The sequence below is a fragment of the Streptomyces sp. 135 genome, from assembly GCF_020026305.1.
Classification (GTDB): domain Bacteria; phylum Actinomycetota; class Actinomycetes; order Streptomycetales; family Streptomycetaceae; genus Streptomyces.
The window spans coordinates 5,619,955-5,733,544 of the sequence record NZ_CP075691.1 but is presented as its reverse complement, the minus strand read 5'-3'; the positions used below and the strand labels follow the sequence as shown (position 1 = coordinate 5,733,544).

At 71.7% G+C, this 113,590-nt stretch carries 97 protein-coding genes, 6 pseudogenes and 1 riboswitch (2 of these 104 running past the window's edge); of the genes and pseudogenes, 48 read left to right on the top strand and 55 right to left on the bottom strand.

Annotated features, from left to right (window positions below; all coding sequences use genetic code 11):
• On the bottom strand, positions 1-3,256 hold the 5' portion of the coding sequence (locus tag KKZ08_RS26050) for a nitrate- and nitrite sensing domain-containing protein (RefSeq protein WP_223776737.1). The gene continues 56 nt to the left of window position 1, outside the view; the window shows 3,256 of its 3,312 coding nt (coding positions 1-3,256); the start codon lies at positions 3,254-3,256; its stop codon lies beyond the left edge, outside the window.
• 479 nt (positions 3,257-3,735) lie between these two features.
• Between KKZ08_RS26050 and KKZ08_RS26045 the strand changes: the two genes are divergently transcribed.
• Positions 3,736-4,581 carry a protein phosphatase 2C domain-containing protein gene (locus KKZ08_RS26045; protein WP_223776736.1) on the top strand — a complete coding sequence of 282 codons (846 nt, stop codon included), beginning with the start codon at positions 3,736-3,738 and terminating at the stop codon, positions 4,579-4,581.
• A 32-nt stretch (positions 4,582-4,613) separates the two neighbouring features.
• On the opposite strand, the gene KKZ08_RS26040 is transcribed toward KKZ08_RS26045, so the two are convergent.
• Positions 4,614-5,102, bottom strand: coding sequence for a MarR family transcriptional regulator (locus KKZ08_RS26040; protein ID WP_223776735.1), 489 nt, complete (start codon positions 5,100-5,102; stop codon positions 4,614-4,616).
• Positions 5,103-5,361: 259 nt separating this feature from the next.
• Here KKZ08_RS26040 and KKZ08_RS26035 point away from each other — a divergent pair, with 259 nt between their 5' ends.
• Positions 5,362-6,204, top strand: coding sequence for a lysozyme (locus KKZ08_RS26035; RefSeq protein WP_223776734.1), 843 nt, complete (start codon positions 5,362-5,364; stop codon positions 6,202-6,204).
• 74 nt (positions 6,205-6,278) lie between these two features.
• Here KKZ08_RS26035 and lon read toward each other — a convergent pair whose 3' ends face one another.
• Positions 6,279-8,717, bottom strand: coding sequence for an endopeptidase La (gene lon, locus KKZ08_RS26030; RefSeq protein ID WP_223776733.1), 2,439 nt, complete (start codon positions 8,715-8,717; stop codon positions 6,279-6,281).
• Between the two features lie 189 nt (positions 8,718-8,906).
• Between lon and KKZ08_RS26025 the strand changes: the two genes are divergently transcribed.
• Positions 8,907-9,971, top strand: a complete 1,065-nt coding sequence (locus tag KKZ08_RS26025; RefSeq protein ID WP_223776732.1) for an acetylserotonin O-methyltransferase — start codon at positions 8,907-8,909, stop codon at positions 9,969-9,971.
• Here the strand turns inward: KKZ08_RS26025 and KKZ08_RS26020 are convergent.
• The gene (locus tag KKZ08_RS26020) at positions 9,916-10,815 is read right to left on the bottom strand and encodes a rhomboid-like protein (RefSeq protein ID WP_223776731.1); all 900 of its coding nucleotides are present in this window, start codon (positions 10,813-10,815) and stop codon (positions 9,916-9,918) included. The two genes, KKZ08_RS26025 and KKZ08_RS26020, sit on opposite strands and share 56 nt — an antisense overlap.
• A gap of 182 nt (positions 10,816-10,997) precedes the next feature.
• Here KKZ08_RS26020 and KKZ08_RS26015 point away from each other — a divergent pair, with 182 nt between their 5' ends.
• The 4 genes and pseudogenes from KKZ08_RS26015 (at position 10,998) to KKZ08_RS26000 (ending at position 17,703) form a co-directional block, all read left to right on the top strand.
• Positions 10,998-11,696, top strand: a complete 699-nt coding sequence (locus KKZ08_RS26015; protein WP_223776730.1) for a spermidine synthase — start codon at positions 10,998-11,000, stop codon at positions 11,694-11,696.
• Positions 11,697-11,761: 65 nt separating this feature from the next.
• Positions 11,762-12,502: a response regulator transcription factor gene (locus KKZ08_RS26010; protein ID WP_223776729.1), complete on the top strand. Its 741-nt coding sequence runs from the start codon at positions 11,762-11,764 to the stop codon at positions 12,500-12,502.
• 13 nt (positions 12,503-12,515) lie between these two features.
• Positions 12,516-13,604, top strand: coding sequence for a HAMP domain-containing sensor histidine kinase (locus tag KKZ08_RS26005; protein ID WP_223776728.1), 1,089 nt, complete (start codon positions 12,516-12,518; stop codon positions 13,602-13,604).
• Between the two features lie 275 nt (positions 13,605-13,879).
• A pseudogene (locus KKZ08_RS26000) lies at positions 13,880-17,703 on the top strand (multifunctional oxoglutarate decarboxylase/oxoglutarate dehydrogenase thiamine pyrophosphate-binding subunit/dihydrolipoyllysine-residue succinyltransferase subunit).
• 80 nt (positions 17,704-17,783) lie between these two features.
• On the opposite strand, the gene fxsT reads toward KKZ08_RS26000, so the two are convergent.
• The 7 genes from fxsT to KKZ08_RS25965 form a co-directional block, all read right to left on the bottom strand.
• The gene (gene fxsT, locus KKZ08_RS25995; RefSeq protein WP_223776727.1) at positions 17,784-20,672 is read right to left on the bottom strand and encodes an FxSxx-COOH system tetratricopeptide repeat protein; all 2,889 of its coding nucleotides are present in this window, start codon (positions 20,670-20,672) and stop codon (positions 17,784-17,786) included.
• Positions 20,673-20,766: 94 nt separating this feature from the next.
• Positions 20,767-21,984, bottom strand: a complete 1,218-nt coding sequence (locus KKZ08_RS25990) for an FxsB family cyclophane-forming radical SAM/SPASM peptide maturase (protein ID WP_223776726.1) — start codon at positions 21,982-21,984, stop codon at positions 20,767-20,769.
• Positions 21,981-22,166, bottom strand: coding sequence for a hypothetical protein (locus KKZ08_RS25985; RefSeq protein ID WP_223776725.1), 186 nt, complete (start codon positions 22,164-22,166; stop codon positions 21,981-21,983). Before KKZ08_RS25985 ends, KKZ08_RS25990 begins: the two co-directional genes overlap by 4 nt.
• The gene (locus KKZ08_RS25980; protein ID WP_223776724.1) at positions 22,163-26,095 is read right to left on the bottom strand and encodes an SAV_2336 N-terminal domain-related protein; all 3,933 of its coding nucleotides are present in this window, start codon (positions 26,093-26,095) and stop codon (positions 22,163-22,165) included. The genes KKZ08_RS25985 and KKZ08_RS25980 overlap by 4 nt, the downstream gene beginning before the upstream one ends.
• Positions 26,096-26,099: 4 nt before the next feature.
• On the bottom strand, positions 26,100-27,101 hold the full coding sequence (locus KKZ08_RS25975) for a MoxR family ATPase (RefSeq protein WP_223776723.1): 1,002 nt from the start codon (positions 27,099-27,101) through the stop codon (positions 26,100-26,102).
• A 289-nt stretch (positions 27,102-27,390) separates the two neighbouring features.
• The gene (locus tag KKZ08_RS25970; protein WP_223776722.1) at positions 27,391-29,409 is read right to left on the bottom strand and encodes a trypsin-like peptidase domain-containing protein; all 2,019 of its coding nucleotides are present in this window, start codon (positions 29,407-29,409) and stop codon (positions 27,391-27,393) included.
• Positions 29,402-29,833, bottom strand: a complete 432-nt coding sequence (locus KKZ08_RS25965; RefSeq protein WP_223776721.1) for a CU044_2847 family protein — start codon at positions 29,831-29,833, stop codon at positions 29,402-29,404. Before KKZ08_RS25965 ends, KKZ08_RS25970 begins: the two co-directional genes overlap by 8 nt.
• A gap of 210 nt (positions 29,834-30,043) precedes the next feature.
• On the opposite strand from KKZ08_RS25965, the gene KKZ08_RS25960 reads away from it, so the two are divergent.
• On the top strand, positions 30,044-30,226 hold the full coding sequence (locus tag KKZ08_RS25960; RefSeq protein WP_003961784.1) for a DUF6104 family protein: 183 nt from the start codon (positions 30,044-30,046) through the stop codon (positions 30,224-30,226).
• 20 nt (positions 30,227-30,246) lie between these two features.
• Here the strand turns inward: KKZ08_RS25960 and KKZ08_RS25955 are convergent, their stop codons facing one another.
• Entirely contained in the window at positions 30,247-31,170 is a 924-nt protein-coding gene (locus KKZ08_RS25955; protein ID WP_223776720.1) for a TIGR03620 family F420-dependent LLM class oxidoreductase, read from the bottom strand.
• A gap of 318 nt (positions 31,171-31,488) precedes the next feature.
• Between KKZ08_RS25955 and KKZ08_RS25950 the strand changes: the two genes are divergently transcribed.
• Positions 31,489-32,013 (top strand): TetR/AcrR family transcriptional regulator, encoded by a 525-nt coding sequence (locus KKZ08_RS25950; RefSeq protein WP_223779195.1) that lies wholly within the window; start codon positions 31,489-31,491, stop codon positions 32,011-32,013.
• Between the two features lie 162 nt (positions 32,014-32,175).
• Here KKZ08_RS25950 and KKZ08_RS25945 read toward each other — a convergent pair whose 3' ends face one another.
• Entirely contained in the window at positions 32,176-33,000 is an 825-nt protein-coding gene (locus KKZ08_RS25945; protein ID WP_223776719.1) for a hypothetical protein, read from the bottom strand.
• A gap of 178 nt (positions 33,001-33,178) precedes the next feature.
• Here KKZ08_RS25945 and KKZ08_RS25940 point away from each other — a divergent pair, with 178 nt between their 5' ends.
• Positions 33,179-34,117, top strand: a complete 939-nt coding sequence (locus tag KKZ08_RS25940) for a DUF4097 domain-containing protein (RefSeq protein ID WP_223776718.1) — start codon at positions 33,179-33,181, stop codon at positions 34,115-34,117.
• Position 34,118: 1 nt separating this feature from the next.
• The gene (locus tag KKZ08_RS25935; protein ID WP_223776717.1) at positions 34,119-35,213 is read left to right on the top strand and encodes a PadR family transcriptional regulator; all 1,095 of its coding nucleotides are present in this window, start codon (positions 34,119-34,121) and stop codon (positions 35,211-35,213) included.
• A 96-nt stretch (positions 35,214-35,309) separates the two neighbouring features.
• Here KKZ08_RS25935 and KKZ08_RS25930 read toward each other — a convergent pair whose 3' ends face one another.
• The 4 genes from KKZ08_RS25930 to KKZ08_RS25915 all read right to left on the bottom strand — a co-directional run bounded on the left by KKZ08_RS25930 (position 35,310) and on the right by KKZ08_RS25915 (position 38,459).
• Positions 35,310-35,861 carry a Clp protease N-terminal domain-containing protein gene (locus KKZ08_RS25930; RefSeq protein WP_223776716.1) on the bottom strand — a complete coding sequence of 184 codons (552 nt, stop codon included), beginning with the start codon at positions 35,859-35,861 and terminating at the stop codon, positions 35,310-35,312.
• Entirely contained in the window at positions 35,861-36,070 is a 210-nt protein-coding gene (locus tag KKZ08_RS25925; RefSeq protein WP_127912196.1) for a helix-turn-helix domain-containing protein, read from the bottom strand. Before KKZ08_RS25925 ends, KKZ08_RS25930 begins: the two co-directional genes overlap by 1 nt.
• A 79-nt stretch (positions 36,071-36,149) precedes the next feature.
• On the bottom strand, positions 36,150-37,112 hold the full coding sequence (locus KKZ08_RS25920; protein ID WP_223776715.1) for a zinc-binding dehydrogenase: 963 nt from the start codon (positions 37,110-37,112) through the stop codon (positions 36,150-36,152).
• Between the two features lie 123 nt (positions 37,113-37,235).
• Positions 37,236-38,459, bottom strand: a complete 1,224-nt coding sequence (locus tag KKZ08_RS25915; protein WP_223776714.1) for an NADP-dependent malic enzyme — start codon at positions 38,457-38,459, stop codon at positions 37,236-37,238.
• Positions 38,460-39,011: 552 nt separating this feature from the next.
• On the opposite strand from KKZ08_RS25915, the gene KKZ08_RS25910 reads away from it, so the two are divergent.
• Genes KKZ08_RS25910 through KKZ08_RS25900 form a run of 3 tightly spaced genes read left to right on the top strand, consistent with a single transcriptional unit; the run spans position 39,012 to position 41,708 of the window.
• Entirely contained in the window at positions 39,012-39,968 is a 957-nt protein-coding gene (locus KKZ08_RS25910) for an ABC transporter substrate-binding protein (RefSeq protein WP_223776713.1), read from the top strand.
• Positions 39,969-40,008: 40 nt separating this feature from the next.
• Entirely contained in the window at positions 40,009-40,947 is a 939-nt protein-coding gene (locus KKZ08_RS25905; protein ID WP_223776712.1) for an amino acid ABC transporter permease, read from the top strand.
• Entirely contained in the window at positions 40,947-41,708 is a 762-nt protein-coding gene (locus KKZ08_RS25900) for an amino acid ABC transporter ATP-binding protein (RefSeq protein WP_276573906.1), read from the top strand. Before KKZ08_RS25905 ends, KKZ08_RS25900 begins: the two co-directional genes overlap by 1 nt.
• A gap of 120 nt (positions 41,709-41,828) precedes the next feature.
• Here KKZ08_RS25900 and KKZ08_RS25895 read toward each other — a convergent pair whose 3' ends face one another.
• Positions 41,829-42,614 (bottom strand): class I SAM-dependent methyltransferase, encoded by a 786-nt coding sequence (locus KKZ08_RS25895; RefSeq protein ID WP_223776711.1) that lies wholly within the window; start codon positions 42,612-42,614, stop codon positions 41,829-41,831.
• Positions 42,615-42,705: 91 nt separating this feature from the next.
• Between KKZ08_RS25895 and KKZ08_RS25890 the strand changes: the two genes are divergently transcribed.
• The gene (locus tag KKZ08_RS25890) at positions 42,706-43,356 is read left to right on the top strand and encodes a CGNR zinc finger domain-containing protein (protein ID WP_223776710.1); all 651 of its coding nucleotides are present in this window, start codon (positions 42,706-42,708) and stop codon (positions 43,354-43,356) included.
• On the opposite strand, the gene sodX is transcribed toward KKZ08_RS25890, so the two are convergent.
• Positions 43,239-43,673, bottom strand: a complete 435-nt coding sequence (sodX, locus tag KKZ08_RS25885) for a nickel-type superoxide dismutase maturation protease (RefSeq protein ID WP_223779193.1) — start codon at positions 43,671-43,673, stop codon at positions 43,239-43,241. The genes KKZ08_RS25890 and sodX overlap by 118 nt on opposite strands.
• Positions 43,674-43,818: 145 nt before the next feature.
• Here sodX and sodN point away from each other — a divergent pair, with 145 nt between their 5' ends.
• Entirely contained in the window at positions 43,819-44,214 is a 396-nt protein-coding gene (sodN, locus tag KKZ08_RS25880; RefSeq protein WP_205038491.1) for a superoxide dismutase, Ni, read from the top strand.
• A 7-nt stretch (positions 44,215-44,221) separates the two neighbouring features.
• On the opposite strand, the pseudogene KKZ08_RS39020 reads toward sodN, so the two are convergent.
• Positions 44,222-44,419: pseudogene (locus tag KKZ08_RS39020) on the bottom strand (site-specific integrase); the annotation flags it as partial.
• On the opposite strand from KKZ08_RS39020, the pseudogene KKZ08_RS25875 reads away from it, so the two are divergent.
• Positions 44,408-44,641 (top strand): annotated as a pseudogene (locus tag KKZ08_RS25875) (mobilization protein); the annotation flags it as partial. The pseudogenes KKZ08_RS39020 and KKZ08_RS25875 sit on opposite strands and share 12 nt — an antisense overlap.
• Positions 44,642-44,691: 50 nt before the next feature.
• On the opposite strand, the gene KKZ08_RS25870 reads toward KKZ08_RS25875, so the two are convergent.
• The 4 genes from KKZ08_RS25870 to KKZ08_RS25855 all read right to left on the bottom strand — a co-directional run bounded on the left by KKZ08_RS25870 (position 44,692) and on the right by KKZ08_RS25855 (position 47,738).
• Positions 44,692-45,270: a hypothetical protein gene (locus KKZ08_RS25870; RefSeq protein ID WP_223776709.1), complete on the bottom strand. Its 579-nt coding sequence runs from the start codon at positions 45,268-45,270 to the stop codon at positions 44,692-44,694.
• 27 nt (positions 45,271-45,297) lie between these two features.
• Entirely contained in the window at positions 45,298-45,990 is a 693-nt protein-coding gene (locus KKZ08_RS25865) for a class I SAM-dependent methyltransferase (protein ID WP_223779192.1), read from the bottom strand.
• Position 45,991: 1 nt separating this feature from the next.
• Entirely contained in the window at positions 45,992-46,903 is a 912-nt protein-coding gene (locus KKZ08_RS25860; RefSeq protein WP_223776708.1) for a phosphotransferase, read from the bottom strand.
• Between the two features lie 82 nt (positions 46,904-46,985).
• Complete coding sequence (locus KKZ08_RS25855; RefSeq protein WP_223776707.1) at positions 46,986-47,738, bottom strand: hypothetical protein; 753 nt, start codon at positions 47,736-47,738, stop codon at positions 46,986-46,988.
• Positions 47,739-47,961: 223 nt separating this feature from the next.
• Here KKZ08_RS25855 and KKZ08_RS25850 point away from each other — a divergent pair.
• Both KKZ08_RS25850 and KKZ08_RS25845 read left to right on the top strand, forming a co-directional pair.
• Positions 47,962-49,328, top strand: a pseudogene (locus KKZ08_RS25850) (tetratricopeptide repeat protein).
• A 35-nt stretch (positions 49,329-49,363) separates the two neighbouring features.
• A complete protein-coding gene (locus tag KKZ08_RS25845; protein ID WP_223776706.1) occupies positions 49,364-49,861 on the top strand; it encodes an NUDIX domain-containing protein in 498 nt (165 codons plus the stop codon).
• Between the two features lie 1,207 nt (positions 49,862-51,068).
• On the opposite strand, the gene KKZ08_RS25840 is transcribed toward KKZ08_RS25845, so the two are convergent.
• From KKZ08_RS25840 to KKZ08_RS25830, 3 genes are all read right to left on the bottom strand, one after another.
• Complete coding sequence (locus KKZ08_RS25840) at positions 51,069-51,338, bottom strand: hypothetical protein (protein WP_223776705.1); 270 nt, start codon at positions 51,336-51,338, stop codon at positions 51,069-51,071.
• Positions 51,339-51,684: 346 nt separating this feature from the next.
• Entirely contained in the window at positions 51,685-52,341 is a 657-nt protein-coding gene (locus KKZ08_RS25835) for a response regulator transcription factor (RefSeq protein ID WP_223776704.1), read from the bottom strand.
• Entirely contained in the window at positions 52,341-53,357 is a 1,017-nt protein-coding gene (locus tag KKZ08_RS25830; RefSeq protein ID WP_223779385.1) for a hypothetical protein, read from the bottom strand. Before KKZ08_RS25830 ends, KKZ08_RS25835 begins: the two co-directional genes overlap by 1 nt.
• On the opposite strand from KKZ08_RS25830, the gene KKZ08_RS38710 reads away from it, so the two are divergent.
• From KKZ08_RS38710 to KKZ08_RS25805, 5 genes are all read left to right on the top strand, one after another.
• Entirely contained in the window at positions 53,276-54,451 is a 1,176-nt protein-coding gene (locus KKZ08_RS38710) for a hypothetical protein (RefSeq protein ID WP_263303357.1), read from the top strand. The genes KKZ08_RS25830 and KKZ08_RS38710 overlap by 82 nt on opposite strands.
• A 94-nt stretch (positions 54,452-54,545) precedes the next feature.
• Positions 54,546-55,649, top strand: coding sequence for a CPBP family intramembrane glutamic endopeptidase (locus KKZ08_RS25820; protein ID WP_223776703.1), 1,104 nt, complete (start codon positions 54,546-54,548; stop codon positions 55,647-55,649).
• Complete coding sequence (locus KKZ08_RS25815) at positions 55,646-56,080, top strand: hypothetical protein (protein ID WP_223776702.1); 435 nt, start codon at positions 55,646-55,648, stop codon at positions 56,078-56,080. Before KKZ08_RS25820 ends, KKZ08_RS25815 begins: the two co-directional genes overlap by 4 nt.
• Positions 56,081-56,150: 70 nt before the next feature.
• Entirely contained in the window at positions 56,151-56,888 is a 738-nt protein-coding gene (locus KKZ08_RS25810) for a sulfite exporter TauE/SafE family protein (protein WP_223776701.1), read from the top strand.
• Positions 56,889-57,090: 202 nt separating this feature from the next.
• Entirely contained in the window at positions 57,091-59,178 is a 2,088-nt protein-coding gene (locus tag KKZ08_RS25805; RefSeq protein ID WP_223776700.1) for a TetM/TetW/TetO/TetS family tetracycline resistance ribosomal protection protein, read from the top strand.
• Between the two features lie 12 nt (positions 59,179-59,190).
• On the opposite strand, the gene KKZ08_RS25800 is transcribed toward KKZ08_RS25805, so the two are convergent.
• Both KKZ08_RS25800 and KKZ08_RS25795 read right to left on the bottom strand, forming a co-directional pair.
• Positions 59,191-60,135 carry a sigma-70 family RNA polymerase sigma factor gene (locus tag KKZ08_RS25800; protein WP_223776699.1) on the bottom strand — a complete coding sequence of 315 codons (945 nt, stop codon included), beginning with the start codon at positions 60,133-60,135 and terminating at the stop codon, positions 59,191-59,193.
• Positions 60,136-60,240: 105 nt separating this feature from the next.
• A complete protein-coding gene (locus KKZ08_RS25795; RefSeq protein ID WP_223776698.1) occupies positions 60,241-60,870 on the bottom strand; it encodes an HAD-IA family hydrolase in 630 nt (209 codons plus the stop codon).
• A gap of 123 nt (positions 60,871-60,993) precedes the next feature.
• On the opposite strand from KKZ08_RS25795, the gene KKZ08_RS25790 reads away from it, so the two are divergent.
• Positions 60,994-61,932, top strand: coding sequence for an ATP-binding cassette domain-containing protein (locus tag KKZ08_RS25790; RefSeq protein WP_223776697.1), 939 nt, complete (start codon positions 60,994-60,996; stop codon positions 61,930-61,932).
• Positions 61,929-62,693 (top strand): ABC transporter permease, encoded by a 765-nt coding sequence (locus KKZ08_RS25785; protein ID WP_223776696.1) that lies wholly within the window; start codon positions 61,929-61,931, stop codon positions 62,691-62,693. The genes KKZ08_RS25790 and KKZ08_RS25785 overlap by 4 nt, the downstream gene beginning before the upstream one ends.
• 23 nt (positions 62,694-62,716) lie before the next feature.
• On the opposite strand, the gene KKZ08_RS25780 is transcribed toward KKZ08_RS25785, so the two are convergent.
• From KKZ08_RS25780 to KKZ08_RS25755, 6 genes are all read right to left on the bottom strand, one after another.
• Positions 62,717-65,914, bottom strand: coding sequence for a BTAD domain-containing putative transcriptional regulator (locus KKZ08_RS25780; RefSeq protein WP_223776695.1), 3,198 nt, complete (start codon positions 65,912-65,914; stop codon positions 62,717-62,719).
• A gap of 201 nt (positions 65,915-66,115) precedes the next feature.
• Positions 66,116-67,075 (bottom strand): hypothetical protein, encoded by a 960-nt coding sequence (locus KKZ08_RS25775; protein WP_223776694.1) that lies wholly within the window; start codon positions 67,073-67,075, stop codon positions 66,116-66,118.
• A gap of 136 nt (positions 67,076-67,211) precedes the next feature.
• On the bottom strand, positions 67,212-67,550 hold the full coding sequence (locus tag KKZ08_RS25770; protein ID WP_223776693.1) for a hypothetical protein: 339 nt from the start codon (positions 67,548-67,550) through the stop codon (positions 67,212-67,214).
• A 184-nt stretch (positions 67,551-67,734) separates the two neighbouring features.
• Entirely contained in the window at positions 67,735-68,352 is a 618-nt protein-coding gene (locus tag KKZ08_RS25765; protein WP_223779191.1) for a GNAT family N-acetyltransferase, read from the bottom strand.
• A 291-nt stretch (positions 68,353-68,643) separates the two neighbouring features.
• Complete coding sequence (locus tag KKZ08_RS25760; RefSeq protein ID WP_223779190.1) at positions 68,644-69,771, bottom strand: family 2 encapsulin nanocompartment cargo protein polyprenyl transferase; 1,128 nt, start codon at positions 69,769-69,771, stop codon at positions 68,644-68,646.
• A gap of 72 nt (positions 69,772-69,843) precedes the next feature.
• A complete protein-coding gene (locus KKZ08_RS25755) occupies positions 69,844-71,250 on the bottom strand; it encodes a family 2B encapsulin nanocompartment shell protein (RefSeq protein WP_223776692.1) in 1,407 nt (468 codons plus the stop codon).
• Positions 71,251-71,510: 260 nt separating this feature from the next.
• Between KKZ08_RS25755 and KKZ08_RS25750 the strand changes: the two genes are divergently transcribed.
• The 3 genes from KKZ08_RS25750 (at position 71,511) to KKZ08_RS25740 (ending at position 73,474) form a co-directional block, all read left to right on the top strand.
• Positions 71,511-71,747 (top strand): hypothetical protein, encoded by a 237-nt coding sequence (locus tag KKZ08_RS25750; RefSeq protein WP_223776691.1) that lies wholly within the window; start codon positions 71,511-71,513, stop codon positions 71,745-71,747.
• Between the two features lie 139 nt (positions 71,748-71,886).
• The gene (locus tag KKZ08_RS25745; protein WP_223776690.1) at positions 71,887-72,477 is read left to right on the top strand and encodes an N-acetylmuramoyl-L-alanine amidase; all 591 of its coding nucleotides are present in this window, start codon (positions 71,887-71,889) and stop codon (positions 72,475-72,477) included.
• 52 nt (positions 72,478-72,529) lie between these two features.
• On the top strand, positions 72,530-73,474 hold the full coding sequence (locus KKZ08_RS25740) for a pyridoxal-phosphate dependent enzyme (RefSeq protein ID WP_223776689.1): 945 nt from the start codon (positions 72,530-72,532) through the stop codon (positions 73,472-73,474).
• Here KKZ08_RS25740 and KKZ08_RS25735 read toward each other — a convergent pair.
• A complete protein-coding gene (locus KKZ08_RS25735; RefSeq protein ID WP_223776688.1) occupies positions 73,453-75,051 on the bottom strand; it encodes a Na+/H+ antiporter in 1,599 nt (532 codons plus the stop codon). The two genes, KKZ08_RS25740 and KKZ08_RS25735, sit on opposite strands and share 22 nt — an antisense overlap.
• Before the next feature lie 46 nt (positions 75,052-75,097).
• Here KKZ08_RS25735 and KKZ08_RS25730 point away from each other — a divergent pair, with 46 nt between their 5' ends.
• The 3 genes from KKZ08_RS25730 (at position 75,098) to KKZ08_RS25720 (ending at position 77,047) form a co-directional block, all read left to right on the top strand.
• Positions 75,098-75,358 (top strand): UBP-type zinc finger domain-containing protein, encoded by a 261-nt coding sequence (locus KKZ08_RS25730; RefSeq protein WP_205035363.1) that lies wholly within the window; start codon positions 75,098-75,100, stop codon positions 75,356-75,358.
• Positions 75,359-75,605: 247 nt separating this feature from the next.
• On the top strand, positions 75,606-76,019 hold the full coding sequence (locus KKZ08_RS25725; RefSeq protein ID WP_030780840.1) for an anti-sigma regulatory factor: 414 nt from the start codon (positions 75,606-75,608) through the stop codon (positions 76,017-76,019).
• The gene (locus KKZ08_RS25720; protein ID WP_223776687.1) at positions 76,016-77,047 is read left to right on the top strand and encodes an RNA polymerase sigma factor SigF; all 1,032 of its coding nucleotides are present in this window, start codon (positions 76,016-76,018) and stop codon (positions 77,045-77,047) included. Before KKZ08_RS25725 ends, KKZ08_RS25720 begins: the two co-directional genes overlap by 4 nt.
• 18 nt (positions 77,048-77,065) lie before the next feature.
• Here KKZ08_RS25720 and KKZ08_RS25715 read toward each other — a convergent pair whose 3' ends face one another.
• Positions 77,066-77,524: a hypothetical protein gene (locus KKZ08_RS25715; RefSeq protein ID WP_223776686.1), complete on the bottom strand. Its 459-nt coding sequence runs from the start codon at positions 77,522-77,524 to the stop codon at positions 77,066-77,068.
• Positions 77,525-77,604: 80 nt separating this feature from the next.
• Here KKZ08_RS25715 and KKZ08_RS25710 point away from each other — a divergent pair, with 80 nt between their 5' ends.
• Together KKZ08_RS25710 and KKZ08_RS25705 are read left to right on the top strand one after the other, a co-directional pair.
• Positions 77,605-78,573, top strand: coding sequence for a diacylglycerol kinase family protein (locus tag KKZ08_RS25710; RefSeq protein ID WP_223776685.1), 969 nt, complete (start codon positions 77,605-77,607; stop codon positions 78,571-78,573).
• Positions 78,574-78,890: 317 nt separating this feature from the next.
• A complete protein-coding gene (locus KKZ08_RS25705; RefSeq protein ID WP_016639615.1) occupies positions 78,891-79,148 on the top strand; it encodes a WhiB family transcriptional regulator in 258 nt (85 codons plus the stop codon).
• 225 nt (positions 79,149-79,373) lie between these two features.
• On the opposite strand, the gene KKZ08_RS25700 is transcribed toward KKZ08_RS25705, so the two are convergent.
• Positions 79,374-80,840 (bottom strand): PAS domain-containing sensor histidine kinase, encoded by a 1,467-nt coding sequence (locus KKZ08_RS25700; RefSeq protein WP_223779189.1) that lies wholly within the window; start codon positions 80,838-80,840, stop codon positions 79,374-79,376.
• A gap of 306 nt (positions 80,841-81,146) precedes the next feature.
• Positions 81,147-81,764: a TetR/AcrR family transcriptional regulator gene (locus KKZ08_RS25695; RefSeq protein WP_223776684.1), complete on the bottom strand. Its 618-nt coding sequence runs from the start codon at positions 81,762-81,764 to the stop codon at positions 81,147-81,149.
• Positions 81,765-81,857: 93 nt separating this feature from the next.
• On the opposite strand from KKZ08_RS25695, the gene KKZ08_RS25690 reads away from it, so the two are divergent.
• On the top strand, positions 81,858-82,628 hold the full coding sequence (locus tag KKZ08_RS25690; RefSeq protein ID WP_223776683.1) for an SDR family oxidoreductase: 771 nt from the start codon (positions 81,858-81,860) through the stop codon (positions 82,626-82,628).
• A 94-nt stretch (positions 82,629-82,722) separates the two neighbouring features.
• Here the strand turns inward: KKZ08_RS25690 and KKZ08_RS25685 are convergent, their stop codons facing one another.
• Positions 82,723-83,805 (bottom strand): SIS domain-containing protein, encoded by a 1,083-nt coding sequence (locus KKZ08_RS25685; RefSeq protein ID WP_223776682.1) that lies wholly within the window; start codon positions 83,803-83,805, stop codon positions 82,723-82,725.
• A 186-nt stretch (positions 83,806-83,991) separates the two neighbouring features.
• Here KKZ08_RS25685 and nagB point away from each other — a divergent pair, with 186 nt between their 5' ends.
• Complete coding sequence (gene nagB / locus KKZ08_RS25680) at positions 83,992-84,777, top strand: glucosamine-6-phosphate deaminase (protein WP_223776681.1); 786 nt, start codon at positions 83,992-83,994, stop codon at positions 84,775-84,777.
• A 65-nt stretch (positions 84,778-84,842) separates the two neighbouring features.
• Here the strand turns inward: nagB and KKZ08_RS25675 are convergent, their stop codons facing one another.
• The 4 genes from KKZ08_RS25675 to KKZ08_RS25660 form a co-directional block, all read right to left on the bottom strand.
• Complete coding sequence (locus tag KKZ08_RS25675) at positions 84,843-86,339, bottom strand: glycoside hydrolase family 3 protein (protein WP_223776680.1); 1,497 nt, start codon at positions 86,337-86,339, stop codon at positions 84,843-84,845.
• 6 nt (positions 86,340-86,345) lie between these two features.
• Positions 86,346-87,176, bottom strand: a complete 831-nt coding sequence (locus KKZ08_RS25670; protein WP_223776679.1) for a carbohydrate ABC transporter permease — start codon at positions 87,174-87,176, stop codon at positions 86,346-86,348.
• Complete coding sequence (locus KKZ08_RS25665; protein WP_223776678.1) at positions 87,173-88,162, bottom strand: sugar ABC transporter permease; 990 nt, start codon at positions 88,160-88,162, stop codon at positions 87,173-87,175. Before KKZ08_RS25665 ends, KKZ08_RS25670 begins: the two co-directional genes overlap by 4 nt.
• A 97-nt stretch (positions 88,163-88,259) precedes the next feature.
• The gene (locus tag KKZ08_RS25660) at positions 88,260-89,534 is read right to left on the bottom strand and encodes an extracellular solute-binding protein (RefSeq protein ID WP_223776677.1); all 1,275 of its coding nucleotides are present in this window, start codon (positions 89,532-89,534) and stop codon (positions 88,260-88,262) included.
• Between the two features lie 286 nt (positions 89,535-89,820).
• Here KKZ08_RS25660 and KKZ08_RS25655 point away from each other — a divergent pair, with 286 nt between their 5' ends.
• The 8 genes and pseudogenes from KKZ08_RS25655 (at position 89,821) to KKZ08_RS25620 (ending at position 99,325) form a co-directional block, all read left to right on the top strand.
• Positions 89,821-90,603, top strand: a complete 783-nt coding sequence (locus tag KKZ08_RS25655) for a GntR family transcriptional regulator (RefSeq protein ID WP_223779188.1) — start codon at positions 89,821-89,823, stop codon at positions 90,601-90,603.
• 114 nt (positions 90,604-90,717) lie between these two features.
• Positions 90,718-92,856 (top strand): carbon starvation CstA family protein, encoded by a 2,139-nt coding sequence (locus KKZ08_RS25650; protein ID WP_223776676.1) that lies wholly within the window; start codon positions 90,718-90,720, stop codon positions 92,854-92,856.
• Positions 92,853-93,050, top strand: a complete 198-nt coding sequence (locus KKZ08_RS25645) for a YbdD/YjiX family protein (RefSeq protein ID WP_263303356.1) — start codon at positions 92,853-92,855, stop codon at positions 93,048-93,050. Before KKZ08_RS25650 ends, KKZ08_RS25645 begins: the two co-directional genes overlap by 4 nt.
• A gap of 121 nt (positions 93,051-93,171) precedes the next feature.
• Positions 93,172-93,426: a DUF3311 domain-containing protein gene (locus tag KKZ08_RS25640; protein ID WP_223776675.1), complete on the top strand. Its 255-nt coding sequence runs from the start codon at positions 93,172-93,174 to the stop codon at positions 93,424-93,426.
• Positions 93,423-95,051: a sodium:solute symporter gene (locus KKZ08_RS25635; protein ID WP_223776674.1), complete on the top strand. Its 1,629-nt coding sequence runs from the start codon at positions 93,423-93,425 to the stop codon at positions 95,049-95,051. Before KKZ08_RS25640 ends, KKZ08_RS25635 begins: the two co-directional genes overlap by 4 nt.
• Positions 95,052-95,128: 77 nt before the next feature.
• Complete coding sequence (locus KKZ08_RS25630) at positions 95,129-95,632, top strand: GNAT family N-acetyltransferase (RefSeq protein ID WP_223776673.1); 504 nt, start codon at positions 95,129-95,131, stop codon at positions 95,630-95,632.
• A gap of 51 nt (positions 95,633-95,683) precedes the next feature.
• Positions 95,684-95,824, top strand: a riboswitch (cobalamin riboswitch).
• 132 nt (positions 95,825-95,956) lie between these two features.
• Positions 95,957-98,315 (top strand): annotated as a pseudogene (locus KKZ08_RS25625) (ribonucleoside-diphosphate reductase subunit alpha).
• The gene (locus tag KKZ08_RS25620) at positions 98,315-99,325 is read left to right on the top strand and encodes a ribonucleotide-diphosphate reductase subunit beta (protein ID WP_223776672.1); all 1,011 of its coding nucleotides are present in this window, start codon (positions 98,315-98,317) and stop codon (positions 99,323-99,325) included. The pseudogene KKZ08_RS25625 and the gene KKZ08_RS25620 overlap by 1 nt, the downstream one beginning before the upstream one ends.
• A 67-nt stretch (positions 99,326-99,392) precedes the next feature.
• Here KKZ08_RS25620 and KKZ08_RS25615 read toward each other — a convergent pair whose 3' ends face one another.
• From KKZ08_RS25615 to KKZ08_RS25570, 10 genes and pseudogenes are all read right to left on the bottom strand, one after another.
• On the bottom strand, positions 99,393-100,772 hold the full coding sequence (locus KKZ08_RS25615) for a cytochrome P450 (protein ID WP_223776671.1): 1,380 nt from the start codon (positions 100,770-100,772) through the stop codon (positions 99,393-99,395).
• Complete coding sequence (cyc1, locus tag KKZ08_RS25610) at positions 100,769-101,881, bottom strand: epi-isozizaene synthase (protein WP_346657921.1); 1,113 nt, start codon at positions 101,879-101,881, stop codon at positions 100,769-100,771. Before cyc1 ends, KKZ08_RS25615 begins: the two co-directional genes overlap by 4 nt.
• Before the next feature lie 303 nt (positions 101,882-102,184).
• On the bottom strand, positions 102,185-102,835 hold the full coding sequence (gene def / locus KKZ08_RS25605; RefSeq protein ID WP_223776669.1) for a peptide deformylase: 651 nt from the start codon (positions 102,833-102,835) through the stop codon (positions 102,185-102,187).
• Positions 102,836-102,915: 80 nt separating this feature from the next.
• Positions 102,916-103,896: a hypothetical protein gene (locus tag KKZ08_RS25600; protein WP_205035344.1), complete on the bottom strand. Its 981-nt coding sequence runs from the start codon at positions 103,894-103,896 to the stop codon at positions 102,916-102,918.
• 148 nt (positions 103,897-104,044) lie between these two features.
• Positions 104,045-105,289, bottom strand: a complete 1,245-nt coding sequence (locus tag KKZ08_RS25595; protein ID WP_223779186.1) for an HD domain-containing protein — start codon at positions 105,287-105,289, stop codon at positions 104,045-104,047.
• A gap of 132 nt (positions 105,290-105,421) precedes the next feature.
• Positions 105,422-106,682: pseudogene (locus KKZ08_RS25590) on the bottom strand (HD-GYP domain-containing protein); the annotation flags it as partial.
• A gap of 193 nt (positions 106,683-106,875) precedes the next feature.
• Complete coding sequence (rsrA, locus tag KKZ08_RS25585; RefSeq protein WP_223776668.1) at positions 106,876-107,196, bottom strand: mycothiol system anti-sigma-R factor; 321 nt, start codon at positions 107,194-107,196, stop codon at positions 106,876-106,878.
• Entirely contained in the window at positions 107,193-107,867 is a 675-nt protein-coding gene (sigR, locus tag KKZ08_RS25580) for an RNA polymerase sigma factor SigR (RefSeq protein WP_030780923.1), read from the bottom strand. The genes rsrA and sigR overlap by 4 nt, the downstream gene beginning before the upstream one ends.
• Before the next feature lie 232 nt (positions 107,868-108,099).
• Positions 108,100-108,756 (bottom strand): alpha/beta family hydrolase, encoded by a 657-nt coding sequence (locus KKZ08_RS25575; RefSeq protein WP_223776667.1) that lies wholly within the window; start codon positions 108,754-108,756, stop codon positions 108,100-108,102.
• Positions 108,757-108,775: 19 nt separating this feature from the next.
• Complete coding sequence (locus tag KKZ08_RS25570) at positions 108,776-109,591, bottom strand: SOS response-associated peptidase (protein ID WP_223776666.1); 816 nt, start codon at positions 109,589-109,591, stop codon at positions 108,776-108,778.
• A 49-nt stretch (positions 109,592-109,640) separates the two neighbouring features.
• On the opposite strand from KKZ08_RS25570, the gene KKZ08_RS25565 reads away from it, so the two are divergent.
• The 4 genes from KKZ08_RS25565 to KKZ08_RS25550 all read left to right on the top strand — a co-directional run bounded on the left by KKZ08_RS25565 (position 109,641) and on the right by KKZ08_RS25550 (position 113,219).
• Positions 109,641-110,363, top strand: a complete 723-nt coding sequence (locus tag KKZ08_RS25565) for a M50 family metallopeptidase (RefSeq protein WP_223776665.1) — start codon at positions 109,641-109,643, stop codon at positions 110,361-110,363.
• A gap of 32 nt (positions 110,364-110,395) precedes the next feature.
• On the top strand, positions 110,396-111,736 hold the full coding sequence (aroA, locus tag KKZ08_RS25560) for a 3-phosphoshikimate 1-carboxyvinyltransferase (protein ID WP_223776664.1): 1,341 nt from the start codon (positions 110,396-110,398) through the stop codon (positions 111,734-111,736).
• Positions 111,737-111,752: 16 nt separating this feature from the next.
• Positions 111,753-112,763: a ribosome small subunit-dependent GTPase A gene (rsgA, locus tag KKZ08_RS25555; protein ID WP_223776663.1), complete on the top strand. Its 1,011-nt coding sequence runs from the start codon at positions 111,753-111,755 to the stop codon at positions 112,761-112,763.
• A gap of 132 nt (positions 112,764-112,895) precedes the next feature.
• Entirely contained in the window at positions 112,896-113,219 is a 324-nt protein-coding gene (locus KKZ08_RS25550) for a multidrug efflux SMR transporter (RefSeq protein WP_127911081.1), read from the top strand.
• 20 nt (positions 113,220-113,239) lie between these two features.
• Here the strand turns inward: KKZ08_RS25550 and KKZ08_RS25545 are convergent, their stop codons facing one another.
• Positions 113,240-113,590, bottom strand: the 3' portion of a protein-coding gene (locus tag KKZ08_RS25545; RefSeq protein WP_223776662.1) for a TetR/AcrR family transcriptional regulator. The gene runs 255 nt beyond the window's last position; the window shows 351 of its 606 coding nt (coding positions 256-606); the start codon falls outside the window, past its right edge; its stop codon occupies positions 113,240-113,242.

Sequence of the window (113,590 nt, the reverse complement as noted above, 5' to 3'; positions counted from 1 at the left end):
TTTCGTTACGTTCGTCAGATGGACCCGGCTGGTCCTTCGGGTCCGACGGGTTCGCCTCCCCGGCGATCTCGGCCTCCACGTCCCGTCGGCCGCTCTGCGCGCCCTGGTGGAAGCCGCCGAGGCGGCGTCGGAGTGCTTCGGCGTCCACGGAACCGCGCGGCTTGGGCGCGGTGCTCGCGGGCGCGGTGATCTTCGGCGTGCGCTTGGGCAGGCCCTTGTCGGTGACGCGTTCCCACTTGGGCGGCGCGGGCACGGCTTCGGCCTGCCGCCCGGCGTCGGTGTGGGTCTCGCTTCCGGGCTGCGGCCCAGCCTCGGCTGCGGCCTCGGGCACGCTTCCGGGCTGCCGCCCGGCCGGGGCTGTGGCTTCGGCTCCGAGCCTGCGGCCGGCCTCGGACCGGGGCTCGCTTCCGGCCTGCGGCCCCGCCTCGGGGGCGGGCTCCGGGGCGGATCCGGCCTTGGCTTCCGGGCCGGCGTCCCCGTCCGCCTCCGGGGCGGCGGGGACCATGAGCTCCATGGTCGTCTCCGCGGACGGCGGCGGCGTGGGCTCGGAGTCGGCGCCGGGCCGGGGCTCGGTCTCGGACCGGGGCTCGGTCTCGGACTGCGGCTCGGCGTCGGCATGGGCGTCGGGCTGCGGCTCGGTCTCGGGGGCGGCCCCGGTCGCCGACGCTTCCTGGAGCTTCGGCAGGGCCGACTCCACGGTGCGCTCGGCCGCCGCGATCAGCGGGTCCTCGCCGGGGGCGGCGGCCGACCGGCCCGGCAGGACGTTGGAGTTGGCCTCGGCCTCCGAGCCGGGCAGGTGCGTCACGGGCTCGCCGCCCCGCGGCGGCGGGACCACCGCGGTCGTCGAGGGCGCCTGCGCCAGGATCGGCTTGGGCAGCACCACGACCGCCGCGACACCGCCCTGCTTCTGCTCCCGCAGCCGCACCCGCACGCCGTGCCGCGCCGCGAGCCGGGCGACGACGTACAGACCGAGGCCGAGGCCGTCCCCGCTCTCCTGGTCGTACGCCGCGTCGGGGTCGAAGTCCGCGAGGCGCGCGTTCAGCTCCTCCATGCGGTCCTTGGTGACACCGATGCCCTCGTCCTGGACGGAGAGCATGACCTCGCCGCTCTCCAGGAGCCACCCGGAGACCTCGACGGAGGCGTCCGGCGGCGAGAACGACGTGGCGTTCTCCAGGAGTTCGGCGGTGAGGTGACTGATGTCGTCCGCGGCGAAACCGGCGACGTGCGCGTGCGGCGGCAGCGTGGCGATGCGTACCCGCTCGTACCGCTCGATCTCGGAGACGGCGGCACGCACGACGTCGACGAGCGGGACCGGCCCCGGGTGCTGGTGGCCGTGCTCGGCGCCCGCGAGGACCAGGAGGTTCTCGCTGTGGCGGCGCATGACCGTGGCGAAGTGGTCGAGCTTGAAGAGCGTGGCGAGACGCTCGGGGTCCTGCTCGCGGTCCTCCAGGTTCTCGATGACGGCGAGCTGGCGCTCGACGAGACCGAGGGTGCGCAGGGCCAGGTTGACGAAGGTGCCGTGGATGGACTGGCGTACGCGGTCCAGGTGCGCCGAGGCCTCGGCCAGTTCGGCGCGCAGGGCCTCGCGCTCGTCGGCCATGGCCTGGCGCTTGCCGATGAGGTGCTTGCGGTCCGCTTCGAGGGTCGTCAGACGCTCGGTCAGGGCGGCGGCGTGGCCGTGCAGGGCGTTGACGGAGCGGACGACCTGGGCGAACTCGTCGTCGCGGCCGGTGAAGCGGATCGGCTCCTGGGGTGCCGGCTCGGTGGCGAGGCGGGCCGAGCCGAGGCGCAGGACGGCCAGCGGACGGGTCAGCGAACGGGCCATCGCCATGGAGACGCCGACCGCGACGAGCAGGCAGACGCCGACGAGCGCGATGCGGATCTCCAGCGCCGTGACGTCGTCGTCGCGCAGCTGGGCGAGGTGCTTGGTGCGCTCGACGCCGAGCGCGGACTCGGCGCCGCGCATCGTCTCGATGCGGGCGGAGAGCGCGGCGTCGACCTTCTTGGGGTCGAGGTCCCGTTCGGCGGCGGAGAGCGTGGCCTGGTCGGTGAGCCGGGCGAGGTACTTCTCGGCGGCGGTGACCTCGGCGCCCGTGACGGTCGACTCGTACGTGACGCGGGCCGGGTCGTCGGCGGCGTCGCGGAAGTCCGCGAGGGCGGCCTTCTCCCGGAGGTGGGCCTGCTGGGCGGCGGCGCTCAGGCCGTCGCGGCGCTTTCCGTCGGCCGGCGATTCGCCCGTGCCGGTGGTCGGCAGTCCCGTGACCGGGTCGACGGTGGTGGACGTGGACGTGGAGGGCCGTACGGCGAGGGCGGCGAGGAGGAGGCCACGGGCGGCGGCGGCCTGCTCGACGGCGTGGTCGAGGTCGGCGAGGGCGAGGGCGCCCTTGTTGGCCTCGGGCGGCAGCTGCTCGGCCAGGTCGCGGGTAAGGCCGTGGAGTTCGGTGATGACCTTCGTGTACGCCTCGTGCGCTTCGAGGGCGGTGCTCTTGCCGGTGAGCGCGGCGCGGCGGACGCCGGCGATGTCGGCGAGGTCGTCGCGCAGCCCGGCGGGGGCGTCGGCGCCGCGCAGCTCGTCGATCTGCCGGTCCACGCGGGCGCTGCGGCTCTCGGACAGGCCCTTGCCCCCAGGGCGGCCCGCGGCGATGAAGGAGGTGACCTCGTCGCGCTCGTCGGCCAGCGAGTGGCCGAGGGAGACGGCCTGCTGGGTCTGCTCGGCGAGGGTGACGAGGCTCTGCGTGTCGTTCAGCCGGCCGGAGGCGGCGACGATGGCGGGCGCACCCGCTCCGGCGATGGCGGCGGCCACCACCGCCACGGCGACGATCAGCCGGTTGCGCACGCGGGCGGTGGGCTTCTTGTGCACGCCGGCGGCAGCCGCGGCAGCGGCCTTGGCGGCGTCCCCGGCGGGGGTGGCCTGCTCGGCCGACGGCGTCGCGGCCCGCCCGCCGGAGGCACCGGGCCGCGCAGTGTGCCCCGCGAGGGTTCCCTGGGCCGCCGCTTGCTCCCCGGGGGCGCCGGACATTCCTGGCCGCCCGCCGGACGCACCGGACTCCATACCCGGCAGCCCACCGGACGCCGTGGACGCACCGGACCCCGCCGTCCGCCCCGCGGAGGCGCCGGGCTCCCCCGCTTGCCCCGCGAGGGTTCCGTGGGTCGTCGCTTGCCCCGCGGACGCACCGGACACTCCCGGCAGCCCGCCGGACCCCGCGGAGGCGCCGGGCGCCGAAGCCTGCCCGTCGGGCGTCGTGGGCACCGTCATGTCAGACCCTCCGGGGCCCTTGGCACGCTCGGTCGGATGGGGCGCGCCCGGCGTGGCCCCTTCCGGGGCCGTCTGCTTGCCTTTGCGCCGAGGCCGCATCTTCTGCACCGGTGCTCGCATTCCTGTTTTTCGTCTGCCCATGTGCCCGGGTGACGATCCGTCAACACGAGCGCGCCCCCGGTACGGCCCCTGACCCTTCCAGTGCCGGTGAGTGGCGGTCGCGCATCGCATGCCTGGCCACCCGAAGGAGTGAACATCGGCGGGGAGTTGGCGGGCAAGTCCCGGTGTGCGGATCACGGGGCATATGCGGTGCGCCGGTTGGACGTCGCCGACCGGTCTTTGGCAGGATGCGCCGCCACACCCCGGCGGAGTTGATCATTCCGGCCCAATTCCGGCGCGTGACCTGCTGGTCCGGGCCAATGCCGGGCCCGTTTCCGGTTCTCACCTGCCCCCGTGAAGGGCTCGTGCAGACTGGCTGAATGCGTATCGAACTCGCCACTGAGCCCGGAGACCCCGCACGCCCCAACGAGGACTACGCGTCGGTCGCGCTTCCCGCTTCCGGACAGGGCGGATCGCTCGTCCTCCTGGACGGCGTGACCCCACCGGAGGGGTCCATGGGCTGTCTGCATTCCGTTCCCTGGTTCACGGCGCGACTCGGCGGCGCACTGGGCGAACTGTCCGTTTCGCGACGGGATATGACGCTCCCTGAGGTCCTGTCGGCCGCCATCACGCGTACCGCCGACGCCCATAGTTCAACCTGTGACCTTTCTCACCCGCGCACACCTCAGGCAACGGTGGTGCTCATGCGGTGGGACGCCGAGCGCGTCGAGCATCTGGTCCTGTCCGACTCGGCGCTCCTCATGACGGGCGAGGGCGGCGACGTGACCGCCATCCTCGACCGCCGCCTCGCCGAACTGCCGCCCGCCGTCCAGGCCCTGCGCGACCAGGTGCGCGCCCTGCCGCGCGGCTCGGCGGAGCGGGAGGTGGCGGGCCGGGCCTACGGGGCGGCGGTCGAGGCGCTGCGCAACGCCGAGGACGGCTTCTTCACGGCCGCGGCGGACCCCTCGGCCGCGGCGCGCGCGGTCACCGGCGAGACGCCGCGGGCGGACGTGACGGCGGTGGCGGCGCTCACCGACGGGGCGGCGCGCTGGGTCGAGACCTTCCGCGAGGGCGACTGGGCGGAGTGCTTCGCGCTGCTGCGCAAGGAGGGCCCGCAGCACCTCCTCGACCGGGTGCGCGAGTTGGAGCACGCCGATCCCGACCGCCTCGCCTTCCCGCGCGGCAAGCGCCACGACGACGCCGCGGCGGTGTACGTGGAGCTGTGACCGGCGCTCACCCGGTCACGGGCGCCCCCGGCTCATGACTCGGCGCTCGCGTTCAGCTGGCCGAGCAGCCGGGCCAGTTCGGCGACCTCCGACCGGTCCCAGCCCTGGAGTTGGCGCACGTACCGCGCGCGGCGGGCGGCGCGCACCGTGCGGAAGCGGGTGCGGCCGTCGGGCGTGAGCCGGATGAGCCAGGCGCGGCCGTCGGCGGGGTCGGGTTCGCGGGAGACCAGGCCGAGTTCCTCCATGGCCCGCAGCTGACGGCTCATCGTCGCCTTGCCGACCCCGATGTACGCGGCGAGGTCGGTGGCCCGCTGCGGCCCCGAGTCGTCCAGGCAGACGAGGAGGCCGTACGCGGCGGGCTCCAGGTCGGGGTGTACCTGGCGCGCCATCTCGCCGGAGGAGGCCCGCGCGCGGCGCATCAGGAGCGACAACTCCCGTTCCAGGGAGAGGAACTCGCGGTCCACCCCCGGTTCGGCGTCACCGTACGCCCCGTCCTTCACGCCCTTCTTTGCAGCACCCATGTCCCGCTTTCCCGATTCTGAAAGTTATCGCCGGAAGACTCTCGCGCCGCGGGCGCGGCGCCAGCGGCCTGACCAGTATTTCGCAAGGTCAAAACCGTGCCGCTCCCACGGCACCGCCACAGGAGTGGACCAACGGCACCACTCTGACCCCCTTCCCCCGCGGCGGTCTACGTGCGTAGCTTTTCAAGTGACATGTTCACACCATGAACCTGTCGCAAGGTCCCCCCAGAGCACCACCGAGGCCTTCGGAGGCACGCAGATGTCCGTGCACAGACCCGGCCCCTCCCGCCGCTCCCGCCCCGCCCGCTTCTCGCCGGCGGCGGTCCTCCTCGCAGTCCTGTCCGCCCTCTCCCTCCTCCTGACGCTCCCCACGGCGGCCCAGGCGGACGACGTCCCCCCGCGCGGCTCCGCCCGCCTCGGCCAGGGCGTCATCGAACACGACGGCCAGGGCGGTCTGCCCACCGGCGGCGGCGCCACCCAGACCGAGGGCGTCGACGTCAGCAGCCACCAGGGCAACGTCGCCTGGTCCACGCTCTGGAACAGCGGCGTGAAGTGGGCCTACGTGAAGGCCACCGAGGGCACGTACTACAAGAACCCCTACTTCGCCCAGCAGTACAACGGTTCGTACAACGTGGGCATGATCCGCGGCGCGTACCACTTCGCGACGCCCGACACCGCGAGCGGCGCCGCCCAGGCCAACTACTTCGTGGACAACGGCGGCGGCTGGTCCCGCGACGGCAGGACGCTCCCCGGCGCGCTGGACATCGAGTGGAACCCGTACGGGGCGGCCTGCTTCGGCAAGACGCAGTCCGGCATGGTCAGCTGGATCCGGGACTTCTTGAACACGTACAAGGCGCGCACGGGCCGCGATGCCGTGATCTACACCGCCACCAGCTGGTGGAAGCAGTGCACCGGCAACTACGGCGGCTTCGGCGCCAGCAACCCGCTGTGGATCGCCCGCTACGACACCAGCCCGGGCGAACTCCCCGCCGGCTGGGGCTTCCACACCATGTGGCAGTACACCTCCTCCGGGCCGACGGTCGGTGACCACAACAAGTTCAACGGCGCCTACGACAGGGTCCAGGCGCTCGCCAACGGCTGAGCCCGCAAGAGCCCATGCCCGAGCACGCGAACGGCGGCCGCCCCGTGGACCGGGACGGCCGCCGTTGTGCCGCGCTACGCCGCGACCGGCGCCTTCACCTCGCCCACCGTGGCTTCGGTGAGGGCCAGTTCGAGCACCTGGCGCACATCGGTCACCGCGTGCACGTCCAGCTTCTCGAGGACCTCGGCCGGGACGTCGTCGAGGTCCGGCTCGTTCCGCTTCGGGATGATCACCGTGGTGATGCCCGCGCGGTGCGCGGCCAGCAGCTTCTGCTTGACGCCGCCGATCGGCAGCACCCGGCCGGTCAGCGAGACCTCGCCGGTCATGGCCACGTCGGTGCGGACCAGCCGGCCGCTGAGCAGGGAGGCGAGGGCCGTCGTCATCGTGACGCCCGCGCTCGGCCCGTCCTTCGGCACCGCGCCCGCCGGGAAGTGGATGTGCACGCCCCGGTCCTTCAGGTCGGCGACCGGCAGCTCCAGTTCGGCTCCGTGCGAGCGCAGGAAGCTCAGCGCGATCTGCGCCGACTCCTTCATCACGTCGCCGAGCTGGCCGGTGAGCGTGAGCCCCGAGGCCCCGGTCTCCGGGTCGGCGAGGGACGCCTCCACGAACAGCACGTCGCCGCCCGCCCCGGTGACCGCGAGCCCGGTGGCCACACCCGGCACCGCCGTGCGGCGCTCGGCCGGGTCCTGGGCGGACTCCGGCACGTGGTGCGGCCGCCCGATCAGGTCGCGCAGATCCTCGTCCGTGACGGTGAGGGGCAGCTCGCGCTCACCCAGTTCGTGCTGGGCCGCCACCTTGCGCAGCAGCCGCGCCACCGAGCGCTCCAGGTTGCGTACGCCCGCTTCGCGCGTGTACTCCCCCGCCAGCTTGCGCAGCGCGCTCTCGTCGAGGGTCACCTCGTCCTTTTCCAGGCCCGCCCGGTCCAGCTGGCGCGGGAGCAGGTGGTCGCGGGCGATGACGATCTTCTCGTCCTCGGTGTAGCCGTCGAGACGGACCAGCTCCATGCGGTCGAGCAGGGCCTCCGGGATGGCTTCGAGGACGTTGGCCGTCGCCAGGAAGACGACGTCGCTCAGGTCCAGCTCCACCTCCAGGTAGTGGTCCCGGAAGGTGTGGTTCTGCGCCGGGTCGAGGACTTCGAGGAGGGCGGCGGCCGGGTCGCCCCGGAAGTCCGAGCCCACCTTGTCGATCTCGTCGAGGAGCACGACCGGGTTCATGGACCCGGCCTCCTTGATGGCCCGCACGATCCGGCCGGGCAGCGCGCCCACGTACGTGCGGCGGTGACCGCGGATCTCCGCCTCGTCGCGTACGCCGCCGAGCGCGACCCGCACGAACTTGCGGCCCATGGCGTGCGCGACGGACTCGCCGAGCGAGGTCTTGCCGACGCCGGGCGGACCGACGAGGGCCAGCACGGCGCCGCCGCGGCGCCCGCCGACGACCCCGAGGCCGCGGTCGGCGCGGCGCTTGCGCACCGCCAGGTACTCGGTGATGCGCTCCTTCACGTCCTGGAGCCCGGCGTGCTCGGCGTCGAGGATCTCCTGGGCGCCCTTGATGTCGTACGCGTCCTCGGTGCGTTCGTTCCAGGGCAGTTCCAGGACGGTGTCGAGCCACGTCCTGATCCACGAGCCCTCGGGCGACTGGTCGCTGGCGCGCTCCAGCTTGTCGACCTCCTTGAGGGCGGCCTCGCGGACCTTCTCGGGCAGGTCGGCGGCCTCGACGCGGGCCCGGTAGTCGTCGGACTCCTCGGCCGAGTCCTTGCTGTCGCCGTTGAGCTCGCGCAGCTCCTTGCGTACGGCGTCCAGCTGGCGCCGCAGCAGGAATTCGCGCTGCTGCTTGTCGACGCCCTCCTGGACGTCCTTGGCGATCGTCTCGGCGACGTCCTGCTCGGCGAGGTGCTCGCGCAGCTGGGCGGTGGCGAGCTTGAGGCGGGCGACGGCGTCCTCGGTCTCCAGGAGTTCGATCTTCTGCTGGACGGTGAGGAAGGGTGAGTAGCCGGAGTTGTCGGCAAGCGCGGAAACATCGTCGATCTGCGTCACGCGATCGACGACCTGCCAGGCGCCACGCTTCTTCAGCCAGCTGGTGGCGAGCGCCTTGTACTCCTTGACCAGCTCGGTGACGGCGCCGGGGAGGGGTTCGGGGACGGAGTCGTCGAGCTTCTGGCCCTCGACCCACAGGGCGCCGCCGGGCCCGGTCGTACCGGCGCCGATGCGCACGCGGCTCCGGCCCCGGATGAGGGCGCCGGGGTCGCCGTCGGAGAGCCGTCCGACCTGCTCGACGGTGCCGAGGACGCCGGTCGCGGCGTACGTGCCGTCGATGCGCGGAACAAGCAGCACCTTGGGCTTGCTGTCGCCCTCGGAGCGGGCCGCGGCCTGGGCCGCCTCCACCGCGGCGCGCACCTCGGCGTCGGAGAGGTCGAACGGGACCACCATGCCGGGCAGGACCACCTCGTCGTCGAGCGGCAGCACAGGCAGAGTGAGCGTTGTGTTCGAGCTGTACGAGGCGGACTCAGTAGCCATGATCTCCCTTTCGGCATTCAAGTTGAGCTGTACCGACTCAATGCTTATGAGCGCCGCAATGTTCCCCAAGCGTTGTTCGCTCTCAGCGATCAGGGCGCCACACAGCGCCCCGCCCGGATCGCCCTCTGTACGGACCGGCGTTCCCTCGGGACCGTGGAGGCTTGCCGACTCTCACGGAGGAGACCCACGGTGGACGGACCCGACCTCGCCGGACAGCTCATGGAGAACGCCCTCGGTCACCTGTTCTCCGCGGCGCTGCGTACGGCGGCCCGCTGCCGCGTCGCCGACCACCTGGCGGCCGGGCCGCGCACCGCCGAGGAGCTGGCGGAGCTGACCGACACCCACGCCGGGCATCTGCGCCGCGTCCTGCGCTATCTCGCCACGCGCGACGTCTTCCGCGAGGACGAGGCGGGCGCCTTCCACCTCACGCCGCTCGCGGAACCGCTGCGCACGGACGTGCCGCACTCGCAGCACGCGGCGGTCGTGATGCTGACCGACGAGGCGTTCCAGCGGACCTCGGCGGGCCTGGAGGAGACGGTGCGCAAGGAGGGGCCGTCCTTCGAGCGGACCTTCGGGCAGCCGTTCTTCGCGTATCTGGCCGGGGACCCGGCGCTGCGGGAGCTGTTCGACGCCGGCATGACGTCGCTCTCGGGGCCGATCGACGCGGCGGTCGCGGGGACGTACCCCTTTCCCGAGCAGGGCACGGTGGTGGACGTCGGCGGCGGGCGCGGCAACCTCCTGAGGACGCTGCTGCGCGGGCGGCCCGGCCTGACCGGGGTCCTCTTCGACCAGACCCCGGCGATCAGCACGCACCTGCTGAGCGGGGACGAGGCCGTGCGGGGCCGCTGGAGCGCCGAGTCCGGGGACTTCTTCACGGAGGTCCCCAAGGGGGGTGACCTCTACGTCCTCAAGCACGTCCTGCACGACTGGCCGGACGACGCCTGTCTGCGGATCCTGCGCAACTGCCGGGCGGCGATGGCGCCCGGCGCCCGCCTCCTGATCGTCGAAGCGGTGCTGCCCGAGGGCAACGGTCCGCACCCCGGCAAGACGCTGGACGTCGCCATGGCGGCGATCGTGGACGGCCGGGAGCGGACGGAGGCCGAGTTCACCGCGCTGCTCTCGGCGGCGGGGTTCACGCTGGCCCGGATCGTGCCGACGGCGACGTGGCCTTCCGTGCTGGAGGCGGTGCCCGCCGGGCTCAGCGGCGGCGCGGGGCCGGCCGAGCGGGAGCCAGGAACGGACGGCCGCGCCTGAGCAGGGGCCAGGTGCAGACGCCGACCGCGAGCGCGAGCAGGTGCCCCCAGTTCGTCATGGGGTCGGTGAACGCGATCAGGTCCTCCACCAGCATCCAGCCGAAGCCGGCGAGGACGGCCCACCGCAGCCACGGCGTGAGCAGTCCCGCGAGGGCGCCGATACTGGCGGCCACGCCGAAGCTGATCCCGTAGTCGAGGCGGTGCAGCGAGCTGCCGGGCAGATGGCCCGCGAGGACGGACAGACCGACCGGGACCTCCGTCGCGAGGGTGGCGACGACGTGCCCGAGCAGGAAGACCCCGGCGGTGCGCAGGCCGCCGATGCGGCGCTCCAGCGCGGTGAGGACCAGCAGGAAGGCGACGGCGTACGGCGAGGTGATGCCGCCCGCGACCCACAGGGCACTGGCGACGAGGACCAGGAGGGGGTTGTGCGCGAGGTGCGCGACGTCGGTGCTCGAGCCGCGCAGCAACGCGTCGACCAGCTGCGGGTCGGCGTAGCGCCCGAGCAACGAGGTGGCGGTGAGAACGAGCGCGTACCCGAAGGTGAAGGGCGTACGACGCGGGCCGGGCAACAGCCGCCAGAGGCGGGGCCGGGGGCGTGTGACGGCGGGCGCGGCGGCCTTGGCAGCGGGCGCGGATCCGGTGACAGCGGGCACAGGCCGGTCGGCAATCGGCGTGGCGGTCATGCCAGCGGGCGCGGAGGCGGTGGCCGCGGGCCCGGCCTCGGCCCGGGGGTGCGGGTCCGGCTGTCGGGGGATCGCGTTCAGGGCGGGCGGCTCACGGTCCCCCGGCGCACGGGCGACGTCGGTGGTGCCGGCGGTGTCCAGGGGCTCGACGCTCTGGTTCACGGGTGAGGCGCTCCTTCCGTCCCGCCCTACCCTCTGCCCATTTTTCGACTGCTGTCCATTGACCGGCGCCACGTGGGACGCGATTCACAGCAACCCCAGGGGTCACTTCCGCGTCACCGGCGGCCTCCCGAGCCGCCGAAAAGCCGCCCGCGCCCCGTCCCGCCGCTCCTACGCTGTGGCCCATGCGCACCCACACCACCGCCCCCGTCGTCCTCGACCGGCGCGAGGGCCCGTGCGGCGAGGTCGTACTGCGGCGCCACGGTGAGCTGCTCCAGATCATCGCCAACGGCTGCTTCCTGATGGACACCTCCGACGGCCGCTCCGAGCGGCTGCTCGTCGACGCGGCGCGGGACTCCCTCGACGGCCGTCCGGGACCCGCCGTGCTGATCGGCGGCCTCGGCGTCGGCTTCTCCCTCGCGCACGCCGCCGCCGACCCCCGCTGGGGCCGCATCACCGTGGTCGAGCGCGAGGCCGCCATCATCGACTGGCACCGGTCGGGACCGCTCGCCGAGCTGTCCGCCGCCGCGCTCGCGGATCCGCGTACGCGAATTCTTCACACCGATCTCGTCACCTACATCAACGGGGCGGCGGAACCGCTCTCCGGCACCCCGGAGACGTACGACGCGCTCTGTCTGGACATCGACAACGGACCCGACTGGACGGTGACGGAGGGCAACAACTCCCTTTACTCACCTGCCGGTCTGGCAGCCTGCAAAGCCCGTCTCACCCCCGGCGGAGTGCTCGCCGTGTGGTCCGCCAAGCCCTCGTCCGCTTTCGACGACGCTCTACGGAATGCCGGATTCCATCAGGTACGCACCGAAGAGATCGCCGTTGCCCGAGGCGTCCCCGACGTCGTGCATCTCGGCGTAAGGGCTGCGTAGCCGAGGTGCCTTCGCGACCCGTACCCTGCTGACCGAACACAAGCGATCAGTGTCAGGGGCGGGCGATGGAGCAGACACACACCTCCCACAACGGCGCGACGGCGGCGACACCCGGCGCCCAGCGGCGGGTCCTGGTGGTCGAGGACGACCCGACGATCGTCGACGCCATCGCCGCCCGGCTGCGTGCCGAGGGTTTTGTTGTGCAAACGGCCGGGGACGGCCCTTCGGCGGTCGACACGGCCCAGGCCTGGCAGCCCGACCTGCTCATCCTCGACATCATGCTGCCGGGCTTCGACGGCCTGGAGGTGTGCCGCCGGGTCCAGGCCCAGCGGCCCGTCCCGGTCCTCATGCTCACCGCACGTGACGACGAGACGGACATGCTGGTCGGACTCGGCGTGGGCGCCGACGACTACATGACCAAACCGTTCTCCATGCGGGAGCTCGCGGCCCGCGTGCACGTCCTGCTCCGCAGGGTCGAGCGGGCCGCACTCGCCGCGACCACGCCCCGCAGCGGCATCCTGCGCCTGGGCGAACTGGAGATCGACCACGCCCAGCGGCGTGTGCGCGTGCGCAGCGAGGACGTCCATCTGACGCCCACCGAGTTCGACCTGCTGGTCTGCCTGGCCAACACCCCGCGCGCCGTCCTCTCCCGCGAGCAGCTGCTCGCCGAGGTCTGGGACTGGGCCGACGCCTCCGGCACCCGCACCGTCGACAGCCACATCAAGGCGCTGCGCCGCAAGATCGGCGCCGAGCGGATCCGGACGGTGCACGGCGTGGGCTACGCCCTAGAGACCCCGGCACCGTGAGGCCGGTCCTGCCATGAGCGGGCCTTTCGGGTCTTTTCAGGGGCTGCGGCCGTTCTCCATCAAGACGAAGCTCGGGGCCCTCGTGGTCGTCTCCGTCTTCATCACCACGGGCCTGCTCCTGGTGGCCATGAAGACCCAGACCGAGCTGCGCTTCATCACCGTCTTCTCGGTGATCGCCACGCTGCTGATCACGCAGTTCGTGGCGCACAGCCTCACCGCGCCGCTGGACGAGATGAACGCGGTGGCCCGCGCCGTGAGCCACGGCGACTACACGCGCCGGGTGCGCGGCGCCGACCGGCGCGACGAGCTGGGCGACGTGGCCACCACGATCAACGCCATGGCAGACGACCTGGAGGCCCAGGACACCCAGCGCAAGGAGCTCGTGGCCAACGTCAGCCATGAGCTGCGCACCCCCATCGCGGCCCTGCGCGCCGTCCTGGAGAACGTCGTGGACGGGGTCTCCGCCGCCGACCCCGAGACGATGCGCACCGCCCTGAAGCAGACCGAGCGCCTCGGCCGCCTGGTGGAGACGCTCCTTGACCTCTCCCGCCTCGACAACGGCGTCGTACCGCTGAAGGCCCGCCGCTTCGAGGTCTGGCCGTATCTGTCGGGCGTACTGAAGGAGGCCAACATGGTGGCCTCCGCGCGCGCGGCCATGGCCTCGGGCTCCGGCAGCCACACGCGTACGGACGTCCACCTGCACCTGGACGTCTCGCCCCCGGAGCTGACGGCGCACGCGGACGCGGAGCGCCTGCACCAGGTCGTGGCGAACCTCATCGACAACGCGGTCAAGCACAGCCCGCCGCACGGCCGGGTGACGGTGCGGGCCCGGCGCGGCCCCTACCCCGAGTCCCTGGACCTGGAGGTGCTCGACGAGGGCCCCGGAATCCCTCAGTCCGAGTGGCACCGGGTCTTCGAGCGGTTCAACCGGGGCGGCCACGCGGGCGCCCCCGCCAAGGGCTCGGCCATCGACGGCGGCACCGGCCTCGGCCTCGCCATCGCGCGCTGGGCCGTCGATCTGCACGGCGGCCACATCGGGGTGGCCGAATCCCCGCGCGGCTGTCGCATCCAGGTCACTCTTCCGGGCCTGTCCGAAGCGTGAAGTTGACGTAGGGTTCGAAGCGGAAGCGATTCACCGGCGTCCTCGTGGGCACTCGGGAGCCGCCGCCGCGCGTAGACGCCCCTCTGGCGTACCCGCGCGGCCATCTCGCGTTGCGGAACCTCGCTTGTTTCCCGCCATTTACACCCCCGAAACCCTTCCTCCAGTGTGACTTACGCGACGGATCACGGGCCCGGTCTGCACCTCACGCCGATGGAGGCGTAGCCTTTATTTCCGCTGTCCATCACCTTGTGAAGCGGAAGAGGGCGGTTACCGCCGTGTCGCCAGAGTCCCCCAGTAACTCGAGCATCTCGACCGACCAAGACGCGCAGGGCAAGGACCCTGCCGCTGCCTTCGGTCCCAATGAGTGGCTCGTCGACGAGATCTATCAGCAGTACCTCCAGGACCCGAATTCGGTCGACCGAGCCTGGTGGGACTTCTTCGCCGACTACAAGCCAGGGGTGGGCGCTTCCGTAGCCGCCGCCCCGGCGCAGCCGGCGGTGACGCGGCCGCGGGGCCGCGGCCACCAGTGCTCCCGCCACTCCGGCCGCGCCTGCCGCACCGGCTCCCGCCGCCAAGCCCGCCGCACCGGCGGCCCCGGCCGCCGAGAAGCCCGCCGCCCCGCGGCGAAGCCCGCGGCCGCCGCTCCGGCCCCGCCGCCAAGCCCGCCGCCGCGAAGCCCGCCGCCAAGGCGGAGCCCGCGAAGGCGGAGCCCGCGACGGAGGCCCCGGCCGGCCCCGAGTACGTGACGCTGCGCGGCCCCGCCGCCGCGGTCGCGAAGAACATGAACGCCTCGATCGAGGTCCCGACGGCGACGTCGGTCCGCGCGGTCCCGGTGAAGCTGCTCTTCGACAACCGCATCGTCATCAACAACCACCTCAAGCGCGCCCGCGGCGGGAAGATCTCCTTCACGCACCTCATCGGGTACGCCATGGTGCAGGCCATCAAGGCCATGCCGTCGATGAACTACTCCTTCCAGGAGAAGGACGGCAAGCCGACCCTGGTCAAGCCGGAGCACATCAACTTCGGCCTCGCCATCGACCTGGTGAAGCCCAACGGCGACCGCCAGCTCGTGGTCGCGGGCATCAAGAAGGCCGAGACCCTGAACTTCTTCGAGTTCTGGCAGGCCTACGAGGACATCGTCCGCCGCGCCCGCGACGGCAAGCTCGGCATGGACGACTTCACCGGCGTGACGGTCTCCCTGACCAACCCCGGTGGCCTCGGCACCGTCCACTCGGTCCCGCGTCTGATGCCCGGCCAGTCGGTCATCATGGGCGTCGGCTCCATGGACTACCCCGCGGAGTTCCAGGGCACCTCCCAGGACACCCTGAACAAGCTCGGCATCTCGAAGGTCATGACGCTCACGTCGACCTACGACCACCGGGTCATCCAGGGCGCCGCCTCCGGCGAGTTCCTGCGGATCGTCGCGAACCTCCTCCTCGGCGAGAACGGCTTCTACGATGAGATCTTCGAGGCGCTGCGGATCCCCTACGAGCCGGTCCGCTGGCTCAAGGACATCGACGCCTCGCACGACGACGACGTCACGAAGGCCGCCCGCGTCTTCGAGCTGATCCACTCCTACCGGGTGCGCGGCCACGTCATGGCCGACACGGACCCGCTGGAGTACAAGCAGCGCAAGCACCCCGACCTGGACATCACCGAGCACGGCCTCACCCTGTGGGACCTGGAGCGGGAGTTCGCGGTCGGCGGCTTCGCCGGCAAGTCGATGATGAAGCTGCGCGACGTCCTCGGCGTGCTGCGCGACTCGTACTGCCGCACCACCGGCGTCGAGTTCATGCACATCCAGGACCCCAAGCAGCGCAAGTGGCTCCAGGACCGCATCGAGCGCCAGCACGCCACCAAGCCGGAGCGCGAGGAGCAGCTGCGCATCCTGCGCCGGCTGAACGCCGCCGAGGCGTTCGAGACGTTCCTCCAGACCAAGTACGTCGGTCAGAAGCGCTTCTCCCTCGAGGGCGGCGAGTCGGTCATCCCGCTGCTCGACGCGGTCATCGACTCCGCGGCCGAGTCGCGCCTGGACGAGGTCGTCATCGGCATGGCCCACCGCGGCCGCCTGAACGTCCTCGCCAACATCGTCGGCAAGTCGTACGCGCAGATCTTCCGCGAGTTCGAGGGCAACCTCGACCCGAAGTCGATGCACGGCTCCGGCGACGTGAAGTACCACCTGGGCGCCGAGGGCACCTTCACCGGCCTGGACGGCGAGCAGATCAAGGTCTCGCTGGCCGCCAACCCCTCCCACCTGGAGGCGGTCGACCCGGTCCTGGAAGGCATCGTCCGCGCCAAGCAGGACATCATCAACAAGGGCGGCACGGACTTCACGGTCCTGCCCGTCGCGCTCCACGGCGACGCGGCCTTCGCGGGCCAGGGCGTGGTGGCCGAGACCCTGAACATGTCGCAGCTGCGCGGCTACCGCACGGGCGGCACGGTCCACGTCGTCATCAACAACCAGGTCGGCTTCACCGCCGCCCCGGAGTCGTCCCGCTCGTCGATGTACTCGACGGACGTGGCGCGCATGATCGAGGCGCCGATCTTCCACGTGAACGGCGACGACCCGGAGGCCGTGGTCCGCGTGGCCCGCCTGGCCTTCGAGTTCCGTCAGGCGTTCAACAAGGACGTCGTGATCGACCTCATCTGCTACCGCCGCCGCGGGCACAACGAGACGGACAACCCGGCGTTCACCCAGCCGCTGATGTACGACCTGATCGACAAGAAGCGCTCGGTGCGCAAGCTCTACACCGAGTCCCTCATCGGTCGCGGCGACATCACCCTGGAAGAGGCCGAGCAGGCGCTCCAGGACTACCAGGGCCAGCTGGAGAAGGTCTTCACCGAGGTCCGCGAGGCCACCTCGCAGCCCTCGCCGATGGAGGTCACGGGCCCGGAGGCCGAGTTCCCCGTGGCGGTGAACACCGCGATCTCCCAGGAGGTCGTCAAGCGCATCGCCGAGTCCCAGGTCAACATCCCCGACCGCATCACCGTGCACCCGCGCCTGCTGCCGCAGCTCCAGCGCCGCGCGGCCATGGTCGAGGACGGCATGATCGACTGGGGCATGGGCGAGACCCTCGCCATCGGCTCGCTGCTCATGGAGGGCACCCCGGTGCGCCTCGCGGGCCAGGACTCGCGCCGCGGCACGTTCGGCCAGCGCCACGCGGTTCTCATCGACCGCGAGACGGGGGACGACTACACGCCGCTGCTGTACCTCTCCGAGGACCAGGCGCGCTTCAACGCCTACGACTCGCTCCTGTCGGAGTACGCGGCGATGGGCTTCGAGTACGGCTACTCGCTGGCCCGTCCCGAGTCCCTCGTGATGTGGGAGGCCCAGTTCGGTGACTTCGTCAACGGCGCGCAGACCGTCGTCGACGAGTTCATCTCCTCGGCCGAGCAGAAGTGGGGCCAGACCTCCGGCGTCACCCTGCTCCTGCCGCACGGCTACGAGGGCCAGGGCCCGGACCACTCGTCCGCCCGCCCGGAGCGCTTCCTCCAGCTGTGCGCGCAGAACAACATGACGGTCGCCATGCCGACCCTGCCGTCGAACTACTTCCACCTCCTGCGGTGGCAGGTGCACAACCCGCACCACAAGCCGCTGGTGGTCTTCACCCCGAAGTGGATGCTGCGCCTGAAGGCCGCCGCGTCCAAGACGGAGGAGTTCACCTCGGGCAGCTTCCGCCCCGTCATCGGCGACGCGTCCGTGCAGGCGGAGGCGGTCCGCAAGGTCGTCTTCTGCGCGGGCAAGCTCTACTACGAGCTGGACGCCGAGCGGCAGAAGCGCGGCATCACGGACACGGCGATCATCCGCATCGAGCGCCTGTACCCGCTGCCGGGTGCGGAGCTCCAGGAGGAGATCTCCAAGTACCCGAACGCCGAGAAGTACCTGTGGGCACAGGAGGAGCCGGCGAACCAGGGCGCGTGGCCCTTCATCGCCCTCAACCTCATCGACCACCTGGACCTGGCGGTCGGCGCCGACATCCCGCACGGCGAGCGGCTGCGGCGCATCTCGCGCCCGCACGGCTCGTCCCCGGCGGTCGGCTCGAAGAAGCGCCACGAGCAGGAGCAGGCACAGCTCCTGAACGAGGTCTTCGAGGCCTAGGCCTCAGCGGTCGTACGAAGGTGGGCCCGGCCCAGAGTGCTTGTCGCTCGGGGCCGGGCCCACCGGCGTATGCGAGCGTCTCAGATGGGCTGGGGCTCGAAGTCCCAGTACAGGCGGCCGCGTTCGGAGGCCTCCGGCGGCTCGGCACGGTCCAGGGCGAGGCCCGTCCTGAGGTCGCGGGTCAGGCCGTGCGAGTCGCCCAGCGTGCGGGCGGAGCGCTCCGCCGCGTCCTGGCCGAGCTGCGCGGCGGCCTCGGTGTCGCCGGTGAGGGCGAGCGTCGCGGCGGCGTTCAGGGCGCACCCCAGCGTCCAGGGGTGGTCCGGGCCCACCGCCCGTGCCATCTGGCCGCGGGCCCGCAGGGTCACGGCGAGCGCCGCCCTCAGCTCGCCCGCGTCCCGCAGCAGCATGCCGACGTTGGCCCGCGCCCCTATGGCGTACGGATGGCTGTCGCCCAGCTGTGCCTCGTACAGCGAGGCGGTGGTCTCGGCCAGCGTGCGGGCCTCGTCGGGGCGGTCGAGCTGGCGCAGGAGCATGGCGTAGTCGCAGGAGACCATGAGCGCGTCGGGGTCCTGGGTGCCCCGTCGGCGCAGCAGCTTCTCGCGGACCTTGCGCATCATGGCCAGGGCGAACTGGAGGTCGCCCGTCCGGCGGGCGCACAGGGCGAGGTTGTGCTCGGCGTGCAGGGTCTGGCTGTGGTTGCGGTCCAGGACCTGGCTGTGCAGCCGGGAGTTGTGGCCCTGGATGTCCATGGCCTCGGTGTAGTTGCCGAGGAGCCGCAGCATCCAGGCGGTGCGCAGCGCGGAGTACAGGGTCAGCGGGTTCTTGCCGCCGAGGAGTTCGACGCGGGCCTCCAGGATCCTGCGGTGCAGGGCGAGGGCGTCGGTGTAGCGGCCCTGGAGGCCGAGGGAGACGGCGAGGTTGCTGCGGATCGTCAGGGTGCGCGGTACGTTCTCGCCGCCCAGCTCCGCCGCCGCCCGGTCGGCGGCGGCTTCGAAGAGCCCGCGCGCCTCCTCGTACCGCCCGAGGGCCATGAGCGTGCCGCCGAGGCCGTCCCTGGCGCGGATCACCTCGATGGGGCGGGTGTCCTCCTCGGCCGTGAGCCGGTCCAGGGTCTCGCGGCCGACGGCCTCCGCCTCGGCGTAACGGCCGAGGCGGCGCAGCATGTTGGCCTGCTGGTGGACCGCGACGAGCACCGAGCGGTGCGTGGCGCCCGAGGTGGCGCGCCAGTGCTCGACGGCCTGCCGGCTGAGCCACCAGCCGTCGCGGTACTCGCCGCGCATACGGAGGTAGTCGATGCAGTTGAGGACGAGGTCGCGGACGTCGTCGTCCTCGGACTCCAGCGCGCCCGACGGCCCGAGGTGCGGGATGAGCTCGGCGTAGCGTGCCCAGTTCGCGGGGGACGCGGGGTCGCGCGGGTCGGCGGTGACGAGGACCTTGCGGGCCGCCTCGGAGTAGCGCTCGCGGTCCTTGGGGGACTGGATGCCGACGACGTACCGGTGGAAGAGGCGGTGCATGCGCAGGGTGCTGACGCGCTGGATGTCCATGCGCCCCGGTTCGTACTCGACGCGCATCGAGGTGATCTCGGAGAGTCTGCGCAGCGCGGTGTTCCAGCTGCTCGGCTCGGAGACCAGCTCGGCGAGCGGGCGCGGCAGGTCTCCGTGGCGCGAGGTCTGCAGGAGCCGGACCGGCACGACGTCCGGGGAGAAGCAGGCGAGGAGGTTCAGGAGCTGCCAGGCGGGGGCGGCGCCGTCGCGCAGGGTGTTGAGGGTCTTGGCCCAGGCGACCTGGAAGGACTCGGGGTAGTCGCGGGACTCCACGATGCCGAACCGGTCGGGCTTGCCGCCCCGGATGTCCTTGATGTAGCCCGGCACGTCGGCGGTGGGCGTGACGTCGAGCCAGGCCGCCATCTGGTCGAGGAGCAGCGGCATGTCCTCGACGGCCTCGGCGAGCCCGTCCGCCTCGTTCTCGGTGAGCCGGGCCGCCCTGCGGCCGACGAAGGCGACGCTCTCGCTGCGCCGGAAGGGCGGTACGAGGACGGCTTCCTCGGTGTGGGCCGCCCACTCCGCGCGCAGGGTGGTGATCAGGACGTGGCCGCGTCCCTCGGGCAGGAGGTCGAGCACCTTCTCGGGGGCGTCCGCGCCGTCCAGGACGAGCAGCCAGGGGCGTGCGGTGCCGGCCAGTTCGCGCCGTACGGCGTCGATGACGGGTTCGAGCTGTCCGGAGGCCTCGATGCCGAGCTGTGGCGCGAGGGCGGCGAACTGCTCGCGCGCGGTCACCCGGCTGCCCGCGGTGACCCACCACACGATGTCGTAGTCGCCCGCGAACCGGTGGACGTATTCGAGGGCGAGCTGGGTCTTGCCGATGCCGCCGGGGCCGTGCAGGGCGACGGAGCAGCCCCCGGGGCCCGCCGCCGCGAAGGTGTCGTGGACCTTCTCCAGGAGGCCGGTGCGGCCGGTGAAGCGGCGGTTGCGGCGCTGCGCGTTCCACACCTCGGGCAGGTCGTCGGGGAAGCGGGGGCCGCGGGCGAGGGCGACGAGGGCGGCCGGGGCGGCGATGCCCGCGCACTCCAGGACGCGGGAGCGGGCGGCCTCGGGACGCAGTCCGCGCAGTTCGACGGGGGCCAGGGCTATGACGGCCTCGGGCAGCGGCTGCGCGGTGATGCTGACGGCGGCGATGCGGTCGCGGTGGGCGGGCAGCACCTCGCGCAGGGCCGCGGCCCAGGCCTCGAAGCGGTCGGCGCCGAGCCTCTCGTACCAGTCGTCGATGAGGAGCAGGATGCGGCCGGGGGCTTCGAGGAGGCCGGTGACGGCGTCGGCGGCGGGCGGGCGCAGCAGCGGGTTCCAGCGGACCAGGGTGGTGGCGCGTCCCGCGGCGCGGATCTGGTGCTCGATCCACTTGGCCCAGGACTCGCTCTGGCCGGCGAAGACCACGGTGACGTGCGGCCGGTCACCCCCGGGTTGTCCGGTCATGCGCGGCCTCCTTCTCCGGTGACGCCGGCGGGTCCCGCCACGGCGAAACGGTCACGTGTGTGCACAGGGAATCCAATTGTGCGTCAAAGGGGCGTCAGAATAGACGACTTGGGGCATCGGAAGCGGCCGCTGCGGTGGAAAGGCGGTCGGCTATGTGCCGAATCAGCCGTTCCAGGTCGGCGCAGTAGACGCTGGGGTGCAGGAAGCCGCTCCCTGGGGCGTAGCGGTGGACGTAGTTGCCGCCGCCGCAGACACGCACCACGGGGCAGGCGCGGCACTCCTCGGAGCGGCCCTCCAGGCCCAGCTGGCGGGCGGCGACGCCGGGGTGGCGCAGGGCTTCGTCGAAGCCGTGCCGGAAGACGTCGAGGCCGGTGGCGGGGGCTCCCGCGTACGCCGACTTCAACGAGTCGACCTGCTCGATCGCGCCGTCCGTGTCGACGACGACCGCGGCGAGCGGTGAGAGCCCGACGGCCTCGGCGGTGCTGGGCAGGCCGAGCAGGAGCGCGGCGATCTCCCGGAAGAGGCGGACGCGGGTGCGCAGCCGTCCGGCATCCCACCAGGCGTCGAAGAGCGTGGCGAGCCAGTCGCCGTACGGGGTGGGGCGCGGCCGGTGCCTGCCCGGGCGCTCCTCGGCCGCGACGCCGGGCGGCGGGGCGGCCCAATTGCCGTGCGGCAGCAGGAAGTCGACGCCCGGCGGGCCGAGGCCGAGCAGCGACTCGTACACGTCGACGGGGTCGGCGGCGAGGTCGATGGTGCAGAGGATCCCGGCGTACGTCCGGGGGCGCGCGGCGAGCAGTCGCGCCGCGTGGCGTGCGGCGGGCCAGGCCGGGCGGCCCGCGTGGTCGGTGCGGCGGGCGTTGTGGGCGGCGCGGCCGCCGTCGAGGCTGAGGCCGACACGGATCCCGGCGGCGGCGACGCGGTCGAGGGCGGCGCGGGTGAGCAGGGTGCCGTTGGTCTGGACGGTGGCGGTGACCTCGCAGCCCGCGGGCACGGCGTCCCGTATCTCACGGGCGTACGCGATGACGGCGTCGGGACCGGTCAACAGCGGTTCCCCGCCGTGCAGTTCGACGCGTATGGCGGTCAGCCGGTGCCGGGTGACGTGTTCGGCGACGCGAGCCGCTGCGCGGCGCATGACGGTGGCGTCGGCGCGGGCCGGGCGCTCGCGCCAACTGGCGTCCGGGGAGCGGTAGACGTAGCAGTACGAGCAGTCGAGGTTGCAGCGGCCGTGGACCTTCAGGACGAACTGGCGGAAGGGGACGGGCCGGTGGGCGGCCGGGTCCAGGGTGGCGTGCGGCCAGGCGGGGTGGCTCATGGCGCGTCCTCGTACCGGGCGACGACCGGGCCGTCGGCGGCTGCCGCCGCCGCGCCCTCGACGAGGTCGGCGACCAGGGCGGCGTACACGGGGTGGCCGGAGCGGTCCGCGTGGGGCGCGAGGGCGGCGAGGGGCGGCAGCTCGGGCAGGGGTATGCCGCTCGCGGCGGCGGGGGCGCTCACGCCTCGCCCGGGCGGGACTCTAGGCGGGCGATGGCGGCGCGCAGCTCCTCGGCGCGGACGGCGACCGCGGGGGGCGGGGATTCCGGGAGGTGCGGCTCGGCCTTGCGGTACTCCAGGAGCGCCAGCTCGGGCTCCTCCAGCTGCTCCAGCGTCTCGCCGCGCGAGTGGTGGGCCTCGGCGGCGAGGTCGGCGTACCCCGCCTCGGCGGCGGTCTCGGCTGCGCGGCGGTAGTACTCGTCGGCACGGCGCAGCTGCGCGAGGGCGTCGGTGCGCTCGGCGAGCCGGGTCGCCACGTCGCCGCGCCGCAGCCAGCTGTACGCGGCGAGGTCCGGGGCGGCGAGGGAGCGGGTCACGGCGCCGAGCAGCCAGTCCGCCTCGTAGAGGTCGGCGAGGACCTCCTGCACCTCGAAACGGGCGAGGTAGGCGGTCGCCAGGTGCATGCGCCGCCCGTCGAACTCCGGGTCCGCCGTCGGGGTCGCCTCGACCGCCTCGCGCATATGGCGCACGGCGGCGTCGGTGTCGGCCGCCGAGTGCGTGTCGACGCCGCGCTGCGCGAGGGCGGCGCCCAGGCGGTGCAGCAGGAGCGCCCTGGCCGGATCGTCCCTCGGGGCCAGGGGGAGCGCCATCTCCCAGCGCTCGACCGCCAGGTGGCGGTACTCGTCGCGGCCCGAGCTGACATACCGCGCCCAGTGCACGTCCGCGCCGCGCGCGTGGCACTCCAGGATCAGGGCGTGGTCGCCGTCGGCCGCCGCGAGCGCCTCGTCCACGGCGGAGAGGATGAGCCGCTGCCCGCCCTCGTCCGGGTCGTCGGCGCGGGCCAGTTGCAGGGCGTCGGCCAGGTCGAGCCAGGCGCGGGTCCGCTCGGCCGCGTCGAAGCCGTCGCGCGCCAGGGCCTCGCGGAAGTCGTCGCAGGCGTCGACGGCGACGCCGCTGGCGTCCGGCACGGACCGGCCCGCGAGGTCGTCCCTGGGGATCTCGCCGCGCCCGGTGTAGTGCCGCGCCAGCCGCTTGCGCAGCCGTCCGCGCTGGAGGTACCCGGCGGCCTGCTCCGGGCCGAGGGTGAGGACGCCGGTGGTGCTGATGGCGCGGCGCATGAAGTCGACGTAGACGTCCTGGGGGCGGGGCTCCGCGGCGGAGCGGTCCCGTCCCGCGTCCGCGCCCCGGCCGGCGTCCCGCGAGCCGTGCTCCCCCGCGTCGGCGCGGGCCCTGCCGAGCGTGCTGCCGTGGAAGGCGGCGTCCGCGAGGTCGAGGCGGCCCGCGCGGGGGCCGGGGCTCTCCGGTGGGGCGTAGCCGCCGGGGCCGGTGATGCTCACGCCCCTCAGGTGGGCCTCCGTGACGGAGCCGTCCGTCTTTCCGCCCTCCCCGCCCTCCGTGCCCCGCGCGTCGTACAGCGCCGCGTACACGGCGTCCGCGTACCGCCTCTCGGTCTCCGCGTCCAACGGCGTGCGCCCGGCGTCCGGTCGGGCACGCGCGTGCTCCTCCAGGAGCTGCGCGATGACGGCGCGGGCGTACTGCCGCTCGTCCTCGTCCGACATCGGGGTGACGCCGAGGCCCCGGTCGATGCGGCGCTGCTCGACGACGCGGTGAGCGGCCTCGTCCGTGAGCTGCCGCACCAGTTTCACGGAGAGCGCGTCCGGGCCGCTTCGCGCGTACGCGGCCGGGGAACCGCCGCGCGACCCGCGCTGCGCGCCGCTCCGGCTCCGGGTCCGCGTGCCCGTCCCCGCCACCTCGACTCCCGCCGCCACCAGCCGCGCCGCCACCACCGCGAGGCGGTCGAGCACGCCCGCGAGGGCCCGCTGCGCCGGCCAGCCCGGATGGGCGGCGTCGTCGCCCACGTGGGCCCTGACCGACGAGAGCACGTCCGTCACGTTGTTCAACAGGAGGTACTCCGCCCAGAACCCCGCCAGGTGGCCCTGTCCGCCCAGGCGCTCCGCGTGCTCCCGCACCGCGTCCGGCAGCGCGGCCGACGCCGGGCCGGAGCGCTCCACCTCCTCGGCGACCGCGATGAGCGTCCCGCCGAGCAGCAGCCGTGCCCGCGCCGACCGGTCCCCGACCCCGGCGGCGACCCGCAGCGCCTCGTGCAGATCCGCCACGCCGTGCCGCGCGCCCCAGCGCAGGAACAGCGTCTCGCCGAGGTCGGTCAGCACCCCGTCGAGGAGAGCGCCGCCGCACCGCGCGGCCGCCGTCTCCAGCAGCTCCACCGCGTAGTCCAGTTCCCGTGCCCGGCGCTCCCGCCCGTACCGCTCGCGGGCTTCCGCGGCGGCCTCCCGCAGCGCCTCGGGGTCGTTCCTGTCGGGCTCGCGCCCCTGCGCGCGCGTACTCGGCAGGAAGCGCCGCAGGACCTCTCCGGAGACCTCGGCGAAGGCGCGCAGCCCGGGGTGGTCGGCGCCGGTCCCCGCGCCCGGCGGGCCCGCGGGCTCCCCGGTGTCGCCGAGCAGGGCCACGGCGGTGGCGGGGAAGTTGTGCACGCTGCGCCCGAACCGCCGCTCCAGATAGTCCGAGCAGTGCTTCTGCAACAGCAGCGCGTCGTCACGCTCCAGATGGCCGAGCAGCTCCTCCTCCACGCCCTCCAGGAACTCGTAGCCCAGCACCTCGGGGTCCTCGTCGCGCTCGCGGCGCTTGAGAAGTCCGCCGAGCAGCACCTCCGCGAGGACCTCGGGCCCGCTGCCCGCCAGCATGGCGCGCTGCACGAGCTGCATCACGGGCAGGATCGTCGGCACCGCCGAGAGGTACACGGCGAGCTGCCAGGCCGCGGGCGACGCCGTGCGCCGGAACGCCCGCACCCGCTCCCGGCCGCCGACCTCCTGACGGGCCCGCACCGGCGCCCCGGACGGCCCGTGCCCGGCCTCCGCGTGGCCCGCGGCCGCCTCCAGGCACTGCCCGGTGGCGCCGGACACCAGCTTGGCCCAGCCCTCCACGGAGGACCTCCGCAGCGCGAGCACCGGCACGGGGATGCCCCGCCGCCGCGGCCCGCCCCCGCTCGCGGGCTCGAACTCCAGGCGTCCGGCGGGGCCCTCCCGGCGGTGCAGGTGACCTCGCCGCGCGGGTAAGTGCGTACGCCGCCACATGCGCTGCGGCAGGGGCTGCACCACGGCGACCGGCGCGAGCGAGCCCCAGCGGTACAGCAGCCGCTGCATCCGGCCGCTGCGCCACATCGGGCCCGCGCAGTCGCTCAGGACGAGGGCCAGCCTGCTGCCGGTGGGGTCGCTGAGGCGCTCGGGGTCCTGGAGGGCGGCGCCGGGGCGGGCCGTCGCCGCGTATCCGGGGCGGCCGTCCTCGCCCTCGTGCAGGAACTGCACCTGCACCTCGCGGAAGGCACCCGCCCGCTCGCACACGTGCCGCAGCTCGCCGAGCGCCTGCTCCCACACGACCGTGGACGTGGAGAGGTCCATGACGAGCAGGAGTCGGGCCTCGCGCCGCCGGGCGTGCCGCAGGACGGGGACCACGAGCCCGGTGTCGGCGGCCCGCTCCGCGGTGGCCTGTTCGTCGAGGTCGCGCGGTACGGGGCGCACGGGCGGCCGGTAGCGCTGCAAGGGCCGCAGGGCGCGCTGGAGGGCCAGCGGGTCGGGCAGGACGGCGGCGGTCGGGACCTGCACGGGGACGCCGTCGCGCCGCTCACCGTCACCGCCCTCCCTGGTACGACCAGCCGGGCGCGGGGCACGGCCGGGCGCCGCCCTCGGCGCGGGGCGGGCGGGTGTGCGGTGGGGCAGCCCGGCGTCGTCGTGCGCGCCGCCGCCGGGCCGTACGGGCGGCGGCGGGTCGACGGCGGATCCCTCTTCGGCGCCGCCGCCCGCGGTGACCTGCCGGGCGAGCCACAAGGAGTCGGCCAGTTCCTGGACCGTGGGGTCGAGTTCCGCGTCCCGCAGGCGCGCGACGAGCGCCGCGAGCGCTTCGCTCACGGCGTCGGCACGGTGCGGGGCGGAGGTCATGCCGTCACCGCGGCCCTCGGTCGAGTGGGCGCATCAGCAGTCCGGCGATCTCCTCGCGCCGCTCCGGCTGCTGCCGCGCGGCGTGCTGGGCGAGGAAGATGGCGTTCAGGAGCTGGTCGGTGGGGCGCAGCGCGCCGTCCGACTCGGCGTCCGTGAACTGGTCGACGAGGTCGAGGTTGGTGTCGTAGGAACCGGCCCCGAAGTGCGCGAGGACCATCGCGGCGAGGCGCTGGTCGCGCGGCGGTTCGAGGTCGAGGGGGACGCAGCGGCGCAGCAGCGGGCCGGGGAACTCGCGCTCGCGGTTGCTGGTCAAAACAACGACGGGGAAGGCGCGGCAGCGCACCCGGCCCCGGGTGACCGGCACGCGACGGCCGTCGTCGGTGAGGACGTGCACGGTCTCCTGCCCGGGCCGGTCGGCGATCCGCTCCAGCTCGGGGATGCCGAACTCGCCCTCCTCCAGGACGTTCAGGAGGTCGTTGGGCAGGTCTATGTCGCTCTTGTCGAGCTCGTCGATGAGCAGGACGCGCGGCCGGTCGGAGGCGATGAGCGCGGTGCCGAGCGGCCCGAGCCGCAGATAGCGCCCGATGTCCTCGGCTTGGTCGCGGCCGAGCTGGTTGTCCTGGAGCCGGCCGATCGCGTCGTAGGTGTAGAGGCCGTCCTTGAGCTCGCTGCGGCTGACGATCGCCCACTGGAGGACCCGGCCGAGGCCCAGTTCGTACGCGAGGGAGTGCGCGAGGGTGCTCTTGCCGGAGCCCGGCTCGCCGGTGACGAGGAGGGGGCGCCGCAAGTACAGGGCGGCGTTGATGAGTTCGAGCGCCTCGGAGCCCTGCACGGACATCGGGACGTTGCTGTCACCGAGGCGGCGGCGGGTCGCCGAGTCGATGTCCGGGACCTCGTACGCCACCGGCGTGGCGTCGAACGCTCGCCAGGGCGGCGGGTCCGGCAGCCGCCCGATCCTGTCCGGATCCGGACCACCGACGCCCTCGTAGATGAACCATCCGCTCACTGCGTACTCCTCGTCGACGGTCGGTGGCTTCGGTGGCTGACCACGTCCTGGCCGACGGGGGCGGTACGCGCCCACAACGGGCCCTTGGGAATGTACCCACGCACGGGGCGCTCAAGAGCGGGTTTCGGCCAGGGAGTTGGCGGTGCGCCGCTGTCGGCGGCTGTCCGCGGGCTGTCGGCGGCTGCCCACGGGCCGTCGGCGGGTGCGCCCGGGCCGTCGACAGGTGTGCGCGGGGGCGGGGCGGGTGGCGACGTGGCGCTGTCGGCGCCCCCGCGCGCGTGCCGCGCCCTCACGGCGAGTCCGCCGGCATCGTGTCCTCGGGCGGCAGCGGCCTGCGCGGGTCGTCGTACAGGAGGGCGAGCGGTTCCGCCCAGCGCCGGTCGCTCCGGCCGCTGCTGATGTCCTGCCGTATGTGCCGCAGTACGTCCGGGAGTTCGGCCACCGAGCCCACCGCGCCGAGCAGTCGCTCCACGCCCGCGTGCAGGTCCTCGCAGGACTCCTGGCAGCCGCGCGTGGCGTGTCCCTCGATGTGCCAGAGCATGACGCCGTGGCCGCTGCCGAGGGCGAGCCGCATGGCGTCGCGGCCCGCGCCGCGTCCGGCGGGGCGGCACATCACCGGGATCACGGTGTGCGGCAGCTTCTGGAAGTGCCGGGCCTGCGGCCTGCTGTCCCGCTCGGGGACCCGGGCGGGCGCCAGCTCGCGCGCCGCGGCGATCGCCTTCCAGCGCTCGTGCCAGTCGGGGTTGTCCGGATCCGCGCGGCGCGCGAGGTCGCGCAGGACGACGCGCCGCTGGGTGCCGAGGTGCTCGGCGGCGTACAGCTTCGCCATGTCGTCGAACTGCCAGCGGTGCACCTGGGTGTCGAAGTGCTCGGCGGGCAGGGCGAATTCCAGCGGCACCGGGGCGCCCTCGCCGTCCAGCCGGTGCAGGGTGCGGCCGAGCGGGGCACGCAGCGCCTGGACGAGCTCGGCGGGCAGGAAGCCCTCTCCGGAGTAGTCCTCCGCGGCCATCTCCGTGTCGCCGTGCTCGAACTCGCCCTCCTGACCGCTGTGGTTGACCCAGATCTGCCAGTGGAAGCGGGCGGGCGTCACGCTGATCACCGGGTCGAGCAGCACGGTCACCGTCGGCCCCTCGCCGGGCCCCGGATAGGGCACGGCCACGCGGTCCGGGCCGCCGGGCTCGGGGCGCAGCTCGTCGGGCAGCCGGGCGTCGGTGATCAGGGCGTGCAGATGCGTGCGGTCGTCCTCGCCGAGCCGCTCGGCGATCCAGGCCTCCAGCCGCTCGGCGTCGCCGCCGCGGCTGCGTACGTACGCGGCGACCAGCCGCAGGTAGTGCAGGAACGTCAGCGCGTCCTCGGGCAGGGCCCCGTCGTAGAGCAGCCCATGGCCGTCGCGCCAGGTCAGCAGCGCGGGCGCGGCACCGGCCGGCCTGCGGCCCCGGACCTTGCGGACGATCTTCGCCACGGAGGGCGCGGCGCCCGGGTCGGGCAGCCGGGCGAGGAGGGCGAGGGCGGTGCGGCGGTCCTTGGGGGTCCACAGCTCGGGGCCGGCATGGCGGCCGGCGCCGAGCAGCCGCTGCTGTTCGTCGATCCAGTTGTCGCCGGTGATGACGCGCGGGGCCGTGCCGTGCCAGCGGTCGTGGGCGGCCGTCACCTCGCGGTAGGCGGCGCCGAACCGCCGCAGCGCGAGCGTCGCGACGGCCATGCCGCCGTCCCGGTCCCTGCGGCGCGACTTGATCAGGCCGACCACGGCGCCGGTGCGCGGATCGAGCAGCGGGCCGCCGGAGACGCCCTTGGGGAAGGCGATGTCGGGCTTGAAGCGCAGCCCGGCGCCGTCGTCGCGGACGTTGATCTCCGCGTCGGCACTCCAGGGCTTGGCCCCCGCACTCGCCTCGTTCTCGTCCGGCCGGTAGCCGTACGCCACGACGGCACCGAAGGGGCGTACGGCGCGGTCGGCGAGCCACACGCACTCGTGCTCGTGGTCGGCGGGGTCGCCGAGGAGCCGGACCAGCGCGAGGTCCTCGTCGGGCGGCACCAGGGACCGCTCGTGGTCGCTGAGCAGCCAGTGCGCGAGGCGGGCTTCGACGGGGATGCCGTCGTTGAGGTCGGCGCCGCGCACCGCGAACGGCCGCTCGCGGTCCCTGACGAGGTGCGGCCGCAGCACGTGGGCGCAGGTCAGCACCCACCCGGGCGCGACGAAGAACCCGCTGCCCCACATCGGCGCCTCGCCGGCGCCGTCGTGGTCGGCCGCCAGGAGGTGCACGGTGGCGGCCTGCGCGAGGGCGTCGAGCCGGGGGGCGGGCTCAGGCATGCGGGGCCGGATCCGCGGCGGGGCGGGCGCCGGGGGCTCCGTCGGTGCGGGCGGCGGACCGCGTGCCGTCGGGTTCGCTGTCCGGCCGGCCCTGGGCGTCGCGCCTGTCCAGCTGCCAGGTGAGCGTGACCTGCACGGATGCCTTGGCCTCGCCGTCGGCCAGGACGGCGATGACCTTGCCGGGCTTGGCGCTGAGCTCCACCCCGAAGGTGACGCTGGCCTCGTCGGGCCGCGCGGCGGCCGCGGCGTCCAGCACGGAGCTGCCGACCCCGCGGATCAGCTCACCGAGCTCCTCGACCTTGGCGACGGCGGTGTCGAGGACGCCGACGTCCTCGTCGTCCGCACCGTGTCCGCCGACCGTGCCGATCCTGGCGTACACGGTCTGCCCGCCGGGCAGCTCGATCCGCTGCACATGCCCCGCCACAGCCCATCCCCCCGCTCTTCCAAGCCCTGCCAAGCTCTGCCAACTGCCGCTTCGAACACGCTGTTTGATCTGCGACGAGGCTAATGGCCTGCACGGTTGCGGGGCGACCCCCGTTTGCCGCCGCATGCCGTACGAATCCGGCCAGACCGGCGCCCCCCGTCCACCGCCTACGATTGAGACGGAAGAAACCGTCCGCATCAGGAGCATGAGTTGTACTTCACCGACCGTGGCATCGAGGAGCTGGAGAAGCGGCGCGGCGAGGAGGAGGTCACCTTCGAGTGGCTCGCCGAGCAGCTCCGCACCTTCGTCGACCTCAACCCCGACTTCGAGGTCCCGGTCGAGCGCCTGGCGACCTGGCTGGCACGGCTGGACGACGAGGACGAGGACGAGTAGCCCCTCCCTCCCTGCCCCTCCTACCCGGCCACGAGGGCGGGTGCCAGCTCCCGCCACTGCGGCAGGGGCAGCGCCGCCGGGTCCTCGGTCAGTACCTGAACGCAGACGTGATCGGCGCCCGCGTCGAGGTGGGCCCGCACGCGCGCGTGGAGCGCGTCGACGTCTCCGTAGGCGACGATCGCGTCGACGAGGCGGCGGCTGGGCCGCCCGCCCGCGACGTCCTCTTCGCCGAATCCCATGCGCCGTACGTTCGCCGCCTGGTGGGGAGCGCTCGCGATGTAGCCCGCCACGTGCCGCGCGGCCACCTCGCGCGCCCGGTCGACGTCCGTGTCCAGGACGACGGCCTGTTCGACACCCAGGAAGGCGTCCGGCCCCATGGTCCTTCGCGCGAGCGCCGTGTGCTCGACGGGCACGAAGTACGGGAGGGCGCCCCAGGTGCGTTCGGCGGCCAGCGCCAGCATCTTGGGGCCGAGCGCCGCGAGGACGCGGCGCGGGGCGGGGTCGGGGACGGGGCCGTGCGCGGGGGCCGCGTCCATGGAGTCCAGGTAGCGGCGCATCGTCGCGAGCGCCTTCCCGCGCGCGGGAACGGGGTAGCCGTCGACCTCCACGACGGTGTCGTCGACCCGGTGGCCGCCCAGGCCGAGCAGATAGCGCCCCGGAAAGGCCTCGCCGAGCGTGCGCTCCGCCGCTGCCATGGCCAGCGGTTCCCGGCAGGCGATGTTGGCGATGCCCGAGGCGACGACGATGCGCCGTGTCGCGGACAGCAGCAACCAGGCCTGCCCCACGGTGTCCCGCCCGAAGGCCTCCCCGTACCAGAGGGCGCCGTACCGCAGTTCCTCGATCTCCGCGGCGGCCTCCCGGACCCGTCCCGCGGGGTGCCCCTCGAAGGCGAAGGTCCACACCCCGACCTGTCCGAGTCCGCCCCGCACCGTAGCGCTGCTCACGTGCCCTCCCCTTGCCGTGCCTGCTTCCGGAGAGGTTCCGGTTCCGGAGACCCTCTCCACTTAACACCGGAAGAATATGGAGAACCTCTCCGCTTGGCTAGCCCCCAGCCGCGCGGTAAGCGACGATGACCCGATGAGGAAACCCCAGGAACGGCGCGCACAGGGGCCCGCGCGCCCCGAGGCAGGGCTGGGGGCGCGCGTCGCCGCCACGGCGTCGCCGGAGTCTTCCGGACCTCCGGACCCCGGGCGCGACCGCTCCCGCGCGGACCGGCCTCCCGCCGGCAGCCGCGCGCGGACGCACGGCGCAACCGCGAGCGGATCGTCGCGGCGGCACGCGAGGCGTTCGCCGAGTCCGGCCCCGAGGCGTCCCTCAACGAGATCGCCCGCCGCGCGGGAGTCGGCCCGGGCACGCTCTACCGCCACTTCCCCGCCCGCTCCGCGCTTCTGACCGCGGTGCTCCAGGACCGCATCGACACCCTGTGTGGACGCGCGGAGGAGCTGCTCGCGGCCGACTCCCCGGACGAGGCGCTGGCCGAGTGGCTGCGCGCGCTGCTCGCCCACGCGCGCGTGAACCAGGGTCTGGGCGGCGCCCTTCTGATCGAGGAGCTGGAACGGCAGGACGCCGCCCTTGGCTTCGACTGCCACCAGCGGATCCAGGAAACGGCACACGGCCTCCTGGTGCGGGCCCAGCACTCGGGCACGGCCCGCTCCGACCTCACGGCCCCCGACCTGGTCCAGCTGGTGGTGGGCATCGCGCTCTCGACGGCCCACACGACGGCGGACCCGACCCAGCCGGACCGCCTCCTGACACTCGTCCTCGACGCCGTACGCGGCCACCGCTGAGCCACCGACCCGACACCGCCACCGGCGTCGCCCCGACCAGACACCCACAAGACAGCCGACCACCGGAAGCCGTGCGCCCGCCGAATCGACCACCAGAAACACGGCGCCCGCCTAGCCGACCACCTGAACCACCCGCACCCCCCTCCGCCCCCGCAAGCGCCGTCAGCCCCGCTCCCTCATCCGGTCATACGCGAGCCCCAGCACCCCCTGCACCAGCAACACCCCCGCCGCCACGGCCCAGCCCCCACTGCGCCGCCGCACCGCCCACACCGCGAGCGGCAGACCGGCGGCCACCTGCGCCGCGGCCAGCGCCCGCGCCTTGGGGCCGCGCACCCAGGGGCCGAGCGGTCCGCTCTCGACCACGTCGAACTCCGCCCGCACCGCGTCACGCCAGCCGGACCACTCGATCCTGCGCAGGCCCCGCTGGACCCGCGCGACCTCCCGCAGCCGGTCGGCCGGTTCGCCGGGGCCGAGGCCGGGCGGGAGGGTAAGGCCCGTCCGGGTGAGGACGGCGAGCAGCCCTAGCATCCTGGCGCGCGCGTCGGCCTCCGTGTCGGGCCGGGTCAGCGCCTCCAGGGACTGCATGTCCAGGACGGGATCGAGGCCGAGCCGCGCCGCGAACGTCCGCATCGCCTCGTCCTCACCCACGGGCGTGCCGTTCGCCAGCCATTCGTAGCCGACGGTGCGCCGGAAGCCCGCCGCGAGGGTGTAGCCGGAGCGGTCGGTGTCCCACCACAAGGCCAGCACGGGCCGGCCGGAGCCGACCGCGAGCGCGGTGGCCCAGCCGGTGAGCACCCGGTCGACCGGCTCCTCTCCGTGCAGCCACGGCTTGCCCTCGGGCACGAGTACGCTCCAGCCGCCGCCGGCCGGCGCGAGCAGCATCCGCTCGCGGAGCAGATGGGCGGCGGGCTCCACGATGTCCGGCTCGGCCTGGCTGAGCAGCAGTGCGCCGACGCCCGTGGCGTGGTCGGGGGCTTCTGACGACATGCCCCCACGCTAGGACAGATCGGGGGATTCGGCTCATAAGCCGCGATGCGCCGAGGCGTCGCCCGCGCTTCACCCCAGGCATGTCTTGACTTCCGAAAACCGCGATATATCGTGGATGTCAGAGACGCGATATGGCGCGTCCCGCCCGGCCCGCCGGGCCCGCCAAGGAGGTCAGCCCATGCCCGAGTGGTCCGTCGCCGAGCCCCGCAAGCTCACGTTCGACGCCCCGGTGGCGACCCTCCGCGTGCGCCTGGTGGGCGGCATGGTGCACGTCGTGGGCACCGGCGAGGACTCCGCGCGCCTGGAGGTATCCGAGATCGAGGGCCCTCCCCTGACCGTCACCCAGAAGGACGGCGTCCTGTCCGTCGCCTATGACGACCTGCCATGGAAGGGCTTCCTCAAGCTCAAGGGGCTCGCCCTCAAGGGGTGGCAGCGCAGCGCGGTGATCTCCCTGGCGGTGCCCGCGGGGACCCGTGTCGAGGTGGGCGCGATCGGCGCGGGCGCCATGGTCTCCGGCATCGAGGGCCCCGCGGAGGTGAAGAGCGTCACCGGCGACACGACACTGGTCGGCCTCGTGGGCCCGGTCCGCGCGGAGACGGTGTCGGGCAGTGTGGAGGCGCAAGACCTCCGCGGCGACCTGGGGTTCCAGTCCGTCTCGGGCGATCTGACCATGGTCGAGGCCGTCGGCTCGTCCGTCCGGGCGGATTCGGTGAGCGGCGCGTTGATCGTGGACCTCGCCCCGACGGGCACCCCGGCGGACATCGCCCTCACGAACATCTCCGGCGAGATCGCGGTCCGCCTCCCGCACCCGGCGGACGTCGAGGTGGAGGTGGACACCACGAGCGGCGCGGTGTCGAACGCCTTCGAGGAGCTGAAGGTCGGTGGCGGATCGCACGCCTGGGGGTGGGGCGGCCGGCGCGTCACGGGCCGGCTCGGCGCGGGCAGCGGCAGGCTCCGGGCGACGACGGTGTCCGGAGCCGTCGCGCTCCTGCGCAGGCCACCGATGGAGGAAGATCCCTACGACGGGGTCCCTCCGGACGTCACCCCGTCGGACTCCCCCGACACCGACGTCCCCCCTCCGCCGACCGCCGCCCCGACCGACAAGAAGGTGCTCTGAGATGCCCCCCGTGTTCGCCCACGGCCGCCTGCGCCTGTACCTGCTCAAGCTGCTCGACGAGGCGCCCCGCCACGGCTATGAAGTGATACGCCTCCTCGAAGAGCGCTTCCAGGGGCTGTATGCCCCCTCGGCCGGCACGGTCTACCCACGCCTCGCGAAGCTGGAGGCCGAGGGCCTGGTCACGCACACCACCGAGGGCGGCCGGAAGGTGTACGCCATCACGGACGCGGGCCGCGCCGAGCTGGCCGGCCGCAGCGGTGAGCTGGCCGACCTGGAGCTGGAGATCCGCGAGTCGCTCGCCGAGCTGGCCGCCGAGATCCACGAGGGCGTCCAGGGCGCGGCGGGTGATCTGCGCCGCGAGATGCGGGCCGCCGCCAAGGAGGCGCGCGCCTCGGGGGCCGCGGGTACCGGCCGGGGCTTCCCGGACCCCACCGGCTTCCTCGACGGCGCCTGGGGCGACAAGGACGGCTGGCACCAGGCGAAGGAGGACTTCAAGCGCGCCAAGCAGGAGTGGAAGGAGCAGGCGCGCCGCGCGAAGGACGAGAGCCGCCGGGCCCGCGAGGAGGCTCAGCGCGCGCGCCGCCAGGCCAAGGACGCCCAGGAGAAGGCGCGGACCCTCGCCCAGGAGGAGATCCAGCGCATCGCCCGGCGCGTCCAGGAACAGGTCCAGGACCACTTCGCGCGAGGCGACTGGCCGGCGGGCGTACAGGAAGGCCTGTCCGAACTGGCCAAGGAGTTCGGCGAGTTCGGCATGGACTTCGGCAAGCACTTCCCCCGCCCGACCTCCGGGACGGAGTCCGGAGCGGCACACGAAGCCGGGGCCAGGGCGGGCGCCGAGCCTGGCTCCCCTGCCGGGCCCAAGTTCACCGGCGCCGACGAAGGCCTGACCGTGGACTACACCCCCGATTGGGCACAGGAGGAGCCGACCGGAAACCCGGCCCGCGACCTCGACCGCCTACTGGACCGCTTCCGCGACGACGTCCGCGACACCGCCCGCGATCACGGCATCTCGGAGAACCAACTGCACGCGGTCCGGGACCACTTGTCCGCAGCCGCCGCACACATCGCGGCGACCTTGCACCCACCAAAGGCCTGACGGCAGGACGGAAGGGCGGAGGGGCAGCGGAGCGGAGGGACGAAGGGACGGCACCGGCAGCCCGCCCGGTGGGGCCCCGGCGTCCCTCCCGTCACCTCACCCCAACACCCGGTCCACCCCCGCATGGGTGACCCCATGGTCCGCGAGCACCTCGGCGACGACTCCCGGGCGGGCCGTGAGGGCCAGCAGGATGTGCTCGTCGCCGATGCGGCGGTCGCGGCGGGCGGTGGCGATGCGCAGGGACTTCACCAGGGCGTCCTTGGCCTCGCGGGAGAAGGGCACCCGCCCGAGCCAACGCTGCCCTCCCCGGCCCGCCTTCCCGCGAGCCCCGGCCAACACCCCCTCCCCATGGGCCTCTTCGACCCGGGAGACGATCGCGGCCACGTCGATGCCGAGCCCGGCCAGCGCGTCCGCGTCGGCCTGCGACAGGCCGCCGCGCCGGCGCGCCCCGCTCAGCGCCTCCTCGATCGAGTCCCGGTGCCGTGCCGCCCCGAGCGAGGCGAGGGCGAAGGACGCCCGGCTCGCCTCGCGGTCGAGCAGCGCGAGCAGCATGTGCCCGTCGTCGACCGAGTCGGCGCCCCTCCGCTCGGCGTGCTCGACCGCGCCCAGCACCACCGCGCGGGCGTCCTTGGTGAACCGCTCGAACATCACTGCCTCCCGTACTTCTTGTGCACGGCCTGCCTGCTCACTCCGAGCTCCGTGGCGATCTCCTGCCACGACCAGCCCTGCCGGCGCGCACTGCGCACCTGCACGGCCTCCAGCCGCTCCACCAGCTTCCGCAGCGCGGAGACGGCGCGCAGCCCGACCCGTGGGTCCTGATCGCCCGCCCGCTCGGCGAGATCCGTAGCTTCGGTCATACATGTCAACTTACGTTGACACACCCCTTCCGTCAACCATGGTTGACGGAAGGGGTGGGAGGCGGAGGCAGCGGGCCGCTCAGACCTCCAGCACGATCTTGCCGAACTGGTCCCCGGACTCCATCCGCTCGAAGCCTTCCCTGGCCCGGTCCAGCGGCAGCACCTCGTCGATGACGGGCCGTACGCCCGTGGCGGCGCAGAAGGAGAGCAGATCCTCCAGCTCGTCCTTGGTTCCCATCGTCGAGCCGACGACCTTCAGCTCCAGGAAGAAGATCCGGGTCAGCTCGGCGTGCGAGGGCCGGTCGCCGCTGGTCGCGCCGGAGATCACCACGGTGCCGCCCGGCTTCAGCGACTTGACCGAGTGCGACCAGGTCGCCGCGCCCACCGTCTCGATGACGGCGTCGACCCGCTGCGGCAGCCGGGCGCCCGACTCGACCGCCTCCACCGCCCCGAGCTCCAGCGCCCGCTTCCGCTTGGCCTCCTCCCGGCTGGTGGCGAAGACCCGCAGGCCCGCCGCCTTGCCGAGCACGATCGCGGCCGTGGCGACGCCGCCACCGGCGCCCTGCACGAGGACCGAATCCCCGGGGCGCACCCCGGCGTTGGTGAAGAGCATGCGGTACGCGGTCAGCCACGCGGTCGGCAGGCAGGCCGCCTCGGCGAAGGAGAGCTCCTTCGGCTTGGGCAGCACGTTCCAGGTGGGGACGGCGACCTGCTCGGCGAAGGTGCCCTGGTACTTCTCGGTGAGGATGGAGCGGCCCTCGCGGGGCCCGACCCCGTGCCCGGACTGGCCGATGACGGAGTGCAGGACGACTTCGTTGCCGTCCTCGTCGATCCCGGCCGCGTCACAGCCGAGGATCATCGGCAGCTTGTCCTCGGCAAGGCCGACCCCGCGCAGCGACCACAGGTCGTGGTGGTTCAGGGAGGCGGCTCTGACGTTCACGGTCGACCAGCCGGGGCGGGCCTCGGGGGCGGGACGCTCCCCCAACTCAAGGCCGGCGAGCGGCTGGTCACGGTCGATACGGGCGGCGTAAGCAGCGAACATGCCGCCGACCATAGGCCGCCGCCGGGCCGCGGCGGAACCACGTACGACTGTGACACGCACCGCGCCCCCCGCCGCGGAACACTCAGCGGCGGGGGGCGCGGTCACGCCATACGGAGCAGGCGGTCAGCTGCGGGCGACGCCCTCCGCGCGGGCGGCGGCGGCGACCGCCGCCGTCACGGCCGGGGCGACGCGCTCGTCGAACGGCGACGGGATCACGTACGCGGCGGAGAGCTCGTCCCCGACGACGTCCGCGAGGGCGTCGGCGGCGGCGATCTTCATGCCCTCGGTGATCCGCGAGGCGCGCACCTGGAGGGCGCCGGCGAAGATGCCGGGGAAGGCCAGCACGTTGTTGATCTGGTTCGGGTAGTCCGACCGTCCCGTCGCCACCACGGCCGCGTACTTGTGCGCGATGTCCGGGTGGACCTCCGGGTTCGGGTTGGCCATGGCGAACACGAAGGAGTTCGGCGCCATGGAGGCGACGGCCGGCTCCGGCACGGTGCCGCCCGAGACGCCGATGAACACGTCGGCACCGGCGAGCGCGGACTCCAGCGAACCGCTCAGCCCCGCCTTGTTGGTGAGCTCGGCGAGCTCCCGCTTGACCGGCGTGAGGTCGTCCCGGTCCCGGCTCACGATGCCCTTGCGGTCGGCGACCGCCACGTCGCCGAGCCCGGCCTCCAGCAGGAACTTGGCGATGGCGACACCGGCCGCGCCCGCACCGGAGATCACGGCGCGCAGCTCACCGAGGGTGCGCCCGGTCAGCTTCGCCGCGTTGCGCAGCGCCGCCAGCGTCACGACGGCCGTACCGTGCTGGTCGTCGTGGAAGACCGGGATGTCGAGCCGCTCCTGGAGCTTGCGCTCGATCTCGAAGCACCGGGGCGCCGAGATGTCCTCCAGGTTGACGCCACCGAAGGACGGGGCGAGCCGCACCACGGTCTCGACGATCTCGTCGGCGTCGGTCGTCGCGAGCGCGATCGGCACCGCGTCGACACCGCCGAACTGCTTGAACAGGATGGCCTTGCCCTCCATGACGGGGAGCGAGGCCTCCGGGCCGATGTCCCCGAGGCCGAGCACGGCGGTTCCGTCGGTCACGACGGCGACGACGTTCGACTTCCACGTGTAGTCATGGACGAGTTCCGGCCGCTCCGCGATCGCGCTGCACACTTTCGCGACGCCGGGCGTGTACGCGAGGGACAGGTCGTCCTTGTCGCGGACCGGCACGGTGGCCTGCACGGCCATCTTGCCGCCGCGGTGCAGCGCAAACGCCGGATCAAAGGGCTCGGCCGCACCGGCAGGGCCCTCGTGATCCGTACTGCTGTCGCTGCGAGGATTGACGATCTCCGCTGCCACTTGTCTGACCCCTTAAGTCTTAATCATTCGTTGAGGGTGTCCACTCCTGGTTGAGAAGTGGGCGGGCACCGCGTCCGTTCCCCGCCTGTCGGCGGAGGGAGGTACGGACACGCGGGCGCGCCGCACACGCGCCCTGAGCCCCGGATGAGGGGTGTAGCCCACCTTTCTACCCGAAGGCGGTGGGCCCGGGCGAGTGACATTGGTTGCAGTACGCGCCGGAAAGGGGTCCGCCGGACGCGCGACAGGGTAGGGGCGGGCGGCCGCGGGCCGACCGGGGCGAGGCGGCCGAGCCGCGCCCGGGAGTTCACATGGCGAGATTCGCGGGATATCACTCGGTTAACGGTGATTCGCTCCGCGCCCCATACGGCCGCGCCGTACCGGGCCGTGCCGGGCCGCCGACATCCGGCGCTGGCCCGTTATCCGATTTTGACATCTCCGGCACCCAGAATCGGACGGTCCGAATGGCAAGATGCCGTCATCACACGAGGTCGCGACACCCGAAGGTGTGTGCACGACTCATCGGCAACTCCCTCATCCGCCGGAGGACCCACCATGACCGCAAGCTCCATTTGTCGTAAGACCGCAGCCAAGTCCGCGAAGTCCCGGATTGCCGCGGTCGGCACGATCGCGGTCGCCGGTGCGCTGCTGCTGTCCGGCTGTGGCGACCAGACCAACGACAAGGAGAGCAACGCGGTCGTCGACGCGCCGCTCGCCGACAAGCTGCCCAAGGACATCCGCGACAAGGGCGTCATCAAGGTCGGGTCGGACATCGCCTACCCGCCGGTGGAGTTCAAGGACAAGTCCGGCAACACCGTGGGCATCGACCCGGACCTGGGCGAGGCGATGGGCAAGCAGCTCGGCGTGCGGTTCGAATTCGAGAACGGCACCTTCGACACCCTCCTCGGCGGTCTGCGCTCCAAGCGCTACCAGATCGCGATGTCGGCCATGACCGACACCAAGAACCGCCAGGAGGGCATCGACGAGGAGACCGGCAAGAAGGTCGGCGACGGCGTCGACTTCGTCGACTACTTCACGGCGGGCGTCTCGATCTACACCAGGAAGGGCGACGACCAGGGCATCAAGACCTGGACCGACCTCTGCGGCAAGAAGATCGTCGTCCAGCGCGGCACCGTCTCGCACGACCTGGCCAAGGCCGAGTCGAAGAAGTGCAAGGGCGGCAAGAAGATCGCCATCGAGCAGTTCGACAACGACCAGCAGGCCCAGACCCGGCTGCGCTCCGGCGGCGCCGACGCGGGCTCGTCCGACTTCCCGGTGGCCGCGTACGCGGTGAAGACCTCGGGCGGCGGCAAGGACTTCCAGCTGGTCGGCGAGCAGGTCGAGGCGGCGCCGTACGGCATCGCCGTCTCCAAGAAGAACCCCGAGCTGCGCGACGCGATCAAGGCCGCGCTCGACGCGATCATCGCCAACGGCGACTACGAGAAGATCATCAAGAAGTGGGGCGTCGAGGACGGCGCGGTGAAGGAAGCCAAGATCAACGGCGGCAAGTGACCGCGTCCCTCTCCCCCCTAGTCGCTGAAAGGCCACGCACGTGACCACCGACATCTCCAAGAAGGGCCCCGAGGACGACGTCCCGAAGGCGCGGCAGGCGGAGGCCATCAAGGCCATCCCCGTGCGGCACTTCGGCCGCTACGTCGCGGCGGTCCTCGCGATCGGCATCCTCGCCGCCATCGTCTACGCCTTCTCGCAAGGCGACATCCGCTGGGACGCGATCCCGGACAACTTCTTCGACGAGCGCATCCTCAAGGGCGTCCGCGAGACCCTGATCCTCACCTTCCTCTCGATGCTCATCGGCGTCGTGGGTGGCGTGATCCTGTCGGTGATGCGCCTGTCGAAGAACCCGGTGACCTCGTCGATCGCCTGGTTCTACATCTGGTTCTTCCGCGGTACGCCGGTCCTGGTCCAGCTCTTCGTCTGGTTCAACCTCGGCTTCGTGTTCGACTACATCAACCTCGGTCCGGTCTACAAGGACGAGTGGTCGGACTTCATGACGCCGTTCCTGACGGCGCTGCTCGGCCTCGGTCTCAACGAGGCCGCGTACATGGCGGAGATCTGCCGCGCCGGTCTGCTCTCGGTCGACGAGGGCCAGACCGAGGCGGCGCACGCGCTGGGCATGAGCCACAACAAGACGCTGCGCCGCGTGGTGCTGCCGCAGGCGATGCGCGTCGTGGTGCCGCCGACCGGCAACGAGTTCATCAACATGCTGAAGACGACGTCGCTGGTCGCGGCCGTCCAGTACTACGAGCTCCTCAAGTACGCCCAGGACATCGGCACCTCGTCGGGCGCGACGGTGGAGACGCTGCTGCTCGCCGCCTGCTGGTACCTGATCATGACGTCGATCCTCAGCGTCGGTCAGTTCTACCTGGAGCGGTACTACGCGCGCGGCTCGTCCCGCACCCTGCCGGACACCCCGTTCCAGAAGATCAAGGCCAACCTGTTGTCGCTGGGCAACCGCTCGGGAGTGCGCTGATGACCGCCATGGTGAAGGCCGAGGGCGTCCACAAGTCCTTCGGTCACGTAGAGGTTCTCAAGGGCATCGACCTGGAGGTCAAGGGGGGCGAGGTCTTCTGCCTCATCGGCCCGTCCGGCTCCGGCAAGTCGACGTTCCTGCGCTGCATCAACCACCTGGAGAAGATCAACGCCGGCCGGCTGTACGTCGACGGCGAACTGGTCGGCTACCGGCAGAAGGGGGACAAGCTGTACGAGCTCAAGGACAGCGAAGTCGCCCTCAAGCGCCGTGACATCGGCATGGTCTTCCAGCGCTTCAACCTCTTCCCGCACATGACGGCGCTGGAGAACGTCATGGAGGCGCCGGTCCAGGTCAAGGGCATCGCGAAGAGCGAGGCCAGGGAGCGCGCCGGTCAGCTGCTCGAACGCGTCGGCCTGGCCGACAAGGCGGGCAACTACCCCTCACAGCTCTCCGGCGGCCAGCAGCAGCGCGTGGCGATCGCCCGCGCGCTGGCGATGGACCCGAAGCTGATGCTGTTCGATGAGCCGACGTCGGCGCTCGACCCGGAGCTGGTCGGTGACGTCCTCGACGTCATGCGCGACCTCGCGGAGTCCGGCATGACGATGGTCGTCGTCACGCACGAGATGGGCTTCGCGCGCGAGGTCGGCGACAGCCTCGTCTTCATGGACGGCGGCGTGGTCGTCGAGTCGGGCAACCCGCGCGACGTCCTGACCAACCCGCAGCAGGAGCGGACGCAGTCCTTCCTGTCGAAGGTGCTGTAGTCGGCGCCCCGTAAGGGGCGCGGGGAACTGCGCGAGCGGCCACGGCGTACCCGCACCCGCAAGCGCACAGGAAGGGGCGGTACGGATCACTGATCCGTACCGCCCCTTCTGTTTCATGGGTTACTTCAGCCCCAGAACCACCGCGTCCGACGGCGAGGCCCATACGGCCCGGGCCTCCGAGAACCCTGCCTCCCGGAGGGTCCGCGCATGCCACTCCACGGACGGCATGTCCCCGTCCGCATGATCGCCGTAGATCTCGAACCGCTTGGCGGTGGGCCCCGCCAGGACCGGATCCTGCGCGGCGAGCTGCCACCACTCCTTCCAGTCCAGCACCCCCTCGGCCTTGGCCCGGTCCATCTGCCGATGGCGGAAGGCGCTCTCGGCGGCGTTCAGGCGCGGCGTCGCGGGATCCGGCATGTGATCGGCGTTCATGAAGACGCCGCCGTCGCGGACGAGCCCGGCCACCTGCCCGTACAACGTGGCGAGCGGCTCGCTGAACAGCCAGTGCAAGGCGGTCGCGGTGAGCACGGCGTCGTACGAGTCGTGCGGCAGCGCGGCGGCCCAGTCGGGGTCCTTCAGGTCGGCGGTGACGAACGTGACCCGGTCGTCCCCCGCGAAGGTGCCCTCGGCGATGGTGAGCAGCGCGGGGTCGAGGTCGACGCCGACGCTCGTCGCGTCCGGGAACCTCTTGAGCAGCCGGTCCGTAATACTTCCCGTACCGCACGCCAGATCCAGCACGCGCGGCGCGGGGCCGACCACGGCCTCGACCATGTCGAGCATGATCCGGAACCGCTCCTCGCGGTCGGGCAGGTACCACTGCTGCTGCCGGTCCCAGCTGTCCTGCCAGGCGCGCCAGTCGGTGCCGGCCGTGGCCTCGGTCTCGGCTCCGGTCCCCGTCTCCGTCATCAGAACCCCTCCACTACGTAATACCCTGGTACCGCAATCGGCCATTACCCGCCGACGAGATGACCCTAGCCCGCCCTCGTAAGGACTACAAGTGGAACTGGCCTATTACTCGGACTACGCCGTACGCCTGGTCAACAGCGAGGAGCCGGGCCGCAACAAGGACGCGCTGACCTCGGTCGAAGCGATCCGGGAGCTCTTCGGGGCGAGCACGCAGATGGCCCGCCGCGCCACGGACTCCGACGTCACGCGCTTCCGTTCCGTGCGGGGCAGGCTCCGGGCGGTCTTCGAGGCGGCGGACGGCGGCGACGAGACGCTCGCGGTCGACCTGCTGAACTCCCTGCTCCTGGAGTTCCCGGTGAGCCCGCAGATCTCGGGCCACGACCACCGGGACGACGACGGGCGCCCGCTGTGGCACATGCACCTGGCGGACCACCCCTCGAACGCCACCGCGGGGTACGCCGCCATCGCCGCGATGGGCCTCGCCTTCCACCTCACCGAGCACGGCGTGGACCGCCTCGGGCTCTGCGAGGCGGCGCCGTGCCGCAACGCCTACCTCGACACCTCGACCAACCGCTCCCGGCGCTACTGCTCGGACCGCTGCGCGACCCGTGCCAACGTCGCCGCCTACCGCGCCCGCAAGCGCCTGGAGACGGAGCGCTCGGCGAGCACCGGCCGCACCGCGGAGGCGGCCCAGCGCACCAGCGCCAACGGCGAGCGCCGCCCGGCGGCGGGCGGCCGGTAGCGGAACCGCACCCTGCCCAGGACGAGCTCCTCGGGGACGACGCCGTAGTCCGTACTGTCCCCGCCCGCGAACGCGTTGTCGCCGAGCACCCACCAGCCGCCCTCACGGCGCTCCTTGGCGCGCTTGACGACCAACAGGTCCTGCTGGAACGGGTGGCGCAGGACCACCACGTCACCCGGGCGGACGCGACCGCCCCACCGGACGAGCAGCCGGTCCCCGTGATACAGCGTGGGCACCATCGAGGGACCCGTCACCTCGGCCGCGCCCCACGGCACGACGGCCCTCCCGCGCTCGCTCTCCCGCGACAGCTCCGGCACCACCGCCACCTCCCCGGTCCTATCCTCCACCGGTCCCAGTCTGACCCTGGACTTTTGTCCTAAGCCCATGGGGGCACTCGCGAAAACCGGCCTCTCACGGAGTAATGTCCCACCTGAGAAGACGATCACGAGGAAGGACAGCTACATGCTTTCCCGCCTGTTTGCCCCCAAGGTGAAGGTCAGCGCCCACTGCGACCTGCCCTGCGGCGTGTACGACCCGGCCCAGGCCCGCATCGAGGCGGAGTCCGTCAAGGCCGTGCAGGAGAAGATGGCCGGCAACGACGACGCCCACTACCAGGCGCGCGCCACGGTCATCAAGGAGCAGCGCGCCGAGCTCGCCAAGCACCACGTGTCGGTGCTCTGGAGCGACTACTTCAAGCCCCCGCACTTCGAGAAGTACCCGGAGCTGCACCAGCTGGTCAACGACACCCTGAAGGCCCTCTCGGCCGCCAAGGCGTCGACGGACCCGGCCACGGGCCAGAAGGCGCTGGACTACATCGCCCAGATCGACAAGATCTTCTGGGAGACCAAGAAGGCCTGATCTCCCTCTAGGCGGCCTTACCTGCACTTTCGCGGGTCGTGCCGCTTAGCTGTCCGCACCCGGTCCGCAGCAGTCCGCCGAGAACGGCGTCCATGACGGAGCGGGTGCGGTCTTCTTCACCCGGCCACAGGTGCGCGTGGATCCGCAGCCTGATGACGGCGGACGCGTGACCGAGGGCCAGCTGGACCTGCCCGCCAGCCACAACCCCCGGCGTCTCTTGGCCGAAATCGCCGCCCAGCGAGAACTCGACACCGCCGAACGCCCCGCCGAGGTCCTCAACTGGCGCTTCACCCTCCAGCCGAATAGGCGAGCACAGGCAGTACGCAAGCGAAGCAGCACACCCGGAGCGTCCTCTGGTCCCCTGGCGCTCCAGCCCTCGGCCACGGCGCTGGCCTCCAGGCCCGAGGAACGCGGACGACATGGATAGATCAAGCAGTTGGCCGTCAGACGGTGGTGACGTCCTGCTCCGTGATCACTTCAGGCTGCTTCGGGTCCAGGAGCGCCAGCGGATTCGCTGGCTGGCACGACGGACAAGCGGTCAACCCATTCCATGACCTCAGCCAGGTGCTCGGCCAACAACCCGATGTGGGGATCAGGCTGGACCAGGAAAGTCGCCATCCCCCGCGCCGTGCGCTCTGCTGCCCAGGCATGGTCGACGGCGGTGAAGTCGTCGTCGACCCAAGCAACAGGCAAGTCGCCCAGCCAGACATCGACATGGTCTCGTTTCCAGAGGTAACCGTTGGGGTGGCTGGTGGTGATCTGCGGACGCGGGAGGTCGACGTATGGCAGGGACGGGAGGCCGAGGAGTGGCCCGATCAGTGTGGTGGCGTCCTGGCGCCAGCTGGTGCACCAGACCGGGGTGACCAGGCCGGTTCGTATCACGTCCATGAGCAAGGGGCCATGGCTCGGGCTGAGCCAGACGGTGACCGGATCGTCGGCGCTACGGCCGGTGGGAACGACGTCGTGGCGGTCGTGGGTCGCCGGGGTGGTCCCATCGGCGGCGGGGAAGGGTACGAAGACGCCGTCGACGTCGAGGAGTAGATAGGGCGGGCGCATGGGGCCTCCCGGAGAGCGGGGTGAGGGTCAGAGCTTGCGCGCGGTGATCAGCAGGGTGGTGGGCCAGAGACCGCGGCGGGCGTCGTGGAACTTCTGGGCCGAGGTGAGCCAGAGGCCGGCGCGGTCGAGGTGTTTCTCCCAGCGGTCGGGGTCGAAGTCCCAGCGGGCGATGGGCAGTCGGGTGCGGTCGGGAAGGGTGACGTAGTCCCGGCGGGGCCTGTCGTCGGTGGCGGGCCGCAGGCCGCAGCGCTGGGGGTGGGGGACGGAGAACGCGAGAGTGCACCCGGGTTTGAGGTGCTGGGCGATGGCCGGGAGCAGAAGCTCGGGGGCTACCAGGCCGGTGGCCCCGAAGACGGAGTAGATGGCGTCGAAGTGTTCGTCGGAGGCTTGCAGGTAGTGCAGGGCATGGCCAGCGACGAAGGTCAGGTTGTTCAGCCGGCCGTAGTGGGAACGGGCTCGGCGGACTTGAAGGCCAACCAGGTCGACGCCGGTGACATGGGCGCCGTAGCGGGTGGCGAGGTGGGCGGCGTTGTGGCCGGGGCCGCAGCCGAGTTCCAGCAGCCGCTTGCGGCGCAGGTCCGAGCCGAGAATCTCGGCGCCGGGCCCGCTGCCCGGCCGCGTTGTCCATTGCATCCGTGCGGGTACCGACAGCGGCTCGGCGGGGCTGGCCGTAGTGCGCTGGAGAGCGTGGACGTACCACGGGGAAGCCTGGGCGAGCACGTCAGACATCCAGTAGGTGGAGGACGTCGGCGAGGTGGCGGCGGACGGCCTTGAGGTAGCCGGGGTCGGTGGCCGGGTCGTTGATCCAGCGGATGGACTGTTCCATGAACCACTCGACGGCCCACATGCGGTGCCAGCCCAGTGCCCAGTTCTCGGCGGTGAGTCCGCCACGTTGGGTGAGGGCGTCGGGGGTGCCGCCAGCGGTGACGTACTGCTCCAGGAAGACGCGCAGGCGTACGGGGTCGGGGGTGTCGAGGGTGCCGTGCCAGCTGGCGAGGTCGAGCAGGCCGGGGCCGGTGAAGGCGCGTGCGAAGTCCAGCAGCCGCCAGCCGTGTTGGCCGATGTGGAGGCTGGTGGGGTGGAACTCGGAGTGCACCCAGCCGAACGGCGCCACCGTCGTACCGGCTGACCGGGCTTTGGCGGCCTGGTCGATCCGGTCGAGTGCGTCCTCGATGTCGTCCGTGTCTTGCCAGCGCTCGGCCTTGCGGAGCTGGGCGAGGTGTTCCAGGGCCCGGTTCGGCAGTGAGCGGAGGCGGACCTGGTCGAGGACGGGAAGGCCAGCAGCCGTACGGGTGCCGTGCAGGACCACGGCCGCGGCGGTGCCGTCGAGGGCGTCGGCGTCGCGGACGGCGGGGCCGAGGTCTTCCATGAGCATGCCGAGCAAGCCGTCCAAGACGGCGGAGGCGTGGACCTGCGGGACGGGGACGCCGAGCGTATGTGCCAGCCGGAGGGCCTGGTCCTCGCTGTCGAAGGGCCGCTTCGCGTACTTGAAGATCGCGGTGCTGGCGTCGGGGAAGGTCAGGCGCTCGACACCGGACATGGACCACACGCGCACCTCCTTGCGCACGGCGGTGGTCCGTCCGGCCATGGTGAGCAGGTTGTCGAGGAGTTCGGCGCTGGGGTTCGCGGTCACGTGGGGGCTCCAGAGAGATTGAAGGCGTCCGGGGCGGGCGAGAGGTGCCGGCCCGCCCCGGGGCCTGGCGTGCGGGGTGGGGCTAGGCGGCAGGGCTCACGCGGTGGGCGTAGACCTGCTCGATCCAGCCGGACTGGAAGGCCGCGAGGTCGTCGCGAAAGGCGGTCATCGACGCACCGTAGGGCGCGACGACTCCGCCGGACTGGTCCGGCACGGACTGGCAGCCGTGCACGAGTCGGCCCCCGAGGGCCGCGTGGGCCTTGATGGACTCGATACGGCGGTGCTCGTTGAACCAGCCGCCGTGGTAGACCTCGTCGAGCGTCCCGCCCATCTCGTCGTCCAGGTCGAAGACGACGGAGGTGGCGGCGGGGAAGAACCAGCACGGGCCGACGTTGGAGATGCGCCCGTCCAGCTCGACCTTGTTGAGCGCCATCAGCGTGGCTGCCTCGCGCAGCATCCGCAGGTGCTCGGCGGTGATCTGTGACAGGCCGAGGCTGGCGAGATGCTCGTCGCGGAAGAGGTAGGCGTACACCTCGTACGCGGTGGACAGGACTCGGGCGGCGTCCGAGGTAGAGGCGGCGTGGGCCTTGATGAAGTCCAGGGCGAGCTGCTCGACCGCACTCTCGGTAGTCTCCTCCACGTCCAGGAGCTGGGACTTGACCAGCTCCCAATCGGCGACGAGCCAGGTGTTGGACTCGAAGCGGAAGAAGTACTCGGCCGGGTCGATGGTGATGCGCCGACCGTCGGCCTGGATGCCGGGCAAACGGCTCCAGCGCTCGTCGAACGCCTCGGGCAGTACGACCGTGATGGCGGCCTTGGTGTCGATGGTGGTCACCGTGTCTCCGTCTCTGATCGGCCGGGTTCGGGCACAGGAATGCCCACACCCGGTGTAGGCGTACGGAACTTCGGGGGCCGCCCGGCCGAAGGGGAACCTGGTCACGGTGTCGGACCGGGGCCGGGCGGCTGATGTTCAGTGAACCCTCCGTCACGCACAGTGGGTACGGTGAGAGGCAGTTGAAGCGGTATACGCGGTTTACAGCTCCTGAGCGGAGGCAATCGTGGCAGCAGCGCCGAGAGGTCCCAACTCCCGCCTGCGTGACGTCATCGAGGCGATCGGCTGCACCTACGAGGCTCTGGCGAAGGACGTCCGGCGTATCGCAGCCGAGAACGGCGAGCTCCTCCAGACCAACAAGTCGGCCGTCTCCCACTGGGTGAACGGCGCACGCCAGCCGACCGGACGGACAGGCCAGTACCTTGCTGAGGCGCTGTCCCGCAGGACAGGCCGCCCCATCACTCTGGTCGAGATTGGCCTTCGAGCACCCGAAACTACGGTGGCGCAGGAGCCCGATCCTGTTCTGGCCGCCACCGATCTGGGCCGTGCCGACGTCGAACGCCGCCGCTTCCTTGCCGTGGCTGCCTTCACCACGGCCGGGGTGGCCATGCCGCTCTTCTACGACCACGAGGCCACCGCCCGCATGCTGCGGGCCCGCACCGGCCGCTCCCTGGTCGGGATGGAGGACGTGGACGTCGTAGGGCAGATCACTGCGGCTTTCAGCGCGGCTGATGAACGCCTCGGTGGCGGCCACGGCCTGACCACGGTCACGGCCTACCTCGCCGACACCGCCGCTCCCATGCTCCGCGGCCGATTCGCGAATGAAGCGCTACGGCAAGCGGCATTCGGTGCCGTCGCCGAACTCGCGTACCTCGCCGGGTGGAAGCACCACGACCTCGGCCAGGAAGGGGCCGCCCAGCGCTATTACCAGGTCGGCTACCAACTCGCCTGCGAAGCCGACCCACGCGGCCACGCCGCCTGGATGATGCGCGCCCTCGCCCATCAGTCCCTCAGCCTCAAACAGCCCCACCACTGCGTCGACCTTGTCGAAGGCGCCCTCACCCGCGGCCTGGGCCACGTCGATGGCCAGACCGAGGCGCTACTGCACATCACCCACGCCCGTGCCTACGCTGCGGTCGGCGCGAAGCCCGCAGCGGCCCGCGCTCTGCTCGCCGCCGAAGACGCCCTCCTACGCGACGATGGACCCCAGCCCAGCTACTCCCGCGTCAGCGGCCCGGCCGCCGGCACCGTCGCCAGCCACACCGCCCGCACTCTGACCGACCTCGCCGACCACGTCGGTACCGAGCAACAGCACCGCGATGCCCTGGTGCGCTGGGACCCCGAGAAATACAAGCGCGTCCACGCCCTCACGCACGCCGATCTCGGCGACAGCCTCGCCGCCCAGGCCCGCGCCGACGAGGCCGTAGCCGCTTGGTCAGAGGCCCTGACCTTGATGGAGGGCATGACCTCGGACCGCACCCGAAAGGCCATCACCTCGCTACCTCGCTCCGCTCCACCCTCTCCATCTATCAGCGCCGCAAAGTGCCCGGAGCCGCCGAACTCACCCGCCGCGCACGCGAAGCGCTGGCCTAAGCTGCCACCATCCGGCCGACGAAGGGACACCAGCCGTGGCTCAGCGGACCACCGACGACCAGCCAAAAGCCCTGCCGCCCGCCCTCGAATCCATGACCCTGCTGGTCGCCGCCGTCATCGTCCACGACAAGACCACCAACCGCGTCGTCCTCCTTCAGCGCAGCCAGAACGCCAAGTTCGCACAGGGCATGTGGGACCTCCCCGTCGGCAAGAGCGAACCCGGCGAGCCCATCACGGAGACCGCCGTACGCGAGCTGTACGAGGAGACCGGCCTGACCGTGAAGCCGGAATCCCTGAAGGTCGCCCACATCATCCACAGCGCCTGGGGCGTGGAGGCTCCCAACGGCTTCCTCACCGTCGTCTTCACCGCCCACGAATGGACCGGCGAACCCGACAATCGCGAACCACGCAAACACTCCCAGGTCTGCTGGGTCGATGCCGACGCCATCCCCGCGGAGTTCGTGGACACCACCGCCAGTGCCCTTCACCGGTACCTCGTCGGCGACCCGGGGGTCTCCCTCGACGGCTGGTGACAGGGGCGCCCACGCGATTCGGCCGATCGCCAGAGCGGGCCTCTCCCACTCTTCGACGTGATGTACCTGACCACAGTCATGCTCCTGCTGCGCCAAGCGTAAGAGCCCTACCTTGAAACGGGGCTTTTCAGACACCTTCTCGCCAGAATGCACGCGTTGCAGACAAGTTCTGGAAAGCGTTCGCAAGGGCAGCGAGCCATCCGATATACACATGCCGGTTCAGACTTGTAGCGATCGGACCAGAGGATGGGTGTGTCGAGCTCAGCCAAGCGGGGAGGCGCTGCAGCACTTACCGTCGTTGTAGCTGCTGCAAGCGGGGTCGCAACCAACGCTGCAACGAGCAGGCCCACTTGGGGCTGGTGCATAGCACTCGTTGTGCTCGTGATCGTGGGGGCCGGACTTCAGCTATATCTGACCTTGCGACCGAATCAAGATGGACACGTGCCCGTAGCAGCACAGGGTGCCGGATCGGTGGCGATCGGTGGGTCATCGCGGGGTGAGAAGATAAAAACCCGGTCGAGCGGTACTGCATCGCCCACGAGTACACCGAGTAGCGGAGTCATTGCCCAGGGCCCAGGATCGGTTGCCATCGGGCGAGACAATGAATCCTCTATCGAAACTGAGGCGTAAAGAGCACAGGGGCAGTGACAGATGCGCACCTCAAAGACCATAGCGAGTGCTTCAGGAGCCGTAGCTGTCGGCAATGACAATAACGGCCACATCTTTACCGGCCCAGTAACCTTTCAGAAGGAGGGCGGCCACAGTAGCGCATGGAATTCACCTCATTCCCTGCCGCCTGAAATTCCCGACTTCACAGGTCGGAACCGAGAGATCTCCGAGATTGAAATCGGGATTGCCTGGAAATAGACGAGAACCAGCGAGCTCTTTTCCACGCTGAAGAGGCTCTTCGAATCGGAGATGGCGTTGCATCTCCCTATCTTCGGGGCGCTTCATGCCTTGCAGCAATGATCATTTGTGATGATCTGGGCCGACCCGAACTCGTCGCAAAGCACCTAACCGAGTTACGGACAATTGCCGATAAGTACCCCGAGATGGTCTCGCATCTCCGGAAAGAATACGAGGGCGAAGGGTGGAACGTACCCGGCGATTCGATTGGCAATGGAGCCGGAGGGTAGAACCTTCGGAATGAGTCCAAGGCGCGTCTGTCTCAAAAACGGTCTACACGGTCACTGGGATGACCCCCAGATCAGACCTGCCCCCTTTTGTTGGTGAGATGCCTCAGCACGGAGGTCTTCCCTGCTCCCGGCTCGCCCAGCACGACCATCGCGCCAGCCGTCGCGATCACGGAAGGAAGGGCCAGCGCACCCTCACGCAGCCGCTCCACCTCGGTGACCACATGGTCATCCCCAGTGCGAAACGCCTCGGTGACTCGCGGAATCGAATCCTCCGCTGTGGCATGCGCGCCGCGGATTCTGCACACACGAGGCACATGAAAACCGAACACATCTCCCGCCATGGCCCAATTCTGTCAGCGCCCACTGACAGCAAGCGCTCGACGGGCAGACGCAGATCACCGTGCGCCAACTGTCCCGTGTGCTCAGTCCGCACATAGTCCGCAAGACACCCGCTCAAGGCCGACACACCCCATCGCCACCAATGGCAAAAAGACCAGGTCAGCGACCCGCAGGAGACATCCCCGCAGGTCACCAACCTGGCCCATTACTAGGAGACCAAGAAGGCCTGATCCTCGGCCGCGTTGTCTCCCGACCGCACCCGGTCCGCCGGTCGCCGAACATGGCGTCCGTGACGGTCCGGGTGCGGTCGTTTCCGGCCGTGCCGCTCACCGCGCTCCGGGAAGCCGCTCACTCCCGGTGCGGGCGCCGGGGGCGGGCCAGGCCCAGGTCGTACGCGAGGATCGTGGCCTGGACCCGGTCGCGCAGGTCCAACTTGCCGAGCAGGGCGTTGACGTGGGACTTCACCGTGCCGGTGGTCACGCCGAGGGTCTCGGCGATCTCCGCGTTGGTGTGGCCCGCCGCCACCAGGGTCAGCACCTCGCGTTCGCGGGGCGTGAGCGAGGTGAGGAGTTCCGGGTCCGGGGCGGGGGCCGTGTCCGCGAAGGCGTCGATCAGGCGGCGGGTGACGGTGGGCGCGAGCATGGCCTCACCCGAGGCCACGACCCGGATGCCGGCGAGGAGTTCCTCCGGCAGCGCGTCCTTCAGGAGGAAGCCGGAGGCCCCGGCGCGCAGGGCGTCGTGGACGTAGGCGTCCTGGTCGAAGGTGGTCAGGACGAGGACACGCGGGGCCGCCGCCCCCGCGTCCGCGGTGAGCAGGCGGGTCGCCGTCAGGCCGTCCATGCCCGGCATGCGGATGTCCATCAGGACGACGTCCGGGGAGAGTTCGCGGGCCAGCCGCACGGCCTGGGCGCCGTCCCGCGCCTCCGCCACCACGTGCAGGTCCGGTTCCGCGTCGACGATCGCCGCGAATCCGGCGCGGACCACGGCCTGGTCGTCGACGACCATCACTCGGACGGCTCCGGCGTCCGCGTTCTCGGTGGTGATGGGGGTACCTCCTTCTCCGGGCTCTCGGGTGTCGTCCGGACACCGGCCGTCGTCGGATGCCGACGCGGCCCGCGTACGTTACCCGGGTCCGTCACCTCTCTCAGCGCCGCCAGCAGGTCCCGCATGGACGACAGGCCCGCCCTCGCCTCGTCCGCCACGCCCTTGAGGTCGCCCGCCTCCGCCCGCGCCACCACCTCGCCCGCGTGCCGTCCGACCTCGCCGCGCAGTTCCACGGCGATGCGGCGGCGCTCCTCGTACGCCTCGAAGACCGCGGCGCGGACCGTCTCGGTGAGCGCGTGGTCCTCGATCGCCCTGATGCGTTCGCGCCGGGCACGGACCACCGCCCCGACGGTCCAGGGCACCGCCAAGGGGAACAGGAACAGCACCCCGAGCGCGCACGCCATGAAGACGACCGCGCCGAAGCCGCCGTCCTGGTCGAGGTCCGCCATGCCGTCGGCCGCCGCCAGGGCGAGTGACGACAGGGACAGCCCGGCCGCTCCCACCGCCATGGCCGGCCAGGTGACGCGCGCCGGCCCCGCGAAGGCGCCCACGGCGTGCACGGCCACGCACTGCGCCACTGCCCCGCCCACCGCCAGGCAGAGCGCCACCGCGGGCGACACGATCCCGAAGGCGACCCCGAGCGGCGCGAGCCAGGCCGTGGCGAGGACCGCGCAGAGCACCGCCCAGGGCGCCCGGCGCCGCCACAGCAGCGGCAGCGCGTGGAGGAGGGCGGGCCCGCAGGCCAGGGCGGTGTCGCCGGGGCTCTCCGCGAGGACGGCGAAGACCGGGAGCGAGGCGACGGCGAGCACGGTCGCCCCATCGGCCGGATCCAGGCCGCGCAGGGCCCGGTGGCGTGAGGCGTGGCGGCGCAGCGGGGCCGTGGTGCGCGGCAGCCGTGCGCGCACCGACCAGCCGGGGCCGTCGGCGCGCGGCCCCGCCTCCAGGGTGCCGTCCAGCGCGGCGGCGCGCTCCCGCATGCCCGCGGTGCCCCGGCCCGCCCGAGCCGCTGCCGGGCCCCGGAGGAGGACGCGTCGGGCGGCGTCGGGCCCGCCGCCCCGTCGTCCTCGACCCAGAGGTCGACCGCGCCGTCCCGTTCGAAGACGCCGATCCGTACGCGTACGGCGGCCCCGGGGGCGTAGCGCAGGGCGTTGGTGAGGGCCTCGCGGACGATGCCGAAGGCCGCGTCCGCGACCGGGCCGGTCAGGGCCGCGAGGTCCGGCGCCACGTCCACGGCGGGGCGCAGGCCCAGGCGGGCGAAGCCGTCGGCCAGTTCACCGACGCGCTCCTCGATGCCGCTCTCCTCGTCGGCGGCGCGGGTGCGCATCATCGCGACCAGGCGGTGCAGCGCCTCCAGCGTCTCGCGTCCGCTGTCCGCCGCGAATTCGAGGGCCTGCCCCGTCAGTTCCGGTCGGCGGTCACCGAGCCGCAGCGCCGCGTCCGCGGTGACGACGACGGAGGTGAGGTGGTGGGCGCTGACGTCGTGCAGTTCGCGGGCCAGGCGCAGGCGTTCGGTCCCGGCGGCCCGGTTCCGTTCGGCTTCCGCCCGCGCCAGGTCCCGTGCGGCGGCCCGGCGTCCGGCGAGCCAGCGGCGGCGGCTGCGGCCGAGCCCCACGACGGTCAGGAAGAGCGCGCAGTTCACAAGGGTCTCGCCGCCGACCTCGACCACGGAGTCGAACAGCATCGCCGCGCGGACCGCTTCCGCGACGACGAGGACGGCCCCGACCAGGGCGGCCGTCCGCACAGGTCGGCGCACCACGACCGAGTACAGGGCCACCAGCACGGCCACCGAGTGCAGCAGTGTCGCGTCCTCGGGCAGGAACGACCCGCCCACCAGGCCCGCCTCCACGACCAGCGCGGCGGCCACCGGACGACTCCGGCGCACGCCGAGCCCCGCGGTGATCACGACCGCGACGATCAGCGCCGCCGTGAGCTGCGCGGCGCCGGTCTGGTCCCCGTCCCGCAGCGCGCGCCCCGGCCAGTAGGCCAGCTGCTGGATCGCCAGCAAGGCGGGCAGCAGCCAGTTACGTATCCCCTCCACCGTGACGTATCCCCTCCATATGGGCTCCGATGATACGGAGGGGCGGTACCTCTCTATCCCAGGGTGGAGAGCGCGATCCTGCCGACGGCCGACGTCGTGGCGCGGCTCGGCTGGAATGCTGGGGCACATGACCACGACGCCCTCCCCGGCCGGGCCTCCGCACGATCCGTACGCACCGCCCCCGCCACCGCCACCGCACGCGCCGTCCCCCGCCGCCCCTCCGTACGCATCCGGTCCGTACGCCCAGTTCACCCCGTACGGCGCGCCCACCCCGTACGCCCACCACCCGCACCACCCCCGCCACCCGCACCCCGTGGACACCCCGCCACCGCTCCCCTACCACCGCCTCGCCCTGATCAGCGGCCGGCACCGCTGGTGGCGGCCCCTGGCGGGCACGGGCCTCGTGCTGGCCGGTGGTGTCGCCGTGATGCTGCTCGTGCTGCTCGGCGCCGAGGTGACGGGCGCGCTGCTCGACCGGCCGGTGGACGCGGACGGATTCCGGGTGTGGGGCGGCGTCGCGGAGACCGGCCTCGCCCTGCTCTCCCTCGCGCTGCTGCTCCCCGTGGTGCTGCTCGCCGCCCGCTGGGCCCAGCGGCGTCCGGCCGGGACGGTGTCGTCGGTCGCCGGGCGGCTCCGGTGGGCCTGGCTCGGGCGGTGCACGGCGATGGGACTGCCCCTGGTCGCGGGGGCGTTCGGGGTGATGATGCTGCTGCCCGTCCCGGCGGGCGACGGCGCGGACGACATGCGGTGGGTCGGGCTCCCCGACTTCCTGCTCGGCCTCGCGATGGTGTGCGTACTCGTGCCGTTCCAGGCGGCGGCCGAGGAGTACGTGTTCCGGGGCTGGCTGACGCAGGCGGTCGGCGCCTGGCTCCGCTCCCCGTGGCCGGCGATCCTGCCCCAGGCGGCGCTGTTCGCGGCGGCCCACGGCTGGGGCACGCCGTGGGGGTTCGCGGACCTGGTGGTGTTCGGTCTGGTCGCGGGCGTACTGACGGTGCGTACGGGCGGCCTTGAGGCGGCCATCGCGCTGCACGTGCTCAACAACCTGCTGGCCATGGGGTTTTCGGCCGCCGTCGTCGGGGCGCTCGCCTCCGACGAGACGGCCGCCGACATGGACTGGATGTCGGTCTGCGTCGACGTCGTGATGCTCTGCGGGTACGCGGCGCTCGTGCTGTGGGCGGCGGGCCGCCGCGGGATCCAGGCGGTCGGTACGGGCGCGCAGGCCCGCCGGTGAGTGCCCCGGAGCTGAGGGAAGAGCGCGAGACGGCGAAGGCCCCGGCCCCTGCCCCGCGGCGCTCGCTGGTCCGGCGCGGCGTCCGTGACGTCTTCCAGGGTTACGCCCTGTGGCTGCTCTACCGGTGGCTCGTCCATGGCATGGACGAGGTCTCTCCCGGCATGCGCGAGCTGCTGGCGCTGTTCGTCGTGGTCGCGCTGTGGGTGTGCGTGGCCGGATTCCTGCGGGGCCGTGCGGACCGCCAGGCCCGGCGGACGGCCGTGATCGCGGCGGCCCTGGCGGTAGGGGCGTTCGTGACGGTCGTCGCGGCGCGGCCGGCGCCCATCGCCCTCGCCGAACTGCCGACGCCCGCCGCGAGCGCCCTGATGCTCGCGCTCGCCGGGGGCCTCGGGCTGTGGGTGCGGTACGCGGAGCCGTGCGGGCGGTCTTGATCGCCGGTGCCCGGCGGGTGAGGCTTGGCGGGGGCGCCGGGTCCCCGCCGGGAATTGCGAGGAGCCGCCCATGGGCAGCGGTTGGGCGGCCGGGCTGCTCATCGGCACCATCGTCCTGGCGGGCTCGTCCGTGCAGCGCCTCACCGGCATGGGCTTCGCCCTGGTCACGGTCCCCGCCCTGACGCTGCTGCTGGGCCCCGCGCAGGGCGTCGTCCTCGCCAACTGCGCGGCCGGTGCCATCAGCGCGGTGGGGCTCGTCGGCGGCTGGCGCCAGGTGCGGCCCGCGGTGATGCTCCCGCTGGTCGGCGCGGCGATGTGCACCGTGCCCGCCGGGTCCTGGGTGGCCGCGCGGCTACCGGAGCCGGTGCTGATGACCGGCGTGGGGGCGCTGGTGTGCTCGGCGGTGCTGCTGGTGCTGCGGGGCGCCCGGGTGCCCGCCCTGCACGGGGCCAAGGGGGCGGTCGCGGCGGGGGCCGCGGGCGGGTTCATGAACGCCTCCGCCGGGGTGGGCGGCCCGCCGATGTCCCTGTACGCGGTGAACGCGGGCTGGTCGATGCGGGAGTTCGTCCCGAACGCCCTCTTCTACGGAGTGGCCGTGAACGCCGTCTCCGTACTGTCCAACGGCCTGCCCCACCTGAGTACGCCCGTCTGGTCACTGGCAGGGGCGGGGCTCGCGGCGGGTGCGCTGATCGGCGGGGCCCTCACGGACCGGGTGCCGGAACAGCGGGCCCGCACGTTCGTGCTGCTGCTCGCGCTCGCCGGGGGCGCGGTGACCCTCGCCAAGGGGCTGTGGGGTACGGCGACGTGAAGCCGCCGCGCATTACACGGCGCCGTGCGGCCGATCAGCCGTAGGGCGGCCGGGTTAATCACTTGCCGCGTGCGGCGGCCCCCTGCTGCACTTGCGGGAGCCGGCGAGAGACCGGCGCAGTCGACGAAGGAGCAGCAGATGCGGCGTTCGTGCATGTCCCGACCGGAAGGAAGTCACCTCTCTTCAAAGGACATGACGGTACGTGCATTCACCTGCTCCGCACACCTTGAACCTGGGCATCCTCGCCCACATCGACGCCGGTAAGACCAGCCTGACCGAGCGGCTCCTGCACGCCGCCGGGGTCATCGACGAGATCGGCCGCGTCGACGACGGAAACACGCAGACCGACTCACTCGCCCTGGAGCGACAGCGCGGCATCACGATCAAGTCCGCGGTCGTCTCCTTCACCATTGAGGCCCCGCAGGGCGCCGGTGAGGGCGTCACGGTCAACCTGATCGACACCCCCGGCCACCCGGACTTCATCGCCGAGGTGGAGCGGGTCCTGAGCGTGCTCGACGGCGCCGTGCTCGTGATCTCCGCGGTGGAGGGCGTCCAGGCGCAGACCCGCGTCCTGCTGCGCACCCTGCGGCGGCTGCGCATCCCCACCCTGATCTTCGTGAACAAGGCGGACCGCGCCGGCGCCCGGTACGACGGCGTCCTGACGCACATCGCCGAGCGGCTCACCCCCGACATCGTGCCGATGGGCACGGTCACGGGCATCGGCACACGTGAGGCCCGCTTCACCCCCTTCACCAGGGGTGGCGCCGAGGGCAGGGGCTTCACCACCCGGCTGACCGAACTGCTCGCCGGGCACGACGACACGCTGCTCACGGCCTACGTGGACGACGCCTCGTCCCTCTCGTACGACCGCCTGCGCGGTGAGCTGGCCCGGCAGACCGGGCAGGCCCTGGTGCACCCCGTCTTCTTCGGCTCGGCGGCGACGGGCGTGGGGATCGCCGAACTGACGGAAGGGATCCGGGAGTTGCTGCCGTCGGCCGCCGGGGGCGCCGAAGGTCCCCTCTCCGGGAGGGTCTTCAAGGTCGAGCGCGGGAGCGCCGGGGAGAAGATCGCGTACGTACGCGTGTTCTCGGGCACGGTCCGCACGCGTGAGCGTGTCGACATCACGGGCGTCACCGGCAGCACCGACGGCGCGGCGGGCGAGGGGGCCGACGGCCGCCGCGAAGGCAAGGTCACCGCCGTCAGCGTCTTCGACCAGGGCACGGACGTGCGCCGCGCGGAGGTCCGCGCGGGGCGGATCGGCAAGCTGTGGGGGCTCGGCGACGTCCGGATCGGCGACGTGATCGGCGTACCGCCCAAGGGGTCAGGACCCGGCGACCGGTTCTTCGCGCCGCCCACCCTGGAGACGGTCGTCGCCCCGCTGCGCCCCGCCGACCGGGGCGCCCTGCACGTCGCGCTCACGCAGCTCGCCGAGCAGGACCCGCTGATCGACCTGCGGCAGGACGCCGTCCGGCAGGAGGTGTCGGTGTCGCTCTACGGAGAGGTGCAGAAGGAGGTCATCCAGGCGACGCTGGCCGAGGAGTTCGGCCTCGACGTCTCCTTCCGCGAGACGACGACCATCTGCGTGGAGCGGGTCATCGGCACGGGCGAGGCGTTCGAGGTGGGCGAGAAGGAGCCCAATCCGTTCCTCGCCACGGTCGGGCTGCGCGTCGGGCCCGCGCCGGTGGGCGCGGGGGTGACGTTCCGGCTCGGCGTCGAGCTCGGTTCGATGCCGTACGCGTTCTTCCGGGCCGTCGAGGAGACCGTCCGGGAGACGCTGCACCAGGGCCTGTACGGCTGGCGCGTCCCCGACTGCACGGTCACGATGACGCGCGCCGGTTACTGGCCGCGCCAGAGCCACGCGCACGGCACCTTCGACAAGAGCATGTCGAGCACCGCCGGTGACTTCCGGAACCTGACGCCGCTGGTCCTGATGGACGCGCTGCGCGAGGCGGGTACGGCGGTGCACGAGCCGATGCACCGCTTCCGGCTCGACGTGCCCGCCGACACGGTCGGGGCGGTGCTGCCCGCCCTGGCCCGGCTGCGGGCGGTCCCCCACACCCAGGCGGCGAGCGGGGCCTCGTACCGCCTGGAAGGGGACATCCCGGCGCAGCGGGTGCACGCGCTGGAGCAGCTGCTGCCCGGACTCACGCGCGGCGAGGGCGAGTTGGAGTCCGCCTTCGACCACTACGAGCCGGTGCGCGGCCCGGCCCCGGTGCGCGAGCGGACCGACCACGATCCGCTCCACCGCAAGGAGTACCTGCTGCGGGTGGTGCGCAGGACGTCCGCCTGAGGGGCCGGCGGGTCACTCCCCGAGCGGCGGCAGCGGCGGGAGCCGCAGCTTCCGCAGCCGCTCGGGGTCGGCGATGATGTTGATCTCCACGATCTTGCCGTCCACGACGCTGAAGGAACCGAGGGAGAACACCTCGCCGCCCGGGGCCGCGACCAGGCCCGGCAGGCCGTTGACGAGCACCACGTGCTGGTGCACGGCGAGCCGCGCGAACATCGCCGCCTGCGCGGCCACCGTCGCCGCGCCCCGCACCAGCTTCGACAGGCCCGAGGACAGCTCGCCGGTGTCCGATCGCAACACGACGTCCGGGTCGAGGAGTTCGAGCAGCGCGTCGAAGTCGCCCGCCTTCGTGGCGGCCGTCCAGGCCTCGACGACCTCGCGCTGCTTGGCGACGTCCGTCTCCTGGGCCGGCGCCGAGCCCTGCACGCGGCGGCGGGCCCGGCTGGCCAGCTGCCGGGTCGCGGCGGGCGTGCGCTCCACGATGACCGCGATCTCGTCGAACGGCACGGCGAACATGTCGTGCAGCACGAACGCGAGCCGCTCGGCGGGCGCGAGCGTGTCCAGCACCACGAGCAGCGCGAGGCCCACCGAGTCGGCGCGCAGCACCTCCTGCTCGGGGTCGACGACGTCCGCGCGGCTGACGACCGGGTCCGGCACGTGCGTCTCCAGGGAGACGTCCAGGGACTCCTCGCGCCGTGACTGCCGCGAGCGCAGCAGGTCCAAGCAGACCCGGCCGACGACGGTCGTCAGCCAGCCGCCGAGGTTGCGCACCTCGCCCGCGCCTCCGGGCCCCGACGCCGCGGCCGCCTGGGTACGGCTGAGCCGGAACCACGCCTCCTGGACCGCGTCCTCGGACTCGCTCAGCGAACCGAGCATGCGGTACGCGACCGCGTTCAGCCGGGGCCGGTGCTCCTCGAAACGCGCGGCCAGGTCGGCCTCGGCCGATGCGTTGACGTCCACTGCACATTCTCCCGTTCCCCGCACCCACGTGATGCCTGGGGAGAACAGTAATGAACGCCCGCGCCGCGCCCCTGTCCGAGGCGGTCCTTCTCGCTACCGGAGCTGTCACAGAAGCGGCGCCAACACCGCGCGCAGATCGGCCGGTTCGCGGTAGAGCAGGCCGGTCATGCCCAGCGCCTCGGCCGCCGCGACGTTCTCCTGGCGGTCGTCCACGAACAGGCAGCGGCCCGGGGCCGCCCCGGCCCGCTCCGCCGCCACCTCGTAGATGCGGCGGCCGGGCTTGGTGACGCCGAGGTCGGCGCTGCTGACCACGGCGTCGAAGACACCGGACGGGCCGGTGAGGCCGAGCAGCGCCAGGTCGTCGGCGAGCCATGGCGTCGCGTTCGTCACCAGCAGGACCGGGAGCCCGGCCGCGCGGACCTGCCGGAGGAGTGCGACCACCGCGTCGTCCGCCCGGAACTCGGTCTCCGCCAGCGTCGTCCCGAGTGCGCGCCCCCGCTCCCACGGCACCCGGTCGGCGAGGCCGCGGGCGATGGAGTCGATCCACTGCTCCTTGGTGATCTCGCCGCGCATGAGCGGCAGGTCGGTCGCGGGCGCGAAGGCTATCGCGGCGGTGCTGCCCCGCGGCAGCCCTGACTCGGCCTCCAGCTGCTCCAGCTCCGCCATGTCGTAGAAGCGGATCACGCCGTCGAGGTCACTCAGTACGGCGTCGAACACCTGGCCGGAGATCGTCATCGCATGTGTCTACCACGTCTGTCACGTCTGTCACGCGGGCTCTCGGTGCCCGTGTCAGTGCCGTCAGCGGCCGTGTCAGGGGTGTGACAGGGGGCTGACAGGGCCGGTGGCGAAGGTAGCGGCATGAAGAGTTCAGCCATTGCAGTCACAGGGCTCCGCAAGGCGTACGGGGACAAGGCCGTGCTCGACGGCATCGACTTCGAGGTCGCCTCGGGATCGGTCTTCTCCCTGCTCGGTCCGAACGGCGCGGGCAAGACGACCACGGTCAACATCCTGACGACGCTGATGCACGCCGGCGCCGGGACAGCCCGCGTCGCCGGGTATGACGTGGCGTCCCGGACCAAGGAGGTGCGGTCCGTCATCGGCGTGACCGGCCAGTTCGCCGCGGTGGACGATCTGCTGTCGGGGCGGGAGAACCTGCGCATGATGGCGGACCTGAAGCGCGTGCGCTCCGCCGGCCAGGTGGTCTCGCAGCTGCTCGATCGCTTCGACCTGGAGGAGTCGGCCGACAAGCTGGCCGCCACGTACTCCGGCGGCATGCGCCGGAAGCTGGACCTGGCGATGACGCTGGTCGGCAAGCCGCGGATCCTCTTCCTCGACGAGCCGACGACGGGCCTCGACCCGCGCAGCCGGCGCACGATGTGGGGGATCGTCCGCGAGCTGGTCGCCGAGGGCACCACCATCTTCCTCACCACCCAGTATCTGGAGGAAGCCGACCAGCTCGCCGACCGGATAGCAGTGCTCAACGAAGGCCGTCTGGTCGCCCAGGGCACCCCCGAGGAGCTGAAGCGCCAGATCCCCGGCACCCACGTCCGGCTCCGCTTCGCCGACCTCCACGGACTCGACGCGGCGGCGCGGGTCCTCGCCTCCTCCACGCGGGACGACGAGGAGCTGACCCTGCGGGTGCCCAGCGACGGTGCGTCGAGGTCGCTGCGGGCCCTGCTCGACCGGCTCGACGAGCACGCGGTCGACGCCGCGGAGTTCTCCGTGCACACGCCCGACCTCGACGACGTATTCCTCGCCCTCACCGAGCACACCACCAAGGAGACGATCACCCGATGAGCGCCGTCGCGACCACCCTGACCGATTCGGCGATCATGCTGCGCCGCAACCTGAAGCACACCCTGCGCAACCCCACCACGGTGTTCAACGCGATCCTGTTCCCGATCGTGATGATGCTCCTGTTCGTCAAGGTCTTCGGCGGCGCGTTCGACGTCGGCGGCGCCGCCTACATCGACTACGCGACGCCCGGCCTGCTCGTGATGGCCATCAGCTACGGCCTCGGGGCCACCTCGGCGGCCGTGAACTCCGACATGTCGAAGGGCATCATCAACCGGCTCAAGACCATGGACGTCTCCCGAGGCGCCGTGCTGAACGGGCACGTCGTCGTCACCACGGTGCGCTGCCTGGTGGGCTGCGCGGCCATCATCGGGGTGGCCTTCGCGATGGGGTTCGACCCGGCCGCGAGCGCCCTCGACTGGCTCGGCGCCATCGGTCTGATCCTGCTGCTCAGCTTCGCCACCGCCTGGCTCACCGTCGCCCTGGGGCTCGCCGCGAAGACCCCGGAGACGGCCGGGCTCGGCACCGTACCGCTGATCATGCTGCCGTTCCTGAGCAGCGCCTTCGTACCCGCGGACACGATGGGGACCGGGGTGCGGCAGTTCGTGGAGTACCAGCCCTTCACGCCCATCATCGAGACGCTGCGGGGGCTGCTGCTGGGCGGCCTGTCCAGGGGCGACGCGCTCGCCGCCGTCGCCTGGTGCGTCGGGATCGCCGCCCTCGGGTACGTGTGGTCGGTCGCCACGTTCAAGAAGCGGGCGTGACCCCGGCCGGCTCGCCTCCGCGTTCAGGAAGCGAGCGTGACCTGGACCAGCTCGGACCAGTCGGCCTCCGCTCCCTCCCGGGCCACCTCGGCGAACCGCGCGTCGCCGAGGTGGTGCCGCACGGCCCGCTCGATGCGGGCCACGTCCGGATGGGACTGGTCCGGCAGCCCCCGTACGCCCGCGCTCGCCGCCAGCAGCCGCGCGGCCTGCTCGTGCTCGTCGCGGCGCAGCGCCAGGTCCGCTACTCCTACGAGCACTTGCGCGATCCCGAGGGCATGCCCGGCCTCGGCCGCCGCCTCGCACGCCGCCGCGCGGTGCGCCCGGGCCTCCGCGAGGTCGTCGGTGAGGTAGCCGAGCATGTCGTGCCGGGCCGCGCGGATCTGCGCCCACCCCGCTTCCTCGTCCAACAGGGTGGTCGCCACGCCGATCTGCCTGCGGGCCTCCTCGGTGTTGCCGGCCCACCGCGCGAGACCCGCCTTCGCGAACGCCAGCTCGGCCAGCGCGTCCGGCCAGCTGACGCGCTCCGCGTACCGCTCCGCCTCGGCGAGGGCCACCGCGCACGCGTCCTTGTCCCCGAGCAGCCAGTGCAGCTGCGCCTGCCGCGCCCGCATCTGGATGAGGTCCTCGGTGGCACCCACCTCGGTGACGGCCGTGATCGCCTCCTCCAGGTACGCGCACGCGGCGGCCAACTCACCGCGCACCACGAACCGCTCCGCCATCTCCGTCAGGGCGAACGAAATGCCGAACCGCTCGCCGAGCACCTGGAACTCGGCGAGCGCCCCCTCCAGGTACGCGTCGGCGGCAGCGGCTTCCGCCCCGCCCAGGCCGAGATGGACCCGCATCTTGCCCAGGTGCAGCCGGGCCAGCGCGCGCACCCAGGGGTCCTCGTCGTCGAGCAGCGGTTCGAACGCCGTCAGGGCCGCCTCGGGCCCGTCCAGCAGCCGGACCATCGCCGTGATGAGCCCCATCAGCGGGTTGCGGCCCTTGCCGCGCCGGCCGAACCGGTCCGCCTCCCGGATCCACTTCTCCGCCTGCTGCTCGTCGGCCCGCCCGGAGCTGACGAACAGTACGACCAGCGCGTACGCCATGGCCCGCGCCTCGTCGGTCACCTCGCCGGGAACCCTCGTCGCCGCGGTGATCAGCTCGATGCCCTCGGCCCTGCGCCCGCTGAGCCACCAGTACCAGCCCGCGCCGCCCGCGAGCCGCATCGCCTCCTGCGCCTCGCCCGCCGCGAGGGCGCCGCGCATCGCCGCGCTGATGTTGTCGTGCTCGGCCTCCAGCCTGGCCAGCCAGTCGAGCTGCTCGGCGCGGCGCAGGTGCGGCTCCGCGGCTTCGGTGAGTTCCGTGAAGTAGGCCAGATGTGCGCGGCGCACCAGATCGGCTTCCCCCGCCTCCGCCAGCCGGTGCGCGGCGTACTCCTTGATCGTGCCCATCATGCGGTAGCGCGGGGTGCCGTCGTCGTCGGCACGCAGCAGGGACTTCTCGGTCAGGGCGGTGAGCAGTTCGAGCACCTGCTCCTGCTCGATGGCGTCGGTGGTGTCCGTGACAGCGGTTACGTCGGTGGCGTCGGTGACGTGGCCCGCGCAGACCCGCTCGGCCGCTTCCAGGCTCGCCCCGCCGGAGAACACCGAGAGCCTGCGCAGGACCATCCGCTCGGCGTCGCTGAGCAGTTCCCAGCTCCAGTCGACTGCCGCGCGCAGCGTCTTGTGGCGCGGCAGCGCGGTGCGGCTGCCGCCGGTCAGCAGCCGGAACCGGTCGTCGAGCCGGGTGGCGAGCTGGTCGACGGACATGGTGCGCAGCCGCGCCGCGGCCAGTTCGATCGCCAGCGGCATCCCGTCCAGGGCGCGGCAGACACGCGCCATCGTCGCCAGCGTGTGGGCGTCGCCCGGGAGGTCCCGGCGCACCGCCGTGGCCCGGTCCCGCAGCAGCTGGACGGCGGGCGAGGACTCGATCGTGCCCGGGTCCGCGTCGCCGCCGGGCAGGGCCAGCGGCTCGACCGGCCACAGCGCCTCCCCGGTGATGCCGAGCGGCTCCCGGCTCGTCGCGAGGATCCGCAGCCGCCGGCACTCCCCGAGCACCCGGTGGGCGAAGACGGCCGCGGACTCGATCACGTGCTCGCAGTTGTCCAGGATCAGCAGCGTCTCGCGCTCGCGGATGGCGGCGATGAGCCGGTCCGTCGGCTCGGCGTTCGGGGTCCCGCCGAGCAGGGTCTCCCGCAGGCCGAGCCCGGCGAGCGCCGCGTGCGCGACGTCGTCGTCGGCTCCTATGCCGGCGAGCTCCACCAGCCAGGCCCCGTCCGGCAGTTCGCCGAGCAGCGTGCGCGCGGTCTCCGTGGCGAGCCTGGTCTTGCCCGAGCCGCCCGGCCCGGTCACGGTGGTGAGCCGGTGCTCGGCGACGAGCCCGCGGACCGCGGCGACATCGGCGTCCTTGCCGACGAAGGTGGTCAGCTCGGCGCGGAGGTTGGAGCCGCGGTTCGTCTCCCGCCGCCCCAGCTCGCCGCGCAGCAGCGCGACGTGGAGCGCGGCCAGCTCCGGCGAGGGGTCGACGCCCAGCGCCTCGGCCAGGGCCTCCTTCGCCCGCTCGTACACCAGCAGCGCCTCGCTGTCGCGGCCGGCGGCGACGAGAGCGCGCATCAGCGCGGCGGCGAGCCGTTCCCGCATGGGGTGCGCGGCCACGAGGTCGGTCAGCTCCGTGACCACCTCGGCGCCGCGCCCGACGGTGATCTCCGCGTCGAACCGCTCCTCGGTGGCGGTCAGACGCAGCCCGTCGAGCCGGGTGACCGCGGCGTCGAACGCGCCGCTCTCCGGCAGCCCGACGTCCTGCATGGCCGCCCCGCGCCACAGCTCAAGGGCCTCACGCAACAGCCGCACCCGCCGGGCGGCGTCCCCCGTGCGGTCCTGGCCCGCGGTGACGAGACGTTCGAACCGCACGGCGTCGACGGCGTCGGGCTCCACCATCAGCCGGTAGCCGTCCGTCCGCCCCTCGATCGCTCCGTCCGGCAGCGCCTTCCTCAGCCGGGAGACCAGGCGCTGAAGGGCGTTCGTCGCGTCGGCGGGCGGCTGCTCCCCCCAGATCCAGTCCACCAGCGTCGCCTTGGGGACCGCGTGTCCCGGCTTGAGCGCGAGAGCGATGAGCAGCCCGCGCAGCCGCGCCCCCGGTACGTCGACCAAGTTGCCGTCGTCCGCGCGCACTTCGAATGGACCCAGCATCCTGATCTGCATCCGTTGATTTTGCCACGACGCCCGCACCGGTCCGGCGTACGCGAACCTACGGGGACCTTGGCGGACCCACGCGGACCCATGCGGCAGTCGAAGCGGTCGCGGTCATGCCCCAGAGGCGCCGCGGTCGGATCACGAAACAGGGCAGCGGTGCACACCACCACCCGGCATCCGAGCGCGACCGTCCGCCCCCGTGCGCGCGCCTCACTTCTCGCCGAGCACCTCGCGGACGGTGGCGCGCACCCGGTCCCGGTCCTCCCGCACGGCCGCGTACCCGGCCTTGTTGTCGCGCACGTCGGCGCGCTGCTTCTCGTCGCTGACGGCCCACCACACGCCGGCGGTGTTCAACTTCCTCTTGCATTCGACATCGGCGACGGCCATGCCCAACTCCCGTTTGCTGGGCGGGGCGTCGGCGTCCTTGCGCCCCGCACTCCACGCCTTGTCGCGGAAGGCCGCCACCGGGCTCTCGTACTCCTTGAAGCCCCTGCCCATGACACACCGCGACCAGTCCCGGAAAGCCCGCCGCACCCGCTCGTCCCTGGCCACGGCCTCGTCGATCTTCTGAGTGCGCCCGGAGACATACCCCCACAGGCGCTCCTGGTCCCCTACGCCTTCCATCAACCGTCGCGCCCCCTCCGCGGCACAGCCACCGTCGGGCACTTCGCGGCCCCGCACCACCTTCTCGCCGCCGTCCTCCGTGCCGAAGCCGTGCAGCACCTCGTACTCCCGCTGGGTGGGGACGCGCCCCTTCGGCTCGGCCTTCTCGTTCCAGGCCGCCGCGCGTTCGGGGTCGAAGCCGTAGCCCCACCGGCGGGCCTGACCGAGGTCGAGAATTCCGTACGGGGCGACCGATACGGCCGTCGCGATGAACTTCTCGCTCATCAGAGGGCCACGTCCGGGGTGGAGCGGAAAGTCGGCGAACCCGAAGGAACGCATGCACTGCCGCACGAGATGCGCCCGCGCCTCATCCATGCGCTTGTGATCGCGGCCACTGAACTCATGCCGGTCCAACGGCAGTTCGGGCAGATCCCGCTCACTCTTCACCCGCGGTACACCGGCCTCCCGCGCGTAACCGGGCAGGTCATCCGCTCCTGGCCCGAATCCGTGGCCGCACCCCACCAACGCCAGCCCCACCAGGGCGAGTCCACCCCACCGCGCCTTCATCGCACCCCTCCCCGGACGGCCGCGCCCGCGCCGACCGTGGGACCTTACCTCCGCCGCCCGACAGACAACGGGGTGACCGCTCACCTCATCGGGACGCACGGCTCACTGGAACGCACGGCTCACTGGGGCGTACCGCTCACTTGATGTCGTCATCAGCAGCCGACGGTGGCGCGGCTGGGTCCTCCCTCTCCTCCGAGGCGTCCCGCTCCCCAGAGTCCGATAACGCCGTGGCCCTTCTGTCGCGCCGCGACCGCAATCGCCTGCCGACGGCCCGCTCGGCCGAGGAGCGGGCGGCGTCGGCGGCGTCCACACGGGCCTCGCACTGCCCGTTGCGACATGGCCCGGGGCCCCATACGGGGACGAATACCCCGAGCACCTTGCGCCGCCGGATGACCGTACCGACCGGTTGTCCACAGGCCTCGCACACGGGCTCGTCCTGCGGGCCGGGGCCGGGTCGGAGCCCTTCGCTGCCCATACCGGACAGCGTATTCCTGATCGGCCCCACCCGGCAGTCCCAGGGCACTCCGCCTCGACCAGGGCTCCGGCCGAGGCCCTGCCTCAAGCCCCGGGGACCTCAATGCCACGGGCACCAATGTCACGGGCACCAATGTCACGGCCCAATGTCGCGGATCGAAGCCCCCGCGCCCGGCTCACCGCCCTCAGACGGCCCCGCTCGGCTCACGCCACATCGGCCACATTCGCGGGCCGTCCGGCAGGTCCAGCGGCGTCTCCGTCACGGCGAAACCAAGCCGCTCGTACAGACCCCGGCTCCGCGCGCTGCTCGCCTCCAGGTAGGCGTGCAGGCCGTCCTTGTCGCAGCGTTCGAGCACGGGGGCGATCAGCGCCGTGCCGAGCCCCTCCCCCTGCCGGTCCGGCCGCACGGCGATCATGTGGAGGTACTGGTGCGGCCGGTCGGTCGGGTGGGCCGCCTCCGTGAGCCGGCCGATCAGTTCGATCCGCTTGTTCTCCGGGTCGACGGCCTGGCGCAGCAGCGCGGGACCGTCGGCCGCCGCCTCCGCGCTCTCCGCGCCGGCCTCTGACGCCGCCCGTACGGACCACCACAGGGCCACGGCGGCGCCGTCCTCGGTGATGTCGATATGGCCCTCGCCCAGCGCGAGGTCGAAAAAGGCGTCCATCAGCGCGCCGTGCCTGCGCCGGCGGTGCTCCTCACCGGGAAAGACCCACGTGCTCACCGGGTCCCACATGAACGCCTCGTCGAGCAACCGGATCACATGGGCCCGATCTCCCTCCCCGGCCCTACGGATCGCCACGCCCACAGCCCCGCCCGCCCCCTCACCGCTCGCCACGACTGACGGCGGAGCATCAGGCACACACCCAACTCCGCGTCCTCACCCGCCGGTTGCAGCCTAAGCGATCGCCCCCCTGCTACCCGCGGAAGGCTCCCGGGACCCCACTGATCACTACGGCCCCGGGACCCTCCCGCCATCACCTCACCTCACGTCACTTCACCCCTATGCGGCCTCCCTTCCCGCCGGGCACACCTGCCCGCGCACTTCACCCCGCGTACGCCCTCCCCCATGCGGCCCCCACCGCGTAAGCCCTCACCCTCAATGCGTACGCCGCGTCACGAACTCGGCCAGCGCCAGCAGCCCTCCCGCCGCCTCCGGGTCGGGGACCGCCCTGGCCAGCTGGCCTATCGCCCTCGACATCCGGTCGGCCGCGTGCCCCTGCGCCCAGTCACGCCCGCCCGCACGCTCCACCGCACGGGCCGCCCGCTCCAACTCGCCTTCCCCCTCCCCCGTGTCATCGCCGGACGGAGCGCCGGGCGGAGCGCCGTACAGCTCGGCCAGTTCGGCCGCGGCCGGCGTGCCCGAGGCGAGCGCGGCGACCACCGGCAGCGATTTCTTGCGGACCGCGAGGTCGGCACCCGCGGGCTTGCCCGTGCGGCCGGGGTCGCCCCAGATGCCGATGACGTCGTCGATGAGCTGGAAGGCGAGCCCGGCCTCGCGGCCGAACCCGTCGAGCGCGTCGACCTCCTCCGGTCCCCCGCCCGCGTACAGCGCCCCGATCGCGCACGCGCAGCCCAGCAGCGCGCCGGTCTTGGCCTCGGCCATGGCCAGGCACTCGTCGAGCGTGACCTCGCCGGGACCGCGCCGCTCCAGGGCGCAGTCCGCGTGCTGCCCCGCGCAGAGCTCCACGACGCAGCGGGCGAGGCGGGCGGCCGCCGCCGGGGCCGCCGGGTGGGTGTCCTCGGCGAGCAGCCGCTGCGCCAGCGCCTGGAGGGCGTCACCGACGAGGATCGCGTCGGCGTCGCCGAACACGGTCCAGGCGGTGGGCCGGTGCCTGCGCGTGGTGTCGCGGTCCATCACGTCGTCGTGCAAGAGCGTGAAGTTGTGGATCAGCTCCACGGCCGCCGCGGCCCGCACGGCCGTGGCGGGCTCCCCGCCGAGCGCCCGCACCGCGGCGAGCACGAGCGCGGGCCTGATGGCCTTGCCCGCGTTCCCCGCGGTCGGTGTGCCGTCGGCCTGCTCCCATCCGAAGTGGTAGCGGGCGACCCTGCGCAAGGAACCTGGCAGGGAGTCGACCGCCCTGCGCAGCCCGGGATCGACGCACTCGCGCGCCGCGGCGAGGATCTCCGTGGCCTCGTGCCCGTCGCCGGGGCCGTGGGCCGGCGCCCCCGCGCCGGCCGCGTCCGCGACGCCGATCGGCGTCACACCTGCCGTCGTATCCGGCATGTCCGTCGTCGTGTCGGTCATGGCCTCACCTCGGAAGGACCGCGGACGGTGGCGACGGGCACGGTCCAGGGCTCACGTCCAGCGGCCGATCTCGACGTTCTCCAAGACACCGAGCGCGTCCGGCACCAGCACCGCGGCGGAGTAGTAGGTCGACACCAGGTAGGAGATGATCGCCTGCTCGCTGATGCCCATGAACCGCACGGACAGGCTCGGCTCGATCTCGTCCGGGATGCCGCTCTGCCGCAGGCCGACGACACCCTGCTCCTCCTCGCCCGTACGCATACAGATGATGGAGGTGGTGCGGGCCTCGGTCACCGGGATCTTGTTGCACGGGAAGATCGGCACCCCGCGCCAGGTCGGGATCCTGTTCCCGCCCATGTCGATGGTCTCGGGGACGAGTCCGCGCTTGTTCAGCTCGCGGCCGAACGCGGAGATCGCGCGCGGATGGGCGACGAAGAGCTTCGATCCCCGCCTGCGGCTGAGCAGTTCGTCCATGTCGTCGGGGCCCGGCACACCGTCGTGCGGCTGGATCCGCTGGTCGTACTCACAGTTGTTCAGGAGCCCGAACTCGCGGTTGTTGATGAGCTCGTGCTCCTGACGCTCCTTGAGCGCCTCGACGGTGAGCCGCAGCTGCTGCTCGGTCTGGTTCATCGGCTGGTTGTAGAGGTCGGCCACGCGCGTGTGGACGCGCAGCACGGTCTGGGCGACGCTCAACTCGTACTCGCGGGGCGACGATTCGTAGTCCACGAAGGTGCCCGGCAGCACCGCCTCGCCGACGTGCCCGGCGGAGAGGTCGATGGCCGCCTCGCCGTACTTGTTGGTCCGCTGGGCCGGGATGGACCGCAGCCGCTGGAGGTGAGCGCGCAGTGATTCGCTGCGCCCGGCGACCTCTTCGAGGTCCTGCCGCGGCAGAGTGAGGACGGTGCACGCCGTGACGGCACGCGCGGTGTACTCCCAGATGGCCTCGGAGTCGAGGAGCGCCTGCTCGCCGAAGTAGGCACCGTCGGCGAGCGTCCCGAGCACCGCGTCGCCGCCGTACGGGCCCGTGCCGACCTTCTCCACACGGCCGTGCGCGAGCAGGAACACCTCGTCCGCCGGGCTCCCGAAGGAGGTCAGGATGTCGCCGACGGCGAACTCCCGCTGCCGGCAGCGCCGCGCCAGCCTCGTCAGCACCTCCTGGTCGTCGAAGCCCCGCAGCACAGGCAGCTCGCCCAGCTCGGCCGGGATGACCTCCACATGGTCGCCCGTCTTCACAAAGGTCACCCGGCCGTCACCGACCGAGTAGCTCAACCGGCGGTTCACGCGGTACGTGCCACCCTGCACCTGGACCCAGGGCAGCATCCGCAGCAGCCAGCGCGAGCTGATCTCCTGCATCTGAGGTGCCGACTTGGTGGTGGTGGCCAGATTCCGCGCGGCCGATGTCCCGAGGCTCTGCTGCGGCTCCTGCGACTCTGCGCGAACCTCTTCGCCTACCGACATGTGACTGTGCCCTCCCGAGTACCTGCGTGACCCGCTGCCAGCGGTGATCTGCACGGGTCAGCCTTCCAGCACGGACCGTGGCCGCGCCATTACACGAACGAGCGGGAATGGATCATGCCGAGATGGGGCAGTAGGGCGCGTTTCCACCCGTTCGGCCTCACTCGGGTGCGCCGGGGAACTTCAAGATCCTGGCGTCCGTTGGAACCGTCGCGGGGCATCGCACCGCCCGCACCCTTCGCTTCAACCGGCAGGAGACAGCAATGGCAGGCTTCCTGGATCGCGCCAAAGAGCAGGCGCAGCGGGGCCTCACACAGGGCAAGCAGAAGCTCGACGAGGTCCAGGAGAAGCGTGCAGGCGACGCCCTCCTGAAGAAGCTCGGCGCCGCGTACTACGCGGAGCGTCGGGGCACCGGCTCCCCGCAGGCCACGCAGCAGGCACTCCAGGCCCTGGAGTCCCACATCGCGACGAACGGCGACGGCTTCCTGCACGGCAACTGACCGGATCGGCTCGCACGGTGCCCGAACAAGCCTCGGATCGCTTCCGAACAGCTGGTCCGGGCACCGCCGTTCCGGTACAAGCAGGGCGTACGAGGCGGTCCGCGACCGGCGGCCGTCGCGCCCCGCAAAGGAGGCGGTCATGGCCCCACCCATGTCCGCGGGACGCTTCCTGGACGCACTGCGAGACGAAGGTGTGACCGTCGTCGAAGTCGGCGACTGGGAGCACCACAACCGCAACCACAAGGGGCCCTGGGGCCCCGTGCACGGCGTCATGATCCACCACACCGTGACGTCGGGCAGCGAGCACACGGTCGAGCTCTGCCGCGACGGACACCCGTCGCTGCCCGGACCGCTCTGCCACGGCGTGATCACCAAGGACGGCCGCGTCCACCTCGTCGGCTACGGCCGCGCCAACCACGCGGGCATGGGCGATGACGACGTGCTGCGCGCGGTCATCGCCGAGAAGCGCCTGCCTCCGGACAACGAGACGAACACCGACGGCAACCGCCACTTCTACGGCTTCGAGTGCGAGAACCTCGGCGACGGCGAGGACCCGTGGCCCGAAGCCCAGCTGGACGCGATCGAGCGGGCCTCGGCAGCGATCTGCCGCGTGCACGGCTGGACGGAGCGCTCGGTGATCGGCCACCTGGAGTGGCAGCCGGGCAAGATCGATCCGCGCGGCTTCACGATGGACCACATGCGTGAGCGCATCGAGGAGCGCCTCAAGTAACCCGCCCCTACCGGCTCCCGCCGGGCAGCGCGCCCCGGGGGACAATGGCGGGGTGCACCCCACCCCGCCCACCGGCCTGCGCCCCCGGCTCCCGTCGCCGTTGCAGCGCATAGAGGACGACCGTTTCGGCCGTCACGGCGTGCGCCTGCTGCTCAAGCGGGACGACCTGATCCACCCGGACCTGCCGGGCAACAAGTACCGCAAACTCGTCCTGAACCTCCGCGCCGCGGCCGACGCGGGCCACCACACCCTGCTCACCTTCGGCGGCGCCTACTCCAACCATCTGCGCGCCACCGCCGCCGCGGGCCGCCTCCTCGGCCTCGCCACCGTCGGTGTCGTGCGCGGCGACGAACTGGCCGGGCGCCCCCTCAATCCGTCCCTGGCCAGGTGCGCGGCAGACGGCATGCGCCTGCACTTCGTCGACCGGTCGACGTACCGCGAGAAGGCCGAGCCGGGAACGCTGGCCGCGATCCGGCGCGAGACGGGCACCGAGGACGCGTACGTGATCCCCGAGGGCGGCAGCAACGCCCTCGCCGTCCAGGGCTGCACGGCCCTCGGCGAGGAACTGCGCGAGCACACAGACGTGGCCGCCGTGGCCTGCGGCACCGGCGGCACACTCGCGGGCCTGGCCGCCGGCCTCGGCCCGGACCGGCAGGCCCTCGGCATACCGGTCCTCAGGGGCGGCTTCCTGGGCGACGACATAAGAGCCCTCCAGCGAGAGACGTTCGGCGCACCGACCGCCAACTGGCGCCTGGACGAGCGCTTCCACTGCGGCGGCTACGCCCGCACGCCCCCCGAACTCCTCGCCTTCGCGGAGGACTTCGAGCACCGGCACGGCGAGGAAACGGGCCTCTCCGTAGAGCACCTCTACGTCGCCAAACTCCTCTACGCCCTGACGACCCTCTCCGAAGAGGGCGCCTTCCGGCCCGGCACCCGCCTGACCGCGGTGATCACCGGCACCCGCGAGGCACCGGCTCAGTCCTCGACCTCCCGGTAGGCGGCCGCCTCCTCCAGGTCCAGCTTGCGCAGCAGCGTCCGCATCATCTCGTCGTCGATGCGCCGCTCGTCCCGCATCTTCACGAACACCTCGCGCTCCGCGGCGATCGCCTCGCGCGCCAGCCGGCGATAGGTGCCGTCGGCCGACTCCCCCGTCACGGGGTTGGGCTGACCGAGCCGCTCCCACACGGAGTTGCGGCGCCGTTCCAGAACGGTGCGCAGACGGTCCTGGAGGGGCTGTGGAAGGCGGTTGCGCTCGTCCCGCATAAGTTCCTCCACCCGGGCCTCCGCGGCCTGCGAGGCGGCGTTCTGCGCCTGCGCCTCGGCGAGGGTCTGTGCCTGCGCGTCGCGGCCCGGCAGTTTCAGGACGCGGATCAGCCACGGCAGCGAGAGCCCCTGCACGACGAGCGTGCCGATGACGGTGGTGAAGGTAAGAAACAGGACAAGGTTGCGCGCGGGGAAGGGTTCACCGTCCTCCATGACGAGCGGGATCGAGAAGGCGATGGCCAGCGACACCACGCCCCGCATGCCGGCCCAGCTGACGATCAGCGGTCTGCGCCAGTCCATGTCGTCCTCGCGCTCCCTGATCCGCGCCGACAGGGCCCGTGGCAGATACGTCGCCGGATAGGACCACACGAAGCGGGCCACGACGACGAAGACGAAGACCCCGGCCGCGTACCAGGCCGCCTGGCCGACGCTGTACTCCCCGAGCCCCTTGAGCACGATCGGCAGCTGGAGACCGATGAGCGCGAAGACCGCCGACTCCAGGATGAACGCGACGACCTTCCACACCGCGGCCTCCTGCAACCGCGTCTCGAAGTCGACCTGCCAGGAGCGGTGCCCCAGGTACAGGGCGACCACGACCACGGCGAGCACTCCGGAGGCGTGCACCTGCTCAGCGGCGGCGTACGCGACGAAGGGGATCAGCAGCGACAGGGTGTTCTGCAGCATCGCCTCCTTCAGGTGGGTCCGCAGCCAGTGGATCGGGACCATCAGGAGCAGTCCCACACCGACGCCGCCGACCGCGGCCACCAGGAACTCCTCGACGCCGCCCGACCAGCTCGCGCCCTCCCCGACGGCCGCCGCGAGGGCCACCTTGTAGGCGGTGATCGCGGTCGCGTCGTTCACCAGCGACTCGCCCTGGAGGATCGTGGTGATCCGTGAGGGCAGCCCCACCCTCCGCGCGATGGCGGTCGCCGCGACCGCGTCCGGGGGCGCGATCACGGCCCCGAGCACGAGCGCGGCGGTCAGCGGCAGGTCCGGGATCAGCAGGTAAGTGAGCCAGCCGACGGCGAGCGTGGCGAACAGGACATAGCCGACCGAGAGCAGCGCGACGGGTCTGATGTTGGCGCGCAGGTCCAGATACGAGCTCTCCAGGGCGGCCGTGTGCAGCAAGGGCGGCAGGATCAGCGGCAGCACGATGTGCGGGTCGAGGTGGTAGTCCGGCACTCCGGGCAGGTACGAGGCGACGAGCCCCGCCCCGACCAGGAGCAGCGGCGCCGGGACCGGGGTCCTGCGCGCCGCCCCCGCCACCACGGCGCTGGCCGCGATCAGTGCCACCAGGGGCAGTACGTCCATCGGCAGACCCCTCCGTCTTCCACGTTCGCGTCGTAACCTGGCAATCATGAACGAGTGCCCGCACGTCGCGGCGCTGCCGCACCCCGAGGTGGCCCCGCTCAGCGAGACGTGCCTCGAGTGCCTGGCGGCCGGCAGCCACCCCGTCCAGCTGCGGCTGTGCCTGGAGTGCGGCCATGTGGGCTGCTGCGACTCCTCGCCGTTCCAGCACGCGACGGCGCACTTCAAAGAGACCTCACACGCAGTGATGAGGACCTTCGAGCCGGGCGAGAGCTGGCGATGGTGCTTCGTGGACGGTTCGATCGTCTGACGCCTGGGTACGTCAACCCGACGCCTGTTCTTTCCAATTGGGCCTGTGAGACCCCTAGCCACTGTGCGTACTCATATGCTTACTATGAGTGACAGCAACGGGGCAGGGTCTCCGGGACACGGAGCTGCGGAGCGCGGTAGCGTCACCGCAGAACCACGTGGCGCGTTACCCGTGTGACGCAGTCCGGACCGCCGCTGGACGGCGGTTCTGGAGCCCCGAAAATGCTTGTACCACCTTGGAGGTGAGGGTGTCCCAGATCGCAGGCGAGCCCGGAAATCAGGACTTCGTGGAGGTCCGCCTTCCGGCTGCGGGTGCCTACCTGTCGGTGCTGCGGACGGCCACGGCCGGTCTCGCGGCGCGTTTGGACTTCACTCTCGACGAAATCGAGGACCTCCGCATCGCGGTCGACGAGGCCTGCGCGATCCTGCTCCAGCAGGCCGTGCCGGGCTCCGTGCTCAGCTGCGTCTTCCGACTGGTCGACGACTCGCTGGAAGTGACGGTCTCGGCGCCCACGACCGACGGCCGGGCCCCGGAGCGGGACACCTTCGCCTGGACTGTGCTGTCGGCCCTCGCGGGCCAGGTGGACTCCACGGTCGCCGAGGACAACACCGTCTCGATCAGCCTCTACAAGAAGCGCGGCGCGGGACCCGGGCCGGCGTGAGGAACGGGGACGGGCCGGTGCGGGACGAAGAGCGCGGCACACAGAGTCTGCCCGCCGACGGCAGGGAGGGGGTGCGCCGAATGGCCACCGGGATCCCCGAACAGCAGGCCAAACCGCACCCGGAGGACCCCGGACAGCCGGGTCCGCTGACGGTGCCCGATGTGTCGGAGCAGGCAGAGCCGACCGCCAAGGAAGAGCTCGAGCAGCTCTCCGGCCGGGGCGGCGGGCGACGGGCGGGAAACATGAGCGAGCACGAGCACAGCCGGCACCATCCCCAGGACCGCAGCGGCGCACGCGCGATGTTCATCGAGCTGCGCGGCCTGGACAACGGCAGCCCGGAGTACGCGGAGCTGCGCAACCAGCTGGTCCGCATGCACCTGCCGCTCGTCGAGCACCTGGCGCGCCGCTTCCGCAACCGCGGCGAGCCGCTCGACGACCTCACCCAGGTCGCCACGATCGGCCTGATCAAGTCCGTGGACCGGTTCGACCCGGAGCGCGGCGTGGAGTTCTCCACGTACGCGACCCCCACGGTCGTCGGTGAGATCAAGCGGCACTTCCGAGACAAGGGATGGGCGGTCCGCGTCCCGCGGCGCCTACAGGAACTGCGCCTGTCGCTGACGACGGCCACGGCCGAGCTGTCGCAGCTGCACGGCCGCTCCCCGACGGTCCACGAGCTCGCCGAGAAGCTGGCCATCTCCGAAGAGGAGGTCCTGGAGGGCCTGGAGTCGGCCAACGCCTACTCCACGCTCTCCCTGGACGTCCCCGACACGGACGACGAGTCCCCGGCCGTCGCCGACACCCTGGGCGCCGAGGACGAGGCCCTGGAGGGCGTCGAGTACCGCGAATCCCTCAAGCCACTCCTGGAAGACCTGCCGCCGCGCGAGAAGCGCATCCTGCTCCTGCGCTTCTTCGGCAACATGACGCAGTCGCAGATCGCGCAGGAGGTCGGCATCTCCCAGATGCACGTCTCACGCCTGCTCGCCCGCACGCTGGCCCAGCTGCGGGAGAAGCTCCTGGTGGAGGAGTAGCAGGAGCGGGAGTAGCGGTTACTTCTGATCTTGTACGTTGCCGGGGCCCCGGATGCCGAGGGCCTCGGTCGTCGTGGGGTTGACCAGGAGCACCAGCGACGTGACCGCCACGATCGCGAGGACGATCCCTCCCGGGATCGCCGCGCTGTCGGCCTGGAGCAGCTGCCAGGCGACCGGCAGCGCCATGATCTGCGTGATGATCGCGGGGCCGCGGCTCCAGCGGCGCAGCTTCATCAGGCCGCTCGCGGCAAGCAGCGGGAGCAGCGCGAGAACGATCAGAGTGATGCCGCCGGTCTCCGCCTGGCGCGGATTGTCCGGTGAGCCCGCGAGGCCCATCACGAGCATGTAGGCGCCCCCGGCGAGCAGGGCGAGGCCCTCGAGCGCGGTCAGGGCGGCAGCGGCGGTCAACCGCGCGGGACGCGGACCCGACGCGGCCGGTTCCAGGGCTTCGGGGGTGGATTTCCGCTCAGTGCTCACCCCAGCAGGGTAGCTGCGCGTAGCCGGGCCCCGGCACCTCGGTCTAGGCCAGGTAAAGAGCGCTAGGTAGTCTGCTGGGCATGCGTGCACTCCTCGTGGTCAACCCGGCGGCAACCACCACCAGTGCGCGTACGCGTGACGTACTGGTCCACGCCCTGGCGAGCGAGATGAAGCTCGAAGCGGTCACCACCGAGTACCGCGGGCACGCCAGAGACCTGGGCCGGCAGGCCGCGGAGAGCAAGGACATAGAGCTGGTCGTCGCCCTCGGCGGCGACGGCACGGTCAACGAAGTCGTGAACGGCCTGCTGCACCACGGCCCCGACCCGGACCGCCTCCCCCGCCTCGCCGTCGTCCCCGGCGGCTCCACCAACGTCTTCGCGCGCGCCCTGGGGCTGCCGAACGACGCCGTGGAGGCCACCGGCGCCCTGCTCGACGCCCTGCGCGAGGGCAGCGAGCGTACGGTCGGCCTCGGCATCGCGGGGGGCACACCGGGCACGGAGGACGAGGCCGTGCCCTCGCGCTGGTTCACGTTCTGCGCCGGCCTCGGCTTCGACGGCGGCGTGGTCGGCAGAGTCGAACAGCAGCGCGAGCTGGGCAGGCGCTCGACACACGCCCTCTATGTGCGCCAGGTGCTCCGCCAGTTCCTCGACGAGCCCCACCGGCGGCACGGGATGATCACGGTGGAGCGGCCCGGGGAGGACCCGGTGACGGACCTGGTGATGTCCATAGTCTGTAACACCTCGCCGTACTCCTACCTGGGCAATCGCCCGCTGTACGCGTCCCCGCGGGCCTCCTTCGACACGGGTCTGGACGTGCTCGGCCTGAAGAAGCTCTCCACGGCCGCGGTGGCGCGGTACGGCACGCAGCTCCTGATGTCGACGCCGGAGCGCGGACCTCACGGTAAGCACGCGGTCACGCTCCACGACCTCACCGACTTCACCTTGCATTCCAAGGTGCCGCTCCCCCTCCAGATGGACGGTGACCACCTGGGACTGCGCACGAGCGTGACGTTCACAGGCGTTCGCCGTGCACTGCGTGTGATTGTGTGAGTGGAAGGGCCCAAAGTCCTTTCACTCGAACGTTTAGGCCAGGGTCCACCCCATGGAAGTACGGCTGTGACCCAGCCGACACTGAGGAATCAAAAAAAACTTTCCGGAAGGGGTTGTATCCGCCGCCGAGGTTTGCGAATCTCTACATGGCGATCGGGACGGCCCGCAACATCGGCCCCAACAGAGAGCCAGAACCCCTCCTCCACCACAGGTCCACACCAGGCGACTGGGCGTCGGCCCTTCCCGTGCGGAGGGATTCGTGAAAGCGTTCACATTCACAAGCAACCTGCATGTAATACCAAGGAGAGGTAGCAGCCATGGACTGGCGTCACAACGCCGTTTGCCGCGAGGAAGACCCCGAGCTCTTCTTCCCCATCGGCAACACCGGTCCTGCGCTGCTGCAGATCGAGGAAGCCAAGGCCGTCTGCCGTCGCTGCCCCGTCATGGAGCAGTGCCTGCAGTGGGCGCTCGAGTCCGGCCAGGACTCCGGCGTCTGGGGTGGCCTCAGCGAGGACGAGCGCCGCGCAATGAAGCGCCGCGCCGCTCGCAACCGTGCACGCCAGGCCAGCGCCTGACGCCCACGCCCCCCACGAGCCCAAGCTTGGCGGCGCGTACAGCGAGTACGCATCTCCCGCCCCCGAGCCGCAGCCGCGCAGTACCCCCGATGCGCATCGCAACGTGAGCAGTGAGCCCCGGACCACAGAGGTCCGGGGCTCACTGCTGTGTGCGGCGGCGGTTCACCGCCGCGTGCGGCGACCGTCGTAGCCGTGTGTGACCTTCGCCGCTACCCGTCCGCGCCGCTACTTGTCCGCGCTGACCGGGACGTCGAGGATCACCCGGGTGCCGCGCTCCGGGGCGGGGACCATGTCGAAGGTGCCGCCCAGCTCCCCCTCCACCAGGGTGCGCACGATCTGCAGACCGAGATTGCCGGAGCGGTGCGGGTCGAAGCCCTCGGGCAGGCCGACGCCGTCGTCCTGGACGGTGATCAGCAGCCGCGCGTCCTTGCTCGTGCCGCCGCGCACCGCGGAGACCTCGACGGTGCCGGTGTCCCCTTCACGGAAGCCGTGCTCCAGGGCGTTCTGCAAAATCTCCGTAAGGACCATCGAGAGCGGGGTCGCCACCTCCGCGTCGAGGATGCCGAAGCGCCCGGTGCGCCGGCCCGTGACCTTGCCGGGCGAGATCTCGGCGACCATCGCGAGGACCCGGTCGGCGATCTCGTCGAACTCCACGCGCTCGTCCAGGTTCTGCGAGAGCGTCTCGTGGACGATGGCGATGGAACCCACCCGGCGCACGGCTTCCTCCAGCGCCTCCCGGCCCTTGGCGGAGTCGATGCGGCGGGCTTGCAGGCGCAGCAGCGCGGCGACCGTCTGGAGGTTGTTCTTCACCCGGTGGTGGATCTCCCGGATGGTCGCGTCCTTGGTGATCAACTCCCGCTCGCGGCGGCGGAGTTCCGTGACGTCGCGCAGGAGTACGAGCGAACCGATGCGCGGCCCCTTGGGTTTGAGGGGGATCGCGCGCAACTGGATCACGCCGTCGCCGCCCTCGATCTCGAACTCACGCGGCGCCCAGCCGCTGGCGACCTTGGCCAGGGCCTCGTCCACCGGGCCGCGGGACGGGGCGAGTTCGGCCGTGGCCCTGCCCAGGTGATGGCCCACCAGATCGGACGCGAGACCCAGACGGTGGTACGCGGAGAGCGCGTTCGGCGACGCGTACTGCACGATGCCGTCGGCGTCGAGCCGCAGCAGACCGTCCCCCACGCGCGGGGAGGCGTCCATGTCGACCTGCTGCCCCGGGAACGGGAAGGACCCGGCGGCGATCATCTGTGCGAGGTCCGACGCCGACTGGAGGTAGGTCAGCTCAAGCCGCGAAGGGGTGCGCACCGTCAGCAGATTGGTGTTGCGGGCGATCACACCGAGGACTCGTCCCTCCCTGCGTACGGGAATGGACTCGACGCGCACCGGGACCTCCTCGCGCCACTCCGGGTCGCCCTCGCGCACGATGCGGCCCTCGTCCAGGGCGGCGTCCAGGAGCGGGCGCCGGCCGCGCGGGACGAGGTGGCCGACCATGTCGTCCTGGTAGGAGGTGGGGCCGGTGTTCGGCCGCATCTGCGCCACGGAGACATAGCGGGTGCCGTCGCGTGTGGGGACCCACAGCACGAGGTCGGCGAAGGAGAGGTCGGAGAGCAGCTGCCACTCCGAGACCAGCAGATGCAGCCACTCGAGGTCGGAGTCGCCGAGGGCGGTGTGCTGGCGTACGAGGTCGTTCATGGAGGGCACGTGTGCGAGCGTACCTGCCGCGTGCGGCGGGCCCCGCCGGGGAGATTCCCGACGAGCCGCGGCGCCAGGGCGGGACCCTCAACCCGCCCACGGCACCGCAGCCCTTCAGGTGCATCGGCCGCCAGAATGTGCGGTACTGGCCGGCCGATCGTGAGGATCCGACGCGGTCAGGGCAGAGAGCGCCGGGTCCTCGGTCCGCTCTCCTGTGCGGGAAGAGCGGAGGCTTTACCCACGCATTGTGGACTAGACCATTCTGTCATGTCTATGCGTCGGCAGATCTTTGTTCGGGCCTGGCCGTCAGACTCCATTGTGCGCCCGCGGGGGCCGCGGCCACGCCGTCATCGCGAGATCCGCCACCGCTTCGAGGTCGTGCCGGGTGGCGCCGTCCCTGGCCTGCTGGGACATGCCCTGGAGGACCGCCGCCGTGTAGCGCGCGAGGGCGGCGGGGTCGGTGTCCTCGGGCAGCTCGCCCGCCGCGACGGCCGCGCGGATGCGGGACTCGATGTCCGCCACGTTGGCGTTCCGGCGCTCGCGCAGGGACTCTTCGACCTCGGGTGTCGTGCAGTTGGTGGCCGCCGAGATGACCAGGCAGCCGGGCGGGTGGGCCGGATCGGTGTACTCGGCGGCGGCTTCGCGCAGCATCCGCTCGACGGCGCCGCGCACGGTGGGCTCCTCCGCGAAGGCGCGCCCGCCGAAGGCGCCGTGCGTGACGCCGTACCGCACGACGACCTCGTCGAAGAGGGTCCGCTTGTCGCCGAACGCGGCGTACAGGCTGGGCGCCCCGATGCCCATGACGCGCGTCAGGTCGGAGACGGAGGTCGCTTCGTACCCGTGCTCCCAGAAGGTGCGGACCGCCTGCTCCAGGGCTGTCTCACGGTCGAAGGAGCGGGGGCGTCCGCGCTGTTTCGTCGCCATGGGTGAATTGTATAGCGGGCACTAGAGAATCGGTCGGGAGTCGGGTACGGTTTCTTTCTGTAGCGACCACTAGAGAAAGAGGGGGCGCCTGACATGGCTGCATCCACGGGCAGGCTCGCGGGAAAGACGGCGCTGGTCACGGGCGGAAGCCGGGGCATCGGGCGGGGCATCGCCGAGCGGCTCGGGCGGGACGGGGCGCGGGTGGCCGTGCACTACGGCAGCAACGAGACCGCCGCGAAGGAGACGGTGGACGTGATCGAGGCGGCGGGCGGCTCCGCCTTCGCGGTCGGCGCGGAGCTGGGCGTCGCGGGGGACGCCGAGGCGCTGTGGTCCCGGTTCGACGCGCACGCGGAGGGGCTGGACATCCTGGTGAACAACGCCGGGATCGGCACCTCCCGCCCCTTCGCCGAGACGGACGAGGCGGAGTACGACCGCTTGTTCGCCGTGAACGCGAAGGCGCCGTACTTCATCACGCAGCTCGGTGCGGAGCGGCTGCGGGACGGCGGCCGGGTCGTCAACATCTCGTCCGGCCTCTCACGCGCCGCGATGATGCCGGAGATCATGACGTACGCGATGACGAAGGGCGCCCTGGACGTCTTCACCCGGAACCTGTCGAAGGTGCTCGGCCCCCGCGGGATCACGGTGAACTCGGTGGCGCCCGGGATCATCGACACGGACGTCAACGCGGCCTGGCTCCGGGGCGAGGAGAACCGCGCCGCGTGGGAGAGCTCCGCGCGGCTGTCGGCGCTCGGCCGCGTCGGCGCCACGTCGGACGTCGCCGATGTGGTGGCCTTCCTCGCCTCGGACGACGGCAGGTGGATCACCGGACAGTGGATAGACGCGACCGGCGGTTCGCTCCCGTAACCGGCCACGACGGCTCCGGGGTGCGGCGCGGCGGCCACGGGCGGTGCACCGTGCGGCGCGGCGGCCACGGACAGGTGCACCGTGCGGCGTCCCGTCAGTGGGTCTCGGTCACCTTCGCGAGGGCCCGCGGAGCGTCGGGGTCCTGGCCGCGGGCGATCGTGACCTCGTACGCGAGGAGCTGGAGGGGGATGATCTCCAGGATCGGCTGGACTTCTTCGGGGACGCCGTCCGTGGGGAGTGCGAAGCCGGCGGAGGCCTGTTCGACCTGGGCCTTCGGGCCGATGACCACCAGGTCGGCGCCCCGGCCGCGCAGCCGGTCGAGGACGGGCCTCAGTGCCTCGCCGCCCCGGCCGTCCGGCACCACCGCGATCACCGGCGAGATGTTGTCGACCATCGCGAGGGGGCCGTGCAGCAGATCGGCGCCGGAGTAGGCGAGGGCCGGGATGTAGCTGGTCTCCATCAGTTTCAGGGCCGCCTCCTTCGCGGTCGGGTAGCCGTAGCCACGGGAGGTGATCACCATGCGTCCGGCGAAGCGGTAGCGCGCGGCCAGGGCCTTGACCTCGGCCTGGCGGGCGAGGAGGTCGCCGGCCAGTGCGGGCAGCGAGGCGGCGGCCGCGCCGTCCGAGCCGCCCAGCCGCTCGACGAACAGATAGAGGGCGAGCAGCGACGCGGTGTACGTCTTCGTGGCCGGGAGCGCCCTCTCCGGTCCCGCGAGGATGTCGATGTGGTGCTCGGAGACGGCGGCCAGGGGCGAGTCGGGGTTGTTGGTCACCGCCAGGGTGATCGCGCCCGCCTCTCGGGCAGCCTGGGTGGAGGCCACCAGGTCGGGCGAGCCGCCGGACTGGCTGACGGTGACGGCGAGGACGTCGCGCAGGTCGGGCTTGGCGCCGTACGCCGTGATGGTGGACATGGAGGCGAGGCCGCAGGGCATGCCGAGGCGGATTTCCAGGAGGTACTTCGCGTAGAGCGCGGCGTGGTCGGAGGTGCCGCGTGCGGTCAGCAGGACGAAGCGGGGCCCGCGCTCGGCCACCCGCCGGGCGATCTCGTGGATCGTCGGGGCGCCCGTGTCGAGGATGCGGCGCAGGACCTCGGGCTGTTCGGCCATCTCCCGGGCCATGATCCGCCCGGGCCGCTCGCTCTGCGGGTCCTGCGCGTCCTGCGGAGTCATGGCGGTCATGCCTCCTACTTTCCCTGCTGTCGGGGCACGGCGCCTCTGCGGGCGGGGCGGGTTTGCCCGGTGGGCGTCGGGCGGGCGCCGGGGGGAGCATGGACGGCGGGAAACGACTGGTCCGGTGGCGGGGCTCTGCTAGATTGGTCTATACCACGGTCCCTTGAGTTCCCTCTCCAGATCGGCAGGCCCAGCGTGGAAGTTGTCATCGTCCCGGACGCCAAGGCAGGCGGCGAGCTCATCGCGGAGGCCATGGCCGCCCTGGTGCGCCGTAAGCCTGACGCCCTGCTCGGTGTCGCCACCGGATCCACCCCGCTGCCCATCTACGAAGCGCTGGCCGCCAAGGTCGCCGCCGGTGCCGTGGATGCCTCGCGGGCGCGGATCTGCCAGCTCGACGAGTACGTGGGGCTGCCGGTCGGGCACCCGGAGTCGTACCGCTCCGTGGTGCTCCGCGAGGTCGTCGAGCCGCTCGGGCTGAGCGAGGCGGCGTTCATGGGCCCGGACGGGAGCGCCGAGGACGTCCAGGCGGCGTGCGAGGCGTATGACAAGGCGCTCGCCGAAGCGGGCGGGGTCGATCTCCAACTGCTGGGGATCGGGACCGACGGGCACATCGGGTTCAACGAGCCCTGCTCCTCGCTCGCGTCGCGTACGCGCATCAAGACGCTGACCGAGCAGACGCGGGTGGACAACGCGCGCTTCTTCGACGGGGACATCGAGCAGGTCCCGCACCACGTCATCACCCAGGGGATCGGCACGATCCTGGAGGCGCGGCACCTCGTGCTGCTCGCCACGGGTGAGGGGAAGGCGGACGCGGTGGCCGCGACGGTGGAGGGGCCGGTCGCCTCGGTCGTCCCCGCGTCGGCCCTGCAACTGCACCCGCACGCCACGGTCGTGGTGGACGAGGCCGCCGCGTCCAAGCTGAAGCTCGCCGACTACTTCCGGCACACCTACGCCAACAAGCCGGGGTGGCAGGGGCTGTAGTTCATGACGCATGTCGAAGGGGCGCCCCCGGCCGGGGGCGCCCCTTCGACATGCGGTCGGCGGGGTCAGGCGCCGGTGATGACCTCCGCCGCCGCCTCGCCGCAGACCCGCGCCGCGCCGCGCGTCGCGATGTGGAGGGCGCCGACCGGGGCGGACTGCGGGACGCCCATCTCCACCACCACGGTGTCCGGGCGGGACGCCACCAGCGTCTCCAGGGCCGAGGACATCCACGCGTGGCGGTGCGCGTCGCGGACCACCGCCACGATGCGGCGCTCCCCCGCCGCCGCGAGGGCCCGCGCCCCCGCGCCGTCGCCGGAGAAGCTGCCCGAGGCCGTGCCGGGGAGGCGGCGTTCGAGCTCGGCGGTGACGCCCCACGGGGTCTCGTCGCCGACCGCGATGTTCGGGAGCGGCGTGAAGGTGGCGACGTAGGGCGCCTCGGTGACCGGGGCCGTGTAGGTCTCGCCGCGCGTGACCGTCAGCGCGCGGCGGGCCGCGATCAGGCCGATTCCGGTGTCGGGCACGCCCCCCGAACGCTCGGCCGCGCCCGACACCGAAGTCCAGGCGGCAAGGGCCCGCACGCGGTCCGCCGCGTCGGCAAGCCGCTCCTCGGGCAGTTCGCCCGAGCGCACCGCCGCGACGAAGGCGTCCCGCAGCCGCAGCACCGTGCCCTCGTCGGAGGGCCCGCCGCCCACGCAGATCGCGTCGGCGCCCGCGGCTACGGCGAGGACGCAGCCGCGCTCGAAGCCGTACCGGCCCGCGATGGCCTGCATGTCCATGCCGTCCGTGACGATCAGGCCCTCGTAACCGAACTCGCCGCGCAGCAGGTCGGTGAGGATGCGGCGGGAGACCGTCCCCGGGTTCTCCGGGTCCAGGGCGGGGGCGAGGATGTGGGCGCTCATGACGGCCCGCGTGCCGGCGGCGAGCGCGGCGCGGAACGGCGCGAGGTCGCGGGAGTTCAGCACGTCCCGGTCCACGTCGATCACCGGCACGGAGTGGTGCGAGTCGACCGCGGTGTCGCCGTGCCCCGGGAAGTGTTTGGTGGAGGCGGCGACGCCGGAGGACTGGAGGCCCTCGACGTAGGCGGCGGTGTGCCGGGCGACCAGCCGCGGGTCGGCGCCGAAGGAGCGTACGCCGATGACGGGGTTGTCGGGGTTGGCGTTGACGTCCGCCGACGGCGCCCAGTTGAAGTTGATGCCGCAGGCCGCGAGGCGGCGGCCGAGGTCGGCGGCCACCTCACGGGTCAGCGTCGTGTCGTCGACGGCGCCGAGGGCGTGGTTGCCGGGGTAGGAGGAGCCGGTGCGCACCTCCAGGCGGGTGACGTCGCCGCTCTCCTCGTCGATGGCGACCAGGAGGTCATCGCGCTCGGCCCGCAGCTGGGCGGTGAGGGCGGCCACCTGCTCGGCGGTCTCGACGTTGCGGCCGAACAGGCCGACCGAGGCGAGGCCCTCGCCGATCCTGCGGCGCAGCCAGTCCGGCGCGGTGGTGCCGTCGAAGCCGGGCTGGAGGACGGCCAGGGCGTTGCGGGTGAGGGTGTCACCGGCGGGCGTCGTGAGTGTCGTCATCAGGCGTTATCCCTTCACTGCGCCGTCGGTCAGGCCGCTGACGGCCCTGCGCTGCAGGAAGACGAAGAGGATCAGGATCGGGAGGGCGAAGAGGGAGGCCGCGGCCATGGTGGCGCCCCAGTCGTCGCCGAAGGCGGTCTGGAAGCTGGAGAGCCACACCGGCAGCGTCTTGGCGTCCGCTTCCTTGTTGAGCACGAGGACCAGGGGGAACTCGTTCCAGGCGGTGATGAAGCCGAAGAGCGAGGTCGCCATGAGGCCCGGCGCGAGCAGCGGCAGGATCACCCGGCGGAAGGCCTGCATGCGGGTACAGCCGTCGACCATCGCGGACTCCTCCAGCTCCTTGGGCACGGCGGCGACGAAGCCGCGCAGCGTCAGGAGGGTGAAGGGCAGGATCATCACCATGTAGAAGAGGGTGAGCGGGATCAGGCTGTTCAGCATGTCCGCGTCGCGCACGATCATGTAGATGGCGATGACCATGACTTCCCAGGGCGCCATCTGGGCGAGCATGAAGCCGATGATGAAGCCGCGCCGCCCCTTGAAGCGCATCCGGGCGAGTGCGAACGCCGCGGTGACGCCGATGATGAGCGAGAAGACGACCGCGCAGACCGTGACGGTGATGGAGTTGCCGACCATGGTCCAGAAGTGGTCGGCGGCCATGGCCGTCCTGAAGTGCTCGAACGTGGCGTCGGTCGGGAACCAGACCGGGTCCTCGCTGATGATGTCGCCGGTCGGCTTGAAGGCCGTCGCGAACATCCAGTAGACGGGGAAGGTGAAGAGCAGGAAGAGAACGACGGCGGTCAGATTGGGCCAGATCCGGCCCAGCGGCGAGCGCTTCACAGCTCGTCCTCCTCTTGCTTGAGCACGATCCGCAGGTAGTACGAGGTGATGGCCAGCAGGATGACGATGGTGAGCATCGCGATCGCGGCGCCCATGCCGAAGTGCTGGTTGCCCATGCCCTCGATGTAGGCGTAGACGGGCAGGATCTCGGTGAGCCGGTCCGGGCCGCCCTCGTTGAGGGTGAAGACCTGGACGAACGCCTTGAAGACCCAGATGATCTCCAGGAACGTCGTGGCGTAGAGGAAGGGCCGCAGGTACGGCATGGTCACCGAGGTGAACTGCTTCCAGGCGCCCGCGCCGTCCAGCGAGGCGGCCTCGTACAGCTCCTTGGGGATGGTCGTCGTGGCGGCGTAGAGGTTGATCGCCACGAAGGGGATCGACTGCCAGACGATCAGGAGCAGCACCACGAAGAAGGTCGAGTACTGCGTGGCCAGCCAGTCGTGGTCGGCCATCGACTCGAAGCCGACCTTGGCGAGTACCCAGTTGATGACGCCGAAACGCTGTGCGAACAGCCACTGGTAGACGGTGGTCGACGCGACGACGGGCATCGCCCAGGCGAGGACGAGCCCGACGAGGAGCAGCGTGCGCATCTTCCGGCCGAGCCGGGCGAGCAGCAGACCGACCAGCGTGCCGAGGATCATGATCAGCACGACGTTGGCGGCGGTGAAGGCCACCGAGCGGCCGGTGACCCGCCAGAAGTCCTCGCCGGTGAGGACCTCCTTGTAGTTGTCGAATCCGTTCCACTCCGTGAGGTGCAGAATGAACTGCCTCATGTTGAGGTTCTGGAACGAGAGGATCCCGTTGTTGACCAGCGGCCAGCCGAGCAGCAGCAGGGTGGCGACGATCGCGGGGGCCAGGAGCAGATAGGGCGTCAGGCCGGCGAGACGCCCTGTGGTCGCGCGCGGGCCACGTGGTCGTGGTCCGCCGTCAGGTGTCTGCACCTCCGTCGGGCCGGAGGGCGGCCGTTCGGTCTTCTGCACGGTCATGCTCGCCATCTCTTTCGTGGGCATCGCGGCGGTACGCAGAGGTGTGCCGGGGGCGGCGAGGGCGTGTCACCCGCCGCCCCCGGCAAGAGGAGCGTCCTTACTGCTTCTGCGACAGGCGCTTGTTCAGCTCGCCCTCGACCTGCTCGGCGGCGGCGGCCGGCGACTTACCGTTGAGCACCGCGGTCATGTAGTTCTTGATCGGGTTCGGCGGGTTCTCGACCGCGCCCCACTCCGGGATCAGCGGGGTGATGCCGCCGCCGGGGGTGGCCGGGGTCATGGCCTTGGCGGCCGGGTTGCCCTTGAGGGCGGACTCCAGCGACTCCTTGTTCGGGATGACGCCGCCTTCCTTGGCGAACTGACCCTCGAACTTGTCGGACAGCGCGATCTTCAGGAACTCCTTGGCCAGCTCCTGCTTCTTGCTGGTCGCGGCGACGGCGAGGTTGGAGCCGCCGAGGAAGACGCCCTCGGGCTTGTCGGCCGTGGCGCCCGGGATCGTGAAGTAGCCGATGTCCTTCGCGATCTTCTTGTCCGTCTTGATCGCGAGGTCCGCCTCCCACGGCATGCCGATGAACGTGGCGGTCTTGCCCTTGCCGAAGACCTCGCCCTGCTGCGGGGTGGCCTCGTCCTTGTTCTTGGGGGCCTTGGAGAGCTTCTGGAACTCCTGGTACGTCTCCATGGCCTTGGCGACCTTGGGGTCGGCCAGGTTGGAGACGTACTTGTCGCCGTCCTTCTTGACCAGCTCGGCGCCCTCGCCGATGGTCAGGCCGACGAAGTGGTACCAGAACTGGCCCGGCATGTAGATCGGCTCGGCGTCGGTCTTCGCGCCGATCTGCTTGAGGTCCTTGAGGAACTCTTCGCGGGTCTTGGGGGTGTCCTTGATGCCGGCTTCGGCCCAGATCTTCTTGTTGTAGATCACGACGCGGTTGAGGACGAACCACGGGGCGGCGTACTGCTTGCCGTCGATGACCGAGGCCTTGTTCATCGACTCGGTCCAGTCGGCGCCGATCGACTCCTTGAGGTCACCCAGCTCGGCGAGGCCGCCCGTCTTGGCGTACGCGGCGGTCTGGGTGTTGCCGATCTCGAAGACGTCCGGCGGGTTCTCCTCGGAGAGGGCCGTGGTCAGCTTCTGCTGAATGCCGTTCCACTGCTGGACCTCGAACTTCAGCTTCGCGCCGGTCTTCTTCTCAAAGGCCGCCGTGACATCCTTCTGCCACTTGTCCGGTGTCGAACCGTCCATCGCCCAGAGCGTCAGCGTCTCGCCCTTGAAGCCGTCGGCCCCGCCGGACTTCTTGTCCCCGTCGTCACTGCCGCACGCCGCGACCGAGACCAACATGCCCGCGACACCGATGGCCGCTATGAGCTTGCGCTTCACGTCACCCTCCTCAAGGGATGCCAGTCAACCCCCCACCCGCAGCGACCTGATGGACCGAGATCTGCCCGTGGGACTGGAACCTGGTCTTTAATGGTGTAGACCAGTACGGGGAGCTTGGCCTAGACCTTTAGGGGTGTCAAGGGTGTATAAGAAGGGCTGTCGCGTCCGTTATCGGACCGACACCTGAGCGAGTAAGACTTGCTCGGCCCGTACCGTGCCACGATGTGAGCCGCGACAGACGGAGGAGCCGGTGACGGCAGCAGCACAGGAGCCGGGAAGGGTGGCCATGGGCACCGAAGCGGGCAGTACTGGGACCGACGGGGGCACGTCTTCGGAGGCCCCCAGCGTCGGCCGCACCGCGCGCGTGCCCAAGTACTACCGCCTGAAGCGGCACTTGCTCGACATGACGGAGACGCTGCCGCCCGGCACCCCCGTCCCCCCGGAGCGTACGCTCGCCGCCGAGTTCGACACCTCCCGCACCACGGTCCGCCAGGCCTTGCAGGAGCTGGTCGTCGAGGGCCGCCTGGAGCGGATCCAGGGCAAGGGCACCTTCGTCGCCAAGCCGAAGGTGTCGCAGGCCCTCCAACTCACCTCGTACACCGAGGACATGCGGGCGCAGGGCCTCGAGCCCACCTCGCAGCTCCTGGACGTCGGCTACATCACCGCCGACGACACCCTCGCCGGACTGCTCGACATCGGCGCGGGCGGCCGCGTCCTGCGCATCGAGCGGCTGCGCCTGGCCAACGGCGAGGCCATGGCCATCGAGACCACGCACCTGTCGGCGAAGCGCTTCCCGGCGCTGCGCCGCTCCCTGGTCAAGTACACCTCCCTCTACACGGCCCTCGCCGAGGTGTACGACGTACGTCTCGCCGAGGCCGAGGAGACCATCGAGACGTCGCTGGCCACCCCGCGCGAGGCGGGCCTGCTCGGCACCGACGTCGGCCTGCCGATGCTGCTGCTGTCCCGGCACTCGCTGGACGCCGCGGGCCGGCCGGTGGAGTGGGTGCGCTCGGTCTACCGCGGCGACCGCTACAAGTTCGTGGCCCGCCTCAAGCGCCCCACGGACTGACCCGCGCACCGGGGGTCTGGCGCGGATCACCTCACTGCTCTACGTTCCTCCCGTCATCGCATGAACGTCTTCGCACGATGAACGTCATCGCATGGTGAACGGGAGGACGACCCGGTGCGCAGAGCAGAACCCCGATCCATCGTCGTCTGGACCCTCGTCGCGCTGGTCGGCGCCGCGGGCTGGACCGTCCTGGCGCTCGCGCGCGACGAGGAGGTGTCGGCCGCCTGGATGGTGGCGGCGGCCCTCGGCTCGTACGCCATCGCGTACCGCTTCTACTCCAAGTTCATCGCGTACAAGGTCCTGAAGGTCGACCGGACCCGCGCGACGCCCGCCGAGCGGCTCGACAACGGCATCGACTTCCATCCGACCGACCGGCGCGTGCTGCTCGGCCACCACTTCGCGGCGATCGCGGGCGCGGGGCCGCTGGTGGGGCCCGTCCTCGCCGCCCAGATGGGGTATCTGCCGGGCACCATCTGGATCGTCGTCGGCGTGATCTTCGCGGGCGCCGTGCAGGACATGGTCGTGCTGTTCTTCTCGACGCGGCGGGACGGCAAGTCGCTCGGGCAGATGGCGCGGGACGAGATCGGGCCGTTCGGCGGGGCCGCCGCGCTGCTCGCCGCGTTCGCCATCATGATCATCCTGCTCGGGGTGCTCGCGCTCGTCATCGTCAACGCGCTCGCCGAGTCGCCGTGGGGCACCTTCTCCATCGCGATGACCATCCCGATCGCCCTGCTCATGGGTTTCTACCTGCGGGTGCTGCGCCCGGGGCGGGTCAGCGAGGTCTCCCTCATCGGCATCGCGCTGCTGCTTGTCGCGCTGGTCGCCGGGCGCTGGGTCGCCGAGTCCTCGCTCGCGGACACCTTCACGCTCGCGCCCTCGACGCTGGTCATCTGGCTGGTCGCGTACGGCTTCATCGCCTCGATCCTGCCGGTGTGGATGCTGCTCGCGCCGCGCGACTACCTCTCCACGTTCATGAAGATCGGCACCATCCTGCTGCTCGCGCTCGGCGTCGTCATCGCCCTGCCGACGCTGAAGATGGACCCGGTGACCGACTTCGCCTCGCGCGGCGACGGGCCCGTCTTCGCCGGCTCGCTCTTCCCCTTCGTCTTCATCACCATCGCCTGCGGGGCCCTGTCCGGCTTCCACGCGCTGATCTCCTCGGGCACGACGCCGAAGATGATCCAGAAGGAGACGCAGGTCCGGATGATCGGGTACGGCTCCATGCTGATGGAGTCGGCCGTCGCGATCATGGCGCTCGTCGCGGCCTCGATCATCGACCCCGGCCTGTACTTCGCGATGAACGCGCCGGCGGGTGTCGTCGGCGACACCGTCCAGGAGGCGTCGAAGGCCGTCGCGAACTTCGGGTACAGCATCTCCCCCGCCGATCTGGCACAGGCCGCCAAGAACGTGGAGGAGTCCTCGCTGCTCTCGCGCACGGGCGGGGCGCCCACGCTCGCGGTCGGCGTCTCGGAGATCTTCTCGCAGGTCACGGGCGGCTCGATGCGGGCCTTCTGGTACCACTTCGCGATCATGTTCGAGGCGCTGTTCATCCTGACCGCGCTCGACGCGGGCACGCGCGTGGGCCGCTTCATGCTCCAGGACATGCTCGGGAACGTCTACAAGCCGTTCAAGAGGGTGAGCTGGAAGCCGGGCCTGGTGCTGACCAGTGCCGCCGTCACCGGGCTGTGGGGGTACTTCCTGTGGGTCGGCGTCCACGAGCCGCTCGGCGGGATCAACCAGCTCTTCCCGATCTTCGGCATCGCCAACCAGCTCCTCGCCGCCGTCGCCCTCACCGTCTGCACGACGCTGCTCGTGAAGTCCGGGCGCCTCAAGTGGGCCTGGATCACGGCGGTCCCGCTCGCCTGGGACGCCACGGTGACGCTCACCGCGAGCTGGCAGAAGGTGTTCTCCGGGGATCCGCGCGTCGGCTTCTTCACGCAGCGCTCGATCTACCAGGACGCCATCGACGACGGCAAGGTCCTGCCGCCCGCCAAGACCATGGACGACATGCACACCGTCGTCACCAACTCCACGGTGGACGGAGTGCTTTCGGCGGCGCTCGCGCTGCTCATCGTCATCGTGATCGCCGACGCCGCGCGGGTCTGCCTCAAGCACCTCCGCGACCCCGAGGCCTCCCGGTTGAGCGAAGCTCCGTACGTGGAGTCGAAGTTGACGGCCCCGGCCGGACTCTTCCCGACCGCCGAGGAGAAGCGGGAAGCGCAGCGGGACGAGAAGCGGGAGCCGGTGCGGTGACCTGGCTGCTGCGCGGGGTGCGCTGGATGCGGTGGTACGTCCGTGAGCTGACCGACGAGTCGGCGTACGAGCGGTACGTGGCGCACGTACGCAAGGACCATCCGGCCGCAACCGTCCCCAGTCGCCGCGCCTTTGAGCGGATGCGGACGGACCGCCAGGAGTCGGACCCCCGCCAGGGGTTCCGCTGCTGCTGAGCAGGCACGTCGGGCACTTCGAGTCCCGTCCGTTATTCGGACAGGGGTTCCATACCGCGAGACTCTCGCTTAGATTTCCCGCACGTTAAGCATGGGATAAGTGAGGGAACGGAGCCGCGATATGTCAGATGCGCCTGAAGTGAACAGACCGGTGGTCACGCCGGTCCGCGTGGTCGTCGCCGTCTGCCTTGTCGCGCCGTTCGTGGCGATGCTCTGGGTGAGTTCCTACGCCAGGATCGAACCGACCCTCATAGGCATCCCGTTCTTCTACTGGTACCAGATGCTGTGGGTCGTCATCTCCACGGTGCTCACGATGATCGCGTACAAGCTGTGGCAGCGTGACCAGCGCGCCCGCAAGGAAGGTGCGCGGTCATGAACGGCGGAGTCAACGGCGTCGCGCTCGCCGTCTTCATCTTCTTCTTCATAGCGGTCACGGTCATGGGCTTCCTGGCCGCCCGCTGGCGCAAGGCCGAGAACGACCAGAGCCTCGACGAATGGGGCCTCGGCGGCCGGTCGTTCGGCACCTGGGTCACCTGGTTCCTGCTCGGCGGTGACCTCTACACCGCGTACACCTTCGTGGCCGTCCCGGCGGCGATCTACGCGGCGGGCGCGGCCGGGTTCTTCGCGGTGCCCTACACCATCCTCGTCTACCCGCTGATCTTCACCTTCCTGCCGCGCCTGTGGTCGGTCTCGCACAAGCACGGCTATGTGACCACCTCGGACTTCGTGCGCGGGCGCTTCGGGTCGAAGGGGCTCTCGCTGGCCGTCGCGGTCACCGGCATCCTCGCCACGATGCCCTACATCGCGCTCCAACTCGTCGGCATCCAGGCCGTCCTCGACGTCATGGGCGTCGGCGGTGGCCCGGACACCAACTGGTTCATCAAGGACCTGCCGCTCCTGATCGCCTTCGCGGTGCTCGCCGCGTACACCTACTCGTCGGGGCTGCGCGCGCCCGCACTGATCGCGTTCGTGAAGGACGGGCTGATCTACCTCGTCATCGTCGTCGCGATCATCTACATCCCGATCAAACTGGGCGGCTTCGACGACATCTTCGCCAAGGCCGGTGACGCCTTCGCGCAGACCAACCCGACGACCGACAAGCCGCGCGGCGCGCTCGCGCCCGCCGAGGCCGGGCAGTGGACGTACGCCACGCTCGCGCTCGGCTCGGCCCTCGCGCTGTTCATGTACCCGCACTCGATCACGGCGACGCTCTCCTCCAAGAGCCGCGACGTGATCCGCCGCAACACCACCATCCTGCCGCTGTACTCACTGATGCTCGGCCTGCTGGCACTGCTCGGCTTCATGGCGATCGCGGCGGGCATCAAGGTGGACAACGGCCAGTTGGCCATCCCGCAGCTCTTCGAGACCATGTTCCCGGACTGGTTCACGGGCGTGGCCTTCGCGGCCATCGGCATCGGCGCGCTGGTCCCGGCGGCCATCATGTCGATCGCGGCCGCGAACCTCTTCACCCGCAACATCTACAAGGACTTCCTCAAGCCCGACGCGACGCCCGCGCAAGAGACCAAGGTCTCCAAGCTGGTCTCACTGCTGGTGAAGGTCGGCGCGCTCGCCTTCGTCCTCACCATGGACAAGACCGTCGCGATCAACTTCCAGCTGCTCGGCGGCATCTGGATCCTCCAGACGATGCCCGCGCTGGTCGGCGGCCTGTTCACCCGGTGGTTCCACCGCTGGGCGCTCCTCGCCGGCTGGGCGGTCGGCATGGTCTACGGCACGCTGGCGGCGTACGGCGTCGCGTCGCCGACGCAGAAGCACTTCGGCGGCTCCTCCGACACGATCCCCGGCATCGGCGAGATCGGCTACATCGGCCTCACCGCGTTCGTCCTGAACGTCATCGTCACCGTGGCCCTCACCTTCGTCCTGAAGGCGTTGAAGGCCCCGGACGGCATCGACGAGACCTCGCCCGGTGACTACACCGCGGACGCGGGCGACCCGGGTGTCATCCAGGAACTGCCCAAGGCCACCGCGGGCGCCGGGCACTGAGCCCATACCTACCCGCATCGACAGGGCCGCCGGAAATCCGGCGGCCTTTGTCGTACCCGTGTTGCACACTGCGCCTCATGGATACGACGACCATCACGATCAGGCAGGCCCGCCCCGAGGAGTACGAGGCGCTGGGCGCCCTCACCGCGCAGGCCTATCTCGACGACGGACACCTGGACTTCGGGGCGGAGGACCCCTATCTGGACGTGCTGCGCGACGTGGCGGCGCGCGCGGCCGCGGCGGAGGTCCTGGTGGCGGAGGCGGACGGGACCGTACTCGGCTGCGTCACCTACGTCCCCTCCGGCGGGCCCATGGCCGACATAGCGCGCGAGAGCGAGGCGGAGATCCGCATGCTGGCCGTCTCCTCCGAGGCGCGCGGCCGGGGCGCCGGCGAGACGCTCGTACGGGAGTGCGTGCGGCGCGCCAAGGAGGCGGGCCGCACCGGGCTCGTCCTGTCCACGCAGACGTCGATGCACGCCGCCCACCGGCTGTACGGGCGCCTCGGCTTCGTACGGACGCCCGAGCGCGACTGGCGGCCGATCGAGACCGTGCCGCTGCTCGCCTACGCGTTGACTCTCTGAGCCCACCCGACTCCCCCTGCGCACCGACACAAGATGTGGGGCCGCCTCAGGAACCCGACACAAGATGTATGCTCGTGCTCGCTGTCGCCGCAGGGGAATCCGGTGCAAGTCCGGAACTGTCCCGCAACGGTGCATGTGTACGCATTTTGCGTACGCGGAGTCCGAGGACCTGCCGACAGTGCACCCGTGCCGTCCGGCCCGGGTGCCGACCGTCCGGGCCTCGTGGAGTGGGCCGGTGGACGCGGTACGCCGCCCTGCCCGGGTGCGCCCGTGTGTGCCCGCCCCCCTCCTCCTGGCCCAGAGCCGAGCGAGGGAGTGCTCCACGTGACCATCGCGCCTGCCGAACCTGCGTCAGCGCCGTCGAGGCCGACCACCGAGGGTGCCGAGGGAACCGACGGGCCAGGGGCCGCGCTGCTGCGCACCCTGACCGATCTCACCGCCGACCTTCCCGACGCCGACCCCGGCCGGGTCGCCGCCGCCGCGCTGCGCGGCCGCTCCGCCAGGGCCGACGCCTCGGAGCTGCGGGAGCTCGCGACCGAGGCGGCCGCGGGGCTCATCGCCGAGGACCCGGCGTACTCGAAGCTGGCGGCCCGGCTCCTGTCGATCGGCATCCGCGAGGAGGCGGCGACGCAGGGCGTGCGCTCCTTCACCGACTCCGTGGCGGTCGGCCACCGCGAGGGCCTGATCGCCGACCGCACGGCCCAGTTCGTGACGGCGCACGCGGCCCGGCTCGACGCGCTGGTGGACACCGCGCTCGCCGACGGCGCCGACTTCCGCTTCGAGTACTTCGGCCTGCGCACCCTGCACAGCCGCTATCTGCTGCGCCATCCGATCACCCGGCAGGTCATCGAGACCCCGCAGCACTTCATGCTGCGCGTCGCGAGCGGCCTGGCCAAGGACGAGGGCGCCGCGGCCGTGGACGAGGTCGCCGCGCTGTACGGCCTGATGAGCCGCCTGGACTACCTGCCGTCCTCGCCGACGCTCTTCAACTCCGGCACCCGCCACCCGCAGATGTCCTCCTGCTACCTCCTCGACTCCCCGCTCGACGAGCTGGACTCGATCTACGACCGCTACCACCAGGTCGCGCGGCTCTCCAAGCACGCGGGCGGCATCGGACTCTCGTACTCCCGCATCCGTTCCCGGGGTTCGCTGATCCGCGGCACGAACGGGCACTCGAACGGCATCGTGCCGTTCCTGAAGACCCTGGACGCCTCGGTCGCCGCCGTGAACCAGGGCGGCCGGCGCAAGGGCGCGGCCGCGGTCTACCTGGAGACGTGGCACTCCGACATCGAGGAGTTCCTCGAACTGCGCGACAACACCGGTGAGGACGCGCGCCGCACGCACAACCTCAACCTCGCGCACTGGATCCCGGACGAGTTCATGCGCCGGGTCGCCGCCGACCAGGACTGGTCGCTGTTCTCCCCGGCCGACGTGCCCGAGCTCGTCGACCTGTGGGGCGAGGAGTTCGACGCCGCCTACCGCGGGGCCGAGGCCGCCGGGCTCGCGAAGAAGACCATCCCGGCCCGGGACCTGTACGGCCGCATGATGCGCACCCTCGCGCAGACCGGCAACGGCTGGATGACGTTCAAGGACGCCGCCAACCGCACCGCCAACCAGACGGCGGAGCCCGGCCACACCGTGCACTCCTCGAACCTCTGCACCGAGATCCTGGAGGTGACGGACGACGGCGAGACGGCGGTCTGCAACCTCGGCTCGGTGAACCTCGGCGCCTTCGTGGAGGACGGCGACCTCGCCTGGGACCGGCTCGACGAGACCGTCCGCACCGCCGTCACCTTCCTGGACCGCGTCGTCGACATCAACTTCTACCCGACCGAGCAGGCCGGGCGCTCCAACGCCAAGTGGCGCCCGGTCGGCCTCGGCGCGATGGGCCTCCAGGACGTCTTCTTCCAGCTGAAGCTGCCGTTCGACTCCCCCGAGGCGCGCGCCCTGTCCACCCGGATCGCCGAGCGGATCATGCTCGCCGCGTACGAGGCGTCGGCCGACCTCGCCGAGCGCGAGGGCCCGCTGCCCGCCTGGGAGAAGACCCGCACCGCGCGCGGCGTGCTGCACCCCGACCACTACGGCGTCGAGCTGACCTGGCCGGAGCGGTGGGCGGCCCTGCGCGCCCGTATCGCCACGACCGGCATGCGCAATTCGCTCCTGCTCGCCATCGCGCCGACCGCCACCATCGCGTCCATCGCGGGCGTGTACGAGTGCATCGAGCCGCAGGTCTCCAACCTCTTCAAGCGCGAGACGCTGTCCGGCTGGTGGACGTGAAGCGGCTCGGCCTGGACGCGAGGCGCTGCGCGAGGCCAACGGCTCGGTGCAGGGCTTCGGCTGGATCCCCGAGGACGTCCGCGCGCTCTACCGCACGGCCTGGGAGATCCCGCAGCGCGGCCTGATCGACATGGCCGCCGCGCGCACCCCGTTCCTCGACCAGGCGCAGTCCCTGAACCTGTTCCTGGAGACGCCGACCATCAGCAAGCTCTCCTCGATGTACGCGTACGCCTGGCAGCAGGGCCTGAAGACGACGTACTACCTGCGCTCGCGCCCCGCCACGCGCATCGCCCGCGCGGCCGGTGGCTCGAACGCCACCGCCGCCCCCGTACCCGCGCAGGTCACGGCCGAAGAGGCCGTCGCCTGCTCCCTGGAAAACCCCGAGTCCTGCGAGGCCTGCCAGTAATGTCCATTGCCAAGAACCTTCTCGACCCGGGCTTCGAGCTGACCCTGCGCCCCATGCGCTACCCGGACTTCTACGAGCGCTACCGGGACGCGATCAAGAACACCTGGACGGTGGAGGAGGTCGACCTCCACTCGGACGTCGCCGACCTGGCGAAGATGACGCCCGAGGAGCAGCACCTGATCGGCCGCCTCGTCGCGTTCTTCGCGACCGGTGACTCGATCGTCTCCAACAATCTGGTGCTGACGCTCTACAAGCACATCAACTCCCCCGAAGCGCGGCTCTACTTGAGCCGTCAGCTCTTCGAGGAGGCCGTGCACGTCCAGTTCTACCTGACGCTGCTCGACACCTATCTGCCCGACCCCGAGGACCGGGCGGCCGCGTTCGACGCGGTGGAGGAGATCCCCTCCATCCGGGAGAAGGCGCAGTTCTGCTTCAAGTGGATGGACTCGGTCGAGAAGCTGGACCGGCTGGAGACGCAGGCCGACCGCCGCCGCTTCCTGCTCAACCTGATCTGCTTCGCCGCGTGCATCGAGGGGCTCTTCTTCTACGGTGCCTTCGCGTACGTCTACTGGTTCCGCAGCCGAGGTCTGCTGCACGGCCTGGCCACCGGCACCAACTGGGTCTTCCGCGACGAGACGATGCACATGAGTTTCGCCTTCGACGTGGTGGACACGGTCCGCAAGGAGGAGCCCGAGCTCTTCGACGACGCGCTCCAGACGCAGGTCACGGACATGCTGAAGGAGGCCGTCGAGGCGGAGCTGCAGTTCGCGCGCGACCTGTGCGGGGACGGTCTGCCGGGCATGAACACCGACTCGATGCGCGCGTACCTGGAGTGCGTCGCCGACCAGCGCCTCCAGCGGCTCGGCTTCGCGCCGGTCTACGGCTCGTCGAACCCGTTCTCCTTCATGGAGCTCCAGGGCGTGCAGGAGCTGACCAACTTCTTCGAGCGGCGGCCGTCGGCGTACCAGGTCGCGGTCGAGGGCTCGGTCTCCTTCGACGACGAGTTCTGAGAGGACCAGTACCGAGAACGTGTGTGTCCGCCCCGCCACGGGGGGCGGGGCGGACACACCTGCGCGCTCAGCGCGGCCGAACCCGCAGGACCAGCCGCTTCGGATGCAGGGTGATGCCGACGCGGGTGCCGGTGTCGGTCTCCGGGACCCGCTCCAGGCGCCACTTCGGGGCCACCGTGCCGAGGATCAGGGCCAGTTCGGCCATGCTGAAGTGATCGCCGGGGCACTTACGGTTGCCGACACCGAACGGCATCATGGCGAACTCCGGGATCTCCCCCGCGCGTTCGGGCAGCCACCGGTCCGGGTCGAACTCCAGGTGCCGCTCGAAGGAACGCGGGTCGCGCTGCATCGCGTAGACGCTGTAGACGATGTCCGCGTCGGCCGGAATGCGATAGCCGCCCAGTTCGGTCTCGGCCACCGACCGGCGCGTGAATATCCAGGCGGCAGGCCGTATCCGCATGGCCTCGGTGATGACATTGCGGGTGTGCGGCAGGTCGTCCAGGTCGGCGAATGTGATCGCGCGACCCCTGGCCACGGAATTTACTTCTTCAATCAACTTCCTTTCCTGCTCGGGGTGTTCGGTGAGCAGATGGAACGTCCACGCCAGCGTCGACGCGACATTCTCCGCACCGGCCACGACGAGGGAAACCACGTGGTCGTGGATCTCCTGGTCGGCCAGTGGCCGCCCGGATTCGTCCGTGGCACTCAGCAATTCCGCGAGCAGGTCCTGCGGCCCGCCGGGCCCGGCGGCCGCCCGGCGCTCCGCGACGATCTCGTCGACTAGCGCGTGCAGGTCGGCGAGCGCGTTCTCGAAGCGCCGGTTGGCGGGCGTCGGCACGCGGTGGAGCGGCCCGACCGAGAGCACCATCCGGCGGTAGAGGCCTTCGAAGACGGTGTGCAGCGAGTCGGCGACGCGGTCCGCCTTGTCGCCGATCGAGTCGACCTCCAGGAGGGAGCGCGAGACGATGCGCACGGCCGTGCGGAACATCTCCGCGCTCACGTCGACCGTCTCGCCGGGCCGCCAGCGGGCCGCCGTGGCGCGCGCCTCCTCCTCCATCACCCTGGCGTAGTCGGCGATCCGCTCGGGGCGGAACGCGGGCTGCATCATCCGCCGCTGGCGCCGGTGCAGCCGGCCGTTGCTGGTCGCCACGCCCTTGCCGAGGAGGACTTCGAGGGTGTCCCAGAGCGGCCCGCCGACGATGTACTCGGGGCTCTTCAGCAGGGCGCCGACCAGCTCCGGATCGCAGACCGCGTACGCCGTCCTCGGGCCCAGCCTGATCCTGACGAGATCCCCGTGGTCGCGCAGCGCGGCGAGGAAGCCGAGCGGGTCGCGCACGAGGTTCCAGGCGTGGCCGAGCAGAGGTGCGCCGCCCGCCACGAGCGGCGGGGTGCGCAGCGGGTCCGGCCCGGAGGCCGCCGGTACGGTTGTCGTGGACTCGACGCTCATTCCTCACCCACCAGTTCCTTTTCCGCCAGGGCGTCTTCCGTGACATACGGGGGCATGGACCGGTCGTCCCAGCTGTCCACCCGATAACGACCGGATTCGTGGTGGAACCAGTACACGGAAGAGAACCAGTTCCGCATGTTGAAGACGCAGGATTCCAATGCTTCCGCGAGTTCTTTTCCGCGCGTGCTCCCGCCGGCCAATCTACGGGCGAAAAGCAGTACTTCTTCCTCGGCCCGGATAAAATCCGTGACACATTGCGTGACCCGCCGGTGAACTTCGCGCACCGCCTCTTCGAGCGTCAGTCCCTCGTGGTGAATGAGGCTGATCCCGAGATTGTGCAGTTCATCTCCCGCCAGTTCTTTGGGAAGTGAGCACAGGTCGTTGTACCAGGCCGAGAAATCCTGGGTGGCCAGCGCCGCCCGCCGGTACGCGGGGTGCTCGCGTACGCCGTGCGGCAGTTCGCGTCCCGCGGTGGGTTCGAGCAGGTCGATCCAGGCCCAGTGCGCGAACGTGAGGCGGCGCAGCTCGACGTATGCCTCGACGGTGGGCACCGTGCCACCGCGGCGGTTGTGGAACTCCTGGTCGTAGGCGTCGATCACGGGGTGGAAGTGCCGGGCGAACCTGGCGTTCCAGCTGGGGCCCAGGAAGGAGTACAGGCGGCGGACGCAGTCCGCGAAGCCCGCGACCAGCGGGTCCGAGTGGTGCAGATACTGCCGGGGGGCGTCGAGCGCGCCGTGCAGGCCTCGGCACAGCCGCCACCACTGCTCCGCCCGGCCGTGCACCGAGTCGCGGTCGTGCCGGTCGTCCCATGCGAAGAACCAGCTGCTGAGATCGGCTATCGCGGTGAGCAACTCGTCCGGCGCGCCGATGTAGTAGCCGGCCACCAGATCGGTGTAGCAGAGGCTGTCCGCGTAGCGCTCGACCTTGTCCGGCGGCATGAGCCGCATTTCGCGCAACCAGTTCCTGGACTTCTCCTGAAGCTTTGGCCAATACGGGTGCAGACGCCGAGGAAACGCGGCCTCGACCATCGGAACGGCGAACGCCGGTGGGACCGATACCTTCCGCGTGCGTGGCTGTGTCTGAGAAGTGCTTCCGGAATATGCAGGCACGGACAAACCCCTTTCAGCCGCCTGGGTGGCACACACCCCTCCCGCACGTGCCGGGCGCGCGCCGTCGTGTATCCCCCGCGCTTTCCATTCAGCACCACAACTGACCGTTCAGGGAACAGTTTTGCGCCATTCACTACCCACCGGTGCCGAGAACCTCCCCGTACGTGACTGATTATGGATCTTCGACAGCCGGTTCTGCTCGCACTGGAGAGCGGCTCATGCCAACGGCCCCTGGTCAGGGGGGTTCCCGACCAGGGGCCGCTCGTGTCACGTGGCTCCCGCGCCGCTCAGGCGTCGCGCACGTCAGTCATTGGGTACCACGGGGTAGCGCGGCGTGCCCTCTGCCATCTGGCGCAGCGCGTCCTTGCGCTCCCTCTTGGAGAGGCGGTCGATGTACAGGTAGCCGTACAGGTGGTCCGTCTCGTGCTGGAGGCAGCGGGCGAAGTAGCCGGTGCCGCGCACCTTGATGGGGTTGCCCTTCTCGTCCTGGCCGGTGACCTCGGCGTAGTCCGGGCGGGCCAGCGGGGCGTAGGCGGTGGGCACGGAGAGGCAGCCCTCGCCCGAGTCGTCGAGGCGGCGCCGCTCGGCGGGCAGCTCGGTCAGGACCGGGTTGCAGACCACACCGACGTGGCGCACGCCCTCGTCGTCCATGCAGTCGTAGACGAAGACCTTCAGGTCGACGCCGACCTGGTTGGCTGCCACGCCCACGCCCTGCGCGACGCGCTGGGTCGCGAACATGTCGTCGATCAGCCTGGCGAGGTCGTCGTCGAAGGCCGTGACGTCTTTGCACTCCTTGTGCAGGACCGGATTGCCGACGACCGTGATCGGCCGCGACGTGCCGCGCTCGCGGTAGGCCGTCTCGCGCTCCTCGCAGTCCTCCGTGTCGATGACGAAGCCCTCGTCGTCGACGGGGAGCACCCCGCCCGAGGCCTGCTGCTCAGTGTCCTGCGCCATGTCCGCCGTAAGCCTTCCGTGAAACCCTCAAGAGTTGTGCCGGTACAGCCTACGGCGAAGTCCCGGCCCGCCTCTTCGGGTCAGCAGACCTCTTCGAGATCCCGCCAGTCGCGCGAGTCGGGGCTGTCCGCCACCCAGCTGTCCAGGAGGCCGCGCACCAGGGCGGCGGGCGCCGCGATGCCGCACTCCCGCTCCGGTACCCAGACCGCGCCGGGGCTGCGGTGGCCGAGCGGCCCCGGGTGGCCCGGCTCGCTGTGGTCGTGCGGGTCCAGGTGCTCGCCGTCGCCCTCGTCGCTCGGCATCCGGGACTCCGAGCACATGCGGCACAGCAGCCGTACGGAGGACGACCAGTCCTCGGCGGCGAAGCCCGCGTCGGCCGCGAGCTGCTCCAGGGCGTCCCGGTCGTCCTCGGTGGCCGCCTCCAGGAGGACCACCCAGGTCGGCACGGGTGAGGGCGCCCAGAGCTCGATCTCGTCGAAGACGGGGTACGAGTGTCCTGCCGCCGTCGTCCGCTCGCCGTGCGGGACGCCGTCGTGCAGCACGACCTCGCCCCAGCGCCGCCCGGAGGAGGGCAGCGGGATGGACAGCACCTCGATGCGCGCGGGGTCCAGCCTGCGGCCCCACACCACCTCGGCCTCGCCCTCCGGGGAGAGCCGCACGGCCGCGCTGCCGAGCTCCATGCCCGAGGGCTCGCCGGACGCGGCCACCCCGCCGGGCACCCGCAGGCCGTACGCCTGCCAGGCGCGGCGGGCCAGCGGCCAGTCCTGGAGCGCGGTCGCCGCGATGCCGACGTTCCACCAGTCCGGGGCACCCGCGGAGCGGTCCAGGAGTGCGACGGCGCGCAGCCCCGCGGCCCGCGCCTGCTCCCAGTCGTGCCGGAACTTGTGCAGCAGCGCGAGGTTGAACCAGGACTCGGACAGCCACGGTTCGAGGTCCGCCGCGCGTGTGAGCAGCGCTCCCGCGTCCTCGTACCGACCGTCGCCGATCAGCGTGAAGGCGCGGTCGGTCGCCTGCCGCCATGAGGCGGAGGGCCGGTGCCGTCCCTTGCCGAAGATCCTCACGATTCCCGCCTGATTCCCGCCTGTCACGATTTGTCGGAAGTCCCGTCCGCGAGGGCGCGGCGTCGGGTCGAACGCCCCCGCGCACCCTCTTCTTCCTCTTCTTCGCATCCAACCACGTACGGTCGGACGGCCGCTCATTACCCATGGGTTACCCAGCCGGGGGTGAGCTAAGGCCGCCCCTCGACACCACCCTCGCCAGGGACTCCACGACCTCCGGCTGATAGTCGTGGCCGGTGGCCAGCCGCAGCCTCTCCAAGGCGTTGAGCGGGCCGCCGAGCGCCCCCGAGGGTCCTTCTCCCCGCGCCATCTCGTCGTACGCGTTCGCGGTGCGCACAATTCGCGCGGTGAGCGGCTGATCGCGGTAGGGGTCGGCCTGACACTCCACGACCACGGCGACCGCGGAGTCCACTCCCGTCTGCCGTACGACGGCACCGCCGAGCAGGGCTATCCGGCGCTGCTGCGCCTCGGGCAGGGCGGCCGTGGCGCCCTCGGGCACGGGATCGACGAGGGAGAGCTGGCCGATGTCGTGCATCAGCGCCGCGTACTCCAGGACGGTCAGGTCCGGCCCCGTCAGCCCGAGGTCGCGCCCGACGGCCCGGCTGAGCCCGGCGACGCGGTGGGCGTGGCCCTGCGGGGTGTAGCCGGCGATCTCCGTGGCCCTGGCCAGCGACGCGATGGTCTGGCGGTAGGTGGCCCGCACCGCCGCGTAGCGCCGGAAGGAGAGCTGGGTGAGCAGCAGCGGAAGGCTGAAGACGGGCAGCGCCCAGAGCCCCGCCACGGCCACGGCGAGCGCCATCACGGCCCCCGTGGCGCAGACGGCCGAACCGATGCCGAGCATGGCCCGCAGTTCGTCGCGGAGCAGCGGCCCGAACGGCCAGCGGGTGCGGGCGTGCGCCATCGCGGCGGCGAGGACGGCGTCGCAGAGCGCGGTGAGGACGAGCACGGCGACGATGACGAGCGCGAACCAGGGGCCGTGGCCGACCCACTCCTCCAGCCTGCCCGCGTTGTAGAGGGGCTGGAAGCAGGCGGCGGCGAACGCGACGGTCAGCACGCGCCGCGCCATGTGGTCGAGGGTGGGCCCCCGGCCGAGCGCCACGTGTGGCACGGCTCCCACGAGGGCGGCCGCGACGACCACGGCGATCACCTGGAGCACCCCGTGGTGCGTGGCCTGGCCCGCGTTCTGCCCGAGCAGCGCGTAGGCCAGGGCTCCGGCGGCCCCGAGCGGCGCGGGCTCCCGGTCGCCGCCGCTGCCCCACCGGGCCAGTTCCCCGAGTCCGATGAGCACCCCGAAGGCGAGGGCGACCCGCCCTTCCGCGACGCCGTGCCACAGGGTCCAGCCCAGAGAGGCGAGGGCGAGCAGGCCGGCCAGGCCGTGGGCCGCCGTGGTGGGCAGGCGTTCCGCACGGCTGGGCGGGTGCGCGCCGCCGGGGCGGTCACCGGGCGGTAGCCCGCGCGCCGCAGGTGCGGCCGCGCGCGCAGGCGGTACGTTTCCGCCCTGGTCGGCGCCGTGCTCCGGGCCTCGGCGCGGGACGTCCGAGGTGACCTCGGGGTGCCATCCGTCCCGGTCCAGGGCGCGTGTCAGCGCGGCGACCATGGCGGGGTCGAACTGCGCCCCCGCGCACCGGGCCAGCTCCTCCAGGGCGGCGGGCACCGGCCGGGCCCGCCGGTAGGACCGCGTGGACGTCATCGCGTCGAAGGCGTCGGCGACGGCCACCACCCGGGCGCACTCGGGGATCTGCCGTCCGGCGAGCCCGTAGGGGTAACCACTGCCGTCGATCCGCTCGTGGTGGTGGAGGATCGCCGCCCGTGCCTCGCCGAGGAACCCGATGCCGCGCACCATCTCGTGTCCGTACTCGGGGTGGAGCTCGATGACGCGCCGCTCCTCCTGGGTCAGGGGGCCGTCCTTCCGCAGCAGGCGGGTGGGGACGCCGAGTTTGCCGACGTCGTGCAGGATGCCCGCGAACCGCAGGACCTCGACGCGCTCGTCGTCCATGCCCAGCTCGCGCGCGATCATCACCGAGGCGCGCCCGACCCGCTCGCTGTGGCCGCGGGTGTACTTGTCCTTGAGGTCGACGGCCTGGACGAGCGCCCGGATGGTGGCCTGGTGGGCGGCGCGCTCGCGGTGGTACTGCGCGAAGACCCAGCAGGAGACGCCCATCGGCAGCAGCACGAGCAGCGCGGCCGGGGGTCCGTAGGGGCTGGTCCACAGGATCGCCATCATCAGCCCGGCCAGGCCGTGCACCGCCACGGGTGCGAGCGAGCGCGCGAAGAGCCCCCGCCACGCGCTCCGCAGGGGAACCCGCTCGGCCATCGCGAGGACCCCTCCGTCCAGCACGGTGAGCACGGCGCAGAAGGCCACCACGGCGGCTCCCGCGGGCCCGAGGACGTAAGGGAAGTCGGGGCCGGCACCGGCGGCGGGCCCGCCGAGCGCCCCGTACACCCGCGCCGCCGTCCAGGAGGCCACGGCGAGCTGGGCGGCGCGCCAGAGGCGGCGTACCCGGCGGGGCGCCGGTCGACGCGGGCGAGCAGCGCGCCCGGCACGGCGACGAGGGCGGCGGCCGCGGGCGGCAGCAGGAAGACCCCGGCGAGCAGCACGGGAAGAAGGTGCCGAGGCCGCGCGTGCGGCCGTGGGGCAGGGCGGCCCGCTCGCACCCGGCGCAGAGCACCGCGAGGAGCGCGACGGCCGGCCAGGGGGTGCGTGAGCTCAGCGCGGGCGCGGCACAGGCGGCGCCGCCCAGAGCGACGCAGAGGATGTAAAGGCGGGCCCGCGCCGGCACCGACCGCATGGAGTTCTCCTCCCCGTTCCAGCTCGCAAGACCCAGGTCCGGAGACTAGGGCGGCGGCTCGGCGGTCAGTACCCGACGGCGGCGAATTAGCACATTCGAGTGACAGGAGGGAGGAACGGGGCCAGAAAGAAGAGCAGGCCGCCATCATGCGCGACCTGCTCCCGCTCTCAACTGCCGGGCACCACCAGGGGGTTCACGCCTCCGAGGGCGTCACACCCGGCGCGGCGTCCTGCGTGACGTCCTGGTCGGGCACCGACTGCCCGGAGCGGATGAGGTCGATGCGTCCCATGACCTTGGCCCGCAGGTCGGTGGGCACGTCGTCCTGACCGCAGCAGCGCTTCACCAGCTTCTTCACGGCCTGTTCCAGGCCGTACTTCTCCAGGCACGGCGAGCACTCCTCGAAGTGCGTCTCGAACTTGGTGCAGTCGCTGTCCGGCATCTCGTGGTCCAGGAACTCATAGAGGTGGTCCAGGACTTCACTGCAGTCAGTCTCGTGCGGCTCTCCGCAGCTCATGAGCCCGAGCCTTTCGTTCCGTTCGACTCCCCGGCACCCGCCGGGACGAGCCCGCGCTCACGGGCGTAGTCCTCCAGCATGCCGCGCAGTTGGCGGCGGCCCCGGTGCAGCCGGGACATCACCGTACCGATGGGTGTCCCCATAATGTCCGCGATCTCCTTGTAGGCAAAGCCCTCGACATCGGCCAGATAGACGGCGATGCGGAATTCCTCGGGGATCGCCTGGAGCGCCTGCTTCACGTCCGAGTCGGGCAGGTGGTCCAGCGCCTGCGACTCGGCGGAGCGCAGACCGGTGGACATGTGCGACTCGGCGCGCGCGAGCTGCCAGTCCTCGATCTCCTCGGCGGCACTGCGCTGGGGCTCGCGCTGCTTCTTGCGGTAGGAGTTGATGAACGTGTTCGTGAGGATCCGGTACAGCCACGCCTTGAGGTTGGTGCCCTCGCGGAACTGGTGGAACGACGCGTACGCCTTCGCGTAGGTCTCCTGGACCAGGTCCTCCGCGTCCGCCGGGTTGCGCGTCATGCGCAGCGCCGCCGAGTACATCTGGTCGAGGAACGTCAGCGCGTCCCGCTCGAAGCGGGCCGTGCGCTCCGCGGCCGTCTCAGAACCCTCTTCCGGGCGCTCCGCCTGGCCGTGCTCGGTCCCTGCGTCGGTCCCAGTGACCGGACCCACCTCCTCCAACGACGTGGCGAGGCCGAATGCAGCCCCACTCGAATCGGAGGATAGACGACGATCCACTCCGCGCGCCGCCCGAATAGTCGCGGTTTTGGGTGCGCTCAAGACCGTCCACTCCAGGTCAGAGGCGCTGGAGCGGTTCGGGCAGATGGTCGAACCCATGCGGCGGACTCCCTCTCGTACGAACACGTCTGCGACGGTGTGCACCGTCTGTTCGCGACAACAGGGGTCACGCGCCCAACATTCCCGCCCACCGTGTGACGCCGTCCGTGATGACCGTCATGGCCTCGTCCTGGGACAGTTCCGCCTTCTTCGGCACCTTGAAACCGTGATCGCCGAAGGGCACTTCGACCAGTTCGTACGTCCCCTCGGGGAACTCGGCGGGCCTTCCGAAGGGGTCGTTGCCGCCCTGTACGACGAGGGTCGGCACCCCGGCGCCGAGCAGCTCGTCGGCGCGGGACTTCTCGGGCCTGCCCGGCGGGTGCAGGGGGAAGGAGAGTGCGAGGACGGCTGCCGCGCCCAGCTCGGTCGCCGTGCGGCAGGCCACGCGCGCGCCCGCGCTGCGGCCTCCGGAGATCACCGGGAGCCCCTTCTTCTCCAGCGCGGGCCAGATGCCCCGCCAGCCGACGTCCAGTGTCTTCGGCGCGGGCGCCAGCTTCTTGCCCGCGACCCGCCAGGGTTGCTCGACGAGGGCGACGCTCACGCCGTGCGCGGGCAGCGTGGCGGCGAGGGCCTGGAGGTCAGGGGCCTCGATGCCGCCGCCCGCGCCATGGCTGACGGCCAGCAGGTGGCGCGCCTTCCTCTTCGCGGGGTGCCAGGTGATGCGCGCCGTACCGGCGTCGGTCTCCACTGTCTCGGTCTGCGGCGTGTGTGTCTCGTGCGTCACGCCCGTTTCATACGTCACGTCAGAAGAGTGTGCCCTCTTCGGGGCCGTCCAGCTCCTTGAGCAGCTCCGGGCCGTTGTTGCGTACGTTGCTGACGGCCGTCGACACGGGGTACGCCCGCATCAGCCCGGCCGGGGGCGGCTCCAGGAGTGCGCGCAGGTCCTCGACGTCCGTGCGGGACGGGTCGAGCCAGGCGTCCCAGCGGTCGGGGGTGAGCATCAGCGGCATCCGGGGGTGGATGTCGGCGAGCGCGCGCGGTCCCTCGGCGGGTGCGACGGCGAGCGGGGCGGTCTCGGCCTCGGTGGTGATCACCGTGCAGGTCACCCACCAGGCGAGGGGGTGCTCGTCGGGCAGGGTCTTGTCCCGCCAGAACTCGTAGAGGCCCGCCATGGCGAAGACGGAGCCGTCGGCCGGCGTCACGAAGTACGGCTGCTTGCGGGGCCGCTTCTTCTTGCCCTCGACCTCCAGCTGCCGTTCCTCGGGCGCGGTCACCCACTCGTAATAGCCGTCGGCGGGCAGGACACAGCGGCGCGAGGCGAAGGCGCGGCGGTAGGAGGGCTTCTCGTGCACGGTCTCGGCACGGGCGTTGATCATCCGGGCGCCGCCCTCGGGCGTCTTGGACCAGGACGGCACGAGGCCCCACTTGAGGGTGCGCAGCTGGCGAACCGGAACCGGGTCCTCGGCGTCTTTCAGGGGACGGTCGAGGATCGCGTGGACCTCTTTGGTGGGCGCCACGTTGAAATCCGGGGCGAGGGCCTCTTCCGGCTCCCACTTCTCGATCCCGAAGACCTCCGCGAGGTCCCCGGGTCCACGACTGGATGCATACCGTCCGCACATACGTGCCAGACTGCCACGACCCCGTCCCCCAGAGGAGCCAGTCCCGACAATGGAAAGCACCGCCACCGCCAGTCCGGCCGATCTCTGGGACCGCGTCTTCGGCACGCAGCCCGCGCCCGAGCAGTGGCTGGTGATCGCGGCCGGCGTCGTCGCGCTCGCCGTCGTCGTCCCGCACGGCGTGTGGCGCCTGGCCCGCAACGCCATCACCATCGCCCACGAGGGCGGCCACGGCCTGGTCGCGCTGCTCACCGGGCGCCGCCTCGACGGCATACGCCTGCACTCCGACACCTCGGGCCTGACCGTCTCACGCGGCAGGCCCACCGGGCCCGGCATGATCCTGACCGCGGCGGCCGGCTACACCGCGCCCCCGCTGCTCGGCCTCGGCGGCGCGGCCCTGCTCTCCTCGGGGCGCATCACGGCCCTGCTGTGGATCGCCACCGCGCTGCTCGTCGCGATGCTGGTCATGATCCGCAACGCGTACGGCGCCCTGACGGTCCTGCTGACCGGGGGCACCTTCCTCCTGGTGTCCTGGCTGGCGGAGACCGACGTGCAGGCGGCTTTCGCGTACGCGGTGGTGTGGTTCCTGCTCCTGGGCGGTGTTCGCCCCGCCTTCGAGCTCCAGGCCAAGCGCCGGCACGGGGGCGCGGGCGACTCGGACGCCGACCAGCTCTCGCGGCTCACCCACGTCCCCGCCGGGCTGTGGCTCTTCCTCTTCCACGCCGTGTCGCTCTGCTCCCTGATGGGCGGGGCACGCTGGCTCCTCGCCGTCTGAGCGGGGTCCGCGGCAGCCACTAAAGTGAGGGCATGACCGAAACCCCGGCGCACACCGCCCTCTGGCCCGCCCCGCACGCAAGCGGAGCCGTCACCGCGACGGTCCACGTCCCCGGTTCGAAGTCGGTCACCAACCGCGCGCTCGTCCTCGCCTCCCTCGCCGCCGAGCCGGGCTGGCTGCGCCGCCCGCTGCGCTCCCGCGACACGCTGCTGATGGCGGGCGCCCTGCGCGCGATGGGCGTCGGCATCGAGGAGACGGTGTCGTCCAGCTCCTCCGTCGCTGGCGGCACCGGCGAGGCCTGGCGCGTGATCCCCTCGGGTCTGCACGGCCCGGCCACAGTCGACGTCGGCAACGCCGGCACGGTCATGCGCTTCCTGCCCCCGGTCGCCGCCCTCGCCGACGGCCCGATCCGCTTCGACGGCGATCCCCGTTCGTATGAGCGCCCCCTGACCGGTGTGATCGACGCCCTGCGCGTGCTCGGCGCCCGCATCGACGACACGACGCTCGGCAGCCCGGGGGCGCTGCCGCTCACCGTGCACGGCGCCGGGGCCCTGGACGGCGGACCGGTCGAGATCGACGCCTCGTCCTCCTCCCAGTTCGTGAGCGCTTTGCTGCTGTCGGGCCCGCGCTTCAACCAGGGCGTGGAGGTCCGGCACGTGGGCGGCCCGCTGCCCTCCATGCCGCACATCCGGATGACGGTCGACATGCTGCGCTCGGCCGGGGCGCAGGTGGACACCCCCGAGGCGGGCGGTGAGCCCAACGTCTGGCGGGTCACCCCCGGCGCGCTGCTCGGCCGTGACCTGACCGTCGAGCCCGACCTCTCCAACGCCCAGCCGTTCCTCGCCGCGGCCCTGGTCACCGGCGGCACGGTCACCATCCCCGACTGGCCCGCGTACACCACGCAGCCCGGCGACGCGCTCCGCGAGATCTTCACGCAGATGGGCGGCTCCTGCGAGCTGACCGAGCAGGGCCTGGTCTTCACCGGCTCCGGCTCGATCCACGGCCTCGACGTGGACCTGAGCGAGGTCGGCGAGCTGACCCCCGGCATCGCGGCGGTCGCGGCCCTCGCCGACTCCCCCTCGACGCTGCGCGGCGTCGCGCACCTGCGGCTGCACGAGACGGACCGCCTTGCCGCGCTCACCAAGGAGATCAACGAACTCGGCGGCGACGTCACCGAGACCGCCGACGGCCTGCACATCCGCCCGCGCCCGCTGCACGGCGGTGTCTTCCACACCTACGACGACCACCGCATGGCGACCGCGGGCGCGATCATCGGCCTCGCGGTGGCCGGCGTACAGATCGAGAACGTCGCGACGACGGCGAAGACCCTCCCGGACTTCCCCGAACTCTGGACCGGGATGCTCGGGAACTGACGGGCGGAACGAGAACATGCGCCGCTACGGCAAGAACCCCGACGAGGACGACATCCGCGTCCGCCCCAACCGCAAGGGCAACCGCCCCCGTACCCACATCAGGCCCAAGCACGAGGACGCCGCCGAGGGCATGGTCCTCACCGTCGACCGCGGGCGGCTGACCGTCCTGGTCGACGACCGGATCGTGATGGCCATGAAGGCCCGTGAACTGGGCCGCAAGGCCGCCGTGGTGGGCGACAGGGTCGCGGTGGTCGGGGACCTGTCCGGCAAGAAGGACACCCTCGCCCGCATCGTGCGGATCGGCGAGCGCACCTCCGTCCTGCGGCGCACCGCCGACGACGACGACCCCTACGAGCGGGTGGTCGTCGCCAACGCCGACCAGCTCGCCATCGTCACCGCCCTCGCCGACCCGGAGCCGCGCCCGCGGCTGATCGACCGGTGCGTCGTGGCGGCGTACGACGGCGGCCTGGAACCGATCCTCGTGCTGACCAAGTCGGACCTGGCGTCGGCCGACAAGCTCCTGGAGACGTACGCCACCCTCGACATCCCCTACGTGGTCACCAGCCGCGAGGAGTTCACCGACGGCGCGGAGCTGGCGCGGGTGCACGAGCTGCTCGACGGCAAGGTCACCGCCTTCGTCGGGCACTCCGGGGTGGGCAAGACGACGCTGGTGAACGCGCTGGTCCCCGAGGAGCGGCGCCGCACCACGGGGCACGTCAACGCGGTCACGGGGCGCGGCAGGCACACCACCACCTCCGCGCTGGCGCTGCCGCTGGCGGATGTGGGCGGCTGGGTGATCGACACTCCGGGCGTGCGGTCGTTCGGCCTCAACCACGTCGATCCTTCGCGCGTCATCCTCGCCTTCCCCGACCTGGAGCCGGGGACGGCGGACTGCCCGCGCGGCTGCAGTCACGACGAGAAGGACTGCGCGCTGGACGCCTGGGTCGCCGACGGGCACGCGGACCCGCAGCGCCTGTACTCCCTGCGCCGGCTGCTGGCCACGCGCGAGCGGCGCGAGGACGACTGACCGCCCCTTGCTCGCGTGACCTCCCCGTTGTTTGCGCCCCCCGCGACGCAGGTAAATGCATAATCGCACCAAGCCGGAGTGAGCGGGGCGAAGCGGTCGCGGAACGTGGACGAGTGCGGGAGGCAGGGACACATGGCGTGGCTGCTGGTCATCGTGGCGGGGATTCTTGAAACCGGCTTCGCGGTCTGTCTGAAGCTCTCGCACGGCTTCACCCGGCTCTGGCCGACGATCGCGTTCGCCTGTTTCGCGCTCGGCAGCTTCGGTCTGCTCACCCTGGCGCTGAAGAAGCTGGACGTCGGGCCCGCGTACGCGGTCTGGACCGGGATCGGCGCGGCGGGCACCGCGATCTACGGCATGATCTTCCTCGGTGACCTGGTCTCCACGCTCAAGATCGTCTCGATCTCGTTCGTGATCATCGGCGTGGTGGGGCTCCAGCTGTCCGGCTCCGCGCACTGAGCACCACCGCCGCCGCGCGCCTATCTGCCCGCCACCCAGCGCCCTATGGCCCCCCGGACCAGCTCCGCGGGGTCGTCGTCGTCCCGGGCGGGCGCGACGACGTACGACAGGGCGAGGCGGACGGCGCTCTCGCAGGCGAGGGCCAGCTCCGGGTCCCGCCCCCGGCCCCGGCCGCCGAGCGCGGCCACCGCCCGGTCCCGCACCATCCCGAGCAGCTCCGCCGACGAGGGCACCCCGGCGTCCGCGCGGCGCTGCGCGGGCACCGACGACGGGGCCCCGGGGGCCCTGCTCGGCGTGGGCAGCCGCTCGCTCCAGCAGCCGGTGAGCGCGGCCCGTACGAGGGCGTTGCCGCGCGCCGCGCCCACCGTCCA

Excerpts from the sequence above, each read along its gene's own strand:
- KKZ08_RS25655 (WP_223779188.1), top strand. The coding sequence starts at position 89,821 with ATGGGCACCGAAGCGGGCAGTACTGGGACCGACGGGGGCACGTCTTCG.
- KKZ08_RS25790 (WP_223776697.1), top strand. The coding sequence starts at position 60,994 with ATGAAGAGTTCAGCCATTGCAGTCACAGGGCTCCGCAAGGCGTACGGG.
- sodN (WP_205038491.1), top strand. The coding sequence starts at position 43,819 with ATGCTTTCCCGCCTGTTTGCCCCCAAGGTGAAGGTCAGCGCCCACTGC.
- fxsT (WP_223776727.1), bottom strand. The coding sequence starts at position 20,672 with ATGACCGGACAACCCGGGGGTGACCGGCCGCACGTCACCGTGGTCTTC.
- KKZ08_RS25630 (WP_223776673.1), top strand. The coding sequence starts at position 95,129 with ATGGATACGACGACCATCACGATCAGGCAGGCCCGCCCCGAGGAGTAC.
- KKZ08_RS25550 (WP_127911081.1), top strand. The coding sequence starts at position 112,896 with ATGGCGTGGCTGCTGGTCATCGTGGCGGGGATTCTTGAAACCGGCTTC.
- KKZ08_RS25675 (WP_223776680.1), bottom strand. The coding sequence starts at position 86,339 with ATGACGACACTCACGACGCCCGCCGGTGACACCCTCACCCGCAACGCC.
- KKZ08_RS25920 (WP_223776715.1), bottom strand. The coding sequence starts at position 37,112 with ATGTTCGCTGCTTACGCCGCCCGTATCGACCGTGACCAGCCGCTCGCC.
- KKZ08_RS25695 (WP_223776684.1), bottom strand. The coding sequence starts at position 81,764 with ATGGCGACGAAACAGCGCGGACGCCCCCGCTCCTTCGACCGTGAGACA.
- KKZ08_RS25730 (WP_205035363.1), top strand. The coding sequence starts at position 75,098 with ATGAACGAGTGCCCGCACGTCGCGGCGCTGCCGCACCCCGAGGTGGCC.
- KKZ08_RS25910 (WP_223776713.1), top strand. The coding sequence starts at position 39,012 with ATGACCGCAAGCTCCATTTGTCGTAAGACCGCAGCCAAGTCCGCGAAG.
- KKZ08_RS25925 (WP_127912196.1), bottom strand. The coding sequence starts at position 36,070 with ATGACCGAAGCTACGGATCTCGCCGAGCGGGCGGGCGATCAGGACCCA.
- KKZ08_RS25795 (WP_223776698.1), bottom strand. The coding sequence starts at position 60,870 with ATGACGATCTCCGGCCAGGTGTTCGACGCCGTACTGAGTGACCTCGAC.
- KKZ08_RS25735 (WP_223776688.1), bottom strand. The coding sequence starts at position 75,051 with ATGGACGTACTGCCCCTGGTGGCACTGATCGCGGCCAGCGCCGTGGTG.
- KKZ08_RS25705 (WP_016639615.1), top strand. The coding sequence starts at position 78,891 with ATGGACTGGCGTCACAACGCCGTTTGCCGCGAGGAAGACCCCGAGCTC.
- KKZ08_RS25700 (WP_223779189.1), bottom strand. The coding sequence starts at position 80,840 with ATGAACGACCTCGTACGCCAGCACACCGCCCTCGGCGACTCCGACCTC.
- KKZ08_RS26005 (WP_223776728.1), top strand. The coding sequence starts at position 12,516 with ATGAGCGGGCCTTTCGGGTCTTTTCAGGGGCTGCGGCCGTTCTCCATC.
- KKZ08_RS25745 (WP_223776690.1), top strand. The coding sequence starts at position 71,887 with ATGGCCCCACCCATGTCCGCGGGACGCTTCCTGGACGCACTGCGAGAC.
- KKZ08_RS25640 (WP_223776675.1), top strand. The coding sequence starts at position 93,172 with ATGTCAGATGCGCCTGAAGTGAACAGACCGGTGGTCACGCCGGTCCGC.
- KKZ08_RS25895 (WP_223776711.1), bottom strand. The coding sequence starts at position 42,614 with ATGACGGAGACGGGGACCGGAGCCGAGACCGAGGCCACGGCCGGCACC.
- KKZ08_RS25870 (WP_223776709.1), bottom strand. The coding sequence starts at position 45,270 with ATGCGCCCGCCCTATCTACTCCTCGACGTCGACGGCGTCTTCGTACCC.
- KKZ08_RS25990 (WP_223776726.1), bottom strand. The coding sequence starts at position 21,984 with ATGAGCCACCCCGCCTGGCCGCACGCCACCCTGGACCCGGCCGCCCAC.
- KKZ08_RS25565 (WP_223776665.1), top strand. The coding sequence starts at position 109,641 with ATGGAAAGCACCGCCACCGCCAGTCCGGCCGATCTCTGGGACCGCGTC.
- KKZ08_RS25620 (WP_223776672.1), top strand. The coding sequence starts at position 98,315 with ATGTCCATTGCCAAGAACCTTCTCGACCCGGGCTTCGAGCTGACCCTG.
- KKZ08_RS25940 (WP_223776718.1), top strand. The coding sequence starts at position 33,179 with ATGCCCGAGTGGTCCGTCGCCGAGCCCCGCAAGCTCACGTTCGACGCC.
- KKZ08_RS26015 (WP_223776730.1), top strand. The coding sequence starts at position 10,998 with ATGCGCACCCACACCACCGCCCCCGTCGTCCTCGACCGGCGCGAGGGC.
- KKZ08_RS25835 (WP_223776704.1), bottom strand. The coding sequence starts at position 52,341 with ATGGTCGTCGACGACCAGGCCGTGGTCCGCGCCGGATTCGCGGCGATC.
- KKZ08_RS25665 (WP_223776678.1), bottom strand. The coding sequence starts at position 88,162 with ATGACCGTGCAGAAGACCGAACGGCCGCCCTCCGGCCCGACGGAGGTG.
- KKZ08_RS25770 (WP_223776693.1), bottom strand. The coding sequence starts at position 67,550 with ATGGGCAGCGAAGGGCTCCGACCCGGCCCCGGCCCGCAGGACGAGCCC.
- KKZ08_RS25690 (WP_223776683.1), top strand. The coding sequence starts at position 81,858 with ATGGCTGCATCCACGGGCAGGCTCGCGGGAAAGACGGCGCTGGTCACG.
- KKZ08_RS25775 (WP_223776694.1), bottom strand. The coding sequence starts at position 67,075 with ATGAAGGCGCGGTGGGGTGGACTCGCCCTGGTGGGGCTGGCGTTGGTG.
- def (WP_223776669.1), bottom strand. The coding sequence starts at position 102,835 with ATGGCGCAGGACACTGAGCAGCAGGCCTCGGGCGGGGTGCTCCCCGTC.
- KKZ08_RS25810 (WP_223776701.1), top strand. The coding sequence starts at position 56,151 with ATGGGCAGCGGTTGGGCGGCCGGGCTGCTCATCGGCACCATCGTCCTG.
- rsrA (WP_223776668.1), bottom strand. The coding sequence starts at position 107,196 with ATGAGCTGCGGAGAGCCGCACGAGACTGACTGCAGTGAAGTCCTGGAC.
- KKZ08_RS25980 (WP_223776724.1), bottom strand. The coding sequence starts at position 26,095 with ATGACCTCCGCCCCGCACCGTGCCGACGCCGTGAGCGAAGCGCTCGCG.
- aroA (WP_223776664.1), top strand. The coding sequence starts at position 110,396 with ATGACCGAAACCCCGGCGCACACCGCCCTCTGGCCCGCCCCGCACGCA.
- KKZ08_RS25755 (WP_223776692.1), bottom strand. The coding sequence starts at position 71,250 with ATGTCGGTAGGCGAAGAGGTTCGCGCAGAGTCGCAGGAGCCGCAGCAG.
- rsgA (WP_223776663.1), top strand. The coding sequence starts at position 111,753 with ATGCGCCGCTACGGCAAGAACCCCGACGAGGACGACATCCGCGTCCGC.
- KKZ08_RS26035 (WP_223776734.1), top strand. The coding sequence starts at position 5,362 with ATGTCCGTGCACAGACCCGGCCCCTCCCGCCGCTCCCGCCCCGCCCGC.
- KKZ08_RS25750 (WP_223776691.1), top strand. The coding sequence starts at position 71,511 with ATGGCAGGCTTCCTGGATCGCGCCAAAGAGCAGGCGCAGCGGGGCCTC.
- KKZ08_RS25820 (WP_223776703.1), top strand. The coding sequence starts at position 54,546 with ATGACCACGACGCCCTCCCCGGCCGGGCCTCCGCACGATCCGTACGCA.
- KKZ08_RS25570 (WP_223776666.1), bottom strand. The coding sequence starts at position 109,591 with ATGTGCGGACGGTATGCATCCAGTCGTGGACCCGGGGACCTCGCGGAG.
- KKZ08_RS25900 (WP_276573906.1), top strand. The coding sequence starts at position 40,947 with ATGACCGCCATGGTGAAGGCCGAGGGCGTCCACAAGTCCTTCGGTCAC.
- KKZ08_RS25785 (WP_223776696.1), top strand. The coding sequence starts at position 61,929 with ATGAGCGCCGTCGCGACCACCCTGACCGATTCGGCGATCATGCTGCGC.
- KKZ08_RS25685 (WP_223776682.1), bottom strand. The coding sequence starts at position 83,805 with ATGACCGCCATGACTCCGCAGGACGCGCAGGACCCGCAGAGCGAGCGG.
- lon (WP_223776733.1), bottom strand. The coding sequence starts at position 8,717 with ATGGCTACTGAGTCCGCCTCGTACAGCTCGAACACAACGCTCACTCTG.
- KKZ08_RS25935 (WP_223776717.1), top strand. The coding sequence starts at position 34,119 with ATGCCCCCCGTGTTCGCCCACGGCCGCCTGCGCCTGTACCTGCTCAAG.
- KKZ08_RS25840 (WP_223776705.1), bottom strand. The coding sequence starts at position 51,338 with ATGGCGGGAGATGTGTTCGGTTTTCATGTGCCTCGTGTGTGCAGAATC.
- KKZ08_RS25635 (WP_223776674.1), top strand. The coding sequence starts at position 93,423 with ATGAACGGCGGAGTCAACGGCGTCGCGCTCGCCGTCTTCATCTTCTTC.
- KKZ08_RS25615 (WP_223776671.1), bottom strand. The coding sequence starts at position 100,772 with ATGAGCGTCGAGTCCACGACAACCGTACCGGCGGCCTCCGGGCCGGAC.
- KKZ08_RS25930 (WP_223776716.1), bottom strand. The coding sequence starts at position 35,861 with ATGTTCGAGCGGTTCACCAAGGACGCCCGCGCGGTGGTGCTGGGCGCG.
- KKZ08_RS25830 (WP_223779385.1), bottom strand. The coding sequence starts at position 53,357 with ATGCGGGAGCGCGCCGCCGCGCTGGACGGCACCCTGGAGGCGGGGCCG.
- KKZ08_RS25970 (WP_223776722.1), bottom strand. The coding sequence starts at position 29,409 with ATGCCTGAGCCCGCCCCCCGGCTCGACGCCCTCGCGCAGGCCGCCACC.
- KKZ08_RS25710 (WP_223776685.1), top strand. The coding sequence starts at position 77,605 with ATGCGTGCACTCCTCGTGGTCAACCCGGCGGCAACCACCACCAGTGCG.
- KKZ08_RS26045 (WP_223776736.1), top strand. The coding sequence starts at position 3,736 with ATGCGTATCGAACTCGCCACTGAGCCCGGAGACCCCGCACGCCCCAAC.
- KKZ08_RS26040 (WP_223776735.1), bottom strand. The coding sequence starts at position 5,102 with ATGGGTGCTGCAAAGAAGGGCGTGAAGGACGGGGCGTACGGTGACGCC.
- KKZ08_RS26010 (WP_223776729.1), top strand. The coding sequence starts at position 11,762 with ATGGAGCAGACACACACCTCCCACAACGGCGCGACGGCGGCGACACCC.
- KKZ08_RS25760 (WP_223779190.1), bottom strand. The coding sequence starts at position 69,771 with ATGCCGGATACGACGGCAGGTGTGACGCCGATCGGCGTCGCGGACGCG.
- KKZ08_RS25780 (WP_223776695.1), bottom strand. The coding sequence starts at position 65,914 with ATGCAGATCAGGATGCTGGGTCCATTCGAAGTGCGCGCGGACGACGGC.
- KKZ08_RS25945 (WP_223776719.1), bottom strand. The coding sequence starts at position 33,000 with ATGTCGTCAGAAGCCCCCGACCACGCCACGGGCGTCGGCGCACTGCTG.